The sequence below is a fragment of the Pseudomonas sp. LBUM1648 genome (assembly GCF_059716145.1).
In genome coordinates this window covers 2,957,043-3,072,385 of the sequence record NZ_CP166808.1, presented here as the reverse complement: position 1 = coordinate 3,072,385, position 115,343 = coordinate 2,957,043, and the positions used below count along the sequence as shown (strand labels likewise).

Annotated in this window: 91 protein-coding genes and 2 pseudogenes (1 of these 93 only partly in view); 58 read left to right on the top strand and 35 right to left on the bottom strand. The window is 59.1% G+C overall.

The annotated features are described in order from the left end of the window. The 3 genes in view from fapD to fapF are tightly spaced (at most 45 nt apart) and all read left to right on the top strand, a layout consistent with a single transcriptional unit that may run on beyond the window. Positions 1 to 490 carry the 3' portion of a fibril amyloid maturation endopeptidase FapD gene (gene fapD, locus ACA043_RS14045; RefSeq protein ID WP_123531668.1) on the top strand. The gene continues 191 nt to the left of window position 1, outside the view, so the window shows 490 of its 681 coding nt (coding positions 192–681); the start codon falls outside the window, past its left edge; it ends in the stop codon at positions 488 to 490. A gap of 44 nt (positions 491 to 534) precedes the next feature. Further along, positions 535 to 1,281 carry a fibril amyloid subunit FapE gene (gene fapE / locus ACA043_RS14040; protein ID WP_123531670.1) on the top strand — a complete coding sequence of 249 codons (747 nt, stop codon included), beginning with the start codon at positions 535 to 537 and terminating at the stop codon, positions 1,279 to 1,281. A gap of 45 nt (positions 1,282 to 1,326) precedes the next feature. Further along, positions 1,327 to 2,634 carry a fibril amyloid transporter FapF gene (fapF, locus tag ACA043_RS14035; RefSeq protein ID WP_497659492.1) on the top strand — a complete coding sequence of 436 codons (1,308 nt, stop codon included), beginning with the start codon at positions 1,327 to 1,329 and terminating at the stop codon, positions 2,632 to 2,634. 64 nt (positions 2,635 to 2,698) lie between these two features. On the opposite strand, the gene ACA043_RS14030 is transcribed toward fapF, so the two are convergent. After that, positions 2,699 to 4,024: a sigma-54 dependent transcriptional regulator gene (locus ACA043_RS14030; RefSeq protein ID WP_187678367.1), complete on the bottom strand. Its 1,326-nt coding sequence runs from the start codon at positions 4,022 to 4,024 to the stop codon at positions 2,699 to 2,701. 356 nt (positions 4,025 to 4,380) lie between these two features. On the opposite strand from ACA043_RS14030, the gene ACA043_RS14025 reads away from it, so the two are divergent. The 3 genes from ACA043_RS14025 to nhaB all read left to right on the top strand — a co-directional run bounded on the left by ACA043_RS14025 (position 4,381) and on the right by nhaB (position 7,781). After that, positions 4,381 to 4,647, top strand: a complete 267-nt coding sequence (locus ACA043_RS14025; protein ID WP_095188991.1) for a hypothetical protein — start codon at positions 4,381 to 4,383, stop codon at positions 4,645 to 4,647. A gap of 280 nt (positions 4,648 to 4,927) precedes the next feature. Continuing rightward, entirely contained in the window at positions 4,928 to 6,217 is a 1,290-nt protein-coding gene (locus ACA043_RS14020) for a delta-60 repeat domain-containing protein (protein ID WP_497659491.1), read from the top strand. Between the two features lie 61 nt (positions 6,218 to 6,278). Continuing rightward, the gene (nhaB, locus tag ACA043_RS14015) at positions 6,279 to 7,781 is read left to right on the top strand and encodes a sodium/proton antiporter NhaB (protein ID WP_497659490.1); all 1,503 of its coding nucleotides are present in this window, start codon (positions 6,279 to 6,281) and stop codon (positions 7,779 to 7,781) included. A 125-nt stretch (positions 7,782 to 7,906) separates the two neighbouring features. On the opposite strand, the gene ACA043_RS14010 is transcribed toward nhaB, so the two are convergent. Genes ACA043_RS14010 through gnd form a run of 3 tightly spaced genes read right to left on the bottom strand, consistent with a single transcriptional unit; the run spans position 7,907 to position 11,213 of the window. Beyond that, positions 7,907 to 8,716: an HAD family hydrolase gene (locus ACA043_RS14010; protein ID WP_497659489.1), complete on the bottom strand. Its 810-nt coding sequence runs from the start codon at positions 8,714 to 8,716 to the stop codon at positions 7,907 to 7,909. Further along, complete coding sequence (gene zwf / locus ACA043_RS14005; protein WP_489879857.1) at positions 8,713 to 10,236, bottom strand: glucose-6-phosphate dehydrogenase; 1,524 nt, start codon at positions 10,234 to 10,236, stop codon at positions 8,713 to 8,715. The genes ACA043_RS14010 and zwf overlap by 4 nt, the downstream gene beginning before the upstream one ends. Then, complete coding sequence (gene gnd / locus ACA043_RS14000; RefSeq protein WP_187678362.1) at positions 10,233 to 11,213, bottom strand: phosphogluconate dehydrogenase (NAD(+)-dependent, decarboxylating); 981 nt, start codon at positions 11,211 to 11,213, stop codon at positions 10,233 to 10,235. Before gnd ends, zwf begins: the two co-directional genes overlap by 4 nt. A gap of 273 nt (positions 11,214 to 11,486) precedes the next feature. On the opposite strand from gnd, the gene ACA043_RS13995 reads away from it, so the two are divergent. The 4 genes from ACA043_RS13995 to ACA043_RS13980 all read left to right on the top strand — a co-directional run bounded on the left by ACA043_RS13995 (position 11,487) and on the right by ACA043_RS13980 (position 16,360). Continuing rightward, positions 11,487 to 11,669 (top strand): DUF6026 family protein, encoded by a 183-nt coding sequence (locus ACA043_RS13995; protein WP_283436578.1) that lies wholly within the window; start codon positions 11,487 to 11,489, stop codon positions 11,667 to 11,669. Between the two features lie 200 nt (positions 11,670 to 11,869). Next, positions 11,870 to 13,618: a phosphoethanolamine transferase CptA gene (locus tag ACA043_RS13990; protein ID WP_489879856.1), complete on the top strand. Its 1,749-nt coding sequence runs from the start codon at positions 11,870 to 11,872 to the stop codon at positions 13,616 to 13,618. A gap of 146 nt (positions 13,619 to 13,764) precedes the next feature. Then, positions 13,765 to 16,011 (top strand): TonB-dependent siderophore receptor, encoded by a 2,247-nt coding sequence (locus ACA043_RS13985; protein ID WP_497659488.1) that lies wholly within the window; start codon positions 13,765 to 13,767, stop codon positions 16,009 to 16,011. Positions 16,012 to 16,150: 139 nt separating this feature from the next. Next, positions 16,151 to 16,360: a hypothetical protein gene (locus ACA043_RS13980; RefSeq protein ID WP_497659487.1), complete on the top strand. Its 210-nt coding sequence runs from the start codon at positions 16,151 to 16,153 to the stop codon at positions 16,358 to 16,360. Between the two features lie 84 nt (positions 16,361 to 16,444). Here ACA043_RS13980 and ACA043_RS13975 read toward each other — a convergent pair whose 3' ends face one another. From ACA043_RS13975 to ACA043_RS13955, 5 genes are all read right to left on the bottom strand, one after another. Then, positions 16,445 to 16,942 (bottom strand): GNAT family N-acetyltransferase, encoded by a 498-nt coding sequence (locus ACA043_RS13975; RefSeq protein WP_187678356.1) that lies wholly within the window; start codon positions 16,940 to 16,942, stop codon positions 16,445 to 16,447. A 99-nt stretch (positions 16,943 to 17,041) separates the two neighbouring features. Next, positions 17,042 to 17,623 (bottom strand): DinB family protein, encoded by a 582-nt coding sequence (locus ACA043_RS13970; protein WP_497659486.1) that lies wholly within the window; start codon positions 17,621 to 17,623, stop codon positions 17,042 to 17,044. 17 nt (positions 17,624 to 17,640) lie between these two features. Further along, positions 17,641 to 18,759, bottom strand: coding sequence for a cell division protein ZapE (gene zapE, locus ACA043_RS13965; protein WP_497659485.1), 1,119 nt, complete (start codon positions 18,757 to 18,759; stop codon positions 17,641 to 17,643). 93 nt (positions 18,760 to 18,852) lie between these two features. Further along, positions 18,853 to 19,812 carry an agmatinase gene (gene speB / locus ACA043_RS13960; protein WP_497659484.1) on the bottom strand — a complete coding sequence of 320 codons (960 nt, stop codon included), beginning with the start codon at positions 19,810 to 19,812 and terminating at the stop codon, positions 18,853 to 18,855. 27 nt (positions 19,813 to 19,839) lie between these two features. Then, entirely contained in the window at positions 19,840 to 20,931 is a 1,092-nt protein-coding gene (locus ACA043_RS13955; protein ID WP_497659483.1) for a polyamine ABC transporter substrate-binding protein, read from the bottom strand. A 99-nt stretch (positions 20,932 to 21,030) separates the two neighbouring features. Here ACA043_RS13955 and ACA043_RS13950 point away from each other — a divergent pair, with 99 nt between their 5' ends. The 4 genes from ACA043_RS13950 to ACA043_RS13935 all read left to right on the top strand — a co-directional run bounded on the left by ACA043_RS13950 (position 21,031) and on the right by ACA043_RS13935 (position 24,715). After that, entirely contained in the window at positions 21,031 to 21,924 is an 894-nt protein-coding gene (locus ACA043_RS13950) for a LysR family transcriptional regulator (protein WP_497659482.1), read from the top strand. A gap of 182 nt (positions 21,925 to 22,106) precedes the next feature. Beyond that, complete coding sequence (locus tag ACA043_RS13945) at positions 22,107 to 23,573, top strand: nucleobase:cation symporter-2 family protein (RefSeq protein ID WP_305443510.1); 1,467 nt, start codon at positions 22,107 to 22,109, stop codon at positions 23,571 to 23,573. Positions 23,574 to 23,639: 66 nt separating this feature from the next. Beyond that, positions 23,640 to 24,113 (top strand): LEA/WHy family protein, encoded by a 474-nt coding sequence (locus ACA043_RS13940; protein ID WP_497659481.1) that lies wholly within the window; start codon positions 23,640 to 23,642, stop codon positions 24,111 to 24,113. A 53-nt stretch (positions 24,114 to 24,166) separates the two neighbouring features. Further along, the gene (locus tag ACA043_RS13935; RefSeq protein ID WP_497659480.1) at positions 24,167 to 24,715 is read left to right on the top strand and encodes a GNAT family N-acetyltransferase; all 549 of its coding nucleotides are present in this window, start codon (positions 24,167 to 24,169) and stop codon (positions 24,713 to 24,715) included. 114 nt (positions 24,716 to 24,829) lie between these two features. Here ACA043_RS13935 and ACA043_RS13930 read toward each other — a convergent pair whose 3' ends face one another. Continuing rightward, a complete protein-coding gene (locus ACA043_RS13930) occupies positions 24,830 to 25,753 on the bottom strand; it encodes a carbon-nitrogen hydrolase family protein (RefSeq protein WP_497659479.1) in 924 nt (307 codons plus the stop codon). Positions 25,754 to 25,837: 84 nt separating this feature from the next. Here ACA043_RS13930 and ACA043_RS13925 point away from each other — a divergent pair, with 84 nt between their 5' ends. Next, a complete protein-coding gene (locus ACA043_RS13925) occupies positions 25,838 to 26,752 on the top strand; it encodes a LysR family transcriptional regulator (RefSeq protein ID WP_497618113.1) in 915 nt (304 codons plus the stop codon). A gap of 7 nt (positions 26,753 to 26,759) precedes the next feature. On the opposite strand, the gene ACA043_RS13920 is transcribed toward ACA043_RS13925, so the two are convergent. Then, positions 26,760 to 27,014: a hypothetical protein gene (locus tag ACA043_RS13920; protein ID WP_187678345.1), complete on the bottom strand. Its 255-nt coding sequence runs from the start codon at positions 27,012 to 27,014 to the stop codon at positions 26,760 to 26,762. Positions 27,015 to 27,168: 154 nt separating this feature from the next. Here ACA043_RS13920 and ACA043_RS13915 point away from each other — a divergent pair, with 154 nt between their 5' ends. After that, entirely contained in the window at positions 27,169 to 27,486 is a 318-nt protein-coding gene (locus ACA043_RS13915; protein ID WP_187678344.1) for an ElaB/YgaM/YqjD family protein, read from the top strand. A 60-nt stretch (positions 27,487 to 27,546) separates the two neighbouring features. Here ACA043_RS13915 and ACA043_RS13910 read toward each other — a convergent pair whose 3' ends face one another. Continuing rightward, the gene (locus ACA043_RS13910) at positions 27,547 to 28,587 is read right to left on the bottom strand and encodes an Ldh family oxidoreductase (protein WP_401267405.1); all 1,041 of its coding nucleotides are present in this window, start codon (positions 28,585 to 28,587) and stop codon (positions 27,547 to 27,549) included. Between the two features lie 215 nt (positions 28,588 to 28,802). Here ACA043_RS13910 and ACA043_RS13905 point away from each other — a divergent pair, with 215 nt between their 5' ends. Continuing rightward, positions 28,803 to 33,644 (top strand): dermonecrotic toxin domain-containing protein, encoded by a 4,842-nt coding sequence (locus tag ACA043_RS13905; RefSeq protein ID WP_497659478.1) that lies wholly within the window; start codon positions 28,803 to 28,805, stop codon positions 33,642 to 33,644. A gap of 56 nt (positions 33,645 to 33,700) precedes the next feature. Here the strand turns inward: ACA043_RS13905 and ACA043_RS13900 are convergent, their stop codons facing one another. Then, on the bottom strand, positions 33,701 to 33,970 hold the full coding sequence (locus ACA043_RS13900) for a PepSY domain-containing protein (RefSeq protein ID WP_305443496.1): 270 nt from the start codon (positions 33,968 to 33,970) through the stop codon (positions 33,701 to 33,703). A gap of 152 nt (positions 33,971 to 34,122) precedes the next feature. On the opposite strand from ACA043_RS13900, the gene ACA043_RS13895 reads away from it, so the two are divergent. Then, the gene (locus ACA043_RS13895) at positions 34,123 to 35,124 is read left to right on the top strand and encodes a FecR family protein (protein ID WP_489879841.1); all 1,002 of its coding nucleotides are present in this window, start codon (positions 34,123 to 34,125) and stop codon (positions 35,122 to 35,124) included. A gap of 55 nt (positions 35,125 to 35,179) precedes the next feature. Here the strand turns inward: ACA043_RS13895 and pvdQ are convergent, their stop codons facing one another. Further along, positions 35,180 to 37,525, bottom strand: coding sequence for a bifunctional acylase PvdQ (pvdQ, locus tag ACA043_RS13890; RefSeq protein ID WP_497659477.1), 2,346 nt, complete (start codon positions 37,523 to 37,525; stop codon positions 35,180 to 35,182). A 300-nt stretch (positions 37,526 to 37,825) separates the two neighbouring features. Between pvdQ and ACA043_RS13885 the strand changes: the two genes are divergently transcribed. After that, complete coding sequence (locus ACA043_RS13885) at positions 37,826 to 38,203, top strand: fe2+ zn2+ uptake regulation protein (protein WP_497659476.1); 378 nt, start codon at positions 37,826 to 37,828, stop codon at positions 38,201 to 38,203. A gap of 18 nt (positions 38,204 to 38,221) precedes the next feature. Here ACA043_RS13885 and ACA043_RS13880 read toward each other — a convergent pair whose 3' ends face one another. Then, positions 38,222 to 38,410 carry a hypothetical protein gene (locus ACA043_RS13880; protein WP_187678337.1) on the bottom strand — a complete coding sequence of 63 codons (189 nt, stop codon included), beginning with the start codon at positions 38,408 to 38,410 and terminating at the stop codon, positions 38,222 to 38,224. A 157-nt stretch (positions 38,411 to 38,567) separates the two neighbouring features. On the opposite strand from ACA043_RS13880, the gene ACA043_RS13875 reads away from it, so the two are divergent. Next, positions 38,568 to 38,708 carry a hypothetical protein gene (locus ACA043_RS13875; protein ID WP_187678336.1) on the top strand — a complete coding sequence of 47 codons (141 nt, stop codon included), beginning with the start codon at positions 38,568 to 38,570 and terminating at the stop codon, positions 38,706 to 38,708. Between the two features lie 11 nt (positions 38,709 to 38,719). Here ACA043_RS13875 and ACA043_RS13870 read toward each other — a convergent pair whose 3' ends face one another. Beyond that, positions 38,720 to 38,896, bottom strand: coding sequence for a hypothetical protein (locus ACA043_RS13870; RefSeq protein ID WP_497659475.1), 177 nt, complete (start codon positions 38,894 to 38,896; stop codon positions 38,720 to 38,722). Between the two features lie 85 nt (positions 38,897 to 38,981). Here ACA043_RS13870 and ACA043_RS13865 point away from each other — a divergent pair, with 85 nt between their 5' ends. The 5 genes from ACA043_RS13865 to ACA043_RS13845 are packed head-to-tail and all read left to right on the top strand — an operon-like array spanning position 38,982 to position 46,032. Further along, positions 38,982 to 40,229, top strand: coding sequence for an MFS transporter (locus tag ACA043_RS13865; RefSeq protein ID WP_497659474.1), 1,248 nt, complete (start codon positions 38,982 to 38,984; stop codon positions 40,227 to 40,229). A gap of 10 nt (positions 40,230 to 40,239) precedes the next feature. Continuing rightward, positions 40,240 to 41,370: a LuxE/PaaK family acyltransferase gene (locus tag ACA043_RS13860; RefSeq protein ID WP_497659473.1), complete on the top strand. Its 1,131-nt coding sequence runs from the start codon at positions 40,240 to 40,242 to the stop codon at positions 41,368 to 41,370. 1 nt (position 41,371) lies between these two features. Further along, positions 41,372 to 43,777, top strand: coding sequence for an aldehyde dehydrogenase family protein (locus ACA043_RS13855; protein ID WP_497659472.1), 2,406 nt, complete (start codon positions 41,372 to 41,374; stop codon positions 43,775 to 43,777). Between the two features lie 43 nt (positions 43,778 to 43,820). Further along, positions 43,821 to 45,131, top strand: a complete 1,311-nt coding sequence (locus ACA043_RS13850; protein WP_497659471.1) for a phenylacetate--CoA ligase family protein — start codon at positions 43,821 to 43,823, stop codon at positions 45,129 to 45,131. Next, on the top strand, positions 45,109 to 46,032 hold the full coding sequence (locus ACA043_RS13845) for a GNAT family N-acetyltransferase (protein WP_489879834.1): 924 nt from the start codon (positions 45,109 to 45,111) through the stop codon (positions 46,030 to 46,032). Before ACA043_RS13850 ends, ACA043_RS13845 begins: the two co-directional genes overlap by 23 nt. A 40-nt stretch (positions 46,033 to 46,072) precedes the next feature. Here the strand turns inward: ACA043_RS13845 and ACA043_RS13840 are convergent, their stop codons facing one another. Continuing rightward, positions 46,073 to 46,612, bottom strand: coding sequence for a hypothetical protein (locus ACA043_RS13840; protein ID WP_187678329.1), 540 nt, complete (start codon positions 46,610 to 46,612; stop codon positions 46,073 to 46,075). Positions 46,613 to 46,840: 228 nt separating this feature from the next. On the opposite strand from ACA043_RS13840, the pseudogene ACA043_RS13835 reads away from it, so the two are divergent. The 23 genes and pseudogenes from ACA043_RS13835 to ACA043_RS13725 form a co-directional block, all read left to right on the top strand. Beyond that, positions 46,841 to 48,124, top strand: a pseudogene (locus ACA043_RS13835) (HAMP domain-containing protein); the annotation flags it as partial. A 339-nt stretch (positions 48,125 to 48,463) separates the two neighbouring features. Further along, a pseudogene (locus ACA043_RS13830) lies at positions 48,464 to 48,985 on the top strand (methyl-accepting chemotaxis protein); the annotation flags it as partial. A gap of 165 nt (positions 48,986 to 49,150) precedes the next feature. Continuing rightward, a complete protein-coding gene (locus ACA043_RS13825; protein WP_187678327.1) occupies positions 49,151 to 49,597 on the top strand; it encodes a DUF411 domain-containing protein in 447 nt (148 codons plus the stop codon). Continuing rightward, positions 49,597 to 50,031 (top strand): YqaA family protein, encoded by a 435-nt coding sequence (locus tag ACA043_RS13820; RefSeq protein WP_187678326.1) that lies wholly within the window; start codon positions 49,597 to 49,599, stop codon positions 50,029 to 50,031. The genes ACA043_RS13825 and ACA043_RS13820 overlap by 1 nt, the downstream gene beginning before the upstream one ends. A gap of 87 nt (positions 50,032 to 50,118) precedes the next feature. Next, positions 50,119 to 51,159, top strand: coding sequence for an alpha/beta fold hydrolase (locus ACA043_RS13815; RefSeq protein WP_497659470.1), 1,041 nt, complete (start codon positions 50,119 to 50,121; stop codon positions 51,157 to 51,159). Between the two features lie 13 nt (positions 51,160 to 51,172). Next, complete coding sequence (locus ACA043_RS13810) at positions 51,173 to 52,126, top strand: D-2-hydroxyacid dehydrogenase family protein (RefSeq protein WP_497659469.1); 954 nt, start codon at positions 51,173 to 51,175, stop codon at positions 52,124 to 52,126. A 588-nt stretch (positions 52,127 to 52,714) separates the two neighbouring features. Next, positions 52,715 to 54,301, top strand: coding sequence for a glycogen synthase GlgA (gene glgA, locus ACA043_RS13805; protein WP_187678323.1), 1,587 nt, complete (start codon positions 52,715 to 52,717; stop codon positions 54,299 to 54,301). Between the two features lie 17 nt (positions 54,302 to 54,318). After that, complete coding sequence (gene treZ / locus ACA043_RS13800) at positions 54,319 to 56,121, top strand: malto-oligosyltrehalose trehalohydrolase (RefSeq protein WP_489879829.1); 1,803 nt, start codon at positions 54,319 to 54,321, stop codon at positions 56,119 to 56,121. Next, positions 56,118 to 58,196, top strand: a complete 2,079-nt coding sequence (gene malQ / locus ACA043_RS13795; RefSeq protein ID WP_187678321.1) for a 4-alpha-glucanotransferase — start codon at positions 56,118 to 56,120, stop codon at positions 58,194 to 58,196. The genes treZ and malQ overlap by 4 nt, the downstream gene beginning before the upstream one ends. Continuing rightward, positions 58,193 to 60,961, top strand: coding sequence for a malto-oligosyltrehalose synthase (locus tag ACA043_RS13790; protein WP_497659468.1), 2,769 nt, complete (start codon positions 58,193 to 58,195; stop codon positions 60,959 to 60,961). The genes malQ and ACA043_RS13790 overlap by 4 nt, the downstream gene beginning before the upstream one ends. A gap of 27 nt (positions 60,962 to 60,988) precedes the next feature. Continuing rightward, positions 60,989 to 61,303 carry a DUF2934 domain-containing protein gene (locus ACA043_RS13785; RefSeq protein WP_187678319.1) on the top strand — a complete coding sequence of 105 codons (315 nt, stop codon included), beginning with the start codon at positions 60,989 to 60,991 and terminating at the stop codon, positions 61,301 to 61,303. Positions 61,304 to 61,600: 297 nt separating this feature from the next. Beyond that, positions 61,601 to 63,760, top strand: a complete 2,160-nt coding sequence (glgX, locus tag ACA043_RS13780; RefSeq protein ID WP_497659467.1) for a glycogen debranching protein GlgX — start codon at positions 61,601 to 61,603, stop codon at positions 63,758 to 63,760. 1 nt (position 63,761) lies between these two features. After that, on the top strand, positions 63,762 to 64,760 hold the full coding sequence (locus tag ACA043_RS13775) for an acyl-CoA dehydrogenase family protein (RefSeq protein WP_497659646.1): 999 nt from the start codon (positions 63,762 to 63,764) through the stop codon (positions 64,758 to 64,760). Next, positions 64,757 to 65,527, top strand: coding sequence for a PIG-L deacetylase family protein (locus tag ACA043_RS13770; protein ID WP_497659645.1), 771 nt, complete (start codon positions 64,757 to 64,759; stop codon positions 65,525 to 65,527). Before ACA043_RS13775 ends, ACA043_RS13770 begins: the two co-directional genes overlap by 4 nt. Continuing rightward, positions 65,524 to 66,123 (top strand): SAM-dependent methyltransferase, encoded by a 600-nt coding sequence (locus ACA043_RS13765; protein ID WP_497659466.1) that lies wholly within the window; start codon positions 65,524 to 65,526, stop codon positions 66,121 to 66,123. The genes ACA043_RS13770 and ACA043_RS13765 overlap by 4 nt, the downstream gene beginning before the upstream one ends. Beyond that, positions 66,120 to 66,806: a glycosyltransferase family 2 protein gene (locus ACA043_RS13760; RefSeq protein ID WP_497659465.1), complete on the top strand. Its 687-nt coding sequence runs from the start codon at positions 66,120 to 66,122 to the stop codon at positions 66,804 to 66,806. Before ACA043_RS13765 ends, ACA043_RS13760 begins: the two co-directional genes overlap by 4 nt. A 157-nt stretch (positions 66,807 to 66,963) precedes the next feature. Beyond that, positions 66,964 to 67,722 carry a PIG-L deacetylase family protein gene (locus tag ACA043_RS13755; protein ID WP_497659464.1) on the top strand — a complete coding sequence of 253 codons (759 nt, stop codon included), beginning with the start codon at positions 66,964 to 66,966 and terminating at the stop codon, positions 67,720 to 67,722. Positions 67,723 to 67,847: 125 nt separating this feature from the next. Next, positions 67,848 to 70,487 (top strand): hypothetical protein, encoded by a 2,640-nt coding sequence (locus ACA043_RS13750; RefSeq protein ID WP_497659463.1) that lies wholly within the window; start codon positions 67,848 to 67,850, stop codon positions 70,485 to 70,487. 361 nt (positions 70,488 to 70,848) lie between these two features. Beyond that, on the top strand, positions 70,849 to 71,133 hold the full coding sequence (locus ACA043_RS13745; RefSeq protein ID WP_497618078.1) for a DUF3077 domain-containing protein: 285 nt from the start codon (positions 70,849 to 70,851) through the stop codon (positions 71,131 to 71,133). After that, complete coding sequence (locus tag ACA043_RS13740; protein ID WP_401265068.1) at positions 71,130 to 71,396, top strand: short-chain dehydrogenase; 267 nt, start codon at positions 71,130 to 71,132, stop codon at positions 71,394 to 71,396. The genes ACA043_RS13745 and ACA043_RS13740 overlap by 4 nt, the downstream gene beginning before the upstream one ends. Before the next feature lie 172 nt (positions 71,397 to 71,568). Beyond that, positions 71,569 to 72,351: an endonuclease/exonuclease/phosphatase family protein gene (locus tag ACA043_RS13735; protein ID WP_497659462.1), complete on the top strand. Its 783-nt coding sequence runs from the start codon at positions 71,569 to 71,571 to the stop codon at positions 72,349 to 72,351. Positions 72,352 to 72,548: 197 nt separating this feature from the next. Beyond that, positions 72,549 to 75,056 carry an autotransporter family protein gene (locus ACA043_RS13730; RefSeq protein WP_497659461.1) on the top strand — a complete coding sequence of 836 codons (2,508 nt, stop codon included), beginning with the start codon at positions 72,549 to 72,551 and terminating at the stop codon, positions 75,054 to 75,056. A 321-nt stretch (positions 75,057 to 75,377) separates the two neighbouring features. Then, positions 75,378 to 76,448, top strand: a complete 1,071-nt coding sequence (locus ACA043_RS13725) for an autotransporter domain-containing protein (RefSeq protein ID WP_489879818.1) — start codon at positions 75,378 to 75,380, stop codon at positions 76,446 to 76,448. Between the two features lie 90 nt (positions 76,449 to 76,538). Here the strand turns inward: ACA043_RS13725 and glgB are convergent, their stop codons facing one another. The 3 genes from glgB to ACA043_RS13710 all read right to left on the bottom strand — a co-directional run bounded on the left by glgB (position 76,539) and on the right by ACA043_RS13710 (position 84,342). After that, positions 76,539 to 78,770: a 1,4-alpha-glucan branching protein GlgB gene (gene glgB, locus ACA043_RS13720; protein ID WP_489879817.1), complete on the bottom strand. Its 2,232-nt coding sequence runs from the start codon at positions 78,768 to 78,770 to the stop codon at positions 76,539 to 76,541. 2 nt (positions 78,771 to 78,772) lie between these two features. Continuing rightward, a complete protein-coding gene (treS, locus tag ACA043_RS13715) occupies positions 78,773 to 82,114 on the bottom strand; it encodes a maltose alpha-D-glucosyltransferase (RefSeq protein ID WP_497659460.1) in 3,342 nt (1,113 codons plus the stop codon). Between the two features lie 230 nt (positions 82,115 to 82,344). Beyond that, a complete protein-coding gene (locus tag ACA043_RS13710; RefSeq protein WP_187678308.1) occupies positions 82,345 to 84,342 on the bottom strand; it encodes an alpha-1,4-glucan--maltose-1-phosphate maltosyltransferase in 1,998 nt (665 codons plus the stop codon). 218 nt (positions 84,343 to 84,560) lie between these two features. Between ACA043_RS13710 and ACA043_RS13705 the strand changes: the two genes are divergently transcribed. After that, the gene (locus ACA043_RS13705; protein ID WP_187678307.1) at positions 84,561 to 84,719 is read left to right on the top strand and encodes a hypothetical protein; all 159 of its coding nucleotides are present in this window, start codon (positions 84,561 to 84,563) and stop codon (positions 84,717 to 84,719) included. 34 nt (positions 84,720 to 84,753) lie between these two features. On the opposite strand, the gene ACA043_RS13700 is transcribed toward ACA043_RS13705, so the two are convergent. Together ACA043_RS13700 and ACA043_RS13695 are read right to left on the bottom strand one after the other, a co-directional pair. Then, the gene (locus ACA043_RS13700; RefSeq protein ID WP_497657519.1) at positions 84,754 to 85,725 is read right to left on the bottom strand and encodes an IS110 family RNA-guided transposase; all 972 of its coding nucleotides are present in this window, start codon (positions 85,723 to 85,725) and stop codon (positions 84,754 to 84,756) included. 334 nt (positions 85,726 to 86,059) lie between these two features. Then, positions 86,060 to 86,572: an MgtC/SapB family protein gene (locus tag ACA043_RS13695; RefSeq protein WP_497659459.1), complete on the bottom strand. Its 513-nt coding sequence runs from the start codon at positions 86,570 to 86,572 to the stop codon at positions 86,060 to 86,062. A gap of 123 nt (positions 86,573 to 86,695) precedes the next feature. On the opposite strand from ACA043_RS13695, the gene ACA043_RS13690 reads away from it, so the two are divergent. The 3 genes from ACA043_RS13690 (at position 86,696) to mapR (ending at position 90,195) form a co-directional block, all read left to right on the top strand. After that, complete coding sequence (locus ACA043_RS13690; RefSeq protein ID WP_401265049.1) at positions 86,696 to 86,929, top strand: DUF3203 family protein; 234 nt, start codon at positions 86,696 to 86,698, stop codon at positions 86,927 to 86,929. A gap of 195 nt (positions 86,930 to 87,124) precedes the next feature. Then, positions 87,125 to 88,567, top strand: a complete 1,443-nt coding sequence (ccoG, locus tag ACA043_RS13685; RefSeq protein ID WP_497659458.1) for a cytochrome c oxidase accessory protein CcoG — start codon at positions 87,125 to 87,127, stop codon at positions 88,565 to 88,567. Positions 88,568 to 88,785: 218 nt separating this feature from the next. Then, on the top strand, positions 88,786 to 90,195 hold the full coding sequence (gene mapR / locus ACA043_RS13680; RefSeq protein ID WP_008087199.1) for a GntR family transcriptional regulator MpaR: 1,410 nt from the start codon (positions 88,786 to 88,788) through the stop codon (positions 90,193 to 90,195). 95 nt (positions 90,196 to 90,290) lie between these two features. Here the strand turns inward: mapR and ACA043_RS13675 are convergent, their stop codons facing one another. From ACA043_RS13675 to tpx, 7 genes are all read right to left on the bottom strand, one after another. Next, positions 90,291 to 91,037 carry an SDR family oxidoreductase gene (locus ACA043_RS13675; protein WP_401265044.1) on the bottom strand — a complete coding sequence of 249 codons (747 nt, stop codon included), beginning with the start codon at positions 91,035 to 91,037 and terminating at the stop codon, positions 90,291 to 90,293. 168 nt (positions 91,038 to 91,205) lie between these two features. Further along, the gene (locus ACA043_RS13670; protein ID WP_489879812.1) at positions 91,206 to 93,287 is read right to left on the bottom strand and encodes a putative bifunctional diguanylate cyclase/phosphodiesterase; all 2,082 of its coding nucleotides are present in this window, start codon (positions 93,285 to 93,287) and stop codon (positions 91,206 to 91,208) included. Between the two features lie 219 nt (positions 93,288 to 93,506). Continuing rightward, entirely contained in the window at positions 93,507 to 94,976 is a 1,470-nt protein-coding gene (locus ACA043_RS13665; protein ID WP_497659457.1) for an efflux transporter outer membrane subunit, read from the bottom strand. Then, the gene (locus ACA043_RS13660) at positions 94,973 to 98,080 is read right to left on the bottom strand and encodes an efflux RND transporter permease subunit (protein ID WP_401265036.1); all 3,108 of its coding nucleotides are present in this window, start codon (positions 98,078 to 98,080) and stop codon (positions 94,973 to 94,975) included. The genes ACA043_RS13665 and ACA043_RS13660 overlap by 4 nt, the downstream gene beginning before the upstream one ends. 136 nt (positions 98,081 to 98,216) lie before the next feature. Next, the gene (locus ACA043_RS13655) at positions 98,217 to 101,318 is read right to left on the bottom strand and encodes an MdtB/MuxB family multidrug efflux RND transporter permease subunit (RefSeq protein WP_497659456.1); all 3,102 of its coding nucleotides are present in this window, start codon (positions 101,316 to 101,318) and stop codon (positions 98,217 to 98,219) included. Continuing rightward, positions 101,315 to 102,622, bottom strand: coding sequence for an MdtA/MuxA family multidrug efflux RND transporter periplasmic adaptor subunit (locus ACA043_RS13650; protein ID WP_187678298.1), 1,308 nt, complete (start codon positions 102,620 to 102,622; stop codon positions 101,315 to 101,317). The genes ACA043_RS13655 and ACA043_RS13650 overlap by 4 nt, the downstream gene beginning before the upstream one ends. 190 nt (positions 102,623 to 102,812) lie before the next feature. Next, the gene (tpx, locus tag ACA043_RS13645) at positions 102,813 to 103,313 is read right to left on the bottom strand and encodes a thiol peroxidase (RefSeq protein ID WP_187678297.1); all 501 of its coding nucleotides are present in this window, start codon (positions 103,311 to 103,313) and stop codon (positions 102,813 to 102,815) included. A 247-nt stretch (positions 103,314 to 103,560) separates the two neighbouring features. Between tpx and ACA043_RS13640 the strand changes: the two genes are divergently transcribed. After that, a complete protein-coding gene (locus tag ACA043_RS13640) occupies positions 103,561 to 103,986 on the top strand; it encodes a YciI family protein (protein ID WP_497659455.1) in 426 nt (141 codons plus the stop codon). Between the two features lie 126 nt (positions 103,987 to 104,112). Here the strand turns inward: ACA043_RS13640 and ACA043_RS13635 are convergent, their stop codons facing one another. From ACA043_RS13635 to nirA, 5 genes are all read right to left on the bottom strand, one after another. Further along, positions 104,113 to 104,316, bottom strand: coding sequence for a cold-shock protein (locus ACA043_RS13635; protein ID WP_401265082.1), 204 nt, complete (start codon positions 104,314 to 104,316; stop codon positions 104,113 to 104,115). A 420-nt stretch (positions 104,317 to 104,736) separates the two neighbouring features. Further along, positions 104,737 to 105,408 (bottom strand): DUF3313 domain-containing protein, encoded by a 672-nt coding sequence (locus ACA043_RS13630; protein WP_401265024.1) that lies wholly within the window; start codon positions 105,406 to 105,408, stop codon positions 104,737 to 104,739. A 310-nt stretch (positions 105,409 to 105,718) separates the two neighbouring features. Continuing rightward, a complete protein-coding gene (locus ACA043_RS13625; protein WP_489879807.1) occupies positions 105,719 to 106,693 on the bottom strand; it encodes a hypothetical protein in 975 nt (324 codons plus the stop codon). A gap of 141 nt (positions 106,694 to 106,834) precedes the next feature. Further along, positions 106,835 to 107,314: a DUF934 domain-containing protein gene (locus tag ACA043_RS13620; protein WP_497618046.1), complete on the bottom strand. Its 480-nt coding sequence runs from the start codon at positions 107,312 to 107,314 to the stop codon at positions 106,835 to 106,837. Next, entirely contained in the window at positions 107,311 to 108,984 is a 1,674-nt protein-coding gene (gene nirA / locus ACA043_RS13615; protein WP_497659454.1) for a nitrite reductase NirA, read from the bottom strand. The genes ACA043_RS13620 and nirA overlap by 4 nt, the downstream gene beginning before the upstream one ends. A gap of 274 nt (positions 108,985 to 109,258) precedes the next feature. Here nirA and ccoN point away from each other — a divergent pair, with 274 nt between their 5' ends. The 3 genes from ccoN (at position 109,259) to ACA043_RS13600 (ending at position 112,105) form a co-directional block, all read left to right on the top strand. Further along, positions 109,259 to 110,686 carry a cytochrome-c oxidase, cbb3-type subunit I gene (gene ccoN, locus ACA043_RS13610; RefSeq protein ID WP_497659453.1) on the top strand — a complete coding sequence of 476 codons (1,428 nt, stop codon included), beginning with the start codon at positions 109,259 to 109,261 and terminating at the stop codon, positions 110,684 to 110,686. A gap of 15 nt (positions 110,687 to 110,701) precedes the next feature. Continuing rightward, positions 110,702 to 110,923 carry a cbb3-type cytochrome c oxidase subunit 3 gene (locus tag ACA043_RS13605; RefSeq protein WP_497618044.1) on the top strand — a complete coding sequence of 74 codons (222 nt, stop codon included), beginning with the start codon at positions 110,702 to 110,704 and terminating at the stop codon, positions 110,921 to 110,923. Between the two features lie 267 nt (positions 110,924 to 111,190). Continuing rightward, positions 111,191 to 112,105 (top strand): halovibrin HvnA, encoded by a 915-nt coding sequence (locus ACA043_RS13600; protein ID WP_497659452.1) that lies wholly within the window; start codon positions 111,191 to 111,193, stop codon positions 112,103 to 112,105. An 88-nt stretch (positions 112,106 to 112,193) separates the two neighbouring features. Here ACA043_RS13600 and ACA043_RS13595 read toward each other — a convergent pair whose 3' ends face one another. Beyond that, a complete protein-coding gene (locus ACA043_RS13595; protein ID WP_489879802.1) occupies positions 112,194 to 112,685 on the bottom strand; it encodes a hypothetical protein in 492 nt (163 codons plus the stop codon). Positions 112,686 to 112,899: 214 nt separating this feature from the next. On the opposite strand from ACA043_RS13595, the gene ACA043_RS13590 reads away from it, so the two are divergent. Together ACA043_RS13590 and ACA043_RS13585 are read left to right on the top strand one after the other, a co-directional pair. Beyond that, positions 112,900 to 114,285, top strand: coding sequence for a hypothetical protein (locus tag ACA043_RS13590; RefSeq protein WP_489879801.1), 1,386 nt, complete (start codon positions 112,900 to 112,902; stop codon positions 114,283 to 114,285). Positions 114,286 to 114,356: 71 nt separating this feature from the next. Next, positions 114,357 to 115,313, top strand: coding sequence for a halovibrin HvnC (locus tag ACA043_RS13585; protein WP_497659451.1), 957 nt, complete (start codon positions 114,357 to 114,359; stop codon positions 115,311 to 115,313). Positions 115,314 to 115,343: the final 30 nt, after the last annotated feature.

Here is a 115,343-nt window from a genome sequence, read left to right as displayed (position 1 = left end):
ATTACGCCAAGGCTATTGGCTCGACGTCGATGAGGAGCACATCATCAAAGGCATGCTGGTCAACGCTGACCAGGACCTCGTTCGTACTCAGGGTTTCTCCATGCTCGACATGAAACGCTACATAGAAAGCATCGGCATGCGCGCCAGGGGCTACAAGATTCCACCGGAAAAACTCGACGCGGTAACAATACCGGTGGTGGTACTGATGGAAATTCGCGGCTACAAGCATTTCGTGGTGTTGCAGCGTGCGGACAAGGATTGGGTTTACATCGGAGACCCGGTTCTAGGGCACAAACGCTACTCCCATGATGACTTTGTCAAAGGTTGGAACGGCATTGTCTTCGCCATCGTCGGCCCCGGTTATGACAAGGCCAACGCCTTGCGCAGCCCGCCGACACCACTGACGGCCAAGAACAAGCTGGATGGCTTCAACCCTGTCAAAGATGCTGAATTGATGGACTTCGGGTTCATACAGAGCGACTTCTTTTAATCGCCGATTATAAAGAATGGGGCTGGATGTCCCGGGAGCAGCAAATGAAAACCTCATACTGGCTGGCCGCCGCCTGCCTAGCAGCGAGTGCGTCAGGCTATGCCAATGCAGGATTCAAACCTATCGAAATACAGGACAAGGAATTGTCCGAGCTACGCGGCCGTTATGTCATGCCGGGGCGGATTATCAGCTTCGGCATTGTCATGAGCAGTACCTGGCGCAACGCCAGCGGTGACCTGATCGGGGCCTCGACCTCGATGCAATTGCAGGCCGCCACCGTCAAACCAGAATTCTATGTGCAGACGATCAAAGAGCATGGCAATGGCAGCACCCCAACGCTGGGTACTGGCAGTGTCATTGGTGGTGCAGGCCTGGACAGCAGCCAGGGCGTGACGCAAAGCGTACGTGCCGCGGGCGACGGCAACACCGCCAGCAACAACGTCGCGATCAACGTCAAAGAAGCCGCCCAGGCGCCGGCTCTGCTACCTCAGCAAGGTCAAGCCCTGATGGCCGGTCAGACGATCGGCGCCAGCAACGCCGCCGGCAGTGTAGCGGTGTCCGCAAGCAGCGGGGGCGTCCAAATGGCCATTCAGGCTTCCGGCAATCAGGGCACCGCACTGCAACAAGTCGCCCAGGGTGGCTTGCTGCAGAACACCCGCCTGCTCGGCAGTGCCAACGTGGTCAACAACATGACCCAACTCAACGTCGTACTGAACAATAACGGCATGAGCGCCGGCGCACTGGACTGCAACCTGACTCAACTCAGGGCACTACGCAACATTGGATATTGAACTACGCTGAGTCTCGATCATTGGGCTTAAAGGGACGGCTTATTCATGTATCGATCAGTATCACTGCGTGCGGCTGTATGTTTGAGTACTCTTCTACCGGCAGCAATGCTGCAAGCGGCACCGGACGCCGACGTAGAAGTCCTGAAACAGGAACTTCTGGAGCTGAAGCAACGATACGAAGTACAGCAAAAGGCCCTGGCGGTACTCGAACAACGAGTCCGCCAGGTCGAAGATCAACCCGCCGCTCCTCCACCCAAACGTCTGGCCAAGTCGCCGTCCGACATGAAAGGCAATCCGAAAGTGGCCACTGGTACCGGGGCCGCAGCCGCGTCGGGGGGCGCTGCCGGGGGCAGTGGCGCTTCCTACGGGCAGTCGCTGGCCGATGATTCGCAACCGGCGCAAAGTGTTTCAAACCTCTATGACGAGGCCAGCGGCTTTTTCGGAGGGGGCAAATTCAGCTTCGAAACCGGCGTCACCTATTCGCGCTACGACACCCGTCAGCTGATTCTCAACGGGTTCCTCGCGCTGGACTCGATCTTTCTCGGCAACATTAATCTTGACCGGATCAAGGCTGATACCTGGACGCTGGATCTGACCGGTCGCTACAACTTCGACAACCGCTGGCAGTTCGACCTGAACGTGCCGGTGGTGTACCGCAACTCGACCTACCAGTCCGGAGGCGGCAATGGCGGTGCGTCCAACGTCACCACCGAACAGGATGTCGACCGCGACCCTACCATCGGCGACGTCAACTTCGGCATCGCCTACAAGTTCCTCGACGAGTCGGTCAATACCCCGGACGCCGTGGTGACCTTGCGCGTCAAAGCCCCTACCGGCAAGGACCCGTTCGGCATCAAGCTGCGTCAGACCGATGCCAACTCCAACCTGTTCGTGCCTGACACCCTGCCCACCGGCAACGGCGTCTGGTCGGTCACGCCCGGCATCTCGCTGGTCAAGACGTTCGACCCGGCGGTGCTGTTCGGCAGCCTGTCCTACACCCACAACCTTGAGGAGTCGTTCGACGACATCAGCTCCACCGTCAACCAGAAGAACCCGGGCAAGGTGAAGATCGGCGACAGCTTCCAGATTGGTGCCGGTGTCGCTTTCGCGTTGAACGAGAAGATGAGTATGTCGTTCTCGATGTCTGACCTGGTGCAGCGCAAGAGCAAGCTGAAACAGGATGGCGGCGATTGGCAATCGGTGGTGTCCAGTGACGCCAACGCCGGTTACTTCAACGTCGGCATGACCATTGCAGCCACCGACAACCTGACCATCGTGCCCAACCTGTCCATCGGTTTGACCGATGACGCCCCGGACTTTTCCTTCAGCCTGAAATTCCCGTACTACTTCTAAGCGTCAGGACATGAAAAAGGCCCGCTGCGAGATGATCGCAGCGGGCCTTTTCCATGCTCCCGCCCTAGCGGATCTGGTGCTTGTGCAGCAAACGGTAAAACGTCGGCCGGGAAACGCCGAGCACTTTTGCCGCAACGCTGAGGTTGTCACTGTGCCGGTTCAACACATCGCAAAGCGCCTGGCGTTCGGCGCGGGTCTTGTAGTCCTCAAGCGTGCCCATAGGCGTGGCGATCGAGTGCTGGCTGATCAGCCCCAGATCACGTGCTTCGATCTGCCGCCCTTCAGCCAGGACCAAGCCGCGACGCACGCGGTTGGCCAGTTCACGCACATTGCCCGGCCAGTCATGTTTGCCCATCGCAATCAGCGCATCTTCACTGAAACTGCGCGGCCGGCGCCCGGTTTCGTGGCTATAAAAGTGGGAAAAGTGGTTGGCCAGCATCGACAGATCACCATGGCGCTCTCGCAACGGCGCAGTGACCACTTGCAGAACGTTGAGCCGGTAATACAGGTCTTCGCGAAAACGCTTCTTCTCGATCGCCGCTTCGAGGTCGACGTGGGTCGCCGCCAGAACGCGGACATCGACAGGGATCGGTTGACTGCCACCGACCCTCTCAATGTGTTTTTCCTGAAGAAAACGCAGCAGATTGGCTTGCAGCTCCAGCGGCAGATCACCGATTTCATCGAGAAAGAGTGTGCCTCCGTTGGCCGCTTCTATGCGCCCGACCTTGCGCTGATGAGCGCCGGTAAATGCACCTTTTTCGTGGCCGAACAGCTCGGACTGAATCAGATGCTCGGGAATAGCGCCGCAGTTGATCGCCACAAACGGCTTGCTGTGGCGCTGAGACTGCCGATGCAGCGTGCGCGCGACCAGTTCTTTACCGGTGCCGCTTTCGCCGCGGATCAACACCGGCGACTCGGTGGGCGCCAGTTTGCTCAGCAATTTACGCAGCTCGCGGATCGGTTTGCTGTCGCCCAACAGTTCATGCTCGGGCTGATCCACATGGATCGTGCCCTGCCCACGCAGGCGCGCCATGCCGAAGGCGCGGCCGAGGGTGACTTGCACCCGCGAGACGTCGAACGGCAAGGTGTGAAAATCGAAAAACCATTCGCAAACGAAGTCACCAACATTCTGCAAACGCAGGACTTCCTGATTGAGCACAGCGATCCATTCAGTGCCGCTGCGGCTGATCAGTTCCTTGACGGCTTCGGGACGTTCCAGGTGAAACGGCTGCAAACGCAGAAGGCCGACGTCACAGGTGCGGTCGGCAGCGTTTTCCAGCGTACAACTGTCGACATCCCATCCCACCGCGCGCAAACCGGGCAATAGTCGATGACAGTCGTCACACGGATCGACCACCAATAAACGTCGTAACGCAGGCGCTTCACTCATGACTGTTCCTTGGCGCCAAATTATAGGAAATGATTGTAAAAACAGTCATTTGGCAGACCTGGCTGTAACATTAGCAAGATTTTGACAGTTCCTTGTATCAATTGCTTATAGGTGTGCAAGCAAACCCGTTATAAGTGGCTCGGTTGTTAGTTAGCTATCGACTTACTTCCTCTTACAGAGCTTTCACCAGGCTTTCAAAAACTCCCGGACAAGCCGGTAAATGAAAGGAAGTTGAAATTTCTTTGTTTCAGGTGTGACCTGCTCCCCGGTTGCGTGCATCAGTACAAGTAACCAGCCGCACGGTAAGCCCAACCGACGGCACATCATTTGATTGGGCACGACAGAGAGAAGACCCCATGACCGCCCCGCTCCGTATCAACGAAGCTCTTTTGATTGCCAACCACGCGTTCAAACCTTTCCAGTGCGTGGCCTGGGCGCCTCAAGACGGCAATGGCGAACTGAGCCTGACCGTGATTGATCGCACCAATTCCCATATCGGTCGTAAACAGATTCCAAGCAGCGCCTACTCCGATCCGGCACAGCTTGAGCAACTTCTGCAGCAAGCCCGCGCCGAACTGAGCGATGAAGGTTACACGCTGCAATCCTGGTCGATGCCACACTAATAGCCGGGTGATGCGGATGACGTTCAAGTCATCCGCCCTCCTCTTGTTAGTTGCTCTTTCTATTTATTTATCCGCACTTCTGTACAACTTTCCGTAACGGGTCCCAGCATAATTGCTTGGCAGGCTCGCTATTGGTTCAAAAAGACACTGTTCTGGCTCAGTGTGACCCTCCACCTGTTATTTCTTACAGTTGTACTTCCTCTTGTTCAGGGATTGAATGTTCCGCTCATGCAGTTACCGCCGGTTCCCGGTATTGGTCTACTCGCAAGGAGATGCGTGCATGTCCACACTGAACGCTTTTGCGCTGCCATCGTTATCGAACGATGCCGGTCAACTCGACAAAACGTTTGCCGTCAACGGCGTCGCTCAAGTGTATTTCGCGGGTAGTTTGTCCAGCCTGACTCAGGATGTTGCGCTCGATGCGCAGGGCCGGATTCTGGTGGCGGCCAAAGTCGGGGTGGCCGCAGGCAGCCGATTCGGCCTTGCGCGGCTGCTCGCGGATGGCTCCGCCGATTTGTCCTTCGGCCAACAGGGCAGCGTTATCGACACCTTTGCGCATGGGTTCGAAGCCATGGCCAGTAAAGTGCAGGTACTGCCCGACGGGCGAATCCTGCTGGCTGGCCTGCATTATGAAAACAGCCATCGCACCCTGCCCGCCCTCGCCCTGTTCGATGCGCAAGGCAATCCAGAGCAAATCTTTGGTGACAATGGTCGTCAGGTGGTGCGCCTGCCGGGCGATTTGTCGATGGGCGCCCGCGACACCTGGCTCCCGCCCGGCGTGCCCGGTGCCGAAGCCTGCGACTTCGCGGTACAGGACGATGGCCACATTCTGTTGATTGCCAACCATCACTTCGAACTGGCCGACCATGCCGGGATGTTGATTCGCCTCAAACCCGACGGCAGCCTGGATGAAACCTTCAACGGCCGTGGCTTCGTGATGATCCGTCACTTGCTGCTCAATACCTGGCTCAATAGCCTGCTGCTTCAGGAAGATGGGCGAATCGTGGTAGCAGGATCAATCGATTTTCCTCAGCAAGGCCTGTTGGCCCGTTACCTGCCCGATGGGCGTCTTGACGAACGTTTTGCGGTGGACGGCTTCATGGCGTTCACTGCCAACGGTCAAAGTGCCCAGGTCAGTCGGGTTCTTGAGTCCACGAACACGCTGCACTGCTTTGGCAGCAGCCGCGATCCGATCCGCTGCCTGGCGTTCAGTCTGCATCCCAATGGCCGCCCGGACTTGCATCGCAACAACGGCCAGCCGCAACTCCTGGAAATCGGTCCCAGCGCCTGCCAGTGGAGCGCCGCCCAACGCATGGCCGACGGTCGCATGATCGCCGTAGGTGCAACGATTGGTGGGATGGAAGCTGATTTCGTCGTCGCCCGCTACTGCGCAAATGGCAGTCTGGACCCGAACTTCGGCCAAGGCTGCGGATGGCTGCGCACACGGCTGGGACGCAGTCTCGACACGGCCAACTCACTGGCGGTGCAAACGGACGGCGCAATTGTGGTTGGCGGCTATTCGCTGGATGGCAACTACCGGGCAATGGTTGTGCGGTATCTGAATCCCTGAGAGCTTGATCTTCCTCGACACATCCGGCAACTTGCGCGCTTCTTAAAACAAGGAGCAACCGATGTCCGGTTCAATGGCCCAGGCGTTCGCGCAAAATTTTCTCGGGCATTCGCCACGCTGGTACAAGGCGACCATCGTTGGCTTCCTGATCCTCAACGCGCTCGTGCTGTTCACCGCAGGTCCGGTCGCGGCGGGTTGGCTGTTGGTGATCGAGTTCATCTTCACTCTGGCCATGGCCCTCAAGTGCTATCCGCTGATGCCCGGCGGACTGCTGCTGATCGAAGCCCTGCTGTTGAAGATGACCACGCCGCAGGCGCTTTACGATGAGCTGGTACACAACTTCCCCGTGATCCTGCTGCTGATGTTCATGGTCGCCGGCATCTATTTCATGAAGGATCTGCTGCTGTTTTTGTTCTCGCGGCTGTTGTTGGGCGTGCGTTCGAAAGCGGCGCTGGCGCTGATGTTCTGCTTTCTCTCGGCATTTCTGTCGGCATTTCTCGATGCATTGACGGTCACCGCCGTGATCATCAGCGCCTCCGTGGGTTTTTATTCGGTCTACCACCGGGTGGCGTCTGGCAACGATCCGCGCCAGGACGCCGGGTTCAGCGATGACCAACATCTGCCGACCTTGCACCACGAGGATCTGGAACAGTTTCGCGCCTTCCTGCGGAGCCTGCTGATGCATGGCGCGGTCGGTACCGCGCTCGGTGGTGTATGCACCTTGGTTGGTGAGCCGCAGAACCTGCTGATCGGCCATGAAATGGGTTGGCACTTCGCAGAGTTTTTCCTGAAAGTCGCGCCGGTATCCTTGCCGGTATTGGCAGCCGGCTTGGTGACTTGCGTATTGCTGGAGAAACTGCGCTGGTTCGGTTACGGCACGCTGCTGCCGGACAACGTTCGCGCCGTGTTGGCCAATTACGCGGCCGAAGATAATGCCGAGCGCACCTCGCGTCAGCGCGCGGCGCTGCTGGTGCAAGGCGCCGCGGCGTTGATTCTGATCGGTTGTCTGGCCTTTCACGTTGCTGAGGTTGGCTTGATCGGTTTGATGGTAATCGTGTTGATCACCGCGTTTACCGGTATCACTGACGAGCACCGTCTCGGTAGCGCATTCAAGGACGCCATGCCGTTTACCGCGTTGCTGGTAGTGTTCTTTGCCGTGGTGGCGGTGATTCATGATCAACAGCTGTTTGCACCGCTGATCGAGTGGGTGCTGGCACTGCCGGTCGATCAACAACCGGGCATGCTGTTTATCGCCAATGGTCTGCTGTCGGCGATCAGCGACAACGTGTTTGTCGCGACCATCTACATCACCGAAGTGAAACAGGCGTTCCTGGCCGGGCACATGAGCCGCGAGCACTTCGAGACGCTGGCAATTGCGATCAACACCGGTACCAATCTGCCGAGCGTGGCCACACCGAATGGTCAGGCGGCGTTCCTGTTCCTGCTGACCTCGGCCATTGCGCCGTTGGTGCGGTTGTCTTATGGGCGGATGGTGTGGATGGCGTTGCCGTACACGATCGTGATGGGCCTGCTCGGCTGGTACGCCGTTAGCTACTGGCTCTGATCAACACCAAATAAACCAGTGGGAGCGAGCCTGCTCGCGAAGAGGGAGTGACAGACAACGGATTCGTTGAATGACACACCGCTTTCGCGAGCAGGCTCGCTCCCACATTGGGTTTTCCGGTTAGGTCAGCGCGGCAGGATGTATTTCTCGATCGCCTGAGCCACGCCGTCTTCGGTGTTTGAACCGGTGACAACATCCGCCTGACGCCGCACCGCCTCTTCCGCCTGCCCCATGGCAATCGACAGTCCCGCGCAATGGAACATCGCCGGGTCGTTGCCACCATCGCCAATCGCCGCTGTCTGTTCCAACAGGATGCCGAGATGCGCGGCAATGGTTGCCAGCGCCGTGCCCTTGTTGGCCTCCAGCGCCGTGACGTCGAGATACACCGGCTGAGAACGCGAGACCTGCGCCATGCCGTTGACCTTCGGTAACAGGCGCGCTTCCAGCTCGATCAGAAACTCAGTGTTGTTGCTGGTCGCGACAATCTTGTCGATGCGCTCCAGGTACGGTTCAAAGCTCTCAACCACGACTGGCGGATAGCCGAGACCGTGCTGCTCACGCGACACCATCGGCCCATGCGGGTCTTTGACCAACCAGTCGCCGCCACTGAACACCCACACTTCGACGTCTGGCTGGTCAACGAACGTCGCCAGAGCAATCAGTGCGGTCGTCGCGGGCAGGTAATGCGCAACCAGCAAACTGCCGTCCGGATTGACGATGGTGCCGCCATTGAATGCCGCAGTTGGCAGGTCGACGCCCAAGGCTTCAATCTGCTGCAACATCGCTTTCGGCGGGCGCCCGGTGGCGAGGCTGAACAGCACGCCGGCCTCGCGCAACGAACGAACAGCGTCGACAGTGCGCTGGCTCAGTGTGTGATCGGGCAGCAACAACGTGCCGTCCATGTCACTCAGGAGAAAACGGATCGGTTTACTCATCCGAGGCCGTGCCAGACGCGACCATCGCGAGTCAGTAGATCTTCGGCAGCTTGCGGGCCGTCTTCACCGGCAGCATACGTTTGCATGCTCGCATCCTGCTGCCACGCATCGAGGAACGGTTGCACCGCACGCCAGCCGTTCTCGATGTTGTCGGCGCGCTGAAAAAGCGTCTGATCGCCGGTCAGGCAGTCGTAGATCAGCGTTTCATAGCCGGTCGAGGGCTGCATCTCGAAGAAATCCTTGTAGGCAAATCCCAGCTCGATGTTGGCCATGTTCAGCGCCGGCCCTGGCCGCTTGGCCAGCAGGTCGAACCACATGCCTTCGTTGGGCTGAATCTGGATACGCAGGTAGGTGGGCTGCAACTCGTCGACTTCGGTATCGCGGAACTGCGCATAGGGCGCTGGTTTGAAGCAGATGACAATCTCGGTATCACGCACGCTCATGCGTTTGCCGGTACGCAGGTAGAACGGCACGCCGACCCAACGCCAGTTATCGATCATCACTTTTAATGCGACGTAGGTTTCAGTGCTGCTGTCGGGCGAGACGTTGGCCTCTTCGCGGTAACCGGGCAGCGCTTTACCGCCGACTTCACCAGCGCTGTACTGGCCGCGTACTGAGTTGGCGCGCGCCTCTTCAACAGTCCATGGGCGAATCGCGCCGACTACTTTGGCCTTCTCGCCACGCACGGCATCGGCGCCGAACGCCGCCGGCGGTTCCATGGCGACCATGGCCAGCAACTGGAACAGGTGATTAGGCACCATGTCACGCAGTGCGCCCGTGTGCTCGTAAAAACTGCCACGGGTTTCTACGCCGACGGTTTCGGCGGCGGTGATTTGTACGTGGTCGATGTAATGGTTGTTCCAGAAGGCTTCGAACAGGCTGTTGGAGAACCGGCTGACCAGAATGTTCTGCACGGTTTCCTTGCCCAGGTAATGGTCGATCCGATAGATCTGCTTCTCGGACATCACCTTGAGCAGGCAGGCGTTCAGCGCTTCGGCAGTTTGCAGATCGGAGCCGAACGGCTTCTCGATCACCACCCTTCTGAACGCATCAGGGGTCTCTTCCAGCAGTTTGGCGGCGCCGAGACGACGCACCACTTCGCTGAAGAAACGCGGAGCAGTAGCCAGGTAAAAGACCGCATTGCCGGTGCCGCTGTCGGCGATTTTTGCCGCCAGGGCTGAATAAGTGCTGTCGTCGAGGAAGTCGCCCTGGACGTAGCTGATACCTTTGGCGAGCTTGGCCCACAAGGCCGGATCAAGCATCTGATCGCCCTTGCCGACCTTCGCCGCCACTTCGGTACGGATGAAGTCTTCAAGCTTCTGCGCGAAGGCTTCATCGGTAATGGCGTTGTGGTCAACGCCGACGATCCGCAGACCATCGTCAAGCAAGCCGTCGCGACTGAGGTTGTACAGCGCCGGCATCAGCAAGCGCTTGACCAGGTCGCCGTGGGCACCGAACAGAAACAGCGTGGTCGGTGGTGCGGGTTCTGCCTTGGATTTTCTGCGGATCGTATGGGTCATTTCTTCGGTGTCTCCACATGGCCGCCGAAGCCGAAGCGCTGGGCCGAAAGAATCTTGTCGCCAAAGGTGCCCTGACCACGCGAGCGATAACGCGAGAACAGCGAGTTCGACAACACCGGCACCGGCACCGCTTGCTCCATGGCCGCTTCGATGGTCCATTGACCTTCGCCGCTGTCAGCCACCGAACCCGAGAAACCGTCGAGTTTCGGGTCGCTGGCCAGCGCGTCTGCAGTCAGGTCGAGCAACCACGAGGAAACTACGCTGCCACGACGCCAGACTTCGGCAATGTCCGCCACGTTAAGGTCGAAACGCTGATCTTCCGGCAGGCGCTCGCTCGATTTGGTCTTGAGAATATCGAAGCCCTCGGCGAAGGCCGCCATCATGCCGTACTCAATGCCGTTGTGGATCATCTTGACGAAGTGCCCGGCACCGGCGGGACCGGCGTGGATGTAGCCGTGCTCGGCACGGTGGTCATCGGACTTGCGATCCTTGGTGCGAGGAATGTCGCCCATACCCGGGGCCAGAGCGGCGAACAGCGGGTCGAGACGCTGCACGGTTTCGGCGTCACCACCGATCATCATGCAGTAGCCGCGTTCCAGGCCCCAGACGCCACCGGAGGTGCCGACGTCGATGTAGTGCAAGCCCTTCTCGGCCAGGGTCTTGGCTCGGCGAATGTCATCCTTATAGTTGGTGTTGCCGCCGTCGATGATGGTGTCGCCGGCTTCAAGCAGGTTGCTCAGGGTTTCGATGGTGTCTTCGGTCGGTGCGCCGGCCGGCAGCATGACCCAAACCGCGCGCGGCTTGTCCAGGCCGGCAACCAGTGCTGGCAAATCGGCAACGCCAGTAGAGCCCTCGGCGACCAGGTTATCGATGAAAGCGGTATTGCGGTCGTAAACAACGGTGGTGTGACCGTTGAGCATCAGGCGCCGCGCAATGTTACCGCCCATGCGGCCCAGTCCAATAATCCCGAGTTGCATGTGCTGATGCTCCTTACTACAAATAAATGTGTGTCAAAGGTTATAGCCCAACGCGACTAATGGAGGTTAGTCCAGAGCGTCGGGATGAAGTTTCCGGGCATTGTGCCCGATTCAGACTGATAACGCGCTGAATCGTGCCGAAGACACACCGACCATAAAAAATAAAAAAGTTCCCTTGAGAGGCAAAAGAAACCAAAATTGGTGCCGATAGTAAGTCAGCACCCCAGAACGGGGGCTATTTACAGTTGAGACACGCCATTTGCGAGGTGAGCAATGGGCACAGTACACACAGCAATGCCGCCACAAACCCTGTACGTCACTATTCGTCGTGATGAATTGCGCCAGTTGAAGGACGAACGCGACCAATTGAAGCAGGAACTGGCGCAGTTGCGCGCGTTGACCCAGGGCGTTCAGCCCAAACCGCTTCCGGTTGTTCAGCGCCACCCGCACGCCTGATCTCCCCGCCTGATCCGGGAACGGCAAACGCTGTTCCCGTCATGTTGCACCTCTGGCCGCTTCGGCAGTAATTAACAAAACTTTCACATTCCCTTCGTGATACTCCGCCCCTATTCTGGCCGTACCCTCGCGTACGGCCTCCGTTCGTCGGCTTCACGGATGTCCCGGCGGTGGTAGTAACGATTGAGCTGGAGCGCCGAATGGCATTGTTCAAACGCAGCAAAACGACTGCGACAGGTTTCGACTGGGCCGGTTTTATCTGGCTGTTTGTGTTCTTCTGGTACTTCTCGGGTATTACCCAACTGCTGATTCAGATCACCGGCACCTCCGGTTTCACCGGGTTCCGTCAGGCGTTCGTGATGAGCGCGATCTGGCTGGCTCCGATGCTGCTCTTCCCCAAGCGCACAAAACTGCTTGCCGGCATAATCGGTTTGGTGCTGTGGGCCTGTTCGATGGCCAGCCTGGGCTACTTCTTTATCTATCAGCAGGAGTTTTCCCAGAGCGTCATCTTCATCATGTTCGAATCGAACGTGTCCGAAGCCGGCGAGTACATGACCCAGTACTTCGCCTGGTGGATGGTTCCGGCGTTCCTCGCTCATACCGCGTTTGCCTATTTCCTGTGGACTCGCCTGCGCCCGGTGTACATGCCCCGTGGCCGCGCCATGGTCGCTGCCGCCGCCATCGTGATCGCGGTGGTCGGCTATCCGCTGGTCAAGCAAACCCTGCGCATGGGCAACTTCGCTCAGGGTTTCGAGAAGTTCGAAACCCGCATCGAGCCCGCCGTGCCATGGCAAATGGCCGTGGCGTATCACCGTTATCTCGACACACTGGCTGACATGCAGGGCATGCTGCACAGTGCGAGCAAGATCCCGCCACTGAAAAACCTCAAGACTGTCTCGGCCGATCAGCCATCGACCCTGGTGCTGGTAATTGGTGAGTCGACCAATCGTCAGCGCATGAGCCTGTACGGCTACCAGCGCGACACCACACCGGAACTGGACAAGCTCAAGGATCAACTGGCGGTATTCGACAACGTCGTCACCCCGCGTCCTTACACCATCGAGGCGTTGCAGCAAGTACTGACGTTCGCCGACGAAGAAAATCCGGATCTGTACCTGTCCACGCCTTCGCTGGTCAGCATGATGAAACAGGCGGGGTACAAGACCTTCTGGATCACCAACCAGCAGACCATGACCAAGCGCAACACCATGCTCACGACCTTCTCCGAGCAGGCTGACGAGCAGGTATACCTGAACAACAACCGTAATCAGAACGCCGCCCAGTACGATGGCGACGTGATCGAGCCGTTCAACAAGGCCCTGACGGATGCGGCGCCGCGCAAGCTGATCGTCGTGCATCTGCTCGGCACCCACATGAGCTATCAGTACCGTTATCCGCCGACCTTCGACAAGTTCAAGGACCGCAACGGGGTACCGGCCGGCGTGCGTGACGACCAGGTGCCGACCTACAACAGCTACGACAACGCCGTGCTGTACAACGACTTTGTCGTGTCGAGCCTGATCAAGGATTACGCCAAATCCGATCCGAACGGTTTCCTGCTGTATCTTTCTGACCACGGCGAAGACGTGTTCGACTCGGTCGGCCACAAAACCCTTGGCCGTAACGAAAACAAACCGACGGCGCCGATGTATACCATTCCGTTCATGGCCTGGGCCTCGCCGAAATGGAAGGAAAACCATGACTGGAACTTCGCTGCCGACCTGCAGCGACCGTACAGCAGCTCGCACCTGATCCACACTTGGGCCGACATGGCCGGTTTGAGTTTCGATGAACTGGACCGCAGCAAGAGCCTGGTGAGCGACAGCTTCAAGGTTCGTCCACTGCTGATCGGCGACCCGTATCAAGCTGACCAGCGAGCGCTGATTGATTTCAGCCTGATGAAGCCGAAACCCGCCTCACCCGCACCCGCGGATGTCGCGCAAAAGTAATACCGCGAAGGGGCCGAAACCGGCCCCTTTTTCATGCCTGCAACATTTTCAAATAACAATATTTCTCGTTTGATACTAAATCGCAGAACTGCGCTTCGTCTTTGAACAAACGGAATTTTTCCCTCGAAGACAAGGAGTCGGCTGCGATGTTCGCGCCCATTACCCGTTCCATGACCCTCACGCTCGGCCTCTGCGGCGCCGCACTGAGCCCCGATCTGCTGGCGGAATCCGAAGCGGAAAAACCTTCGGAGCCTGCCGCCACGGCGTTGGAACTGGCATCGACCAGCGTCACCGCCCAAGGCCTTGGCAGCAACACCGAAAACACCGACGCCTACACCACCGGTGCCATGAGCACCGCGACGCGGATGAACCTGTCGATCAAGGAAACCCCGCAATCGGTGTCCGTGGTCACCCGCCAGCAAATGGATGATTTCAAGCTCGGTACATTGTCCGAGGCCATGGGCCAGACCACTGGCGTGGTGGTGCAGCACCTTGACTCGGATCGGGTCAACTATTCGTCGCGCGGCTATTCGATCAACAACTTCCAGATCGACGGAATGCTCAACACCTTCGATCGCATGAAGACCGATGCCGACACCATCATTTACGACCGCATCGAAGTGGTTCGCGCTGCAACCGGCCTGACCACCGGCGCAGGCGATCCTTCGGCGACCATCAACATGGTGCGCAAGCGTCCGACGGCGCAATGGCAGGCGCTGGCCGGGGTCAGCGGCGGCAGTTACGACAATTACTACAGCTACGTGGATGTTGGCGGCCCGCTGGCCTTCGATGGTCGCCTGCGTGGGCGCACGGTAATGGCCTATCGCGACAGCCAGTCGATCCGCGACAAGTACGCGCTGCAACGCGAGGTCGGCTACGGGATTCTTGAAGCAGACTTGACTGATTCCACCGTGCTGGCGGTGGGTTATGACTATCAGGATAAACAGGTGCAAGGGTCGTCATGGGGTACCGTGCCCTATTGGAATGCCGACGGCAGCAAGGCAAAACTGGGCCGTTCGACCAACATGGCGACGTCCTGGAGCTCTTGGCCACTCAAGGACAAAACCGCGTTCGCCACACTGGATCAGGAACTGGCGGGAGGCTGGCGTGTGAAAGCGGCCTACACCCACCGCACCAGCGATGTCGACGGCAAGATCTACTACGGCGGCGCCGGCTATCCCGAGGCTGACCGCAGCGGCATGGTCGCCTACACCTCGCACATGATCGGCACGCAGAAAATGAGCGTCTATGACTTCAACGTCTCTGGTCCTTATTCGCTGCTCGGCCGCGAGCACGAATTGATGCTCGGTTATGGCGAAGCCGAACACCGCTCCTATGCCCCGAAAACCTTCACCGGCAGTCTTCCCGCCGATTACGGCAAGATCCGCGACTGGAAGTACATGGGCAATATCGGCAAATTCCCCGACACCGTCAGCGATTTGACCGGTTCAAGAGGCAGCACCCGGCAAACGGCCGGCTATATCGCCACCCGCTTGAGCCTGACTGACGATTTGCATGCCGTGATCGGCAGTCGTTACGGCAGTTGGGAAGGCAAAAATGCCGATTACTACTATGACGATAACCGGCAACTGACCCGCGTTGACACGACTCATCAGCAGCAGAACGACATCTGGACCCCCTATGCCGGCCTGCTCTACGACTTGACCCCGCAATACACCGCTTACGTCAGCTACACCGATATTTTCAAACCGCAGAACAACCGCGACAGCAGCCGCAAATACCTGGAACCGGTGGTTGGCAGCAATTACGAAGTGGGGCTCAAGGGCAGCTTGCTGCAAGAGCGGCTGAACGTTGCAACGGCGCTGTTCTGGAGCAAGCAGGAGAACGTTGCCGAGCGCGACAATTCCGTCCCGCCGGATCCGGCCACTGGCGAAGAGTTCTACAAATCCGGCGGCAAAGGCAACAAGGTCAACGGCTTCGAAGCCGAGGTCTCCGGCGAAATCCTCGACGGCTGGAACATGACTGCCGGTTACACCTACACCCATTCGGTAAACGGCGATAAACAGCGCACCAATGAAAAAGCGCCGCTGAACCTGTTGCGCATTTCCACGGCGTATCGTTTGCCGGGCAACTGGCAGGCATTGACCGTGGGCGGTGCGGTGAACTGGCAAAGCAGCATCTATGGCGATGCGAAACGCCCCGTCGGTCGCGATGCAGCCGGTAAGTTCATCACTGAAAGCACCCGGATCAACCAGGGCGCGTACACCGTGGTCAAGTTGATGTCGCGCTATGCCATCGACAAAAACCTCTCGGCCTCGCTGAACGTCGACAACCTGTTCGACAAGAAGTATTACGAGAACGTCGGTTTCTACAACGGCGTGTACTGGGGCGATCCGCGAACCGTGACGTTGAGTCTGGACTGGAAGCTCTGACAGCGCTGCAAGACTGAACCTGTTGGGGGATAACCCTCCTCCAACAGGTGTTAACCCCGAGTTAATTCCCACCGCACAAACTTCCTCCCGAAGTCTGCTTCATGGACGAACGGCTCCCACTTGTTCAGTAGGAGGCACCATGAAAATCACCACTGCAATCCTTGCCGGGCTACTCGCCCTTGGTTCCGCCAGCGCCTTCGCCGAAGGTGGCGCAGAACGCATGCGCTATTACTACGACAACTTCCCGGTACACCACGCGCAAAGCGAGCAATCGAGCGACGCCAACGCGAAAGAAATCCGGGTTCCAGCCGATCAGACGGCGCAAGTGACCGAGTCCTATCGCGACTGAATTTTATCGAGCAACCGATGAACCTCCCACGACTGTGCGCAGGATGGGGAGATGACAGTTGGGCGCCCTTTTCGGGCGCCTTTTTTATGCCTGCAGATCCTTGATCCAGAACAGCATGCGCCCGTGATTCGGGTCGAACATGCCAGGCGCAAAGCCGAACTTGCTGTAGGCGTTTTGCGCAATTGCATTGCCTTCCAAGACTTCAAGAGTGATCTTGCAGCAGCCGCGCTGCCGGGCGATTTCCTCGACCTTGCGCAGCATTTTCTGACTCAGCCCCAAACCGCGAAACTTGCTCATCACCGCCACATCGTGGACGTTGACCAACGGCTTGCAGGCGAAGGTGGAAAAGCCCTCGAAGCAGTTCACCAGCCCGGCCGGCTCGCCGCCGACAAACGCCAGCACGCTGAATGCATGCGCTCGCCGCGCCAGTTCTTCAGGCAACCGGCGCAGCAGTTCAGGGTCGATCGGGTGACCGCCGCCCATGGGGTCTTCTGCATAGTGATTGAGCACCACGCCGATGGCCTCGGCGTGCAGTGGATTGGTGTAACTGGCTTGAAGCACAAGAATTTCTGCGGAATCCATTTCCATCCCCAAACACACAAAAGCCCCAACGCGCAAAGTGCTTGCTGAAAGGCTCTCCGACCTTAGCGCGAGCGTGATGCGAAAAGCAAAATCAAAAGATCAATGCCCCCAGACCAGCTCCTCGGTCCAGCCCAGTTCAGCGAAATCCACGGCTCGTAATCCGGCCTCGCCTACGCAGAAAAACTCGTCCAGTTGCGGAGGCTCCACCGATGTATCACTGAGCATCGCGTGGACCTGGCCACGGTGATGAATCTGGTGCTCGAACAGATGCGAAAGCATGCGCAGACGACTGTCGTGCTGCGGTGTATCGCGGGCGATGGTCACGATACGTCCAAGATCGGCATCGCGCAGTTGCTCGCAATAAGCGATCAGCCGCCGGTCTACATGGGCCTGTTCTTCGCGCAATAGAGCAGCGTCGGTAAACGGTTCGTCAGCGTTGAAAAACACATAACAGTCCGGGTGTGGCTCATCACCGCGTAACTCGCGCTCCAGCGCATCCACGTAGAACCAGTCGCACGTCAGGATGTGATTGAGGGTCAGGCGGATGCCGGGAAAGAAACTCACCCGTGGCGCTGTCAGTGCTGCGTCGTCGAGTTGCGTCCATGCCTTGGCCAAGCGGTGATTGGCCCAGGCATTCTGGTAAGCCATGGTCAGCAGATGATGGGATAGCGGCTGAGTCATGTATGCACCCTCTTCACTCAAGCTTCGGCAAAGCGCTGCAACTGCATCTCTTGCAAACGGCTGAGGGTCCGCCGGAACGGGAATTCCAGATAGCCCTCGGTGTACAGCGCGTCCATGGCCACGTGTGCCTCGATGTACAGCGGTACCTTGCGGTCGTAGCACTCGTCGACCAGCGCGATGAACCGCCGGACGCCATCGTCGTGAACCGACAACTGCGGCAATTCACGATCACCCGCCATCACCCGCCGGGCGCCGTCTTCGGTGCCGCGAGCGATGCGCCCTTCGCGCTTCTGTGCGCTGAGGTTCGGCACGTCGCTCAAAAGAATAGCCCGATAGGTGTCGCACAGTGCGATGAAATCCATCGCGGCGAACGGTTGCTCGCACAGATCAGCGTAACGGCACCACAGCACGGTTTCACTGGCCTGCACCACGTTCAACACGCGATGGCCAACCGGCACCGGCTTGGCGCTGGACGATTGCCCGGCCGTCAGCGCTTTAAAGACTTCATCTAATGCACTGACGCCCTCGGGAGCGGCAACAAAGTAGCGCTGCTGGATCGCCCCCGGATGCAAACGATGATCCTCGGCGCCGTTCACCGCGACCACTTGCATATGCGCCTTGATCGCGGCGATCGCCGGGACGAAACGGTCGCGATTGAAGCCGTCGGCGTACAAATCATCCGGTGGCAGGTTGGACGTACAGACCACCACCACGCCTTCATCGAACATCACCTGAAACAATCGCCCGAGAATGATCGCATCGCCGATGTCGTTGACGAACAGTTCGTCGAAGCAGAGTACCCGCACCTCTGCCGCCAGCTCTTTGGCCAATGCGCGCAAGGGATCGGCGATCCCGGTCAACTGGAATGAACGTTGGTGCACCCAGCCCATGAAGTGATGGAAATGCTGACGCCGCGCCGGCACCCGCAGGCTCTGATAGAACTGATCCATCAGCCAGGTCTTGCCGCGTCCGACCGGCCCCCACAAATACACCCCGGTGATCGAACGAGCGCCGGTGTGCAAGGCTTCGTGGCATTTTTGTAGCGCAAAGACGGCATGCTCCTGAGCCTCATCCTGGATGAAACCCTTGTGTTCTATGGCGTGCTGCCAGGCGCTTAGCGGGGAGTCGAAAGTCATGCGCGGCAGTATGCCACGATGCCCTGCAGCCCAAACATCCCCTATAGGAGCTGCCCGAGCCTTCGGCAGCTCCTACACAGGTTTTTGTGGGCTTCAGAGATCGACTTTGTGCCTGGCGGCGTAGAGGCAGAGCATTTCCATGGCCAATGTCGCCGCCGCAAGCGAGGTGACTTCCGCGTGATCGTAGGCCGGCGCAACTTCCACTACGTCCATGCCCACCAGATTGATGCCGCGCAGGCCGCCGAGAATTTCCAGCGCTTGCACGGTGCTCAATCCGCCGCACACCGGCGTTCCGGTCCCCGGGGCAAAAGCCGGGTCAAGGCAGTCGATGTCGAATGTCAGGTACACCGGGTTGTCGCCCACCCTTGCCCGGATCGCCTCGACAATCGCCTCGCAGCCTTGCCGATGCACCTGTCGGGCGTCGAGTACCTGAAAGCCCTGATGATCATCGTTGGTGGTGCGCAAACCGATCTGCACCGAACGCGCCGGGTCTACCAAACCTTCCCGCGCGGCATGCCAGAACATGGTGCCATGATCGACTCGTTTACCCTCCTCGTCCGGCCAGGTATCGCTGTGCGCATCGAAGTGGATCAGCGACAGCGTGCCGTGCTTGCGTGCGTGGGCCTTGAGCAGTGGATAGCTGATGAAGTGGTCGCCACCGAGCGTGAGCATGGCGCTGCCGGCACTGAGAATATGTTCAGCGTGGGCCTCAATGCTTTCCGGGATGGTGTGCGGCGAGCCGTAATCGAAATCGCAATCGCCGTAATCGATCACTGCCAGATGATCGAACGGATCAAATGCCCACGGCCAGTGGCGTTCCCAGGCAATGCCGCTGGACGCTGCACGAATCCCCCGTGGCCCGAAGCGCGCGCCCGGACGGTTGCTGGTGGCGGTGTCGAACGGCACGCCGCTGACCGCCACGTCGACACCGCGCAAGTCGCGGCTATAGCGGCGGCGCATGAAACTGGTGATCCCGGCGTAGGTGCTTTCGGCGGCAGTGCCGAACAGGCTGTCACGGGTCAGGGCCTGGTCATTGAGCATGGGCTGATCCATCGGTGTGCTCCTGTTGTTATTGATGAGTTATTGATGGCTACGGAAAGTGGTCCACAGACGCGTGCGCTGACGCATGTCCTTGAGGTTCATGCTGCGGTCGGCGTAGAGCCGTTCGCGCACGTCGGTCGGTGGGTAGATATCCGGATCGTTGCGCACCGCCGCATCCACCAGCGGTGTTGCGGACTGATTGGCGTTGGCAAAAAACAGTGTGTTGGTCAGTTCGGCCACCGAATCGGGGCGCAGCATGAACTCGATGAACGCCCGCGCCGCCTCGGGATGCGGCGCGTCTTTGGGGATCGCCAGGTTGTCCTGCCAGATCAGCGTGCCTTCCTTGGGAATGCGGTAGGCGACTTCGTACGGTTTGTTGGCCTTGCGCGCCTGATCGGCCGCCATGCTCGCGTCACCGTTGTACGTCAGCGCCAGACACACGTTGCCGCTGGCCAGATCGTTGATCTGGCGCCCGGTCGCAACATAGAGCACCGATGGTTGAAGTTTCTGTAACAACGCCTCGGCGGCGGCCAGATCCTGCTTGTCGGTGCTGTAGGGATCTTTACCGAGATAGTGCAGCGCCAGCCCGATGACTTCCTGCGGCGAATCGAGCATCGCGATGCCGCAGTCCTTGAGCTTGCTCGCATATTCGGGCTTGAACAGTAAGTCGAGGCTGTTCAACGGCACGTCTGGCAGACGTTGTTTTACCGCCTCGACGTTGATGCCCAGACCGAGCGTGCCCCAGGTATAAGGCACGCCGTAGCGATTGCCAGGATCGACGGCGGCGAGTTTCTTTAGCAGATCCGGGTCAAGGTTGGCGTAGCCCTTGAGTCCATCGTGAGGAATCTCTTTTAGTGCTCCGGCCGCCAGCCCACGGGCCAATACGCTGGAGGACGGCACGACCACGTCGTAACCGCTACCACCGGTGAGCAACTTGGTTTCCAGCACCTCAGAGCTATCGAACGTGTCGTAGCGCACGTGGATGCCGGTTTCCTGCTCGAAGCGCTGCAAGGTCTGCGGCGGCACGTAGTCGGCCCAACTATAGAGATTGAGGGTTTTTTCCTCGGCCTGAGCATTGATGACCACGGACAGCAACAGCGCGGGGAAACACAGCTTGAACACGGGAGCCATGACGAACACCTGACCGGAGGAAGTGGTGACAGAATGCGCGCTCGGATACATTGGCAAAATTCCAAGTTTATTAACCTGACTTTATTGCGGAGTAATGTGATGCTCGGGCAGCTTCACGATGTCGACTTGCAGCTGTTGCGCCTGTTCGTCCGGGTGGTCGAGTGCGGCGGGTTCAGTGCAGCGCAAGGCGAACTGGGCTTGAGCCAGTCGAGCATCAGCCAACAAATGGCCAAACTGGAAACTCGCCTCGGCTATCGCCTGTGCAGCCGTGGCAAGGGCGGTTTCAGTGTTACGCCCAAGGGCGAGCAACTGCTGATCGCTGTTCGCACCCTGTTCGAATCGATTGAAACCTTCCGCCATCAATCCAACGGCGTCGCCGGGCGTTTGATCGGTGAAGTGCGCCTCGGTATTTCCGAAGCGGTCGACCAATCGGTGTTGCAACGGGTGGCCGAAGCCATCCGCCGCTTCCGGGAACGGGATGAATCGGTGCGCATCGAGTTGATCAGCGCCATGCCCGGCGAAATGGAGCGTTTGCTATTGCAACAGCGGCTGGATCTGGCGATCGGCTATTTCTCGCAGGTGCAAAGCGCGTTCGACTACCGCCAGTTGTTCAGCGAGACACAGCACTTGTATTGCGCGCCGGGTCATCCGTTGTTCACGGACATTGCGCCCAGTGATGCCGCGATCGAGGCCTGTGACCGGGTCGATCATCCGTATCGGTTTTTGCGGTTTGATGAGCCGTTTCAGGGAAAACACTGCTCGGCGCGTTCGGAGCAGGTCGAGGGCACGCTGGCGTTTATTTTGTCGGGCAAACATGTCGGTTATCTACCCGATCACTATGCGCGTGGCTGGCAGGACAAGGGCTTGTTGCGGCCCGTGCGCGAAGGCGAGTTGAGTTTTGACGTGGCGTTTCATCTGGCTCGGCACCGTGCGCAGGTACCCGGGGATGCGCAGATTGCCTTTGAAGAGGATTTGCTTGCTGCGTTTGCTTGAAGATTAAAAGATCGTCCGAACGCGGCCCGAGCTTTCGGCAGCGCCTACAAATGGATAAACCTTCCTCGCCCAATAAAACCTGACCTTTCAGGCAGTTTTATTGCATTGCCCTCGCCGCCCTCTTCCGGCATTCTGCGCCTCCATTTTCTGACCCGGCCCCGCCTCACGGCACGCAAATCACCATGACCGCCTCTGAAAAAGCCCCACGCAACAACGATCTGATCTACGGTCTCAACGACCGTCCGCACCTCACTGCTACCGTGTTTGCCGCGCTGCAACACGTGTTGGCGAGCTTCGTCGGCATCATCACTCCGACCCTGATCATGGGCGGCGCCCTCGGCCTGCAAAGTGAAATCCCTTACCTGATCAGCATGGCGCTGTTCGTTTCCGGACTCGGCACCTTCGTGCAGGCCAAGCGGTTCGGCCCGGTCGGCTCGGGGTTGTTGTGCCTGCAAGGCACGAGTTTTTCCTTTATCAGCGTGATTCTCAGCGCCGGTTTCATGGTCAAGGCTCGCGGTGGCGGCACCGATGAAATCCTCTCGACAATTTTTGGCGTGTGCTTTTTCGCTGCATTCATTGAAGTGGTGCTGAGCCAGTTCATCGGCAAGCTGCGCATGCTCATCACCCCGGTGGTCACGGGCACGATCATTACGTTGATGGGCCTGTCGCTGATCAAAGTGGCGATGACCGACATTGCCGGCGGTTTCGGTGCGGCCGATCTGGGCGCGGCCAGCCATGTATTTCTGGCAGCGCTGGTGCTCGGCACCATCGTGGTGTTGAACCGCGTCGACGTGCCGTTCCTGCGGTTGGGCGCGATTGTGATCGGCCTGACCCTCGGCTACGTGGTCGCGTGGCTGATGGGCACCGTGGATTTTGCCAGCCTGCCTGAAGTGCCTCTGGTAAGCGTGCCGGTGCCGTTCAAGTACGGCTTCAATTTCGATTGGGTGGCGTTCGTGCCAGTGGCGGTGATCTTCCTCGTGTCGCCGCTGGAAGCTGCCGGTGATCTGACCGCCAACTCGATGATTTCCCGGCAACCGGTCAAAGGTCCGTTGTACATCCGCCGGATCAAGTCCGGGCTGCTCGCCGACGGTCTCAACTCGGCCATGGCCGCCGTATTCAACAGCATGCCGATGGTGACTTTTGCGCAGAACAACGGCGTGATTCAGTTGACCGGCGTGGCCAGCCGCTACGTCGCTTTCTTTATCGCTGGCCTGCTGGTGGTGTTGGGGCTGTTCCCGATGATCGGTGCGGTGCTGCAACTGATGCCGAAACCGGTGCTCGGCGGCGCGGAACTGGTGATGTTCGGCACCGTCGCCGTGGCCGGGATCAAGATCCTCGCCGAGGCTGGCCTGCATCGACGCAACATGCTGATCGTGGCGATTTCCCTGGGTATGGGCCTGGGCATTGCCGCCGTGCCGGAAGTCCTGCGCGAGTTGCCACAAGCGCTGCGTAACATCTTCGAATCGCCAATCACCGTCGGGGCGTTGTGCGCTATCGTGCTGAACATCTTCCTGCCGGAAGAATTCATCGAACTGGAAGAAGACGACTTCGACCCGGAAGCCTCTATTCTTCAGGTCATGGAAAACCCGGATGTCCCGGCCAAAGGTGAACCTGCCTCGCCAGCGGCTGTCGCACAGTTGAACCGCTAAAAGCGACGCCTGCGAAAAAGGGCTGCGCCGGTAACGGTTCAGCCCTTTTTTGTTGAGAGACTGTTTATGCGCCGTCTGCACGCCGTCGTTCTGTCACTGCTTATGTTGTCCCTCAGCGCCTGCGCGCTGTTCCCCAATCGCGATCCGGTGAATATCAATGTGGTCGGCATTGAGCCATTGACCAGCCAGGATCTTGAAGTGCGTTTCGCCATCAAGCTGCGCGTGCAGAACCCCAACGAAACCGCCATCGACTACAACGGCATCGCCCTGGATCTGGAAGTCAACGGCCACTCGCTGGCCTCGGGCGTGAGCGATCAGAGCGGCACCATCGGGCGTTTCTCTGAAGCCATCGTCAGCGTTCCGGTCAGCGTTTCCGCATTCTCCGTGCTACGCCAGACCCTCGGCCTGAGCCAGACGCAGACCCTCGACAACCTGCCCTACGTGCTGCGCGGCAAACTCGCCGGCGGGCTGTTCGGCACCATGCGCTTTACCGACAGCGGCAAGCTCAGCCTGCCCAAGGCCAGCGCCGCGACCTGGTAAAAATGCGTTAGCTTCGCACGTCTATCAAAGACACTCATGGAGGCCGCAGGTTTATGGAAGACACACCCACGCTGTATACCGAACGGCTGATCCTGCGCCCTTTGCAATTGGCAGATGCCGAGGCCGTACAGCAACAGTTTGCGCACTGGGAAGTGGTGAGATACCTCAACGCCGCTGTCCCTTGGCCCTACCCGGAAGATGGCGCACTCACCTATTTGCGTGACATAGCGCTGCCAGCGATGGTGGCTGGCAAGGAGTGGCATTGGTCGATTCGCCTGAAGGCCTCGCCGCAGCAGTTGATCGGCAATATCAGCCTGATGGATCAACAGGACAACAACCGTGGATTCTGGCTCGCGCCGGCGTGGCAAGGCCAGGGCCTGATGACCGAAGCCTGTGTGGCGGTGACTGACTACTGGTTCAAAACCCTCGACCGCCCGCTGATGCGTGTGCCGAAAGCGGCACCGAATATTGGCTCGCGCAGACTCTCCGAGCGTGCGGGGATGCGCTTGATACGTACCGATGAAGACAACTTTGTCAGCGGCCGACTTCCTCGGGAAATCTGGGAAATCACTCGTGAGGAATGGCAGAGCACTCAACACTGAACCCCGCCCCTGTAGGAGCTGCCGAAGGCTGCGATCTTTTGACCTTGATTGTAAAAAAAAAGATCAAAAGATCGCAGCCTTCGGCAGCTCCTACAGGGTTTCAAGTGACAGGAATTATGTGTTGAAACGCACACCCGGCTTGGCGCGTTCGTCCACAGACAATTCGAAGACATCCGGCCGCGCATAGTGGCCGACCACGTCGTAATCGTAGCGAGCGCGGATCAATTCGTCGGTATCGATTGCAGCCGTGAGCAACCCCGCCTCCCCGCGCAACGGCCCCGCCAGCACATCGCCCATTGGCCCGACAATCACGCTCCCCCCGGCAATCAAAGGTCGATCCGCTGGCCAATTGGCAATCGCCACCCCCAGTTCATCCGGCGATGCCTGCACCTGACAAGCACTGACCACAAAACAGCGTCCCTCATGGGCGATATGGCGCATGCTGACCTGCCACATCTCGCGCTCATCCACGGTCGGCGCGCACCAGACTTCAACGCCCTTGGCGTACATCGCCGTGCGCAGCAACGGCATCATGTTTTCCCAGCACACCACCGCACCGAGCTTGCCGACCTGGCTGTCGAGCACCGGCAACGTCGAACCGTCGCCCTTGCCCCAGATCAGTCGCTCCGTACCGGTGGGCATCAGTTTGCGGTGTTTGGCGACCAGACCGCCCTGCGGATCGAAGTACAACGCCGTGCAATACAGGGTGCTGCCGGCACGCTCGATCACGCCGATCACCAGATTGGCCCCGGTGCGGGCCGACAAACCGGCCAGCGCTTCGGTTTCTGCACCCGGCACATCAATGGCATTGGCAAAATACCGCGCAAATGCTTCGCGCCCTTCCGGCAGTCGATAACCCAGTTGCGTGCCGAATCCCTCACCTTTCGGATAACCGCCGAGCAACGCTTCCGGCATCACCACCAATGCCGCGCCGGACTCGATGATCGCCGCTTCCCAGCCCAGAATCTGCTCCAGGGTTTCGCCCTTGCCACCGGGCAAGGCACCGATCTGCAGCGCTGCAACAATTGATTTTGGCATCACAATGACTCCGTCAGTATCAAGTGTTGCTGATTCTCCAGCGCACAGCGATCATGAATAAAGACCCGATCACTGCTGAATGATATGAGCCATATGAATATCGCCGAAGTCGACCTCAACCTGCTGAAAGTCTTCGAAGCCCTGCATGAGGAATCCAGCGCCAGCCGCGCCGCACTGCGCCTTGGCGTGACGCAATCGGCGGTCAGTGCGGCGCTGCGGCGTTTGCGGGATGTCTATGGCGATCAATTGTTCGTGCGCACCGGACGCGGACTGGCGCCGACGCTTAAAGCCAATCAGTTGAAACCGGTGGTCAGCGATGCACTGAACAAATGCCGGCAGAGCCTGGCGATGATTGATCCGGCGGCCAATCACTACGACGGTCGTTCGGTCACCGTAGGGCTATCGGACGACTTCGAAATTGCCTACGGCCGACGGTTGATCGAGGAACTCGCCCGCAGCGCACCGAAGCTGCGGCTGATCTTCCGCCAGACCCACAGCCAGATCGTCGCTCGCGCACTGATGGAGCGCAGCATCGATCTGGCAATCACCGCCGGCGGGTTTGCCGAACGCTTGCTCAGCCGTCAGGTGTTGGGTGAAGGGGGCTATGCGTGCCTGGTGGACCCGGCGAGCCTTGCGCCCGGCCAGCAGCAGATCGATCTGGAGGAGTTCGTCGCCCGCGATCACCTGCTGGTGTCGTCGGGTGGTTTTATCGGGATCACCGATGAAGGGCTGGCGGCGTTGGGCTTGAGTCGCCGGGTGTGCGCCTCGACCACGCATTTTGCTGCGTTGCCGTATTTGCTAAAGGGCAGCCAGGCCGTGGCGACGATTCCGACGCATGCCGCCGAGAGCATCGCCGCGCTCAACGGGCTGACGCTGCTGCCCTGCCCACTGGCCTTGCCGCGCTACCCGATCGAACTGGGCTGGCGCACCAGCACGCAGATCGATCCGGTGGTGGTGAAGGTTCGCGAGGCGATTGTCGCGTGCTTCACCCAGGGCTGAAACGGCGTTACTTGCTCGCCGCCATCAAACGATTGATTTCACTGCGCACCATGTTGGCAAACTCCGGCGGCGACATGCCGTCCAGTTCCGCGCGCACCCACTCGGCCCATTTGCCCTTGCGCTTGGCGCGTTCGCCGAACAAGCGCGCGGCTTCACCTTTGGCTTTGCCCAGATTGTTCTGCCAGAGTTCGAACAGACGGGATTTCTCGTCTTCCAGCGCGGCGCGCTCTGCGAGGGATTTGTCGGCCAGATTGAAACTCATGGGGAATTATCCTGCTGCGTAAAATGGCGACATCTTACACGCTCGACGGAAATCTCCCGCGCAGGTTTTTATTCCTGACCTAAATTCAGTGCAACTTTTTACAAAGCGCCACACTCCATTGATCACTGTCCATTCAACTGCAAGGAGTCACCCAATGGCCCGGAAATCCGCCGTGCAAGCCGCCGAAGAGCAAATCAAGGATCAAGCCTTCAGCGAACTTCAGGCTCTGATCGAAGAGTCGGACAAACTGCTTAAGAGCAGCGCATCACTGGTCGGCGAAGAAGCGGAGAGCCTGCGCGGGCAAATCGCCCTGAAGCTGCAACAGGCGCTGGATTCGGTCTCCAGCGTGCGCGACCGTACCAAACCCGCTGTCGAGGCCACCGAAAGCTACATCGGCGGTCATCCTTGGCAGACCGTGGCGATCTCCGCCGGTTTCGGTCTGGTGGTCGGCTTATTGCTTGGCCGTCGCTGAGCCTCAGCGTAATAAAAAAGGCGAGCCTGTTGGCTCGCCTTTTTCATGTCTGCGGAAAACTCAATAACCGGCCAGTTCCCGCAACTGCACCAGTGTCTGTTCATCCAGCACGACACCCTCGACCTGCGACTTCGCCCGCTGCAAATGCCGACGATCACCCGGCAATCGTTTAAGCCCAACCCCGTGCATCTGCCGCACCAGTTCCTCACTGCGCTCGGCAAAACCCTGCCCGGCCGCCTTGCTCGGGTCGATCACGATCAGCAACTGCCCGGTCCACGGTGTTTTCGCACCGGGATGGTTTGACCAATCGAATTCAAAAGAAAAATTGCCGCCGGTCAACGCCGCCGCCAACAGCTCAACCATCATCGACAGCGCCGAGCCCTTGTGGCCGCCAAACGGCAACAACGCCCCGCCTTCAAGAATTGCCTTGGGGTCCTGGGTCGGCTGACCAAGGCTGTCAACGCCCATTCCGGGCGCCAGCCTTTCGCCTTTGCGCGCAGCAATCTGCACGTCGCCATGGGCGATGGCACTGGTCGCCAGATCAAAGACAATCGGCGCGGCACCGGCCCGTGGCGCGGCAAAGGCAATCGGATTGGTCCCGAACAAGGGGCGATCGGCGCCGTGTGGCACTACGCAGGTCATGCTGTTGACGACACTGAGCGCCACCAGTCCTTCATCGGCGAAAGGCTCGACATCCGGCCACAGCGCGGCAAAGTGATGCGAGTTGCGAATCGCCAACACGGCGATCCCGGCGCTACGCGCCTTTTCCACCAGCAAAGGCCGCGCAGCTGCCAACGCAGGCTGGGCAAAACCATTGCCGGCATCGACACGCACAAACCCGCTGGCAACATCTTCAACCTGAGGCACGGCGTGCCCGTTGACCCAGCCGCTGTTAAGGGTCGAGACGTAGCCAGGAATCCGGAATACGCCATGGCTGTGGGCGCCATCGCGTTCGGCTCCGGCGCAGTTGGCGGCCAGCACCTGGGCGACTTCGGTGGACGTGCCATGGCGCAGAAAAATCGTTTCAAGCATTTGCGTCAGCGCTTCGAGGGTTAACGAGGACGAGACAGCAGAAGACACAGAATTGTGTGGCGCAGACATCTGAAGCTCCAGAATGATTATTGGAGGGAACAACAGCGTACGGACAACTTGCCCAGCGATTAACCACGCCGCCCCCGCCCCCTGTCAACCCTTCGACGGCAGCAATGCCTGCAACACTTGCCAAGCGATAACTATCTACCACCTCGGCGTCGACCTCTCCTCCTAGTCTTGGCCCTCCTTTCTCGCGCCGAGCGCGCCATTACCGAGAGTCGAAGATGCCCGATCCCGCCGCCCCGTTGCTTTTCCCCGAAACCCTGAATTTTCCCGGCCAGAGGAAAGCGTTGGGGCAAACCCACAAGCTCAACGGCAAGGATTTCGATTGGCTGGCCCATGTAAAACTGGCCACACAGGCGCTGCGCAACAAGCAATCCCCATCCATGGTCGCGCAAAAAATTCGTATCGCAGCCGGCCCGGCGACCGCCATCACCCTGGCCGGTAGTTTCATACTCACCGAGACCCCCGACGACAAGGGCGCGATCCTGTATACCCCTTACGACGGCATCAAGAAATACGACAGCCTTGCGACGCTTGAAACGTTACTTGAGAAGCGCTTGCAGGACGCTGATGAGCAGGATCAGACATTGGCCTTTCTCTCGCTGGCCCAGCGCAGACAGGTTGTCGAGCAAGGGAGCCTCACGCTGACGTACGAAACCATCGACGGCGATGTGTTCGAGCATCAGCAGGCCGCCATTCTCGCGTGCCAGCAATTGAACGCCGAGGCCATATTGGCCGAGTTGAAACAATTGCCTTCGCTGACATCACTGGTGGAGGCGATCCTTGACGATCTGTTGAAGGCCGATTTCCCCCACATCAAACAGGCCCAAACCCGGGTCAATTTCTACACCGACGCGCCCATCAAAGACAGTGTCCCGGCGGCGGCCAGACACTGGCACGACTCAACGAGTCTGAGCGATGCGGTGCTGACGCTTTATCGGCATCAACGTTGGCCGACTGACCAGCTGCATGAGTTTTCCAACCCCAGGCATTCACCGTTCGCAGGCGATCAGGCGATATGGGAAAACGCTCTGCAACAAGCATCGGGCAAACTCAAGATATTGCTGTTTGGCGAAATGGAGCGCTTTTGGGACGACCCCGCCAGGGCGGGCGCCTCGCGACGTGAATTCTTCGGTGAGGCCCTTGAAGATCAGGCACGCGCCGAGCTGATGCTCAAACGCGAAGCCGGCGTCATCGATGCCAGCCAGTTCGCCATCCTGCATCAGATGATTCGCCCCGCGGCCTTGCCAACCCGTCGCCCGACCATCGAAACCGTGCGCCTGTGGGAGTACGAACCCAACTTTGTCGAACTGGCAGGCTCGTTGATGATCAGCCATACCGACGTTTGTCTTTACACCCCGACCATGGGGCTGCAGGTGCTAGCCGATTACAACGACCTGAAAAGAACCGTGTTGAGCAAGTTCCGCGCACCCGGCCACGAGGACGAACTGTATGGGTTGCTGGACCTTGAAGAGCGCAAACGCTTTATCGGCTTCGACCGGCCGCAGGTGACCGGAGAAAGCGTTGGCGGCGAGATTTTCAAAGTGCTGTTTGAGGCGATCATCACCAAACAGAGACAGAGCATCGAATATGCCTTACAAGTGTTCCGTCACAGCGACGGAGCCGTAGACATCCATGCCATGTTCGACAAGGCTCTGGATATTCGCGCCATGATTCATGAACGCCTGCTGGAGCTCGATGCCGGTGAGCGCTGGACCACACGGCCAGTGCTGGCGGGTGTTCAACAACCGTCCGAAGTGCGGGTGCAGAAAGCCGCAGCGGTCGCGAGAACCTGCGAAGAAATCGAGCCCTTGCTCACCAGTTCATTCAAAGTCCAGCCCGTGACCCGCGTCGACGCACAACGCAGCTACCTGGAAAACATGAAATCACGACTGGCTCATTCACTCTTTGTCGGGGTGACGGGTGAAGCGGCCTTGCGCGTGCTCAGTGGTTCACTGAAAACCGCCGAACAGATGATCGTCGATACCGTGTTCTACTCCGATCAGCCCAGCCGCGACAATCGGCGTTCACTCAACGGTTTTCGGCCCGATGCCTGGTCGATCACACTGGATACTCCCGGCGGTCAGGATTCATCGACGCTAGCCCACTGTGTGTTGCTGACCGAACGTGGTGGCCTCGACGACTTGCACTCAGGAAGAGTGATTGTGTGGACGCCCGCGCTTGGACTGGAAGCTTTTAACAGCATCGCAGTAGCGCGACTGGCGCTGAATCAAAGGCTCAAGGACAGCTCGGGGCGCCTGTCACTGTTGGAAAATCTGCTTCCACAAGAACGCCGATTCCATCAGCAATACACCTTGGGTGCCTTGCGGTTGATCGAAGACAATGTGCTGCACAACCTCGTGCAATCAGGCATCGAGCACTTCATTGCACGGTGTGACGAGCTTCGTCAGCGCTTCAAAGGCCGAAGCGGACTGACTTCAGCGCTGGCCACTCTGACCAATAGGGCCATCGATACCAATCTGCTGCGCACCATTCACCTGGCGAAGGCCATCAATCAACAGCAGGCGCTTCCTGCCTGGTTAGGCATGGCACCCATTGGCGAGCAGCAAATACACCTCGAACTGCTTGAGCAATGGCGTCACAGCGTGGTCGACCACAAGGACTACCTCAGCGGCATGCCTTCGCTCGACGACTACGTCAATCGAACGTTGAAGTCACTGCTCGACACTCGATTCAAAGACAGCAAACTGGAACCGCAAGACATCGAAATCACGCCCAATCTGGCTTTGGCCGGGCCTGCCCGCCCCCTCACCGAGTTTGCGCTGAATCATATCAACATTGCCCAAGGCACCGGTTTCGCAGTCGCCTCGAAAACCCTCAAACAGCTCCCGGACGGTCTGGACCAAGCGACGGTCAGGCAATTGTTGCTGTCGCTGGACATCCCCACAACCTTCGCCAAATCGATAACGGACGCACTCACCGATGGCCACCCTGAGGCCAAAGAGCGCAAACAGCGTTTCATTCGCCAGATCCCCTGGCAACTGCTGCAACATGCCCATGGATTGAAACTGCAACAACAACTCTCCGGCAGCGCCTTCGACTACCTCTGCCAGGTGTTGGACATACCGGATGGCATAGCGCGCACCACCGTTGAAGGTGCCCATGCGCTTGTGTATCCGTTGTCGTTGATCAAAACCGCAGGCGCAGCAGCCGTGGAAGCGTTGGGCGTGTACGTCATTGGACCGGGCAGCGGCCATACCGGGCCGCGGGTCGTCTATGTGCCTTATGCGGAACAACTGCTGCGTGAATTCGCCGACGAGGCAAGCCTGATCGCGGCAGTGAACACACCGGGCACTTTTCAGGATCTGGTGATTCGCCGCCTGCCGCAGACACAGCAATCGGTGTTTCGGGGGCTGTTGCAATCAAGCGCCGGCCAAGTCAGCGAGATGACGCTGTCGGGCAACACCATCACCGGCAATCTTTTACACAGGTTCTTTAGCGACAATCTCAAGCTACTGCCGCAACTGTTGAGTTGCCAGTCCAAAAGCACCGCCCAAGCCGATTGGGACGCGGCGAAAAAACTATTCAGCCATGGCGCCAGCCTGATCTCGGGCCTGCTGCCGGGCAAACTCTCGTACGTAACGTTTCTTTGGCAGGCTTACAAAGACTTCAAGGACTCGGCGGAAAATCTTCAGGATCATCACTGGACGCAAGCCCTGAAATCGTTTATCGCCGGTGGCCTGCAAATGATCACTCTGGGGCGCCTGGCGATCGAAGACTCTGCGGCAACGACAGCCGAAATACCGAGTCCCCCCCCAATCAGACCCGAAGGTAGCAGCGACGTCGCCGACACGACGACGAACCCGCCCGAAGTGGTCGCTCCCACATGGTCGCAGATCCGGACAACCTCACCCCTGCGCACCGAGTTACAGCCATTTGAAACATCGGCTGTAGCACTCGAGGATCTCAAACGGGACACGAAGAACGGCACTTACGAGGATCCGACCAGCAAACACACCTACACCGCCATTGCCGGCAAGGTCCATCGTGTCGAACAACCGGGCGCAGTCTGGCAGATCGTCAACGATCAACAGCCCGGTCCGTCATTAAGGCTGACGGGGTCGCGTCTCTTGCTGGCGCCCGATCGTCATGCAGTGCACTACGGCAAAGCGATCTCCAAACTGCACAAGCGTTATGCCGTGGAGATGGATCGCAGGACAATGTTGAACATCGAAGCGATTGGCATGGCGCAGATACGGCGCGATCATCCACAGAAGGCGCAAGTCATTCAGCACGCTGTCGATCTTGCGCGCTTTTATGCATTCAATTGCCTTCATAACCTGGCCCAGTTGAAAGCTAATGTTCCCGGTACCCGCCTGGACGGATTCCTCAGGGTGTTTTTTGGCGTCACGCAAGTTGATACCGGGTTGTTGCGCAAACTCAACCAAGCGATTGTGCCCATTTGCCAGGCGTTAGTGGATCCCGACGATGACCTGATGAACACCGATCGCTTCGTTGTCGGCTCCAATACATTCTTTTCATCGATCATTGCGTTCGTGCTGAGCAACGACGACCGCAAAATGGTTCATTTCACCGAAAACTTTTTCAACCAACAACTGGATTCGTATAAATCGATACTGGGGCAACCTTTCGACATTGATGGCCATGCTCAAGCTGCGATATTGATCCACGAGTTCGCTCATCAATATTCCAAGGCCGAAGATTTCGCCACGTTGGAGTCGCGTCGCCCTTTTCACGATCTGATAACGACCTTCACGTTGTACGGATTGGCCATGAAACACGAACTGGAAACGTTCCAGGCCCAGGCACTGTCACTCGCGACGCCCCGCGACGAACTGTTTGCGCGCTGGAGTAAAAAGAAAGGCTCGTACGTCAGTCTGGACAAGATCCCGGGGGCTGAGGACCTCAGCAAATCGATACTTACCCTGACATCCAGCCCAACCATGAACGAAGCACGCAATGCGTTTCTTGATCAGAACTCAGCGGATGTGCGCATCGATGTGATTCTGCGCAACGCAGATTCCATCGCCCGGCTGATCTGTGAGATGGGCCGGCAACTGGATCCGGTGCCACAGCCCTGAAACACGCAAAAAAATGCGCAGGCGGTTAAGCCTGCGCATTCAGTCAAGTACGCAACTCAGTCTTTCTGGTCACGCAACACATTGCCCGACGCACCGTCGATACGGAACTCATAGACGACGCCGTCCGCTTTACGTCCTTCGCCCTCCCAGTAGCCATCGTTATCCGCCTCGATCTTGTAAATCTCCACGTAACCGGCCTTGGTCTTGGCTGTTTCGATGGCTTTTTCGATGGTAATCCAGCCAGCCCCCGGCTTGTCCGCCAGCGCTGCACCCGCAGTCAGCAAAGTGGCTGTAGCAATCAGGGCGGCGAAAGTCTTCTTGATCATTTTTTCACTCCATTTGTGGATAGTGGTCATTGGTGTCCTGTTTTTTGGGCGCCTGAGCGAAAAATAAGTTCCACTTTGATGGGCAAATGCCATGACGGTTGTTCTCGGTGACTTCCCGGCAAGGTTAGAATGCGCGAAATCAGGACGAGTCAATGACCCAAGACACTCTCTCGGAAGCCGAATACGATGCGATCACCGATGCCGCCGCGCACTGGTGCATGCGTCTGCATGCCGTCGACTGCACGGACGAAGAGCGTCGCGCATTCGAACAATGGCACGATGCGCATCCCCTGCATGCGTTCGAGTATGAAGCCATGCTGGAAATCTGGGACGTTGCCGAGCACTTGCCTCGGCCGGAACCGACGCTCGCTGTGCCGATTCGCCAGCCTTCGCGCGCGTGGCGCCAATACGCGATCGCCGCAGGTGTCTGCGCGCTGGCATTGCCGCTGGCCGCTTATACAGGCTGGAACCTCGGCTGGGTGCCCAACAGCTATCAGCACTTCTCGGCCACCGACAATGTGCGCCAGGTCACCTTGAACGACGGCAGCCAACTCGAACTCAACCTGAACACTGATCTGACCTTCAGCAACTACAAGGACGAACGCCGGGTCACGCTGAAAAAGGGTGAAGCGTTCTTTAACGTCAGTCACGACATGGCGCACCCGTTTGTCGTCCGTGCGGGTGAAGGCAAGATCCGCGTCACCGGCACGCGGTTCAACGTCTGGATGTATGAGGATCAAGTGCGGGTGAACCTGATCGAAGGTTCGGTGCTGGTGAAAAGTAATACCGCTTTGCCGGGCGATGGGTTGAGTCTGGGGCCAGCCATGCAGGCGCGTTACAGACATGGCGACTACATACCGCAGATCAGCCAGACCTACGCCAACGACACTGCGCTGGCCTGGCGCAATGGCAAACTGGTGCTGGACAATCTGGCGCTCAATGATGCCCTGCCGCTGATCAACCGTTACCTGGACAAGCCGTTGATGCTGGCTGACAACAGTACCGGTTTGATTCGGGTGGGCGGCATCTACAACATCAAAGAGCTGAACAACCTGGCCAACTCCCTGCCAAAAGTCTTGCCCGTCTACCTGACACGCAACAAGGAAGGCAACCCAGTGATCAATCCGATGCCGCAACAACCGCCAAAAAACTGAAGGCCGCGCCCCTTTCGGGATGCGGCCTTCAATTGTGTCTCAGGTCATGCCGTGTTTACTGCGCGGCGACTTTCCCCGCCTTGTCCACCGCCTCACGAATGGTCTGTACTTGATACTGCGGATCGGCCTTGATCTGCTGTTCGGTAAACGGCAGCACACTCCACTGTTTCTTCGAAAATGCCTCGGTCTGATCGCGCGAATACTTCGATGCCGGATCGCTGGACAATGAGAACGCCAACAACCCTTGTGCGTGCGGCCCTTTGTCATCGAACGTCACCACTTGCAGGTAACTGGTGCCGCTGACCACCTCAAGTTTGCCGTCCTCGCGTGGCACGCTCTGGATCGCGTTGTAGATCCCCAAAGTGCCCGGCCCGCCATGAATCGGCGTCTGCTGCCCGCCGCTGCTGACCACTTGGATATCCCCCCAACGGGTTTGCGGCGTGAGGCCCATCTTGCCTGCCAGTTCGGCCGACGCCAGCATTGCTGCGCGCAATTGCCTGGCCACCGCTGGCTGCTCGACAGCCAGACCGCGCGGTGTGTGTTGCGCATCTTGTGGATCGAAAGCAACGCGCCAGATATCCGCTGACTCTTGCAACGTTTGCATGATGTTCCGGAAATGCACCAGACCCAGACCCGAATCCAGATTGGCCCGCCCGTCCCACGCCTTCAGGCTGGCACAGACCGGCTTCAGTGCTTGCGCGTCGGCGCCAAGATCCGCTGCGCAGAACTTCAGCAGATCCGGCACGACCTGGCTCGCCAGATACACCTGATCGTCCATCACCATCTGCTGCAGATCCTTCACCGCCACCGAACCTTTCTTGCTCAGGCCAGCCAGGCGATCCAGGGCAAACCGGGAACGCAGACCCAAAGGCTGCCCTTCCTGACTGATCAGTGGCGAGAAGCCGGTGAGCGGTTGCGCCGGGTTGGCCAGCCACGCGGAATCGTTGGAGTGCTGGACGAAGTCCTTGCGCAGCAATTGCGGCAATTGGCTGGAAGCATAAATACCCTTCTGCGCGGCTTGCGGGTCGATGTCCCAGGCACAGCCGCTGTGGGAGCCGTCCAGCACGATCATCCGCGTACCGGCGCGCGGGTCGCTGCACTTGGCCAGTTTTTCATTACTGACGTTCGGCACCACCGACAGGTTCATGTACAGCGTCTGACCCTTGTCATCCACGGCGAGCGTATTGACCCATGGAATGCCTTGAATCTTGTGCACCGAATCCTGCAAATCCTGGAGCGTGGCGGCCTGATTCATCGCATACCACTGCTTCAGCACGCGATCGTTATCGAGGTTGGCATCACGCAGGCTGTAGGCGAACTGATTGTCCCAGTCGAGTTTGCCCGGCCATTGCACAATCGGCCCGAATTTCGAGCTGTAGATGTCGCGCATGACCGGTACCACCTGCCCGTCGGCCTGTTTGACCTGCACAGTCACGGTCTGCTTGCTCATCGGCAGTGATTGGCCATCAAGCAGATATCGCGTCGGGTCTTTTGGGTCGAGTTGCAGGCGATACAACGTGAAGTGCTTGGAGGAATCGACCGTGTGGGTCCAGGCCAGGTGCTGGTTGAAGCCGATGTTGATCATCGGCAGGCCCGGCAAGGCAGCCCCCATGACATCCAGTTTGCCGGGAATGGTCAGGTGCATTTGATAGAAGCGCATACCGCCGACCCACGGAAAATGCGGGTTGGCCAACAGCATCCCGCGACCGTTGAACGAACGCTCACTGCCCACCGCCACGGCGTTGCTGCCACGATCGAGGGCAAAGCGCTGCTGGCGGGCGTCCGCCATCTGGTAGGCGTGTGCATCGTGTTCAACCTGCGCCGTCGCCTGTGGCGGTGTGGCACCCGCCAGCGCTTCGGCAAACTGGCCGACACCGCCTTCGACCAACAGGCGACGGGTCAGCTTCACCAGATCTTCAGGCGCTATGTCACGCACCCACTCGCCCTGACATTGTTGCGGCAAGCCTTGCGGTCGGCGTTCGGCAAGGTAGTGGTTGTAGCCGGCGGCATAACCCTCGACCAGATCACGCACCTGGGCAGGCTGTGCCTGCCAGAACGTTTTGACCGCCTCAGGGGTGTTTAGCCAGGTGAAGAACACATCGCTGACGCGGTTTTCGCGCTGCTCGACGGTGAATTGATCCGGGCCGAAATAGCGTGAACGCTGGCCGTTGACCGTGACGATCTCGTTGGCCAACAGACACAGGTTGTCCTGCGCATAGGCATAACCGATGCCGAAACCAAGACCGCGTTCATCTTGAGCGCGGATATGCGGCACACCAAAACCGGTACGGCGGATCTGTGCACTGGTATCGACGGCCGGGCTGAACGCCTGAGCGGACAGGCTCAGCCCGAAAAACATACCGGCTAGGGTCACTCCGGTTAATTGCCTGGAAATAATCACGCTCGCTCCTGATCGAAATACCGAAGAGCGGATCTGGCGTTGCCGCGCGAAAAACATGCCGGGCAGCGGATCCACTCTGGAAACACCCACGCGTCCACGCGCAATGAGCCTGTCCTGAGAACGAAGCCGGAGAAAAAAAATTTAGCCCGCCGCAGGGCGTTAAGGCAGTGATTACAAGCAAAAGACGAATTTCCGACAAATTTTCTACATTTTTTCTTTCATGATTTGTCGAGCTGATACGTCTTGTTTAGAGAGTTCACAAAAACCTTTCCCGATCAGGCTCTGAAAAGGAGTAATCGCATGTACAACTCGCAACTACCAACGGACGGTAGCCAGGCCCCAAAAGGAGCTTCCATGAGCCCCCACGCGAGCGATTTCGGGCAACGCGTCGAGCGTCACGGCAACGAACGCATCCGCCTGCTGCTGAAAAGTTTCGGGCTGCGCACCAGCCTGATTCGTCTGAAAGTCATCGATGCCCTGCTGGTTGCGGCGCAAAGCGACCGTCGCCTGGGCGTGCGCGGCGTCCACAGCCAATTGCTGGACCTGGATATTCCGCTGTCCTTCCTCAGTGTGCGCGAAGTGCTCAAACGTTTGTGCGCCGAGGGGGTGGTCACCTTCAATGCGGACAAGAGCTACAGCCTGCATCCACAGGCTGCTGCCGTCCTCAACAACGATTGAAGCGCTTGGCGATCGCCGTCAGGGTTTGACCTTGCGGCGCATCACGCCGTTGATAATCACCACGACCACTGCCACACCAATGGCGATGTACTGGAACGTCTTTTCATCGATCTTCCCGGCGTTTTGCAGCCAGGACAGGCCGAGCATGATCGCCAGCACAGACACGGCGATCAGAATCGAATAAATCAAGCGTTGCTTCTGGGTCATTGCGGTTTCCTGAAACTTTGGAATGTATCCGGTTTGTATCCGCTTGCATGCCATGCACTTACCGTTTTACGGGGATGCGCCGCAGCAATCGGGGTCTCATGTTACAGCCGATGAAGAGTTTTGGCTTCATGACGGCATTACCATGAGGAACTTTCAAATGCTGCGTCGAATCACCTGGCTGATTCCCGTTCTCGCCCTGCTGACCCTGAGTGGTTGCATCATCTTCCCCCACGGCGGTGGGCATGGCGATCATCATCGTTTTTACCAGGGAGGCCCTGGCTATTATCAACACCGCTAGAACAGCACAACTCACCCCGCCCGCCCGGCCAAAAATGTACCGGGCAGGAGCGCCACAACCCCGATCAACTTGAAAACAATGCCCGCCACTTCGCGGGCATTTTTTTGCCTCGGAACTTGCCAACCGCCGGCAATTTCCGGCACTACGGAAATATTGGATCCATTAAACAACCTGAAAGCATTGGACATTTAATGTCTCAGCAAAGCGTTAGGCGACGCGAACATCTGCACCTAGTCTCTGGCAACTCTTTCGAGACTTTAAACAGGGATGTCCATGCACAGAACATTAATAAAAATCGGCCCCAGACAATTGATCGGCTTTTGTCTGGCGCTTACCGTTTTTGAACTACTGACCTATATGGCCAGCGACTTGATTATGCCGGCCATGTTGAACGTCACCGCAGAATTACAAGCGGATGCCCATCATGTTCCCTACGCGTTCAATCTTTATCTGTTGGGAGGAGTCTGCCTGCAATGGCTGATCGGACCGCTGTCGGACCAATGGGGTCGACGGCCGGTATTGCTTTGCGGCTGCGCGCTGTTCGCCGCCTCCTGTACAGCGGCATTCATCACCAACAGCATTGAAACGTTCAATCTGCTGCGTCTTGTACAAGGCATGGGCCTGGGTTTTGTCGTGGCGGTCAGTTATCCGGCGCTCCAAGAAGTATTCTGCGAGGCGGATGCCGTGCGCCTGATGGCTCTGCTCGGCAATGTCGCGCTGCTGTCACCGTTACTTGGCCCGTTACTCGGCAGCCTGCTGCTGGAATGGTTGACCTGGCGCGAATTGTTTCTGGGTCTGGGCTTGATAGCGGGTGCCGTCTGGCTGGGGCTGTACGCCTGCATGCCGGAGACCGTAGGCGTTGTGCGCCGGGATGGGTGCCAACCAGCGTCGCGCGCTTTCTCCGTTGCTCAGACGCGACAGCGCTACCTTGCCCTGCTCGGCAACCGCAGGTTCCTTGGCGCAAGCCTCGCGCTGGGCCTGATGAGCTTGCCGCTGATCGCCTGGATCGGGCTGTCACCGTTGCTGCTGATCCAGGTGTCGGGCCTGACATCCCTGCAATACGGCCTGTGGCAAATCCCGATCTTCTCAGCCGTGATTGCCGGGAATCTGATCCTCGACCGCTTGCTGGTCACTCACACGCTACCCCGCTTGATTCGACTGGCGCTTTGGCCGCTCTGCCTGGGCCTGCTGGCGCTGATGGGTTGCGCGTTGCTCGGCGCTGGCCTGGCGCCAGTGGTGGCCGGTCTGGCGCTATACGCCGTGGGACTGGGCATCAGCAATGCCGCGCTGTATCGCCTGGCGTTGTTCAGCACGGACGACAGCAAAGGTCTGGTCTCGGCCATGATCGGCATGATCTCGATTGCCGTGATGGGCATCGGCGGCTCAATCATTGCCGCCATCGGCGGTGGCACTCGCCTTGAATTATTAGCCCTGTGTGCCGCGCTCAGCGGCCTGTTGTGCCTGCCCTTGCTGCACGGCTTCTTGCATGGCGCAAAAACCACCTCTGCTCCAATTCGATAAAGGAATATTGATGATCCACTTACCCTCAAGTGACGCGCTCTGCGCGTCGACAAACCCCTATTGCGTGGATTCAGTGCCGCCTGACCTGTTCAACCAGGCCATGACCGAAATCAGCCGGTTTCACTGCCAGCACACACCCGGCTACGAACATTGGTTGAATGCCAACGGACTCGACGCGCACGATCTGCAGAGTCTCGATGACTGGTCACGCCTGCCGCCGATATTTGCCAACTACTTCAAACAAAAACTGCTGCTCAGCAGCGTTGGTGAAGACGCTCTGGAATTGACGTCCTCCGGCACCAGCGGCCAGAAAAGTCGCATGCGCTATGACGAGCGCAGCCTGGCCGCCGCCCAATTCATGGTCGCGCAGATTTTCCGTCACTACGGCTGGGACACCCCGGACACGCCGTGCAACTACCTGCTGCTCAGTTATGAGCCGCAAGGTCGCATCACCTTGGGGACCTCGTTCACCGATCAGTTTCTGTGTCGTTTCGCCCCTCCCCATCGCGTGGTCTACGCCCTGCGCAACAATGGTAACGGCCATCAATTCGACGTGTTCGGCGTCATCCAGGCCTTGCAGTCGTTCGCCGAAGAAGGTCTGCCGGTGCGCATCCTCGGCTTTCCGGCCTTTCTCTGGCAAACCCTGCAACGCATGCAGGACACCGGCGTGGGCAATATTCAATTGCCCGCAGACTCGCTGGCCTTCTTCGGTGGTGGCTGGAAAACCCAGGCCGCCGACGAGATCCCCAGACAGCAGCTCTATGCCCGCATCCACCGGCAATTGGGCATTGAAACGTCCCGTTGTCGCGATGGCTACGGCGCCGTCGAGCACGCCGTGCCTTACATCGAATGTACTCGGCACCATTTCCATGTCCCGGTCTATTCGAAGGTATTTGTTCGCAATCCGGCAGATTTATCCCTACTGCCCTACGGTCAAAAAGGTTTGCTGAGTTTTGTCTCACCCTACATCTCGTCCAGCCCTGCGCATGCCGTCGTGATGAGTGACCTGGCCACGCTACACCCCGGCGCGAGTTGCGGCTGTGGACTGGCCAACGATTGGTTCGAACTGCATGGCCGCGCCGGTACAACGGCGGGCAGAAGCTGCGCGATGGCGGCAGCCGAATTGCTGGGGGGGCACTGAGATGTATTTGATAAATGGGCATCTGCACGACACCTACAACTTCGAAGACGCACTTGAATGCCTGCAACAGGATCTTGCGCAGCACCTGAGTACGCCGCTTGAAAGCAGCACCGTGGTGACGGCCGCCACACGCTTTGCCGAGCAATTGCGCGACACCCCCGACGCGTTCGCACTCGATACCGAACAACGGCAAGGCCTGATCGACTTCTGCGCCGCGGAAAAATTGCAGGTCAAACTGCAACGCGAACTCGGCACGCAGCCCGACTCTTTGCGCCGGATCGATTATCGGCAAGCGCGCTTCGAATGCTGGAGTCCGCTCGGGTTGGTGGTGCACATCACCCCGGGTAACGCGCCGCTGCTGGCATTCTGCGCGGTACTGGAAAGCCTGCTGGCGGGCAACGTCAATTGGTTGCGCCCCAGCAGCAGCGATCAGCATCTGACCGCCCGACTGCTCGACGCTTTGCAGCAATGCGACCCGAGCGGACAACTCGCCGGTTACGTTGCCGTATTGCCGGTCGGCACTGCGCAGATTGGCCGATTGTGCCAACGCGCCAACGGTGTCGCGGCCTGGGGCGGTGAATCGGCCCTGCAAGCGATTCGTCAACAGATTCCAGCGGGCTGCCGCTGGATCGATTGGGGACACCGCATCAGCTTCGTCTACCTGACAGCCGATGCCGCCACGCCGCAGGCCCTGGACGCTGTGGCGGATGAAGTCTGTCGGCTGGATCAGCAGGCCTGCTCAAGCCCGCAATGGTTGTTGGTGGACAGCGACGACCCGGCAGTGCTGCGCGACATCGGTGAACGCCTGGCTGCGGCTTTCGAACGGCGCAGCGGGCAATGGCCGGCACTGCTGCCCACGCCTCAAGAGGCGTCGCAAATCACCACGCACATGCAAATGTCCCGGCTGGCGCAAAGTTTTGCCGATCAAACCGGCCATGTCTGGAGCGCACCAGGCTGGCGGGTGATCTGGGCACATGAGCGCCAACTCGGTCCTTCGCCATTGTTTCGCAGTGTGCTGCTGCATCCCGTGCCCCGAGCGCTGATCACTGCCTCTCTGCTGCCATGGCGCAATGTCCTGCAAAGCTGTGCCCTGCTGTGCGCCGACTCGCACATCGGCGAACTGGCCCGGACGTTGATTTCTGCCGGTGTGACACGTATCGCGCCAATCGACGGCATCCACGATGGCTATGACGGTGAACCGCACGATGGCGTCTATGCGTTGCAACGGCTCAGCCGGCGCGTGTCTGTCAGCTTGCCTGCCGCAGTGCTGGCAAACCATGTCACCCTCGACCGCACGCCAACGCCCGCGTTGCTTCCCGGCCGGCCGATCATGAACAAAGAAGCGTTCATCGCCCAGCCGATCAACGCACAAGCCCAGTTGTATTTCCGTTCGGGAGGCAGCAGCGGTACACCGGCGTTGTCGGGTTACAGCCATCGCGATTTCCAGCGACAGATGCGCGCAACCGCCGACGGTTTGTTCGCCGCGGGCCTCGACCCATCGCGGGATCGGGTAATGAATCTGTTCTTCTGTGGCGGGCTGTACGGCGGCTTTCTGAGCTTTGCCAAAGTGCTCGAGCTGCTCGACATCACGCACCTGCCCATGGGTGCCCCGACCGACGATGATTACCGTGAAATCGCCCAACTGATCGTCGATCAGCGCGTGACCGTACTGATGGGTATGCCAAGTACTCTGCACCGCCTGTTCCTCAACGAACGGCAACGACTGCAAGCCTATGGCGGGATCGACAAGGTGTATCTCGGCGGCGAGCACCTGAGCGAACAGAGCCGGACACTGCTGCGCAGTTGCGGCGTGTCCAGCATCCGCTCGGCGATCTACGGCAGCGTCGACGCCGGCCCCCTCGGTCACGCCTGCCAAGCGACAGGCGATGGCGTGTTCCATCTGATGACCGACACCCAGCATCTGGAAATCGTCGCGTTCGACGATGATCGCCCCGTGGCTGACGATGAAACCGGCCGACTGCTGTTCACCTCCATCGCACGGGAAGGGCAGCACGTTCAGCGGTACGACGTCGGTGACAGCGGACGCTGGTTGTCCGGCCCCTGCGCCTGCGGACTGACCTCACCGCGCTTCGAACTGCTGCAACGCCACGGCAAGCTGATCCGCATCGGCACCGACTTCATTTCATTGAGCGAATTGGCGTCGCACCTGCAAGTGCCGTTTCAACTGCTGCTCGATCATGCGCCCGACGGCCTCGAGCGCATGCAACTGCGTAGCGAGCTCAACGCACAGGAAGTCCGGGCCCGGTTAGCAAATTACCCCACGCTGGCGACCGTTATTGAAACCGCTCTGTTGGTTCTGGAAGTTGAGGTCTGCGCCACGCAAAACTTCACGCGAAACAAACACAGCGGCAAAACACCGTTATTGATTGATTCGCGACGTCAATAAAAACCACGAATTCGATTAGCCCTTTATTGAAAAAGAGAACGCTGTGAAAACAACTGATTCCGTAAACGAGTTGATAACGTTTGCTCGCCATCACTCGCACTATTATGGGAAACACTTCGCTTATATTCCCGACACAATTACATCGCTCACACAACTACCCCTGATTGATCCGGTTGAATATTGGAGCGACAGTCAGATCCTCAGCCATTGGCCGGTTCTGACAGGATCGGTAGAACAGGCACTGGTATTTAAAACCGGCGGTTCAAACAGTGCCGGCAAACTTTCGGTGTATACCCGGGATGAATGGCGCGGGTTGGTGCGTGAGTTCGGTAGCAGCCTGAATTGGCAATTCAAATCCGGTGACCGAGTGGCCAACCTGTTCTTTGCAGGTGATCTCTACGCCAGTTTCCTGTTCATCCACGACTCCCTTGCAAATGTGGCTGAAAATATCACCGAATTTCCATTCACTGGCGATGTCGATTCGGCCGTTCTGGCCGAAGCGATCATGCAGAATCGGATCAATGTGCTGGCAGGCTTGCCCGCCCACCTGCTGACCTTTGCGAGCTGGCTCAAGCATCGGGGGCAGACACTGTCCGGCGTTGATACCCTGCTCTATGGTGGAGAAAGTCTGTTTGCTTCACAGCGCCACCTCCTCAACCGGGCGTTTCCCAATGCGCGCATCAGCTCTATCGGTTACGCCAGCGTCGATGCCGGCTTCATCGGCGCTAACCATCGCGACTGTGCCGACGGCGAGCATCGCATGCATGACGGTCACGCCCTTCTGGAGATCATCGACGAACAGTCCGGTGAGGTGATCGAGGCGTGCGATCACGCGGGCTTGTTGGTGATCACCAACTTCAACCGGCGCCTGATGCCGTTGATTCGTTACCCGGTTGGCGACCGTGCCTGCTGGCGCGAGCCCGCCGGCACTGCGCAGCGCAAATTCGCACTCAAGGGCCGCAGCGCGAACAGCCAACGGGTACGGGTGGGTATTTTGTCGCTGATCCCTGATGAACTCGCCGAACTGGTTCGACGCACCGCCGCCAGTGACGACTGGCAACTGGTCATAGAACAGGTCGCGCACAAGGACGTATTGAGCCTGAAATGGGTGGCAACCGCCCAATCCACCACCATGGCCGAGGTCAATCTGGGGCTGGAGGCCGGGCTTATCGAGTTGTACCCGTTGATCACGCAACTGCAGGCAGACCAACTTATGGATCTGCAAGTGCGCTGTTGCACGCTTGAAGATCTGCCACGCCATCCTCGCTCGGGCAAATGCCTGCGCGTGCTGGATCTGCGCCGCTACGAACACAACGACAAGGAGTTGGCCGATGGAACAGTTGATCCTGCGTAACTATCGCGAAACCGATGCGACGGCCGTCAGCCAACTTTTCCGGCAGGTCTATGGCGACCATTACGTGCAGCCCCATGTGTACCTGCCGCATCTGATCAGCCAGAACCACGCCGACAAGCGCTGGCACTCGCTTGTCGCCGTGGTCGGGCAACAGATTCGCGGCCACGCCACGCTGTTTCGCGACACGAACTCGTACACCGCCGAGCTGGCATTGAGCGCCGTACATCCTGATACCCGCGGGCAAAACATCGCCACGCGCCTGGGCCAGCAACTGCTGGCGCACGCACAAGCGCTTGGCTGTCACGACGTATCAATCAAACAGGTGACCCATCATCCGTACACGCAACGCATGGCAACCACCCTCGGCTTCCACAACACCGGACTGTTGCCGGATTACGTGCCCTCACCGTTCGGTAGCCCGGCGCCTGAATCGATTGTCCTGGGCTGTCGCGTCATCGACGGCTATCAACGCCCTTTGCCCAGGCAGACCTGGCCGGCCAGTTGCCGGGCCTTCATGCAGCATCTGTGTCGGGTATTCGGTACACAGGAGCAAATGATTCAATGGCGTGGCCCGGCGATTCAACTTGAACAACACGCCAATCGGCATGACATGCGAATCAAGGAATTGGACCCTGGCCTGCTAAAACAGATACGGCGACTGCCGCAGCACTGGTTGATTTCTATCCGGCTCGGGCTGTCGCAGCACTTTGCCCGCGACCTGGACAGACTGGCAGCCATAGGATTTGTGTTTACCGGGCTGGCACCCGTTGACGGAAATGAAGGGGGATGGCTGGCGCTTTTCCATCGGGGTATGCACCCGCGTGCGCTGGCGCTGCACTGCCCGAACATGCAACGTCTGCACGATCAGATGCAACTGCAAACCGCAGACACCTGGCATTGAAAAAACGGCCCGCTCCTGGCGACCGGGCCGTTTTCAAAACTCAGGCCTTGGCGCTGATACCCTTATCGTTCGGTGTTGCTACGCTGCGGCCATTACCCATGCCGTAGGTCTTGAGGTTCTGCAACACATAGATGGCCTTTTTGTATTCAGGGATCAGGCCATTGGCGTACTTGTCGCCCTTGATGTTGTTGGTCTGGATGGTATCCAACTGCGTGGCGAAGTATTCCAGCGCGTTGAACTTGGCGTCGGGGTCTTTCGGCACGCCGAACCGATCAAACTTGTCGCCAGCATTAAGCAGCGTCATGGCGGTGATCTCGGATATCAATCCACGTCCGCGCAGAAAAGCACTCAGATTGCCCAGACTTTTGGCCGAGACGTTTTCCGGATCGAAGCCCTTGACGTTTTTGTGCAGCTTTTGTCTGTCCATTTCAGCGATGTTGAGCGCGTTGGGATCATTGCCCACCAGGTTCAGCATTTGCTTGACCTTGGCGCTTTGCGTTACCGGTTTTCCGCGAGTACCGGTGTCCTGTACCAACAGACCTGCCTTGCTTTGCCAGGCCCCGGTGTAGCCGATAGTCATGGGTAAGCTCCTTGAAAGACGAGCATGAAAATGTCCTTTTGATCGACTTGAATGCGCAGAAGTATCTACCGGCCAACTAATGGCACCAACTCTTTTCATGCATCCGTTTACAATTCTTGTACATTCTCGATACAAATCGACAAACGCCCGTAAATGCTGGCCCGCAAGTTCTCTTCCAGACAATTTTCATTAGGCTTTTTGCACTAACGAACCGCCTGGTTAGTTTGTATGTATCAAACCGGATACCTCCCGGCCATCGGGTCGCGTCTTTTTAGTACGCCTGTACCTAAAGCTTCTCGACATAGCGACGATACGTTAGGCATACCCCCACTGTTTACCCCACGCCCCCTAATAAGAAACGCAGCTCAAGGACCGGTCTCCATGCCCGCATTCCGCACCATTCAGGCTCGCTACACGCTGTTTCTGGTTCTGTTCATTCTGTTGTTGTCCGTACTGACCGTGGTTGGCATCAGCCAACTGGTCGCTCCCAAGCTGCGTCATACCGAAGAACAGGTAGTGCTCAACCGCATCGCCGAAGTCGCCGAACAGATTCAGGGCGAACTGAACAAGGTTCAGGCGCAACAGCGCAGCATCACCCAGACCATCCCACTGCTCGACAGCGCGGCCATCGACTCGGTGTTGCCGGGTCTGGTGGATCAGTACGGCGAGCTGAAGGTGTTCGGCGGCGGCATCTGGCCTCTACCGGGCCAACGTGAAACCGGGCGCGACAAGTTCAGCACCTTCTGGCACCGCGATGCCTCGGGCAAACTGGCGGTCAACACGTTCTGGAACAGTGACGCGGCCCCCAACTATTACGACCAGAGCTGGTACAAGGGCGGCATGGCTACGCCACGCGGTCAGTGCGCCTGGGCCGCGGCCTACAAGGACGACGCCAGCGCCGAGCCGCGCACCAACTGCGCCATGGCCATTCAGAAGAACGGCAACGCCTGGGGCGTGTCGACCATCGACGTGACACTGGGCTTCTTCAATGACCTGGTGGCCCGCAAGGAAAAAGACCTCAACGCTGAAATGCTGATCGTCGAGGCCGACGGCAAGATCATCAGCAACAGTTCGCGCATCAGTGGCCCGATCGTGCTGAAGAACATCAGCGAACTGGCCGCCAGCTCCACCTTCGCCAGTCAAGTCAAAACCGGCCTGCAAAACCGCGATCAGGCGCAACGTGTCGAGTTCGACAACAACGGTGAAGCCAGCACCTTCTTCATGCGCCCGATCGAAGGCACGCCGTGGTTCCTCGCCACTGCCCTGCCGACGAAAATGCTCACCGCCCAGCGCGACGACGTGCTCAGCACGCTGAGCCTGTTGCAGATCCCGATGGTGATCCTGCTGGTGCTGTTGCAACTCTATGCGATTCGCCAGTTGGTGCAGCGCATGAAAGCCTTGAAAGCCAACATCGACCTGCTCTCCAGCGGCGATGCCGACCTGACCCGACGCATCACCATCCGCGCCGAAGACGAACTCGGCGCCATCGGCCATTCGGTCAACACCTTTATCACTTACCTGCAAAACATGATCGGCGAGGTCACCCAGGCCACCGGCGCCATGGCGTCGAGTCTGGACAACCTGCAGCGCACCTCGGCGCACACCAGCCAGATCCTGTTACGCCACGCTTCGGAAACCGATCAGACCGTTACCGCTATCACCGAAATGAGTTCGACCGCCGAGAGCGTGGCGCAGAACGCCGCTGAAACCGCTGCGTTCACCCAGCGCGCCAACGAAAACGCCGACCGTTCGCGGGTGGTGGTGGGCGAGGCAACCAACAGCGTTGTGGCGTTGATCGACGAAGTGGCCAGCGCCACCCACAAAGTTGAAAACATGCAACAGGACGCCCAGCGCATCACCGAGATCCTCGGGGTGATCGGCGCAATTGCCGGGCAGACCAACCTGCTGGCCCTCAACGCCGCCATCGAAGCGGCCCGTGCCGGCGAGCAGGGTCGTGGCTTTGCCGTAGTGGCTGACGAAGTGCGTGCCCTTGCCGCCCGCACCCAGGCCAGCACATCGGAAATCAACGAGATGTTGACTCGCCTGACCCAAGGGGTGAGTTCGTCGGTCAGTGCCATGGAAAACACCCAAGCCAGTTGCCAATCGGCCGCCGATGCCACGGCACGAGTCAACTCCGGGCTGGATGAAATGGCCGGCTCCGTCAGCCACATCAACAGCCTGAGCACACAAATCGCCACCGCCGCCGAGCAACAGAGTGCAGTGACCGAAGAGATCAACCGCAGCATGGTGCAGATCCGGCACATGGTCGATGAACTGGTGCAAAGCGGCCAGGCCAGCGAACTCAACACCCGTCAGCTGCTGGAAGCCAATAGTCGCGTGAGTGCGATCATGGGGCGGTTCAAGGTAAGTTGAGCCTCTGACAAATTTGTAATCTCTCGCTCAGCAGGCTGTCAGGGTTGATCTACGATCATCCTGCCAGCCTGCGCTGTATCAACTTGTAACATTGCGTTGATGCGGGACAGGATAATTCGGTCAAACTGCGTTCTTTTTGGCTGCCATCCAAGTCGAGAGCCCATCATGCGAACCCACCTGCGTCTGGTCGCCCTGAGCGCCCTGTTCATCTCCTCCCTGGCGCAAGCCGCCGACCTGATCCCCATTGAAGTGCATCGCGACGCGAACTGCGGCTGCTGCAAAAAATGGATCAGCCACCTGGAAGCCAACGGTTTCAAAGTCGAAGACCACGTCGAAAGCGACATGAGCAGCTTCAAGCAAAAACATGGCGTGCCGCCGCGCCTTGCCTCCTGCCACACCGGCATCATCAACGGCAAATTCGTTGAAGGGCATGTGCCGGCCGAACAGGTATTGGCGTTGAGCAAGCGTGACGATTTGCTCGGCGTTGCCGCACCCGGCATGCCGATGGGCTCACCCGGCATGGAAATGGACGGCATGAGCGATGCCTATCAAGTGATCGGCCTGAAAAAGGACGGCGCTGACGTGGTGGTGGCGGACTACCCGGCCCATTGATGGGCGCTGCTTACATCGGCTTGTTCTTTGCGGCATTCGGCGCGGCGACGCTGTTGCCGCTGCAGTCGGAGGCCTTGCTGGTCGGGTTGATCGTCAGCGACCGTTACTGGCTCTGGGGTCTGCTGGCGGTCGCGACGCTTGGGAATGTGCTTGGTTCGCTGGTCAACTGGTGGCTGGGCCGGGAGCTGGAGCGTTTTCAGGATCGACGCTGGTTTCCGGTCAGCGCCAGGCACATGGCCACGGCTCGCAAGCACTATGAGCGTTACGGGCATTGGTCGCTGTTGCTCAGTTGGCTGCCGATCATTGGCGATCCACTGACCCTGATTGCGGGCGTGATGCGCGAGCCGCTCGGGCGTTTCCTGCTGATCGTCACCCTCGCCAAAGGCGCACGTTATGCCGTGCTGGCCATGCTGACGTTGGGCTGGCTCGGTTGAACATTCAGGCCCGGAGATTGCCTGTGTTTAACGTCGCCCTAATCCGGCCATTTCAGCATCCGCCGATTTCAAACGGAGTTTGACCTTATGTCTGTCACGATTTCCCGTTGGCTGCCGGGCTTGTTCCTTACCGCTGCCCTGCCCCTGTTTGCCCATGCTGCAGCCACCCCGGCCGAAGGCCCGGCATACGGCCCGGAGTTGCAGGGCTTTGAATACCCTTACACGCTTAAACATTTCGCCTTTCAGTCACAGGGTAAATCCCTGCAGATGGGATACATGGACGTCGCCGCCCACGGCAAGGCCAACGGCCGCACCGTCGTGCTGATGCACGGCAAGAATTTTTGCGCGGCGACCTGGGACAGTTCTATCAAGGCCCTGAGCGAAGCGGGTTACCGTGTGGTCGCACCGGATCAGATCGGTTTCTGTACCTCCAGCAAACCGGACAATTATCAGTACAGCTTCCAGCAACTGGCGACCAACACTCAGCAGTTGCTCAAAGCGCTGGGCATCCAGAAAGCCACCCTGCTCGGCCATTCCACCGGCGGTATGCTCGCCACCCGTTATGCGCTGTTGTTCCCTGATCAGGTCGATCAACTGGCACTGGTCAACCCGATCGGTCTGGAAGACTGGAAAGCCCTCGGCGTGCCGTATCGCACGGTGGATCAGTGGTATCAGCGCGAACTCAAAGTCACTGCCCAAGGCATCCGCGACTACGAGCGCACCACTTACTACGATGGTCGCTGGAAACCGGAATTCGACCGTTGGGTCGACATGCTCGCAGGCCTGAGCAAAGGCCCGGGCAAAACCCAGGTGGCCTGGAACTCGGCGCTGATCTACGACATGATTTTCACCCAGCCGGTGTACTACGAGTTCAAGGACTTGAAGATGCCGACCCTGCTGCTCATCGGCACCTCCGACACCACCGCCATCGGCAAGGATCTGGCACCGCCAGAGGTGAAAGCGCAAATCGGTCACTACGACGTGCTCGGCAAACAAGTGGCCAAATTGATCCCGCAGTCGACACTGGTGGAGTTTCCCGGCATGGGCCACGCTCCGCAGATGGAAGAACCGGCGCAGTTCCACAAGGCACTGCTCGGCTGGCTGGACAAGACCAATCCCGTTCGTTGATGAGGTAGCGCTGATGGCGGTGCAGATTGCGGTAATCGATGACTGGCAGGACGTGGCCCGCGACGTGGTCGACTGGTCCGTCCTCGACAGCATCGGTGAAGTGACATTCGAACATGATTACCCGGCGGACAACGCCACGCTCGCCGAACGGCTGGGCAAGTACCAGGTGATCTGCGTGATGCGCGAGCGCACGCGGTTCGATGAAGACCTGCTCAAGCGCTTGCCCAATCTCAAGTTGCTGGTGACCGGTGGTATGCGCAACGCCGCGCTGGACATGCAGGCAGCGGCAAAATTGGGTATCACGGTGTGCGGCACTGACAGCTACAAACACGCCGCGCCCGAACTGACCTGGGCGCTGATCATGGCGGCCACGCGCAATCTGGTGAACGAAGCCAATTCGCTGCGCGCCGGTCAATGGCAGCAAAGCCTGGGCGGCGATCTGCACGGCAAGACGCTGGGCATTCTCGGCCTGGGCAGTATCGGTCAGCGAGTGGCGCAGTTTGGCCAGGTGTTCGGCATGCGGGTGATCGCCTGGAGCGAAAACCTCACGGCCGAACGTGCGGCACAGGTCGGTGTGACCTATGTCAGCAAGCAGGAACTGTTCGAACAGGCCGATGTGCTGTCGGTGCATCTGGTACTCAGCGAACGCAGTCGCGGGCTGGTCGATGCGCAGGCGCTGGGCTGGATGAAACCGACTGCACTGTTGGTGAACACGGCTCGCGGGCCTATCGTCGATGAAGCGGCGCTGATCAAGGTTTTGCAGAAACAGCGTATTGCCGGGGCAGCGCTGGATGTATTCGATCAGGAGCCACTGCCCGCGCTGCACCCTTTCCGCACGCTGGACAATGTGCTGGCGACACCGCACGTGGGGTATGTCAGTCGGCAGAACTATGCGCAGTTCTTTTCGCAGATGATCGAGGATATACAAGGCTGGTCGGCGGGCAACCCGGTTCGTTTATTGAACTGAAACCCTGTAGGAACTGCCGAAGGCTGCAATCTTTTGATCTTGATCTTTACAAAGCAGGATCAAAAGATCGCAGCCTCGTTTCACTCGACAGCTCCTACAGGAGCCATGCAGTCATCCAAATCAATAACTGTCCGCACCACAACAGTGCGCCCTCTCTCCCTACCAGCACAAAATCGTGACCGTCCAGTCACCGTTTTGACCCATCTCTCCAAAAAAACCTGCACTTCGTCGGTGCGTTTCCCCCCTCACACCACGGTTTCCGTGCCTCGCCAACCGATTGTCGAACAATTTACCCATTCCCCCTCGCCCGCTCTAGGATCTGGCCTAGACTCATTTTCGCGGGGCGAAACCGGCCGGTCACACCACAGCAAAATAATCGAAACTTTTGCTGAAGACGGCGGGTCATCTGAAAGGCAGGGGGAACGCGACTGGTTCATTCCTTGCAATGGCCTCACCACCCATTCTGCTAGCGCGTGTTGGGTAGCGTTTGCTCACCGATGCGAGGCGCGTTTGCGCCCGGCCACAGGACTTGGCCATGGACATCGCTTGTTCAAGACAAGAATCAGATCAACGAGACGGGAGATTCATATGATCAGTGCGGCATTGGATATTCAGGGAGAGCGTGCTCAGCAGTCAGTAGGCGAATCGAGTACCGTCAGCGTTCCCGGCAGCCGATCGATCAGCGTCCCCGGCACCAAGACGCTGACTCCGGTCGCGAGTCAGAATCCCAACAAGAAAAAAGTATTGTTCGTGACCTCGGAAATCGCAGATCTGGTGAAGACCGGCGGCCTGGGTGACGTTTCCGCCGCCCTGCCCCGCGCCATGGCCCATCTGCACGACGTGCGGGTGTTGATCCCCGGTTATCCGCAGGTGATGCACAGCGAAAACCCGATCCATATCATCGGCGAACTCGGCGGCCACGCCGCGCTGCCACCGTGCAAGATCGGACGCATGGACATGCCGGACGGGCTGGTGATCTACGTGCTGATCTGCCCTGAGCTCTACGAGCGCGAAGGTTCGCCCTACGGCGCCAACAACGGTCGCGACTGGCCAGACAACCACATTCGCTTTGCTCGCCTGGGTCTGGCTGCTGCCGATATCGCCGCCAATCTGGCCCAGATTCACTGGTGCCCGGATCTGGTGCACGCCCATGACTGGCCGGCCGGTCTGGCCCCTGCCTATATGCACTGGCGCGGGCAGCGCACGCCAACACTGTTCACCATTCACAACCTGGCCTATCAAGGCGTCACCAGCCTCGGCTCCTGCCCCGAGCTCGGCATTCCGAACCATGCCCTGCAACAGGAAGGCATGGAGTTCTACGGCAAGATGTCGTTCCTTAAGGCGGGGATGGCCTATTCGAGCCACATCACCACAGTCAGCGCCACCTACGCACAGGAAATCACTACCCCGGATTTCGGCTGCGGCCTCGACGGCTTTCTCGCCGCCAAGACCCAGCAGGGTTTGCTCAGCGGTATCCCCAACGGGATTGATGAGAGCTGGGACGCGGCCACTGACCCACATCTATTCGCGCCCTTCGCCATTGGCGATTGGGAAGGCAAAGCAGTCAACGCCGCTCACGTTCGTGACCTGTTCGGGCTGAAAGACTCCGAAGGCCCGTTGTTCGCCGTGGTCTCGCGTCTGGTCTATCAGAAAGGCCTGGACCTGACCGAGGCAGTCTCCGAGTACATCGTACAGAACGGCGGCCAGATCGCGATTATCGGTCGTGGCGAGCCGGAAGAAGAGCAAGCCATGCGCGAATTGGCGCTGCGCTTTCCCGGCCAGGTCGGCGTACGCATCGGTTTCAACGAAACCGACGCCCGCCGGATGTTTGCCGGCAGCGATTTCTTGCTGATGCCTTCGCGTTACGAGCCATGCGGCTTGAGCCAGATGTACGCCCAGCGCTTCGGTTCGTTGCCGGTAGCACGCAACACCGGGGGGTTGGCCGACACCATCGAAAACGGCGTCACCGGGTTCCTGTTCGACGAGTCCACCGCCGACAGCTACCGCGAAGCCCTGAGCCGCGCCTTCAAGGTCTTTGCCTTTCCCGAACTGCTCAACGCCATGCGTTGCCGGGCCATGGCCGCGCCATTCAACTGGTGCAAAGCGGTCGAACCCTACGCTGAACTCTATGAACAACTGGTCGCCAAGGCGCTGGGTAAAGCACACCACAAATAATCAGGGAGTTTTCCACGATGCCGTTACGGACCCAAGAGAACTGGCCCCACGGCGCGATCATGCAGGACGCCGAACACACACAATTTGCGCTGTGGGCGCCGGATGCGTTTTACGTCAGCGTGGAGTTGGAGGACGGACAGTCACTGCCGATGCTACCGCAGGCCGATGGTTGGTTTGTGATCAAGACCCGTTGCCCGGCGGGCACGCGTTACCGCTACAACATCGATGGCGAACTTGAGGTGCCCGACCCAGCCTCCAGAGCACAGGACGGCGACCTCGACCGCCGCAGCGTGGTAGTCGATCCGCTGGCCTATCAGTGGCGACACACCGAATGGCGCGGTCGGCCGTGGAGCGAAGCGGTGATCTACGAGCTGCACGTCGGTGCGCTTGGCGGATTTGCCGAGGTCGAACAGCACTTGCAACGCTTGGTTGAGCTGGGTGTCACCGCCATCGAACTGATGCCGCTGGCGCAGTTCCCGGGTGATCGAAACTGGGGTTACGACGGCGTCCTCCCGTACGCGCCGCAAGCGTCCTACGGCACCCCGGAACAACTCAAGCACCTGATAGACAGCGCTCACGGCCACGGTCTGGCGGTGATTCTCGATGTGGTCTACAACCACTTCGGCCCCGATGGCAATTACCTGCACCGTTACGCCAAAGGCTTCTTTCGCGAGGACAAACATACCCCGTGGGGTGTGGCGATCGATTTTCGACGTACCGAGGTGCGCGAGTTTTTCATCGAAAACGCATTGATGTGGCTGCTCGAATACCGCTTCGACGGCCTGCGCCTGGACGCGGTGCACGCCATCGAAGATCCGGACTTTCTCAGTGACATGGCCCAGCGCATCCGCCAGCAGATCGACCCGACCCGTCATGTCTGGCTGACCGTGGAAAACGAGCTCAATCAATCGAGCCTGCTGGAGAATGATTACGACGCGCAGTGGAACGACGACGGCCATAACGCTTTACATGTGTTGCTGACCGGCGAAACCGATGCCTATTACGCCGACTATGCCCTGCAACCCACCGAACAATTGGTGCGTTGTCTGAGTCAGGGCTTCGTGTTTCAGGGCCACATCACCCGCCACGGCGAACCCCGGGGCGAACCGAGTGAACACCTGCCTTCGACCGCGTTTGTCCTGTTCCTGCAGAACCACGATCAGATTGGCAACCGCGCCTTTGGCGAGCGCCTGCATCAACTGGCCGATCCCCGCGCGGTGCAGGCAGCAACCGTGCTGTTGCTGCTATCACCGATGATCCCGATGATGTTCATGGGCGACGAGTTTGCCGCCGAGCAGCCGTTCCAGTTCTTCACCAGCCATCACGGCGAACTGGCGGAGTTGGTACGCGAAGGCCGGCGCAATGAATTCGCTGCGTTCGGTGCCTTCAACGATCCGCACAAACGCGAGCAGATTCCCGATCCTAACGCCGAACAAACTTTCCATGCCTCACAGCCACGGCTGATTGGTAACGGCACGCCACTGCAACAGCAAACCCTCGCGCTGTACCGGCAACTCCTGCAATTGCGCCATAAACACATCATCCCCCACCTGTCTGGTACTCAGGCGCTGGGAGCGCAAATGCTCGGCCATGGCGCCGTCAGCGCACGTTGGCGCCTTGGCGATGGCAGTGAGCTGCGAATCGACCTGAACCTCAGTGATACGGCGGTGGTCAACCCTCCACGGACCGGCGCAGTGTGGCTTTTTCAAAAGCCACCTGCCGTCGAACTGTCGGATGAGGGCCTGCTGCCCCCGTATTGCGCGCTTGTCAGCCTCACGGCCGCAACCCCTTTGCAACCTTTGGATGGAGAGCGCCTATGAGCGATGCGCAACTGGAAATACTTGCAAGCAGAGCCGGCCTTGCCGTCGACTGGATCGACGCCAACGGCCGCCCGCAAAAAGTCGCCCCGGCGGTGTTGCGCAATGTCTTGATCGGCCTTGGCCACCCTGCCAGCACCTCCCAGGAAATCGACGCCAGCCTGCTTGAACTGCAACAGGTCCAGCAAGACCGTCACCTGCCGCCGCTGCTGACCAGTGATGTCGGCGTCGGGGTTGATCTGGCGCGTTATTTCAAACCTGAAACCCCGTGTGAGATCCACCTTGAAGACGGTTCGCGTATGAACCTGAAACTCGATTCCGAGTCGGTACTGCCCGGCCTGATCCCGGTCGGCTATCAACAGGTTCACATTGACGATCAATACTTCACACTTGCCGTGGCGCCTGAGCGCTGCTTCAGCGTCGGCGACGCGGTAGACAATCCGATCCCTCGCGCCTGGGGGCTCAGCGTGCAGCTATATGGCCTGCGTCGCCCCGGCGATGGTGGCTTCGGCGACACCCAGGCACTGGAAGAACTGGCGCGGGTGGCCGGTGAACGCGGTGCCGACGCACTGGCGATCAGCCCGCTGCACGCGATGTTCAGCGCCGACACCGGGCGCTACAGTCCATATTCGCCATCCAGCCGTTTGTTTCTCAATTCCCTGTATGCCGCACCCGGCACAATTCTCGGTGAACGGGCTTTGCGCGATGCGATCGACAGCGCTGGTCTGGCCGAGCAGTTTGCGAAACTGGAAGACCTGAAACTGATCGACTGGCCCGCCGCTGCCGAGGCCAAGCTCAAACTGCTGCAAGCCCTGTACGACGGATTCACTGCGGGCGATCACCCGTTGCACCCGGACTTCGCCAGTTTTCGTCATGCTGGTGGCGAGGCACTGGAAAACCACTGCCGCTTCGAAGCCATCCAGGAAATGCGCGCCGCACGTGGCGAAAGCCTCGACTGGCGCGAATGGCCGGAACATTGGCACGACCCGCGCGGCGCCGCGCTCGAAGCGTTTGCCGAAGAATATGCTGAGCGCATCGGTTACTTTGCGTTCTGCCAATGGCTGATCCACCGATGCCTGGAGCGTGCGCAAACCGCCGCGCGTAGCGCCGGCATGGGCATCGGCCTGATCGCCGACCTTGCCGTGGGTGCCGATGGCGCTGGCAGTCAGGCCTGGAGCTTTCAGGACGAACTGCTCGCCTCGCTCACCGTTGGTGCGCCACCGGACATTCTTAATCGCTCCGGTCAGGGCTGGGGGATTTCCGCGTTTTCCCCCGAAGGCCTGATCCGCAACGGCTTTCGTGCCTTCATCGAAATGCTGCGCGCGAACTTCGCCCACGCCGGCGGTTTGCGCATCGACCATGTCATGGGCCTGCAACGCCTGTGGGTGATTCCCAACGGCGCGGCACCGGCCGACGGTGCCTACCTGTATTACCCGGTGGACGATCTGTTGCGCTTGCTGACGCTTGAATCCCATCGTCATCAAGCGATTGTGCTCGGCGAAGACCTCGGCACCGTACCCGACGGTCTCCAGGAAAAACTCATCGCCCGCTCCATGCTCGGCATGCGCGTGCTGTTGTTCGAACAGGACAACACCCGTTTCAAACCGATTCTCGACTGGCCGGATAACGCATTGGCGACCACCAGCACTCACGATCTGCCGACGCTAAACGGCTGGTGGCATGGCCGCGACATCGACTGGAATTCGCGACTGGGTTTTGTCGATGCCAACGGCGAAATCGAATGGCGCCGGCATCGTCAACGGGAACGTGAAGGCCTGCGCGGAGCGTTGAGCCAAGACCCGCAGAACTTTCGCGAAGAGTCCCACGAGGCCGATCAGGTGGTGGACGCCAGCGTGCGTTTCCTCGGGCATACTCGCGCGCCGCTGGTGTTGCTACCGCTGGAAGACGCGCTGGGCATCGACGAACAAGCCAATCTGCCAGGCACGATCGATACGCATCCGAACTGGTCGCGGCGCCTGCCCGGCGCCAGCGAAGCTTTGCTCGACGGTGCGGATGCAGCGCGGCGTCTTGAACTATTGGCGTGCGCACGCCTTCAGGCAGCCGAGCGTGACCAATGAATCAGGCGCTCATCCAGCCATTGCGCGCCACCCTGCGCCTGCAATTTCACCAAGGCTTCACCCTTGAACAAGCGGTGCCACTGGTTCCGTATTTCGCCTGTCTGGGCATCAGCCACATCTACGCCTCACCGCTGCTCGCGGCGCGGGCAGGTTCGATGCACGGCTACGACGTGGTCGATCCGACTCAGGTCAACCCGGAACTCGGCGGCGAACCCGCGCTACGGAACCTGGTCAGCGCCCTGCGCGAACACGACATGGGCCTGATCCTCGACATCGTCTCCAACCACATGGCGGTTGGCGGCAGTGACAATCCATGGTGGTTGGAACTGCTGGAATGGGGACGCCTGAGCCCCTACGGTGAGTTCTTCGACATTCAGTGGCACTCGCCGGACCCGTTGATGGAAGGCCAGTTGCTGCTGCCGTTTCTCGGCAGCGATTACGGTGTCGCGTTGCAGGAAGGCACGCTGAAACTGCATTTCAATGCGCAGAACGGCAGCTTCCACGTCGAGCATTACGATCACCGCTTCCCGATCTGCCCGAACGATTACGGCGAATTGCTCAAACCCGAAGATGCGCTGAAATCGCTCGCCGATCATTTCAGTGCCCTCAGCTATCAGACCAACGCCCATTCACTGGCCGGCCCGCTCAAGGAAGAACTGCGGCAACTGGCCAGAGATCCGCAGATCCTTGAAGCCATCCAGCGCAATCTGGAGCATTACGACTCAACTACTGAGGAAGGCTTCCACAAGCTCCATCAGTTGCTGGAGCGCCAGAGCTATCGCCTCGCCAGTTGGCGCACGGCGGCTGACGACATCAACTGGCGGCGTTTCTTCGACATCAATGAGTTGGGTGGTTTGCGCGTCGAACGTCCGGCGGTGTTCGAAGCGACCCACGGCAAAATCTTTCAGTTGATCGCCGAAGGGTTGGTCGACGGTTTGCGCATCGACCATATCGACGGCCTCGCCGATCCGCGCGGTTACTGCCGCAAACTGCGTCGGCGTGTTGACCTGTTGGCGCCGGGACGGCATCTACCGATCTACATTGAGAAAATCCTCGGCGCTGGCGAAACCCCGCGCCGCGACTGGGCGGTGGACGGCACCACCGGTTACGAGTTCATGAATCAGCTGTCGTTGCTGCAACACGATCCGGACGGCGAATTCGTACTCGGTGACTTGTGGCAGCGCCGCACCGAACGCCCCGCAGCGTTTATCGAAGAAGCACAACTGGCGCGTCAGCAGATCCTCAATGGCTCGCTGGCCAGCGATTGCGAAAGCGTTGCCCAAGCGCTGCTGCAAGTGGCCCGCGATGACCTGATGACCCGCGACCTGACCCTCGGCGCAATTCGCCGCGTACTACAGGCGTTGATTGTGCATTTCCCGGTGTATCGCACCTACATCAGCGCGATGGGTCGCTCGGCGCAGGATGACGTGTTTTTTCAGCAGGCCATGGACGGTGCGCGGCAGACTCTCGGCGAAGGCGACTGGCCAGTGCTCGATTGCGTTGCAGCGTGGCTCGGCGGCACGCCATGGCGACAAAAGCCACGCGGACGCTCGCGCAAAATCCTCAAACATGCCTGCGTACGCTTCCAGCAATTGACTTCACCGGCGGCCGCCAAAGCCGTGGAAGACACCGCGCTGTATCGTTCGGCCGTGCTGCTGTCGCGCAATGACGTCGGCTACAACACCGAGCAGTTCAGCGCGCCGGTCAGCGATTTCCACGAGATCAATCTGCAGCGCCTGGCTCAATTCCCCGACAACCTGCTGGCCACTGCCACCCACGACCACAAACGCGGCGAAGACAGCCGCGCGCGCCTCGCGGTACTCAGCGAGCGCAGCCACTGGTACGCCGAACAGATCGAACTGTGGCGCGCCCTCGCCCGCCCTGTGCGCGTTGACGAGCAAATGCCGTCGACCGGTGATGAGCTGATTCTCTATCAGGCGCTGCTCGGCAGTTGGCCGCTGGATTTGCATGACGGCGATCAGGCAGGTTTTGCCGACTACGCCAAACGCATCTGGCAATGGCAACAGAAAGCCCTGCGTGAAGCCAAGCTGCAAAGCAGTTGGAGCGCGCCGAACGAAGCCTATGAAAACGCCGCGCAGGCATTCACCGAAAAACTCCTCACCGGTGAAGAAGGTGGACTGCTGCGCGCGGCGTTGAGCAAAACGGTCAACAGCATTGCCGCAGCCGGCGCGCTCAACGGCTTGGCGCAAACCTTGCTGCGCATGACGGTGCCGGGGATGCCGGATTTGTATCAAGGCAACGAGTTCTGGGACTTCAGCCTGGTCGATCCGGACAACCGCCGGCCGGTGGACTACCCCGCTCGCGAGCAGGCTTTGGCGGCGCAGGCGCCGACCACGGAGCTGCTGTCGAACTGGCGTGACGGTCACATCAAGCAAGCCTTGATCGCCCAAGTGCTGAACCTGCGCGCTGAACACGCCGAGCTGTTCCGGCGTGGCACGTACCAGCCGCTGGAGGTGCTGGGCAGCCAGGCGCATAACGTGCTCGCGTTTGCTCGCGAGCATGAAGGTCAGCAAGCCATCGTGATCGTGCCGATTCGCTGCGCGACATTGCTGGAAAACAGTGCCGTCCCGCAAATCGATGCGCTGCGCTGGGGCGATACGCGGGTGGTTTTACCGTTCGCCGCCTCTGACAAAAATCTGAAGGGACTTTTTGCAACCACAGCAGTCACAAAAAGCAGGGAGCTGAATGTCAGCGACGCGCTGGGGGATGTCCCGGTCAATCTCTTTATCCAACACTTAACGTAAGCATGAGTTCAGTTCAGGAGCATTGCGATGAGCACCGACGATAAACGCATCCGCGAATTCGCCTATCAGATCTGGGAATCCGAAGGTAAGCCCGAGGGCCACGAAGAACGCCATTGGGAGATGGCGCGCAAACTGGCCGAGGCCGAAGCACTGGCACCGAAGAAATCACCGAAGGCTGCCGGCAGCAAAACAGCAGGCAAAACCGCCGAGGTGAAGGCGCCAGCCGCCAAGCCCAAAGCCCCGGCCAAAGCCAAGCCTGCGAGCGCCGCCAAAGTCGTGCCACCGGGCGAAAAAGCCGTCGAGAAAAAGCCCAAGGTGCCACGCAAGCCCCCGGCGAACTGACGCCCCCCCGATTATTGAACTGAATGACTGTGTGGCGGGCTTGCTCGCCACAGAGGGCCAACTCGCCCTGAAAAAACACACTACCGCCATGCTGGTGAAAACTTATGTGGTGAGGGGATTTATCCCCGATGAGTCGCGAAGCGGCCCCAGAACAACCAATGCGGAACATCTGACACCCCGCATTCAATGATTTTGCGACTGCTGCGCAGCCGATCGGGGATAAATCCCCTCACCACAAAAGCTTCCCCCCACTGGTCAGGTATCAACCGAACTACCCCGATTTTTGCAGGAGCAATCATGACCCGTCCAAAGAATGCCGAGCCCGCCACACACGCCGAGCCTTCGAGAATTCGTGAGGGTCTGCCCTTCCCGCTCGGTGCGACCTGGGATGGCTTGGGGGTGAACTTTGCCCTGTTCTCCGCCAACGCCACCAAGGTCGAACTGTGCATCTTCGACGATGCCGGTGAAGTCGAGCTCGAACGAATCGAACTGCCCGAATACACCGATGAGATCTACCACGGCTACTTGCCCGACGCCCATCCGGGGCTGATCTATGGCTACCGCGTCTACGGCCCGTATGACCCGGCCAACGGCCACCGCTTCAACCACAACAAATTGCTTATCGACCCCTACGCCAAACAACTGGTCGGCCAACTCAAGTGGTCCGAAGCCTTGTTCGGCTACACCATCGGCCACCCCGACGCCGACCTCAGTTTCGATGAACGCGACAGCGCTCCCTTCGTGCCCAAATGCAAAGTCATCGACCCGGCGCATACCTGGGGCAACGACCAGCGCGTCAGCGTGCCGTGGGACAAAACCATCATCTATGAGACTCATGTGCGCGGCATCAGCATGCGCCACCCCTCTGTGCCGGAAAACGTGCGCGGCACCTTCGCCGGTTTGATGAATGACGATGTGCTCAAGCACATTCGCAGCGTCGGGGTTTCATCGGTCGAGTTGCTGCCGATCCACGCTTTCGTCAACGACCAGCACCTGCTGCACAAGGGCATGACCAACTACTGGGGCTACAACAGCATTGCGTTTTTCGCCCCGGACCCGCGCTACCTGGCCAGCGGCAAGATCGCCGAGTTCAAGGAGATGGTCGCCCACCTGCACGAAGCCAATCTCGAAGTGATCCTCGACGTGGTCTACAACCACACTGCCGAGGGCAACGAGCAAGGCCCGACCCTGTCGATGCGCGGCATCGACAACGCCTCGTATTACCGGCTGATGCCGGACGACAAGCGCTTCTACATCAACGATTCCGGCACCGGCAACACGTTGGATTTGAGTCACCCGTGCGTCTTGCAAATGGTCACCGACTCGTTGCGTTACTGGGCCAGCGAAATGCATGTCGACGGCTTCCGCTTCGACCTGGCGACTATCCTCGGCCGCTATCACGACGGTTTCGATGAGCGGCACAGCTTCCTTGTGGCCTGCCGTCAGGACCCGGTTTTGCGTCAGGTGAAAATGATCGCCGAACCGTGGGATTGCGGCCCCGGTGGCTATCAGGTCGGCAACTTCCCGCCGGGCTGGGTCGAGTGGAACGACAAATTCCGCGACACCGTGCGCGCGTTCTGGAAGGGTGACGACGCCCAGGTCGCCGACTTTGCCAGCCGCATGACCGCGTCCGGCGAGATGTTCAACCAGCGCGGCCGGCGGCCGTATTCATCGGTGAACTTCATCACTGCCCACGACGGCTTCACCCTCAACGATCTGGTGTCGTACAACGACAAGCACAACGAAGCCAACGACGAGAACAATCAGGACGGCAGCAATAACAACCTGTCCTGGAACCATGGCGTAGAAGGTCCGACCGACGATCCCGAAATCAACGCGCTGCGTCATCGGCAGATGCGCAACTTCTTCGCCACGCTGCTGTTGGCCCAAGGCACGCCGATGATTGTCGCCGGCGACGAATTCGCCCGCACGCAGGATGGCAACAACAATGCCTACTGCCAGGACAGCGAGATCGGCTGGGTCAACTGGGATCTGAGCGAGGACGGCAAGGCCCTGCTCAAATTCGTCAAACGCCTGATCAAGCTGCGTCTGGCTTATCCGATCCTGCGTCGTGGGCGCTTCCTGGTCGGCGAGTACAACGAGGACATCGGCGTCAAGGACGTGACCTGGCTCGCCCCGGACGGCACCGAGATGACCACCGAGCATTGGCATGACGCGCACAATCGTTGCCTGGGCATGTTGCTCGACGGCCGCGCGCAGGAAACCGGGATTCTGCGCAAGGGTGCCGACGCGACCCTGCTGCTGGTGGTCAATGCGCACCACGACATCGTCAACTTCACCTTGCCGGAAGTCCCGGAAGGCAGTTTCTGGACCTGCATGGTCGACACCAATCAGCCGGCGATCCGAGGCCAGGAGCGCTTCGACTTCGGTCACGAGTACTCCGTCACCGGGCGTTCGCTGCTGCTGTTTGAACTGCAACGTGAAGAAGAAGACTGATATGGACTTGCAGAACTATCTGGCCCGCCGTCCACCGGACTATGCCGACACGTTAGCCCTCGGTGGATGCTTGCGGGCCATGGTTGAAGCCGGACTGGACCGTTTACCGCTGCCGGGCAGCGGTCACACGCTGGAGCGTTTTCGGCATCTGGCGAATGTCGGCGGGCATGATCTGGGGTTATGCAAACTCTATGAAGGCCATACCGACGCGCTGGCAATCATCGAGCAATTGGGTGGTTCGCCAACGCCCGGCAGCACGTGGGGCATGTGGGCGGCCGAACCGCCGCAAGCGCGGGTGCAAGTGCGTCCCGCCGGGCATATGGTCACGCTCAATGGACGAAAAGCCTGGTGTTCCGGCGCCGCCGTGCTGAGCCATGCGCTGCTCACCGCGTGGGATGCCGATGATCAGCAACAATTGGTCGCCGTCGCACTGGATCAACCGGGCGTGACCGTTACCGATCAAGGCTGGCAAGCGGTGGGCATGGGCGCCACCGGCAGCGTCGAAGTGCTGTTCGACGGCGCCGAAGCGCAGGCCATCGGCAATCCCGGTGATTACCTGCAACGCCCAGGCTTCTGGCAAGGCGGGATCGGCATCGCAGCGTGCTGGTATGGCGCTGCGCGGCAAATCGGTGAATACCTGCGCAAGCAATGTGCTCATCGAGACGAGCCGCATGCCCTCGCCCATCTCGGCGCGGTCGACAGCGCGTTGCAGTCGGCCGCCGATGTGCTGCGCTTCAGCGCCTTGCACATCGACGCAAATCCCGAGGACAGCGCCGAACTGCTGGCCCGACGCGCCCGCGCCGTGGTGGAACAATCCGCCGAGCAAGTCATCCGTGAGGTCGGACGTGCCTTGGGGGCCGGGCCCTATTGCAAGGATCGGCATTTCGCCCGACTGATCGCCGATCTGCCGGTGTTTCTGCGTCAAAGCCACGCCGAACGCGACCTCGCCGGCCTCGGCCAACTGGTTGCCGCTCAACCCGAAGAGACATGGACGCTATGAATGCGGTCAAGAAAGATAATCCGATCGTCGGCCAAGGCACGTCCCTGCACCAATGGCAGGGTTCGCGGCAACTGGCGCAATTGGACAGCCTTGATATTCAAAGTCTGGTTCCGCCGGGTGCAAGAGCAGTAATCATCGCGCCACACCCGGACGATGAAGTGCTCGGTTGCGGCGGCCTGCTGCAATTGCTCGCCGCTGCCGGCCGCCCGCTGCAACTGATCTCGGTCACCGACGGCTGTGCCAGCCACCCCGGCTCCGAGCGCTGGCCAGTGGAGCGCCTGAGCGTGATCCGTCCGCAGGAATCCGCCGAAGCGCTACGGCGCCTCGGCCTGCCCATGCATCGAGTGAAATGGCTGCGTGGCGGTTTCACTGACACGCAAGTAGCGGCGCAAGAAGCTGAGCTGAGCGACTTTATCGAGCGGCATCTTCGCCCCGATGATGTCATTTTTACCACTTGGCGCGAGGACGGCCATTGCGACCATGAAGCCGTCGGTCGCGCCAGTGCCGAAGCGGCGCGCAGAGTCGGCGCAACCTGCCATGAGCTACCCGTGTGGACCTGGCACTGGGCAACGCCTGAAGACGTGTTGGTGCCGTGGCAACGAGCACGCAAGATTCTGCTGTCGCCTGAGCAAGTGGCGCGCAAACGCCACGCAGTACACGCCTTCGCCAGCCAGCTGGAAGGCGACGCGGCCGCCGGACTCGCCCCGGTGCTGGCGCCGTACGTGCTCGATCGCCTGCTGCAACCGTTTGAAGTGGTGTTTCTATGAGCGTCGAGGATCGTTACTTCGAAGGCCTGTTCGCCGACAACGATGACCCGTGGGCGTTCCGCCAGCGCTGGTATGAGCAACGCAAACGCGCAATTACCCTCGCCGCTTTGCCGCGTCCGCATTACCGGTCGATTTTCGAGCCGGGCTGCGCCAATGGCGAGTTGAGTGCCGAACTGGCCGGTCGCTGTGATCGGCTCCTGTGCTGTGACACCGCGAGCGCTGCGGTGAGTCTGGCGACCACGCGATTGAGCCTGTTTGATCACACCGAAGTACGCCAAAGTCGTTTGCCCGGCGACTGGCCGGAGGAAAAATTCGACCTGATTGTATTTAGCGAGATCGGCTACTACCTCGACAGTAAAGATCTGACAGAAGTGATCCGCCGGATCAGTGATTCCCTGACCGCCGACGGCCAACTGCTGGCCTGCCACTGGCGACCACCCATCGACGGCTGCCCGCTAAATGCACGGCAGGTTCACGACTTGATCCACGAACAATTGCACTTGCCGCGCCTGGTGCTGCATCAGGAGGCCGACTTTATTCTTGAAGTATGGAGTCGCGAACCGCGCTCGGTGGCGGCGCTGGAGGGTTTGCGATGATTGGCATTTTGATCCCGGCGCACAACGAGGAAGACCTGCTCGACGAATGCCTGAACGCCGCGCTAAAGGCCAGCCGGCACGGTTTGCTCGCTGGCGAACGGGTTGAAGTGCTGGTGGTGCTCGACAGTTGCACTGATCGCTCGGCGCAGATCGTCAGCGGTTATCCGGTGCAGAGCCTGCATATTGATGCACGCAATGTCGGCCAGGCCCGAGCCGCTGGCGCACAGCTGTTGCTTGAGCGCGGGGCGCGCTGGATCTCTTGCTCCGACGCCGACAGTCGCGTCGCCGATGATTGGCTGGTGGCGCAACTCGGGTTGGGTGCGGACGCGGTATGCGGTACGGTCACTGTCGAGCGCTGGCATGAATCGTTCGATCAAGCGGCACAAATTCGCTATCACCGGCACTATCGGGCCTGCGAGGGCCACCGGCATATCCATGGCGCCAATCTGGGCGTCAGCGCCGATGCCTATCGTTGGGCTGGAGGCTTTAAACCGCTGGCTTGCGACGAAGATGTGCAACTGGTGCGGGCGCTGGAACTGGCCGGCGCGAACATCGCCTGGAGCCATCGCCCGCAAGTTCACACTAGCGCCCGTTTCGACAGCCGCGCGCGTGGCGGATTTGGCGACTACTTGCGAAATCTGGCACAGATGACACAAAAAAAAGCGGATCAGATTGATCTGTGACGCGACGAATCACGCTTCATGAGCAATACTCTTCTGCGCGGCAATCCAGGGTTCGGAGCACCGCACGGCAATCAACCAGCCTTCACGGGTCGGCCACCGCAGATGTTTCTGGCTGTGGGCACGATTGAGGGCGAGACAACACAAGGACGTCGTACCCATGAAACCGTTATCGCTCATCGAAAACAGCCCGTCAGCGCAAATCTGGAACAGCGCCGCGCAACTCGACAATATTCCCGTCATCAACACCCGCAGTCTGGTGCCGCCCGGCGCCCGCGCCGTGGTGATCGCCCCGCATCCCGGGGATGAAGTGGTGACCTGCGGCGGCCTGCTGCAATTACTCTCAAGTCTCGGTCATCCGCTGCAACTGCTGTCCATCACCGACGGCAGTGCCAGCCACCCCGGCTCGCGGCAATGGTCGGAAAAACGCCTGAGCGTATTTCGCCCGCAGGAAAGCGTCGAAGCCCTGCGTCGCCTCGGCTTGCCGATGCACAGCCTGAAATGGGTGCGCGGCGGTTTCACCGACAACGCCTTGAGCGACCAGCATGTTCAACTGACCGAGTTCATCGGCCGCTACTTGCGGCCAGGTGATGTGGTGTTCAGCACTTGGCGCGGCGATGGCAATGACGATCATGAGGCAGTTGGCCGCGCTGCCGCCGAAGCCGCCGAAGTGGCCGGTGCGACCTTCCACGATGTGCCGGTCTGGGCATGGCACTGGCCTGAGCGCGATCAAAAACTGATCCCCTGGGAGCGCGCACGCAAACTGCGCCTCGACACCTGGACCGTCGCGCGCAAGAGCCACGCCACCCACGCCTACGCCAGCCAGCTCAAGGGCGAGCCGGCAATCGGCATCGCCCCGATGCTGCCACCGGTGATTCTGGAGCGGATGCGTTTGCCTTACGAAATTGTTTTCGTCTGAGCAAAGCCTGTGCGTTCACATCAATGACCACTCGTCGCCACCTGTCAGATCTGACAGGTGTCTAATTCATCGTTTAGCGCTCTGATAGCTCCTGCCCGTTCCCTCTGCGCAGGAGCTTCGCCCATATGACTACCTCAAACCCACCAGACAACACCATTCTCGTGCTCCGCCCACCCCGAGTACCTGAAGCCACTACCCCGGTAGTCGGCGCCATTTATGGTGTGCCCAAACATGTCTATGACCTCAAACCCATGGGCCTGACAATCGCAGTCGATCCGCCGGCGTCGGGTACGGTTGATGCCGGCGATGTCATCCGACTCGTGCTGAACGGCGCCAGCACCGAGGCCACAAAAACCATCCCGGATGGCGGAGAGAACAACATTCAAACGTTGTATCTGCCCATAGGCCTGCTGCTGACAGACCTTGTCAATGAACTCGTTTACACCATCACCCGCGGCAGTCTGAACAAGGGGACTTCGACGCCGGCGCTGACATTGCTGTACAACCGCATCCGTCCTGGCCTCAAAGATCGCTTGACCGATCCCGGTGGTCACTCCGAACTCAAATTGCTGCTGCCCGACGCCATCAAGAACGGCGTCGCCCCGGACTTCGTCAGCGCAGAGGTGTGTGTGGCGTACCCCTACTGCCGGGCTTACGACCGCATCAGCCTCAAATGCAACGGCGAACTGATGACGGCCGATGTCAATCCGAATCAGGCGCCGCAACCACCGGATCATGGCTCCGAAGTGCCGATCACCATCTGCTTCACCGTGGATCGCGCTTACCTGGACAAGGCGAAACGGCTGGATCACAAACTGAATTTTTCCTACACCGTCATCGACCAGCTCGGTAACGGCCCGGACACCGATGCACCGTGGTCGCCGGCGCAGACCGTGGATGAGGATCTGGATGGTGTCCTGCTGCCGATGCCGATTCTGCTGGAGCGCAAAGAGGACTATCCCGGGGATGATGCGAGCATCATCGATCTGGAAAAGCTCGCCGGTAATCCGTTGCTGATGGTTGTGATAACGGCGGACAGCCGTTTTGTGGCCGGTGACGATGTCCTTGCCACCTACACCGCGAAAAATACAGGCCAACCCGCCGACGTGGTAGTGACTGTCCCCGGCAAAGTTGAAGCGGATCCTTTCGGTTCCAAGAAAACCTTGTTCCTTGAAATGGCCAACGACAAGGTCTTCGCTGGCAGTAGCGTGACGGTGACCTACGAACTGCGCCGCCCCAACGGTGATCTGGTGGGTAACTCAAAACCTGCGAAGGCCACGGTGACGGGTGCGGCCCCGATTAAATTGTTGAAGCCAAAAATCAAGCAAGCCCCCAACGATACAAGCCTCGAGCCGCTCGCTGCCAAGGACGCCCTGACGGCCGTGATTCCAGCCTACCCCAACATGATCGGCACGCAGGTCACCGTGACCTGGAGCGGCACCGCCGGTTCGGGCAGCCAGACCGTCGGCCCCATCAATGTGAGCACGCAAGGGGATCTGAACATCCCTCTGGACAACGCAGTCGTGGCGTTCAACCTTGGTAAAACGGTGACGGTGGCCTACACCGTGACCGGCAATAGCACACCGTCGGATCCGCTGGATCTGAGTGTGCTGCCGATTGCCGATGAAAACCCCGCCATGGGCATACCGTTAATCACCCAGGCGGCCAACAATGGTGCCGGCCCCGAGTTCGACGTCAGCAAGCTGACCACTGCCGCAACCGTGCGAGTGAACCGTTGGCCACTGATTGCGCTGGCTCAGTACGTCTGGCTGCGCCTGACAGGCACCAAAAAGGATGGCAACAACTACGACGAAACGTTTTGGCAACCACCGGGCTCGCAAACCAACACTACCTGGATCAGCCAAGGCTATTGGGAGCGCTCGATCCCCCTCGCCACCTTGCAGAATCTGAAAGACGGTAGCGAACTGACACTGGAGTTCAAAGCCGGACTTGGCGGAAGTCAGGACGTTGGTCTGGCGCTAATCTTCAAGAAACGCATTTATACCGTCAAGGCCGTTGAGGATGTGAAGCCTGAGATCACAATGATCACCGGCTCGCCGAGTGGAGACGAGATTCAACCGGACGGCATCACTGTGGAAACGGCAGTGATCCTGACGGGCACTGCCGCCAAGGACCAGGATGTGAAAATCCTCGACGGCGACACACCCAAGGCCGAAGCCACGGCCGACCGCGTCACTGGCGTCTGGACTAAACTGATCACGGGGTTGAATGTGGGCGCCCACAGCTTTATCGCCGAGGCGTTGTATGGGGCAGCTCAGAAGTCTGACCCGAGAGTCGTTAATGTGCGAGAAAAACTATCGATCACTTGGGATTTCAATGATGGCAGACCTCCCCAAGCTCATGGGTGGACCCCCCAAGGTGGGTATGCCTGGAAAGACAACTGTTACAACGAAAACGGCACTGTTCGGTGTAACACCAACTATCAAGGCGAGTTTCCTGGGGATCATAGTGGCAATGTCATGGTAATCCCGCTCTCGGTCTTGGCAGGAAAGACTTACGACTTTGGTTTTTCAGTGGCGGCTATTACAAACAGCGGCTATTCGACAAGACTTTGTTTGAAAATTGACAACACAGAAATTGGAGGACAGGTCGATACACAAAATCAGCCTGGGGTCTGGAAAAACGGTTCAGGTCTCTATACGGCCTCCTCCACCAAGGTTGTGACGTTCGCGGTCAAAAACTTTGTGGGCAGTGGCGGTGGTAATGACTTCTGGATTGATAACATCTGGGTACGTGAGCGGTAGAAACAGCCTCCAGCCCGGTGGGTGTGGGTGTGGGTGTGCGCCTGCTCGCTCCCACAAGGGGCTGAGACAATTTCGGACGATTTGTGGCGGTTGACGGGTTTGGCCTCACTCCCTATCCTCGCGTCCGTCACGACTCATTCGTGATCGGGTTTGACGGCTCGGCGGTTTTTTAAGGTGTGCACTGTTCTCCAACTTTGCTCGCGCGCTTGCGTGCTCGATACAAAGCTCAATGGTGACTGTGCGCGGGGCACTTTCGAGTGCGCCGGGTACCTTAGACCGGTCCGTCAACCTGCGCACAGTTGCCACCCATTCGTTTGACGGCGACCGAGTGGCAGCTCTTGATGACTAAGGAGCTACACCGATGACCGATCCAACCACAACTTCCACCCCCTTCGCCCGCTGCGACCACGTCGCCCACCACCTCTTCGCCGTACAACCCGGCATCCCCTTACTCGACGCCCTGGAACACGCCGCCGTCTACCTCAGTTGCGCCGAAGCCCTCGCCCATCAAGCCCCTACCGCCACCCGCCCGGAACACAGCGGTTCGTTGAACTGGGCCTGTCAGCAGATGCTCGGCAGCGCACGCGCGCTGGTGCAGGCTTCGATAGATGGTTTGCACGCTGCACGCGCCGGAGGTGAAGCATGAATTCGCACATCTCGATGACCCACAACGAAGACAGCATTCCCGTCCTGCTCGTCTCCACCCAAGCGCCACTGGATGTGTTGCACACCAGTGCGGCCAGTCGTTTTCTGGCGGTGACGCAGATGATGGAAAGCCTCGCTAGCCTGGATATCTCGTCAGCCAAAGGCGCCGATGTGCAGCAATTGGCCCACGCGGCGGCGATGTTGCTGCGCGATGGCTGTGATGTGATGGATGTGCTGGGGCGGCAGATTCGATTGCGCGTCTGATGTAGGCGCTGCCGAAGGCTGCGATCTTTTGATCCTGAACAACAAGATCAAATGATCGCAGCCTCGTTTCACTCGACAGCTCCTACGCTCGTTGGCTGTGTTGATTCAGAAGGAACCGCCACCCCCACACATCAGTCGCATGAATACGCACTCAGGATTCAGAGGAGTAACCGTGTCCAGCGATCCCAAGCGTCACGCCGTCGACGCACCCGTCATCCATCGCATGCGCGTGCTGACGGTCAATACCCACAAGGGCTTCACCGCGCTCAACCGGCGTTTCATCCTCCCGGAACTGCGCGAAGCGGTACGCAGCACATCAGCCGATCTGGTGTTTTTGCAGGAAGTGGTGGGTGAGCACGAGCGACATTCGAACCGTTACAACGAGTGGCCGCAAACCTCGCAATACGAATTCCTCGCCGACAGCATGTGGAGCGATTTTGCCTACGGTCGCAATGCGGTCTATCCCGACGGCCATCACGGCAATGCACTGCTGTCGAAATACCCGATTCGCGAATACCGCAATCTCGACGTGTCGATCACCGGCCCCGAGCGCCGTGGCTTGTTGCACTGCGTGCTGGACGTGCCGGGACATGCCGAAGTCCATGCGATCTGCGTGCATTTGAGTCTGCTGGAAAGCCATCGCCAATTGCAGTTGCAACTGCTTTGTCAGTTGCTTGAGTCACTGCCCGACGATGCGCCAGTGATTATTGCCGGCGATTTCAACGACTGGCAGCTTCAGGGCAACGCTGCCCTCGCCCGTCGCGACTATTTGCACGAAGCCTTCGAACGTCATCACGGGCGTCCGGCCAAAACGTATCCGGCACGGTTTCCATTGTTGCGTCTGGACCGAATCTACCTGCGCAACGCCAGCAGTCATGACCCGCAGATTCTCGGCAACAAGCCGTGGACGCACCTGTCGGATCACCTGCCGCTGGCGGTTGAGGTGCATCTTTGACACTGCTTGCACTAAGACCGTCTGTCAGAAGTCTTTGATCATCGCGAAAAAACAACTACACCTTAAAAAGCTGAAGGATTGGCACTTTCAAAACGTTAGGGTACAGATCTCACGTAGTTCATTAGCTTCAGAGGCATATAGATCAAGCACCCATTCAAGGATGAATTCCCCAATGGCTAAACCAGGGAATTGTCGTGATGCGATCTATCAGATCTCTGAGAATTTTGCCGCACACCTTTATTTTGCCTGCCTCCCTCGTTCTGCTCGCCAGTCCACCGGCCTGGTCGGCGTGTGTGTTGACGCCCGGCGCAGGGAACGATGCCTACACTTGCGACAGTGGCATTAGCGGCCCGTTGACCGACCTCTCCGGTAACAACAGCCTGACCCTCCCCGCCAATGGCAGCGGCCAGATCAACGGCAGCGTGACCTTTGGTGCAGGCACTGACCGGGTCGAAATCAACTCTGGCGTCATCACTGGCGCCGTCAATCAAGGCGCGGGCATCGATGACTTCGTCATGACGGGCGGCTCACTGGGATTTCTTGCTCAGGGTGACGGTCGCGACACGTTCCTGATGACCGGCGGCACCATCGTTGCAGCCTTCGAGGACGGCGATGTCGCGCGCATGACCGGCGGCACCATCGGCCGCGTCGACATGAAGCTCGACAACAATATTTTCGATCTGTCCGGCGGGCAGATCATCGGCAATCTGGTCACCGGATTCGGCACCGACACCATCATCGTTTCGGGCGGCCGGATTGGCGGCAACGTCAGTGTCAGCGGTGGCAACGACAGCATTACCGTGACCGGTGGGGAAATCGTCGGCGAGATCCGCGCCAGCGCCGGTGATGACCGCTTGCTATGGGACGGAAGCGGCATCATCCGCTCGGCGATCCTGATGGACGTCGGCAATGACAGCGCCACCCTGCGTAATCTCGATGACAGCATTCTCGCACTCACGCCCAACGTTGATGGCGGCGTCGGCAACGATGTGCTGACCTTCGACAACACCCGCACCGGCCTGCCTACGCGCTTCAGCAATTGGGAAACCGTCAACCTGAGCAACGGCTCGCAACTGGATCTTGGCTCAAGCAACCTTGTGTTGGGTGATGCCGGAACCGGCAGCGGCGTGCTGAATGTCGATGCCAGCAGCGTCGTGCTGTCCACGCAAGGCTCTGTGTCTCCCGCCGTGGCCGGGCAAGCGGTGACGTTCAACAACGCAGGCGTCATTGACCTGACCCGCGGCAACAGCCGCACCGACGACACGCTCACCGTACAAGGCAACTACGTCGGCAACAGTGGTCAGTTGTTATTGCAAAGTGTGGTGGCAGGCGACGACTCGCCCAGTGACAAACTGGTGGTCAATAACGGCAGCCTGAGTGGCGGGACAGTGATCAGCGTCACCAATCTTGGCGGGCTGGGCGCGCTGACTCAGGTCAACGGCATTCAACTGGTGCAGGCGCAAGGCAGCACGGTCAGCGCCGATAACGCCTTTACCCTGAACGGCCCGGTTTCCGCCGGGGCCTACGACTACTACCTGTTCAAGGGTGGAGTGACTGCCGGTACGGAAAACAGTTGGTACTTGCGCTCGGCCGTCGTCGCACCGCAAGTGGTGAGTGTGCCTAACCCTGATCCGAGCTTGCCGCCAATTCTGGTGCCTGTGGTTGCCACGCCGATCGCGGCCGTGGCTCCGGCTGGCAGTCCGCCGTTGCCGGTTTTGCCTGCCGCCGTGGCGGGTGCCGCGCCGATTCCTCTGTACCGTCCGGAAGTTCCGACCTGGTCGGTGCTTCCGCCTACCGCCGCGCAACTGACCCTCAATGCGCTGGGTACTTTCCATGATCGTCAGGGCGACCAGCGCTTGCTCAACGAAACCGGCGCGTTCGGTGCAGGTTGGGGCCGGGTCTATGGCAAGAACCTCGAACAGACCTGGGCCGGCACCGTCACCCCGCGTCTGGATGGGTCGCTCAATGGCTTTCAAGTCGGCACCGACCTGTACGGCTCGCAGACCTCCGGCGGCCAGACCCAACGCATCGGTTTCTTCGTCGGCCATAGCCGTTTAAAAGGAGACGTCGATGGTTTCAATGAAGGCTTCGAGGGCAACAGCGCCGGCAAAATCAAACTTGAAGGCGACAGCTACGGCCTGTACTGGACGTTGACCGATCCCTATGGCTGGTACATCGATACCGTGGTCATGGGCACACGCTTCGATGGCGACAACCATTCTGATCGAGGCGTAAAACTGGACAATCGCGGGCATGCGCTGACCGTGTCGGCAGAGGCTGGCTACCCGTTGCCAATCAACGACACCTGGGTGGTCGAACCGCAAGCACAGGTCATTCACCAGAAAATATCCCTCGACAGTCAGGACGACGGCATTTCGCGTGTGTCGTTCGACTCCGACGGTGCGTGGACCGGCCGGCTCGGCGCGCGGATCAAGGGTCGATATGAAGTCAGCGGCTTACCGGTAGAACCCTACCTGCGGGCTAATCTGTGGCACACGTTTTCCGGCACCGACTCGGTAACCTTTGGCGACAGCGATGTGATCAGCACTGAACAGAAGTCCTCAACGGCGGATCTCGGACTCGGTGTGGTAGTCACCCTCGACCGCGCCGTCAGCGTTTACGCCAGCACCGATTACAGCCGCAATATTGACAGCAATGACCTGCGCGGTGTGACCGGGAACCTGGGAATCCGGATTAGCTGGTAGACCTTCCGTCGGTAATAAAACACCTCTGGCGCGGGGCTTTCATGGCGTTTTTCCATACAAACAAACACTTAGTTATGTACAGAAAAACAAACGCTTGCGAAGCCTGATTTACCACTACCGCTCATCGTTCAATTTCTTGACGCACGGGCACAGCTCTTCTTATCTCTACCTTACTACCCCGAGATTTACTTCCGGGGCGACCCTCAGGACACTCGCGAAATCGAGCGGCCACGGTTCGCCCCGCTCCATTCGGTCGCCCCTCGTTCGGGGTAGGAGAGACGCCATATCGAGATGCCACATGCGCTTGCAAGGTAGACCTCCATGAAAACTTCATTCCACACACACGAGATCAAAATCAGCTTCTGCACAGTGTCGAGTTCTCTCTTGCTGTGCTCATCCATGGAGGCGCAGGCCGGCCCTGCGGCGGATGAAACTACCCCGTGGTATCGAGAGAACGTACCGGTCATGACCCTGCCCGCGACAGTGATCACGCCCGGTCCGCAACGCATCAACCCGCGCCCGGACCTGCGAGGGGCCACCCTCATCACAGAAGATCTCGCGCCGGGTGCCTGGGAGCAGCTTTACGGGCGCAGTGCCCGACAGGCGCAAACCGACGTGCTGTCCGCAAGCTTCGCAACGCCTGGCAGCGGTCATTTCAAAGGTCCCGCCGTCCTTACCCTGCGAAGCGGCAATGGGCCTACCCAGACCATAGGACTCATCGGCGGTCAGAACCAGATTCAAGCCAATGGCAACGGGCTGATCACCAGCCGCGCCCTCAGCGACCCGACCACCGATACGCTTAACCTCCAGGGCCAAAGCCTGGGTGCGTATTACAGCCTGACGGGCGCGCAGGGCTGGCACGTCGACTTGTCAGCCAGTGGTGGCCGGGTCAGCGGTTTTAGCCGCAACGAACAAGGAGCACGGCAAGCCACCGAAGGCAGCGCCATGACTTTCTCGGTCGAAGGCGGCTACCCGATCGGTTTGAGCGAAAACTGGGTGGTGGAACCTCAAGCGCAACTGATCAATCAGCGCATCACCCTCGACACCCCTTACGCGGGCTCTGGCAATGCCTCTTCCACGGATGTGACCTCCTGGAGCGGGCGCGTCGGTGCGCGTTTGAAAGGCAGTTATGACTTGAATGGCTTGCCGGTCGAACCCTACGTGCGCACTAACCTCTGGCACACGGTGTATACCGGCAACACGGTGACACTGGATCAGGTCGACAAGATCAGCAGCAGCCGCAAATCCTCGACCGTCGAGTTGGGCTTGGGTCTGGTGGCGCGGGTGACGCCGGCCGTGAGTCTGTATGTCAGCGCCGATTACAGCAGTGATGTCGATGACAATGATTTGAATGGGTTGATCGGCAGTCTGGGCGTGCGGATGAGGTGGTAGGAAAAGATCAAAAGATCGCAGCCTGCGGCAGCTCCTACAGGGAAATGCATTCCAATGTAGGAGCTGCCGCAGGCTGCGATCTTTTTCAAGTCACCCCCCAGGTCTGAGGATCAACACCGCCAACGGTGGCAGATTCAACTCCAGCGACAACGCCTGACCATGGCTCGGCACCTCTTCGGTAAACGCCCCGCCACCATTGCCATAGTTGGAGCCGGCGTAAGTGTCGGCATCGCTGTTGAGCAATTCAGTCCAGCGCCCGGCAAAGGGCACACCAACCCGATACGACTGGCGCGGCACCGGCGTGAAGTTGGCCACCACCAGCACCGGTTCGCCGTCCTTGCTCCAGCGCAGCCAGGCATAAACGCTATTGATCGCATCGTCACCGATCAACCACTGGAAACCCTGCGGTGCGTCGTCCTGATCGTGCAGCGCGGGCAATTCGCGGTACAGGCGATTGAGGTCGCCTACCAGTTTCTGCACACCTTTGTGCTCGGAATACTGCAGCAGATACCAATCAAGTTGCTGATCGTGATTCCACTCGCGCCACTGGCCGAACTCGCACCCCATGAACAGCAGCTTCTTGCCCGGATGGGTCCACATGAAACTCAGATAGGCCCTCAGGTTGGCGAACTTCTGCCAGCGATCACCGGGCATCTTGTCGATCAGCGAGTGTTTGCCATGCACCACTTCATCGTGGGAAATCGGCAGAATGAAACGCTCGGACCAGGCGTAGACCAGGCCAAAACTCAATTCGTTGTGGTGATGAGCGCGGTACACCGGATCCTGCTGAATGTAGTGCAGCGAATCGTGCATCCAGCCCATGTTCCATTTGTAGGCAAAGCCCAGTCCGCCCTGCTGCGTGCTCTGACTGACGCCCGGCCACGCCGTGGATTCCTCGGCGATGACCAGCGCGCCCGGCGCTTCCAGCTCGACCACGTCATTCAAATGACGCAAAAAGTCGATGGCCTCCAGATTCTCCCGCCCGCCGTGGCGGTTAGGCACCCATTCGCCAGCCTTGCGCGAATAGTCGCGATAGAGCATAGAGGCCACCGCGTCGACCCGCAGGCCGTCGATATGGAAATGCTTCAACCAGTGCAACGCCGACGCGAGCATGTAGCCATGCACTTCGGTGCGGCCAAGGTTGTAGATCAGCGTGTCCCAATCCTGATGGAAACCTTCCAGCGGATTGCCGTACTCGTACAGCGCCGTGCCGTCGAATTGCGCCAGTCCATGGGTATCGGTCGGGAAATGCGCCGGCACCCAATCGAGAATCACGCCGATGTCGGCGCGGTGGCAGGCGTCGACGAATTCGCCGAATTGCTCCGGCGTGCCGTAACGTGCGCTCGGGGCGAATTGCGAGAGCAATTGATAGCCCCATGAGCCACCGAACGGGTGTTCCATGATCGGCATCAATTCGATGTGGGTGAAGCCCAGTTCTTTCACATATGGAATCAAGCGTTCGGCCAGTTCCGGCCAGGTGTACTGACGCGCGACTTCGCCGAGATCATCCAGCTCGCACTGCCACGAACCGGCATGCAGCTCGTAGATCGACAGCGGCGCGGAATGTTTCTGCCGTTCGCGGCGGCCGTTCATCCAGTCCTGATCCTGCCAGTCGACTTGCAGCGGCGCGGCGACTTTCGACGCCGTGTCCGGCGGCAGGCTGGTTGCCAGCGCCATCGGGTCAGCCTTGAGCGGCAGAATTCCTTGGGCACTCAGGATTTCGTATTTGTACAACTCCCCCGCTTGCAGACGCGGGATGAACAGCTCCCAGACCCCGGATGGGTGGCGCAGACGCATCGGATGCCGGCGCCCGTCCCATACGTTGAAATCACCGACCACCGACACTCGCCGCGCATTCGGCGCCCACACGGCGAAGCGCACGCCATCAACGCCATCGACAGTTGTCAGTTGTGCGCCGAGGCAGGCGCTGAGGTCGCGGTGATTGCCTTCGGCGAACAGATACAAATCCATTTCACCGAGCAACTGGCCAAAGCTGTAGGGATCTTCCGCCACCTGCTCGCCGCCGGCCCAACGGGTGCGCAGCAGATACGGCCGCGCCTGATCGAAGTGACCGACAAACAATCCCGGCGTTTCACTTTGCTCCAGCGGGCCGCGCTCTTCGCCGGACGCCTTGTCCAGCACCACAACGCTTAGCGCACCCGGTAAATAGGCGCGGATAAACTGCCCGCCGGCGCCATCGCCGTGCGGGCCAAGAATGGAAAACGGATCTGGATGTTCCGCACGTACCAGCGCGTCAATATCTCTGGCTGACGGCAGCAATGCTTCTTTGACCTGACCCTGTTCCTTGTTCGAGAAACTCATAACTACTCTCCACCAAGATCGGAAAAGGGTTTAAGCCCCGTCAATAACCCATACAAACCGTGCAACGGCACGGGCAGCCACGTCGGGCGATTTTCGGCTTCATAGGCCACTTCATAGGCCGCCTTCTCCAGACCGAACAACGCCAGCGCGGCGTCGGCACCGTCAGGATCTTGCCAGGCATGATCAAGACTAGCTGCCGCCCGGCGATATGCCTGAACAAATGCCTCTCGGGCCTCACGCAAATATCGCTCGGCCACACGATGACGGGACGCTTCGGACTCAGGACTGTGATCGACGTTGTGTACGTTGATGGTCATTGCCGCCGCGTAATCGAAGGATCGCAGCACGCCGCTGACATCCTTGTACGGGCTGTGCTTGCCACGCCGTTCGCTCAATGGCCGCGCCGGTTCACCCTCGAAATCGATCAGATAGGCATCACCCTTGATCACCAACACCTGCCCCAGGTGCAGGTCACCATGCACGCGAATACGCAAACCGCCGACGGCTTTTTTCGCCAGATCCTGCACATGGGCCAGGATGGTTTTTTTCTCGTCGACCAGTCGCTTGACCAGTTTCTGATCCGCCGAACTAAGCTCGCCCTGATGCTGCTTGAGCAGCTTCAACGCATGCTCGACCTGCCCGGCGACATCCTTGCCAGTGGCCTGCATATCTTTGGCCGTACTGGTTTGCGGGGCAAAGTCGGGGTTATCGGTCGGCGCCGCTAACACCTGGTGCATTTCCCCCAGACGCTGGCCGAGCATCCCGGCAAAGTCCTTCAATTCGCCCAGCGCGTTGTAGTGCTGATCCTGCTCGGACATGGCATCGGCCAGTTCGTCGCGCAACGCCCGTTCGAGGTTGTTCTGCGTCCATTCCCACGCGTCGCCCTGATTGCTCAGATAGCCTTGGGCGATCATCAGCAGGTTGTCCTCGCCCTTGCCGTCGCGGCGAATCACCGAACCGAGCAGCGGTGAGATATTGGCAAATCCGGCAGCGGTCAGGTAGGCGCTCATCTCCAGTTCCGGGTGTACGCCAGAAGCGACTTTGCGGATCAGCTTAAGTACCAGGCTGTTGCCGATCACCACCGAACTGTTCGATTGCTCAGCCGACAGATATCGCACTTCGGACTCGCCACCGAGGTTGAGTTTGTCCAGATGCGGCGTCGGTTCGAAACGGATTTCGCCTTCGGACGATTCCAGCACGGTGTTGTTTTGCATGCCCTGCAGGACAGCGCGGATAAACGCCTCAAGGCTGAAGGCATCAGTGATCAAGCCGACCTGACGCACGCGGCGTACACGGGCCAGCGCCAATTGTTGCGGCAGCGCCGCGCCGACCTGATCTTCGGCAATAAAGCCAAACGGCAGTTGATAACGGCTGGTCTGGCCACCGCTGGTGACTTCGATTTCGCTGAGCAGCACCGGATGCTCCGCATCGCCGAAACGCACGCCATAGGCCAGATTGACCTTGCCGATAGCCGCGTCCTTGCCGGCGAACCAGCGCCGGTTTTGCAGCCAGCTCGGCAGAATGCCCTGCTCTAGAGTCGCGCGGGACGGCGTTTCGAGCAGTTCTTCCATGCGTTTTTTCAGCACCAGCGTGGTGAAGTCCGGCAGGCTCTGCGCCGGCTCGACGTGCCAACTCGGCATCTGGTTTTCCGTCGCCAGTGCGAACCAGTAGAAGCCGTACGGCGCGAGAGTCAGAAGGAAATTCAATTGGCCGATCGGCGGGAAGGCGTTACCGCCGAGCATTTCCACCGGCACCATGCCGACATACGCCGACAGGTCCAGCTCCGCTGCTTGCGCGCTGCGCGACACGTTGGCCACACAGAGAATGATTTCGTGCTTGCCGTCGGCGTCGGTGAATTCACGGGTATAAGCCAAAATCCGTCGGTTGCTTGGCGAGAGCATTTTCAGCGTGCCTCGGCCAAAGGCTTTGGATTGCTTGCGCACGGCGAGCATGCGCCGCGTCCAGTTGAGCAACGAATGCGGGTCGCCGGCCTGGGTTTCGACATTGACCGACAGATAACCGTATTGCGGGTCCATGATCGGCGGCAGCACCAGACTCGCCGGATCGGCGCGGGAGAAACCACCGTTGCGGTCGATCGACCATTGCATCGGTGTACGCACGCCATCGCGGTCGCCAAGGTAGATGTTGTCGCCCATGCCGATTTCATCGCCGTAATACAGGGTCGGCGTACCCGGCATCGACAGCAGCAGGCTGTTGAGCAGCTCGACGCGACGGCGATCGCGCTCCATCAATGGCGCCAGACGCCGGCGAATGCCGAGGTTGATGCGCGCGCGGCGGTCAGCGGCGTAATAATTCCACAGGTAGTCGCGTTCCTTGTCGGTGACCATCTCCAGCGTCAGTTCATCGTGGTTGCGCAGGAAAATCGCCCATTGGCAGTTGGCGGGAATTTCCGGGGTCTGGCGCAGAATGTCGGTAATAGGGAAGCGATCCTCCTGCGCCAGCGCCATGTACATGCGCGGCATCAGCGGGAAGTGAAACGCCATGTGGCATTCGTCGCCATTGAGGCCTGCGGCATCGGTGTCGCCGAAGTACAACTGGGTGTCTTCCGGCCATTGGTTGGCCTCGGCCAGCAGCATGCGATCGGGGTAATTGGCGTCGATTTCGGCGCGGATCTGCTTGAGGACGTCGTGGGTTTCCGGGAGGTTTTCGTTGTTGGTGCCGTCGCGTTCGATCAGGTACGGAATCGCATCGAGGCGCAGGCCGTCGATGCCCATGTCCAGCCAGTAACGCATCACCGACAGCACGGCTTTCATCACTTGCGGGTTATCGAAGTTCAGGTCTGGCTGGTGCGAATAGAAACGGTGCCAGAAGTACTGGCCGGCGACCGGGTCCCAGGTCCAGTTGGACTTTTCCGTGTCGAGGAAAATGATCCGCGTGCCATCGTATTTCTGATCGTCATCAGACCACACATAAAAGTCCCGCGCTGCTGAGCCGGGCTTGGCCTTGCGCGCACGCTGGAACCACGGGTGCTGATCGGAGGTGTGATTGATGACCAGCTCGGTGATGACCCTCAACCCACGTTTATGCGCCTCGGCGATAAAGCGCTTGGCGTCGGCCATGGTCCCGTAATCGCTGTGGACGCCACGGTATTCGGCGATGTCGTAGCCGTCATCGCGACGTGGCGACGGGTAGAACGGCAGAAGCCAGATGGTGTTGACGCCGAGTTCGGCAATGTAGTCCAGTTTGGCGATCAGGCCGGGAAAGTCGCCGATCCCATCGTTGTTTGAATCGAAAAACGATTTGACGTGAACCTGATAGATCACCGCGTCCTTGTACCAGAGCGGGTCTTTGATAAAGGTGGCTGCCTTGGGTTTCTTCGCCATGTGAAACTCCTGTTCAATTCGCTGAGACCACACGAATACCCTGTGATGAGAGGGCTCTTGTGGTGAGGGGATTTATCCCCGATCGGCTGCGCAGCAGTCGTAAAATCGCGCAACTCGGTTTAAATGTGAAACAGCGGGGCCGCTTCGCAGCCCAGCGGGGCGGTGCGACGTTTCGATAAATCCCCTCGCCACAGTGAATTCATTTCTAACCACAGATTTGATTGTCAGCTTCAGGCGGCGGTGATCCGCCAGATCCCGAACGGTTGATGACCCGGATCAATACGCATGAACTGATACTTGCCGTGCCAGTCCCAGCGATGCCCGCTCATCAAATCCTCACCGTGGGTGGTCGCGTCATCGGGCAGGCCCATTTCCCACAACGGCAGTTCGAAATTCGCTTCCTGCACGTTGTGTGGATCAAGATTCACCGCCACCAGAATGAAGTTGCTGCCATCCGCGCTGCGCTTGCCGAAATACAGAATGTTGTCGTTCCAGGCGTTGTAGATCGTCAGGCCCAGATGCGTGTGCAACGCAGGGTTCTGTCGACGGATGCGGTTGAGTTGGGCGATCTCGGCAATGATGTTGCCGGGCGCGGTGAAATCGCGGACGCGGATCTCGTATTTCTCCGAATCGAGGTATTCCTCCTTGCCCGGCACCGGCGCCGCTTCGCACAGTTCATAACCGGAATACATGCCCCACAGGCCCGAGCCCATGGTTGCCAGCGCCGCGCGAATGAGAAAACCCGCGCGCCCGGACTCATGCAGGAACGCCGGGTTGATGTCCGGCGTATTGACGAAGAAATTCGGTCGGTAGCATTCACGCCACGGCGATTCGTTGAGTTCGGTGAAATACGCGGCCAGCTCGGATTTGGTATTGCGCCAGGTGAAATAGGTGTAGCTCTGCGTGTAACCGACCTTGCCGAGCCGCGCCATCATCGCCGGCGTGGTGAACGCTTCGGCGAGGAAGATCACTTCCGGATGCAGCGCCCGCACATCGGCAATCAGCCATTGCCAGAACGGCAGCGGCTTGGTGTGCGGATTATCGACGCGAAAGATCTTCACGCCCTCTTCGACCCAGCCGACAACAATGTCACGCAACTCGACCCACAGGCTCGGGATCGCGTCCGGCGCATAGAAATCGACATTGACGATGTCCTGATATTTCTTCGGCGGGTTCTCGGCGTATTTGATCGTGCCGTCGGGGCGCCAGTTGAACCAGCCGGGATGCTGCTTGAGCCACGGGTGATCCTGAGAACACTGGATGGCGAAATCGAGGGCGATTTCCAAACCATGGTCGGCGGCGGCAGCCACCAAACGGCGGAAGTCTTCGCGGGTACCGAGTTGCGAGTGAATCGCCTCGTGGCCGCCCTCCTCGCTACCGATGGCATAAGGACTGCCCGGATCATCGGGACCTGCGGTGAGGGAATTATTGCGACCCTTGCGGTGGGCGCGGCCGATCGGGTGGATCGGCGTGAAGTACAACACGTCGAAACCCATGTCCTGAATCATTGGCAACCGCGAGTGCACGTCGTTAAAGGTGCCGTGACGGTTGGGATCGTCGGTGATCGAGCGCGGAAACAGTTCGTACCAGCTGGCGAATTCAGCCAACTCACGTTCGACGTCCATGGGGAACTCGGGGCTCACGCTCAGATAAGCGCGGTGATCGGCCTGGGCCATCAATTGCGCACTGCGCGAGTGCAGAAACAGCGCCACCTGCTCGGTTTCGAGCAGGCCGGACAGTTCGTGATGCAGGGCGGCGAGTTGTTCGCTGAGCTGACCTTCGCTGCGCTCGGCGGCCTGTTGCACCATGGTTCGGCCTTCTTGCAGTTCCAGCGAGACGGGCACGGCGGCGGTGTGTTTCTTTTCCAGTTCGTACTGGAAACTGGCGAAATGATCGATCCACGCTTCGATGCAGTAAAGAAAACGCCCCTGATGCTCAGGGCGGAACTGACCTTTCCAGCCGTTATTGCCCTGATCGGCCATGACCTCGCTTTGCCAGGTGTCTTCACCCTCCTCACGCCAGCGAATGCGCACCGCCAGTTTGTCGTGACCGTCGGCAAATACCTTGCTGGTGACGACCACGTCGCGTCCGGCAATCGACTTTACGGCGAACTGCCCGCCATCGAGGGTCGGCATGGTGTTTTCGATGACAATGCGTGGTAACAGCAATGCCTGCGACAGCGGCATGTGGGGGTTGTAGCTCAGCTCTGAGGGTTTTTCAGCAGTCATTGAGCATCTCTCCTTAACGCCCAAAGGACGCTCTTGTAGCGGATCAGTTTTCGCAACGAAGCGCCTGCCCCGCAATGAACTCACTTAGGTTCCGAGCAGCCGGCGCCGGGAAAAGTTCAGCGAAATTTGCCTGGGTGAAAAAGCGGATCGAATTCGCCGAGAGGTGGTCAACTCACTTAAGCACTTCTCACGCCATGTGCCACACGGAGGTCTATCTGATGAACATCCCGATCCCGGCTGAAACCCCTGATCCGAACATCGACAACCCGACGATTCCCGAGACCGAACCTCAACCGATTCCCGAGCAGGAACCACCGGGCACCACCCCACCGCCCAAGGAAGATCCGCCGACGACCATGCCACCAGTCATCGTCTAACCACGCAATACTCCTGTAGATACCGTCTTGCCCCTCATCGGGCAAGGGCAATTTTCGGGTCAAATGGTTGGCCCGATTTAAGAACGGCGTAGACAAAATGTAGGAGTTTGCGCATCGCTGCACAGATGATTTGCTTGGGGGCCTTGCCGTTGGCCTTCAAGCGGTCCTTCATGGCGATGATTGCCTTGTTGTGCTTCAGTGCAACCAACCCAGGCATGTATAGACCCGCCCGAACGCGAGCCGATCCGATCCTCGAAATCACTGTTCTGCCTTTGAATTTTCCCGAGTCCTGCAGCTTTGGGTTCAACCCGGCGGCAGCGACCAGCTTGCGAGGGTCGTCATATTTACGCAGGTCGCCCAACTCGGCCAGCAGCCGCTCAAGGGTTTTCTGGCCGATACCGTCGATGGTCACGATCAAGTCGCGCATTTGGCGCATGTCTGGATCATCGTCGATGTGTTTTTTGATTGCTTTGTGAGTTTCAACGATCTCTTTCTCGATGTGACGCAGCACAGAGTTGATCGAGTCTTTGACCTTTTCGTCGGACACATCCAGGCGATTGAGCTCCATTTGCTCCATTTCCTGAAGGTCATCCAAGCGACGTACCATCGCCTTTAGCTGACGATATTTCAGCGGCTCCGGAGCCCAAAGCTGAAGCTTTTCAGCCTTTTCCCGAGCAAAGTCAGCGATCAATTTGGCGTCGCTTTTGTCGGTTTTTATCCGGCGCAGCTCGCTGTCGGCGTAAGCGTGGGTCGTAGCCGGATTGACGACGCAGACCCGGTAACCCTTGTTGTAGACGAACTCGGCAAGTTCCAGGTGATAAACGCTGGTGGCTTCCATCACGATCAGGGCTGTAGGCTCGACCTGCTTGTTCAACCAGGCGTCAAACTCTTTGAAACCTTTTGAGTCGTTAGCCAGTTTGGCTTTGGTTTTGTGCTTGCCGTTTGGCAGGTGAGTAGCGATATCAAAGGTGTTTTTAGCGACATCGACGCCGACGAAATTGGACATGACCGTTTCTCCATTAATCCGTTTTCGATCATCACTGCACTCTGTCCAACCTTGCGAATGCGGGCTCTCGCCAGAGACGGGCCCAAGATACCGTTCGAACTATACGAGTGAGTGTGGAGGGCTGGAGCACGATCTACATCACAGGCAAAAAGCCTAAGGAGCTGCACGGCTTCCAAGTCCCTCCCTCGATGATCAGTCGAGAACTATCGCTCCTGACGGAGCGATAGTCGAGATACAAGGAGCTGCCGAAGGCTGCGATCTTTTGATCTTGTTTTTAACAATCAAAGTCAAAGGATCGCAGCCTTCGGCAGCTCCTACAGGGGACTTTGGCCAGCTAGAGGTGATCGTTTTTCTGTTCGTCCTTTTCGAACAAGCTCACCACCCGAGGCATCAAGTTGAAAATCCCCAACGCCAGTATCGTGCTGAGCAACGCCGTCGCCTCCCTGCCCAACCCCGCCGCCACACCAATCGCCGCCGTCATCCACAGCCCGGCGGCAGTGGTCAGGCCTTTGACGTGGCCTTGATCGCCTTCCTGGTTTTTCAGAATGGTGCCGGCGCAAAGGAAACCAACCCCGGCAATCACCCCCTGCAATACCCGACTCATCGCGTCCGACTCGGCTCCCGAAGTCTGCGGCACCAGCACAAACAGCGCCGCCCCCAGTGCCACCAGCATATGGGTGCGCACCCCGGCAGCCTTGCCCTTGTGTTCGCGCTCAAACCCGAGAATCCCGCCCAGCACCGCCGCCATCAACAGGCGCACGGTAATCCGCGTCAGTTGCGAGGCATCGCCGATGTCGGCAAATTCCGCTTGCAGGGTTACCCACACTTCATGCCACCACGCGTTCATCCTGCAGTCCTTCCAAGAGGCTTATAGAAGATGGACAGCGGCGACCATTAATCAGTTGCGCAGAACGATCGGCGAAGCGTGCGCCCTAACGTTTCAGACACCCCTGAAAAAAGGACAGCCACCATGACCGTTCGAATCGAAAACCAGACCTGCTTTTTCACCGTTGAAAACGGCGAGCAGATCCGCTTGTGCGAAGACGTGACAGTGATCACCGACAGTGAAAAATCCATGTCGGCCGTGGAAATCGAAGGCCAGCGCATTTACATCACCGAAGCAGAAGCCGACGCCTTGACCGTCGCCGGCGCCAAAGACGGGCGTAAACACCTGAAGGCAGAAGAGAGTGATTCGGTGATTTGACTGATCCTGGTCAACATCTCACGCAAACGTCTGGGATAGGCGTTTGCGCCCGTGTCCGCGGGCCGCTTCAAGTTGTCGCAGGGTCTGAGCCCGACACCATCTGATCCGCTTTTTATTCAAATAGCTGAGTCTGTTATGCAAACAGATCGGCGCTCATAGTGCATCGGCCTGATGGAGGCTGATGAGCGAACGACCATGAGCGAACAAATCCCCGTCCGAACCGTAGAAGCAACGCCCACAATAGCTCCTCATATAAAGAAGGTGCCCGCACGCCCAATGAAGGCGACGGCCAAATCCAGCGACAACCAGATCCACACCCGCAGCTTCACCGGCCTGTTTCGTAGCCTGCGCATCAGCGGCGCGGGGTTTCTGTTTTTGCTGTTCTTCGGCACGGTGTGGTTGAACTGGGGCGGTCGTCAGGCCGTGTTGTGGGATCTGTCGGAAAGCAAATTCCACATCTTCGGTGCGACCTTTTGGCCACAGGATTTCATCCTGCTCTCGGCCTTGTTGATCATTGCCGCGTTCGGCCTGTTCGCCATCACCGTGTTCGCCGGGCGCGTCTGGTGCGGGTACACCTGCCCGCAGAGTTCGTGGACGTGGATTTTCATGTGGTGCGAGAAGATCACCGAAGGCGAGCGCAACCAGCGCATCAAACTGCAAGCGGCGCCCTGGAGCCTGAACAAACTCGCGCGCCGCGCCGCCAAACACACGCTATGGCTGGCGATCAGCGTGCTCACCGGTTTGACCTTCGTCGGCTACTTCACCCCGATCCGGCCACTGGCCGAAGAACTGCTGACTCTGCAAATCGGCGGGGTCAGCCTGTTCTGGGTGCTTTTCTTCACCGCCGCCACCTACATCAATGCCGGTTGGCTGCGTGAAGCGGTGTGCATGCACATGTGTCCATATGCGCGGTTCCAGAGCGTGATGTTCGACAAGGACACCCTGACGATTGCCTACGACGTGGCCCGCGGCGAAAACCGTGGCCCGCGCAAGCGTGATCTGAAACCGGTTGAGGCCGGGCTGGGCGATTGCATCGACTGCCAGTTGTGCGTGCAGGTGTGCCCGACCGGCATCGACATCCGCGACGGTTTGCAGATGGAGTGCATTGGTTGCGCGGCGTGCATCGACGCCTGTGATTCGATCATGGACAAGATGAACTACCCACGCGGTTTGATCCGCTACAGTTCCGAGCGCGAATTGCAGGGTGGCAAGACTCATCTGCTGCGGCCACGGCTGATCGGTTACGTTGCGGTGTTGCTGGTAATGATCGGCGCGCTGGCCCTGGCCCTGATCGAACGTCCCATGGTGTCGCTGGACGTGACCAAGGATCGCGGGCTGTTCCGTGAAAACGGTCAGGGCCAGATCGAAAACATCTATTCGCTGAAAGTCATCAACAAGACCCAGCAGCGCCAGAACTACAACCTGACTCTGGTGGACGGCGACGGCTTCCAGTTGCAAGGCAAGACCGAACTGAGCCTGGCACCGGGTGAGATTGTCGATGTGCCGGTGTCGGTGGCAATGACCACAGATCGGCCGAGCAGCAGCTCGCAGACCTTGAGTTTCAAGATTGCCGACAGCGATGAGCCTGAGGTTTACAGCGTGGCGAAGAGCAGGTTTGTGGCGCCGATGAATCGCTGAGCCGTTAGAATCGTTTCCCCTCACCCCAGCCCTCTCCCGAGGGAGAGGGGGAAAGGGAGCAGATCTCGGTTGCTTTCAAAACCGAGTTCGACTCGATATCTCAGGTCGATGTATAGCGAAAGAACACCACGGTCAGTCCCCTCTCCCTTTGGGAGAGGGCTAGGGTGAGGGGCAGTTCCCTGACACCCCACACAATCAACCAGCACCAAGGCTCCTCGATGAAACGCTACGAAAAATTCGCCGACGACATCGCTGAACTGATCCGCTCCGGCGTCCTTGGCCCCGGCCAGCGCGTGCCCTCGGTGCGCTACGCCAGCCAGACTTACGGCGTCAGCCCGTCCACGGTGTTCCAGGCTTATTACTTGCTGGAACGCCGCGGCCTGATCCGAGCGCGCCCGCGCTCTGGCTACTTCGTCAACACCCACGCGCCGAGCCCGTTCTCGGAGCCGGTGATCAGTAGCCACGTAAACGATTCGACTGAGGTTGACGTCAGCGAACTGGTGTTCTCGGTCCTGGAATCGATCAAGGACCCCAGTACCGTACCGTTCGGTTCGGCGTTCCCCAGCCCGACCCTGTTCCCGCTGCAACGCCTGTCTCGCTCGCTGGCCAGCGCCGCTCGGGAGATGGACCCGCGCATGGTGGTCACCGACATGTCGCCGGGCAACCCGCAACTGCGCCGGCAGATCGCCCTGCGCTATATGGTCGGCGGGCTGATGCTGCCGATGGAAGAACTGCTGATCACCAATGGCGCCCTCGAAGCGCTGAACCTGTGCCTGCAAGCCGTAACCGAACCGGGCGATCTGGTCGCCATCGAAGCACCGGCGTTCTACGCCAGCCTGCAAGTGCTGGAACGGCTGAAACTCAAAGCGGTGGAAATCCCCGTACATCCGCGCGATGGCATCGACCTCGGCGTGCTCGCCCAGACACTCGAGCGCCACCCGATCAAGGCCTGCTGGTGCATGACCAGTTTTCAGAACCCGATGGGCGCGACCATGCCCGAGGCCAAGAAGCAGGAACTGGTCGAACTGCTGCGCCGTCATCAGGTACCGCTGATTGAAGACGATGTCTACGCCGAACTCTATTACGGCCAGCAAGCGCCGAAACCGGCCAAGGCCTTCGACACCGAAGGGTTGGTGATGCATTGCGGCTCATTCGCCAAAAGCCTGGCCCCCGGCTATCGCATCGGCTGGGTCGCCGCCGGGCGTTACGCGCAGAAAATCGAACGACTGAAACTGATGACCTCGCTGTGCGCCTCGATGCCGGCGCAAGCGGCGATTGCCGACTACCTGCAACACGGCGGTTACGATCGGCATCTGCGCAAATTGCGTTATGCGCTGGAAGAACAGCAAAGTGCGATGCTCGCGGCGATTGCCCGTTATTTCCCGGCGCAGACGCGGGTCAGCCAACCGGCGGGCGGCTACTTCTTGTGGCTGGAACTGCCACCGCAGATGGATTCGTTGAAGCTGTTTCAGATGGCGCTGGCGCAGGGCATCAGCATTGCGCCAGGGCCGATCTTTTCGCCGACTCAGCGGTTCCGCAACTGTATTCGCTTGAACTATGGCAGCCCGTGGACCGAGGATTCGGAAAAGGCGATGGAGACGTTGGGGCGGATTGTGCGGTCGTTCTGACAGCAAAAAGATCGCAGCCTTCGGCAGCTCCTACAGGAAACGCCTAATCCTGTGTAGGAGCTGCCGCAGGCTGCGATCTTTTGATCTTGCTTCTTTTACCGCCCACCACCCAGATCAACAAACGTCCCGGTGGCATAGGAAGCCTTGTCCGACAACAACCAGATAATCGCCTCCGCCACTTCATCCGGGCGCCCGCCACGGGCCATCGGAATCGCCGACTCAAGCTTGCTGACCCGATCAGGATCGCCACTCAGGGCGTGGAAATCGGTGTAGATGTAACCCGGACGCACCGCGTTGACGCGAATCCCCTCGCCCGCCACTTCCTTGGACAAACCGATGGTGAACGTGTCGAGCGCGCCTTTGGAGGCGGCGTAATCGACATACTCGTTCGGCGAACCCAAGCGCGATGCCACCGACGACACGTTGACGATACTGCCGCCCTGCCCGCCATGCTTGGGCGACATGCGCAGGATCGCGTGCTTGGCGCACAGGATCGGCGCCAGGACATTGGTTTTCATGATTTTCAAGATGCGGAATTCGGACATCTCATCGACTCGCGACTTTTGCCCGACAGTGCCGGCGTTGTTCACCAATGCGGTGACTCGCCCTAACTCGGTGTCGACCCGCTGAAACAGTGCGATCACTTCGTCTTCGATGCTGACGTCGGCGCGTACTGCGATGGCCTGTGCGCCCAACGCGCGGACTTGCTCCAGCACGCTTTGCGCGGCCTGTTCGTCTGACTGGTAGTTGATGCAGATGCGATAGCCCTGCTCGGCGGCCAACAGCGCCGTAGCGGCGCCAATCCCGCGCCCGCCACCGGTGATCACAATGACTTTATCCATGCTGGCCTTTCCCCTGAATGCACACGTAACAGTCGGGGGGAAGAATAACCGCCATTGGCGGGTTTTGCATGAGGTCTGTTTTTGACTGGACTGACGCTTTCGCGAGCAAGCTCGCTTCCACAGGGGATTGCATTTCAAATGTGGGAGCGAGCTTGATGGCGCGGTTTATCAGACTGTCGGCAGGCGCTGTGCACTGACAATGTCCTGCATGAACTTGTCTGCCGGCTTCGGATACCCCAGCAGATACCCTTGCAGCGAATCACACCCCAGTTGCGTCAGGAAATCCTGCTGCGAACCCGTTTCCACGCCTTCAGCCACAATCCGCAGCCCCAGCGCCTGCCCCAACGCAACAATCGCCGACACGATGGCCGCATCGTCACTGTCATGCTCCAGATCCCGCACAAACCCACGGTCGATCTTCAGCTCATTGGCCGGCAAACGCTTGAGGTACATGAGGCTCGAGTAACCGGTACCGAAGTCATCAATGGACAGGTCGACACCCATGTCCGACAACTCCTGCAACACCGTCATGCTTGCATCGGCATCGCTCATTGCCGTGGTTTCGGTGATTTCCAGGGTCAGGCTATTCGCAGGTAAATGGTGCGTAGCCAAGGCTTTGGCAACACTTCGGACCAATCCGGCATGGCAGAACTGCAACGCCGAGAGGTTCACCGCGATACGCCAGTCGGTGTAGCCGAGCACGTACCACTCGCGCATCTGCCGGCAGGCTTCGTTGAGCACCCACTCGCCGATTGGAATGATCAGGCCGGTTTTCTCCGCCATATCGATAAACTTGTCCGGCATCAGCATGCCGTGGACCGGATGTTGCCAGCGCAACAACGCTTCGGCGCCCACCGGATGACCGCTGGCGGCGTCGAACTTGGGTTGGTAATGCAGGCTGAACTGGCTGTGCTCCAGTGCCGCGCGCAAGTCCTGCAACAGTTGCAGCTGTTTGCGTGCGTTGGTGTTCATCGACGCATCGAAGAAGCTGTAACCGTTCTTGCCGCCACCCTTGGCGTGATACATCGCCGCGTCGGCGTTCATCAGTAGTTCCGGGGCGTTCTGGCCATTGCCCGGATACAGGGCAATGCCGACGCTGGCGGATATCTGCAAGTCATGTTCGGCCACGCGGAACGGCTGCGCGATCAGGCTGACCTGGCGTGCAGCCAATCCCAATGCATCATCGGGCTCGGCCAGGCGCACCAGCAACACAAACTCATCGCCGCCGATGCGTGCCAGCGTGTCGAGGCTGCGCAAATCTTCGCGCAAGCGCACACCGACTTCGCGCAGCAGTTGATCGCCCATGTGATGGCCAAAAGCATCATTGACCGGTTTGAAGCCGTCCAGATCAATGAACATCAAGGCAAAACAGCCGCCCTGCTCTTGGACTTTCTTGATTGCCTGATTGATCCGGTCATCGAGCAGCATGCGGTTTGGCAAACCGGTCAGGGTGTCGTGCAGCGCCAGTTGCGTGAGTTCGCGGTTGGCCACCGTCAACGAGTGCGCCAGATCGGCGGTGCGCGCTTCAAGCCGTGCATCGAGGATTGAGGTCAACAAGGCAATCGTCAGCACCGCTAGCGTGGTGATCAGCACCAGGCTGTCCAGACCATTGCCCTTCAGACCATTGAGCGCAGCGCCGCAGAAACTGCCGTCAGGAAATTGCGCAGCGGCCATGCCGGTGTAATGCATGCCGACAATGGCGATGCCCATGATCACCGCAGCCCCGGCGCGAATCAGGCGTACATAGGGCGAATGCTGGCGCAGGCGAAAAGCAATCCACAACGCCGCAGCCGAGGCACCGATGGCAATCAGTAACGAGGCGCCAAACAGCGTCGGGTCGTAATCGATCCCGGGCGTCATGCGCATCGCCGCCATGCCGGTGTAATGCATGGCACTGATACCGGCGCCCATGATCAGCGAGCCAAAAGCCAACTGCAAAATCGGCAATTTCGGCTGACTGACCAACCACAAGGCAAAACCGCAGGACAGTACCGCGATCAACAGCGACAGCGCGGTGAGCGTGATGTCGTAGCCCAGAGAGATCGGCAACTTGAAGGCGAGCATGCCGATGAAGTGCATCGACCAGACACCCACACCCATGGCGAACGCGCCCCCGGCTGTCCAGAAATGCACGGCACGGCCCTTGGCTGTTGCAATGCGTCCGGTAAGGTCGAGGGCGGTGTAGGACGCGAGGATCGCTACACACAACGAAATGAAAACCAGGGTGGAGGAATAACTACCGATGAGCATGCGGATTCTCACGACTACCCAAACCGGATCGCGTCCATTCTCGGTCGGGCAAATGCGGCGATTGTACTGATTGCACAGCAGAACGCACTGACTAAGTAATCAAATTGCCATCAGTCCGATGAAACGCTTGTTTGATGGCCCGACAATGCTCTGAACCGGGACGATCCAACGACAGAGCTGACGACAACTCGCTCCCACAGTTTTTGCGCTCGCGTTGCCTTAGCGGTTGTCACTCACGTCGAGCTGGCCATCCCAACCGCCGCCCAGCGCGGCGATCAATTGCACACTGGCAATCAAACGGTTCTGCAGAATAGTCAACACACTGCGCTCATTACTCAACGCAGTGGCTTGCACCACTACCACGTCGATGTAGGCAATCAGCCCGGCCTTGTACTGGTTTTCTGTCAGGCGCAAGGAATCGCGGGCAGCATCGAGGGCTTCCTGGCGTACCGCCGCTTCGTCCTCATACACCTTGAGCTGCACCAGATAGTTTTCCACTTCGCGGAAACCGTCGAGCACGGTCTGCCGGTACTTGGCGACCGTCTGGTCGTACACCGCTTCAGTGCGGTCAACTTCCGCCGAGCGGATACCGCCGTCGAACAGCGGCAAGGCCAGTTTTGGTCCGACGGACCAGAAGCGGTTAGGCAAACTGATCAGGTTTTGTGACGTACTGCTGCTGTAACCGCCGCTCAGGCTCAGGGACAGGTCAGGGTAGTACGCCGCTTTGGCCACGCCGATACTGGCGTTGGCGGCGATCACCGAGCGCTCGGCCGAGGCGATGTCCGGACGGCGCTCCAGCAACTGCGACGGCAGGCTCAACGGCACCTGCGGCAGGTTCGGGATGGTCTGGGTTTCGGCGATATTGAAGTCTGCTGGCGCCTGACCGGTCAGCACGGCAATGGCATTCTCGAATTGCGCGCGTTGCCAGATCAGATCGACCAGATCAGCCTGGGTGCTTTTGAGCTGGGTCTGCGCCTGCGCCACCGCGTCACGCCCGGAAACACCCGCGCGGTATTGGTTCTGGGTCATTTTCAGCGAGCGCTCATACGCAGCAACCGTCGCTTCGAGTAAACGCTTCTGCTGATCGATCACCCGCAGTTGCAGGTAGTTCTGCACCAGCTCCGATTGCTGACTCAAACGCATCGCGGCCAGATCGGCGAAACTCGCCTGCGCGCTGGCCTGATCGGCCTCAAGACCGCGACGCAACTTGCCCCAGACATCGGCTTCCCAACTCACGCCCAACTCCGCGCTGTAGGTGTCGCGAATGCCGCTGGAAGAACTGCTCAAACTCGAACTGCTGCTGCCGGTGCCTTGGCTGGAGCGGGTTTTGCCCACGCTCAGGTCGACGCTTGGGTAGAACGCCCCGCGCGCACTGCGGACGAGGGCCTGCGCCTGTCGAAACTGGGCTTCCGACTGGGCGACGGTCTGGTTGGAGCTGTTGAGTTTTTCGATCAGCCCGTTGAGTTGCTGATCGCCATACAACTCCCACCACGCGCCACGCGCCAGCGAATCGCTCGGGTTGGCTTGACGCCAGCCTTCAGCTTCCTTGTATTGAGGAATTTCAGCCGTCTGCGGGCGCTGGTAGTCCGGGCCGACGGCGCAGGCACTGAGCATTGCCACGCACAGCGACAGGCTCAACAGACGCGAGCCGCGAACAGTGGCCAGATTGAAAAGCGAACGGTCAGTCATAGCGGAGTTTCCAGAGCAGCGTCAGTACGCACGCCACGCCATTTGTTGAAACGATGGCGAAGCTTGTCGAGATAGAGGTAGACCACCGGGGTGGTGTAAAGCGTCAGCACCTGGCTGAAAACCAGTCCGCCGATGATGGTCAGGCCCAATGGCTGGCGCATTTCCGCGCCTTCCGCCCGGCTGAGCAGCAACGGCAAGGCACCGAGGATGGCCGCCAATGTGGTCATCAGAATGGGGCGCAGACGTTGCAGGCAGGCACTGCGGATCGATTCCAGCGGCGACATGCCCTGATGCCGTTCCAGTTGCAGTGCGAGGTCGATCATCAGGATCGCGTTTTTCTTCACCACCCCGATCAGCAGGAACAGCCCGAGTAACGAGATCAGGCTGAATTCGCCGCCCAATGCATAGATCGACAGCAATGCGCCGACACCGGCCGACGGCAGCGTCGACAGAATCGTCAGGGGGTGAATGTAACTTTCATACAGCACGCCCAACACCAGATACACCGCCAACAGCGCGCCAAGAATCATGAACGGCTGGCTCTTCTGGGTCGCGGCGAACGCATCGGCAGTACCGGCCATTTTCGCGATCACGTCTTCCGGCAAGCCGAGCTTGGCAATCGCCCGCTCGATGGCGGCACTGCCCTGCTCTACCGTCACGCCTTCAGCCATGTCGAAAGAAATATCTTCCGAGGCGAACTGGCCTTCGTGGCTGACGCGATCGTCCTCCAGGCTGCTCTCATAGTGAGCGATGGTCGATAGCGGAATCCGTGCGCCGTCGGCGGTGATCACCTGGACCTGCTTGAGGGTAATCGGATCCTGGGCGTATTTCGGATTGACCTCCATCACCACTTGGTACTGGTTCAGGCTGTCGTAGATCGTTGAAATCTGCCGCTGGCTGTAAGCGTTGTTCAGCACCGCAGTCACCATGCTCATGTCCACCCCCAGACGCTTGGCCTGATCGCGGTCGACAATCAAAGTCACCTGCTGCGCGCCTTTGCCTTCACGGGCATCAATGGCCGTCAACTCCGGCAAAGCCCGCAACGCGGCGACCACTTTCGGGTACCACTCACGCAACTCGCCAAGATCACCGCTTTGCAGGATGTAGCTGTACTGCGAAGTGGTCTGCTCGCGACCACCGCCAAACTGCAGATCCTGGTCGGCCATCAGCATCAATTGTGCGCCGGCCACCTTAGGCATTTCCTTGCGCAGGCGCTCGATGACTTTCTGTGCCGACAACTGGCGGTCCTTGATCGGCTTCAGACGTACCAGCATGAAGGCGTTGTTGGTGCCGTTGGTGCCGCCGATGAACCCGGCGACGCTTTCCACCGCCTCGTCCTTGAGCACGGCGCGGCGGAAGGTTTCCATTTTCGGCTGCATCACGCTGAACGACAGGCCGTCGTCTCCGCGCACGAAACCGATCAACTGGCCGGTATCCTGCTGCGGCATGAAAGTCTTCGGTACCACCACATAGAGCGCGACGTTGACGCCAACGGTGATGAACAGGCTGAGCAACGTCAGGCGGCGATGACGCAGCACCCAGTCGAGGCTGGTGGCGTACTTGGCCACCATCCAGTCGTTGGTCTTGCGACTCCAGCGTTGCAGACGGTTTTCCTGCCCCGGCGTATGCGGCTTGAGCCAGCGGGCGCAGAGCATCGGCGTCAGCGTCAGCGAAACCACCAGCGAGACCACAATGGCCGCAGCCAGCGTGATGGAGAATTCGCGGAACAAACTCTCGACAATCCCGCCCATAAACAGAATCGACAGGAACACCGCGACCAGCGAGACGTTCATCGATAACAAGGTAAACCCGACTTCCTTGGCCCCCAGATACGCGGCCTGCATCGGTTTGACGCCTTCGTCGATGTGCCGCGAAATGTTCTCCAGCACCACGATGGCGTCGTCCACCACCAGACCGGTGGCGAGAATCAGCGCCATCAGTGACAGGTTGTTCAGTGAGAAGCCATAGAGGTACATCACCGCGAAAGTACCGACCAGCGACACCGGCACCGCCAATGTCGGAATCAGCGAGGCGCGGAAGTTACCGAGAAACAGGAACACCACCAGAATTACCAGTGCCACGGCGATCAACAGGGTCATCTCGGCTTCGTGCAACGTTGCCTTGATCACCGGCGAACGGTCCATCGCCAGATTCAGCTTCACGCTGGCTGGCAGTACCGCTTGCAGCGCGGGCAGTTGCGCCTTGATCTCGTTGACCGTCTCGATAATGTTGGCCCCGGCCTGGCGGTTGATCACCAGCAGCACCGCCGCGTCGTCGTTGAAGAAACCGCTGTTGTAGCGGTCTTCGACGCCGTCGCTGACCTTGGCCACGTCCTTCAGGCGCAACGCGGCACCGTCGGCGTAATGGATGATCAGCGATTCATAATCCTTGGCTTTCTCCAACTGGTCGTTGGCCTGGATCTGCCACAAGCGCTGGCCGTCCTCGACCGAGCCCTTGGGCCGGCGCACGTTGGCATCGGCGATGGTCTTGCGCACATCATCGAGCGCCACGCCGTACTGGTTCAGGGCCTGCGGTTCGAGTTCGATACGCACGGCCGGCAACGAACTGCCGCCGATCTGCACCTCACCGACACCCTGCACCTGCGACAGACTCTGCGACAGGATGGTCGACGCCAAGTCGTAGAGCTGACCTTTTTCCAGCACATCCGAAGTCAACGACAGCACCATGATTGGCGCCTGCGACGGGTTGACCTTCTTGTAGGTCGGCATGCTGCGCATCCCGCTCGGCAGCAGGTTGCGCGAAGCGTTGATCGCCGCCTGCACTTCCCGCGCCGCGCCGTTGATGTCACGGTCGAGGTCGAATTGCAGAATGACCCGGGTCGAGCCCTGACTGGAGCGGCTGCTCATGGTGTTGACGCCGGCAATGGCACCGAACGAACGCTCCAGCGGCGTGGCCACCGTGGAGGCCATGACCTCCGGGCTGGCGCCAGGCAGGCTCGCCTGCACGACGATCACCGGGAAGTCCATCTGCGGCAACGGCGAAACCGGCAGCAGACCGAAGCTGACACCGCCCAGCAGCATGATCGCCAGGCTCAGGAGCATGGTGGCAACCGGGCGCTTGATGAAAGGACCGGAGAGGTTCATTGACCGCAATCTCCGAATTCACACCACTCCCCTGGAGGAGTGAGCCTGCTCGCGATAGCGGTGTATGTGTTCGCATGGATGTTGCAGGTGCCGGCCTCATCGCGAGCAGGCTCACGCCTACAGGTTTTGCGCTGCGTCATACCACCACCTCTTCGGTGTCGGCATTGGTTTTGCCAAAGCGACGGCCCAAACGGTCGAAGTACAGGTAAATCACCGGCGTGGTGAACAGTGTCAAAACCTGACTCATCAACAACCCGCCAACCATCACCAGACCCAGCGGCTGACGCAACTCAGCCCCGGAACCGGTGGCCAGCATCAATGGCACCGCGCCGAACAGCGCGGCCAACGTGGTCATCAGAATCGGCCGGAAACGCAGCAGCGCCGCTTGATAGATCGCCTCCTCCGGCGCCATGCCCTGGTTGCGTTCAGCGTCGAGGGCGAAGTCGATCATCATGATCGCGTTTTTCTTGACGATACCGATCAAGAGAATGATGCCGATGATCGCGATCATGCCCAGGTCATTGCCGCTGAGTAGCAACGCCAGCAACGCGCCAACCGCCGCCGATGGCAGAGTCGAGAGAATGGTGATCGGGTGGATGTAGCTCTCGTAAAGCACGCCGAGCACGATGTACATGGTCACCACCGCCGCCAGAATCAGCAGCAAGGTGCTCGACAGCGACGCTTGAAAAGCTTCGGCCGCGCCCTGGAACTGGGTCTGCACGCCGACCGGCATGCCGATGTCTTTCTGCACCTGTTCGATGACGTCCACCGCATGCCCCAGCGCCACGCCCGGTGCGAGGTTGAACGACATCATCACCGCCGGAAACTGACCGATATGAGTGATCGCCAGTTGCGCCTGACGCTCCTCGACACGGGCCAGACTCGACAGGCGCACCTGCGCGCCGTCAGTGGTCTTGACGTGAATCTGATCCAGCGCCTGCGGGCCGATTCTTTCCCCCGCCTGCGCCTGCAGCACCACGCGGTACTGGCTGGCCTGGGTGTAGATGGTCGAAATCTGCCGCTGACCGAAGGCGTCGTACAGCGCATCGGTGATGTTCGCCACCGACACGCCGAGGCGCGAGGCCGCATCGCGGTCGATCACCAGATACACCTGCAAGCCCTTGTCCTGCAAATCACTGGCGACGTCGGTCAGTTCCGGGCGCTGTGCCAGCGCTTCGACCAACCGCCCGCTCCACTGGCTGAGCAGTTCTGAATCCGGCGACGACATGCTGAACTGGTATTGGGTACGGCTGACGCGGTCTTCGATGGTCAGGTCCTGCACCGGTTGCATGTACAGACGAATGCCGACCAGTTTGTCCAGTTGCGGTTGCAGTCTCGCGATCACCTCGGTGGCGCTGAGATCACGATCGCCATGGGGCTTGAGATTTATCAGCAGGCGGCCGCTGTTAAGCGTGGCGTTGTCACCATCGACACCGATGTAGGACGACAGGCTTTGCACTGCCGGGTCTTCAAGAATGACCTTGGCCAACGCCTGCTGACGCTCGCCCATGGCGGCGAAGGAAATCGACTGCGGCGCTTCGGAAATGCCCTGAATCACCCCGGTGTCTTGCACCGGGAAGAAGCCTTTTGGCACGACCATATAAAGGAACACGGTCAGCGCCAGTGTGCCAATGGCCACCAGCAGGGTCAGCGGCTGATGCTTGAGCACCCACTGCAAACCGCGACCATATTTGGCAATCATCCAGTCGATGCACGCGCCGCTGGCCCGGTAGAAACGGCCCTGTTCGTGCTCTTCGGGTTCGCGCTTGAGCAGACGCGCGCACATCATTGGCGTCAGGGTCAGCGACACCACGAGGGAAATCAGGATCGCCACTGCCAGCGTAATGGCGAATTCGCGGAACAGGCGCCCGACCACATCGGCCATGAACAGCAGCGGGATCAGCACCGCAATCAGCGACAGGGTCAGGGAAATCAGGGTGAAGCCGATCTGTCTGGCGCCCTTGAGCGCCGCTTGCATCGGACTGTCGCCCTCCTCGATGAAGCGCGAGATGTTTTCCAGCATCACGATGGCATCGTCGACCACAAAACCGGTGGCGATGGTCAACGCCATCAGGGTCAGGTTGTTGACCGAGAACCCGGCGAGGTACATCACGCCGAAGGTGCCTATGAGCGACAGCGGCACCGCCACGGAAGGAATGATCGTCGCGCTGAAACGGCGCAGGAACAGGAAGGTCACCATCACCACCAGCGCGATGGCGATCAGCAACTCGTGCTGCACGTCGGTGACCGAAGCGCGAATGGTTTGCGTACGGTCAGTAAGTACGGTGACATCAAGACCGGCCGGCAGGTTGTCGGTGATGCTCGGCAGCAAGGCCTTGATCCGGTCGACCACTTCAATCACGTTGGCGCCAGGTTGACGCTGAATGTTGAGCAAAACCGCCTGATTCTGGTTGGCCCACGCGGCAAGGCGTTCGTTCTCGGCACCGTCGACGATCTCCGCGACATCCTTGAGCCGCAGCGGTGCGCCATTCTTGTAGGCGAGGATCAGGTTGGCGTAGTCCTTGGGCGACGTCAGCTGATCGTTGGCGTCGAGCATCGACACCCGCGTCGGGCCGTCGAAGTTACCCTTCGGCTGGTTGACGTTGGAGGCGCTGATCAACGTGCGCACATCCGACAGGTTCAGGCTGTTGGCGGCCAGGGCCTCCGGGTTGACCTTGATCCGCACCGCCTGACGCTGGCCGCCGGCAATGCTGACCATGCCGACGCCACTGATCTGGGCGATTTTCTGCGCCATGCGCGTATCGACCAGATCATTGAGCTTGGGCAGGAGCATGGTTTTCGAAGTGATGGCCAAGGTCAGCACCGGGGTATCCGCCGGGTTGACCTTGTTGTACACCGGCGGCGCCGGCAAATCGGTCGGCAACAGATTGGTCGCGGCGTTGATCGCGGCTTGCACCTGTTGCTCGGCGACGTCCATGTTGATGTCGAGGCTGAACCGCAGGGTCAGTACCGAAGCACCGCCGGAACTGGTCGAGGCCATTTGCGTCAGGCCCGGCATCTGCCCGAACTGGCGCTCAAGCGGCGCGGTCACGGCACTGGTCATCACGTCCGGGCTGGCGCCGGGATACAGGGTCATGACGCGGATGGTCGGGTAATCAACCTGAGGCAACGCCGACACTGGCAACAAGCGATAAGCGATCAGGCCGGCCAGGATAATGGCCAGCATGCTCAGGGTGGTGGCTACCGGACGGAGGATGAACAGCCGCGAAATGTTCATGCGCCCTTCTTGGCCTTGTCGGTGACAGCGGCGTCAGTCGGGGTGGCGGCGGACTTGCCTTGCAGGTGTTCGGTCGGCGTGGTTGGCACCTGGTTGCTGTCGTTGACCACTTCCACTTCGCTGCCTTCCTTGAGGCGGTCGGTGCCTTCCAGCACCACGCGATCGCCGGCGGCCAAGCCCTCGGTGATTACAGTGTTCTCGCCGTCACTGGCGCCGATCTTCAACGGGCGGATGGTGACTTTCTTGTCGCCTTCAAGCGCGTAGACAAAAGTGCCGTTGGTGCCGAACTGAATGGCGGCGGACGGTGCCAGCACCACGCCTTTGAGGGTGTCGGCCAGCAGGTGTACGTTGACGAACTGATTGGGGAACAGCGACTGATCGCGGTTTTCGTAACGCGCCTTGAATTTCAATGTGCCGGTGGCCACATCGATCTGGTTGTCGAGACTTTGCAGCACACCGGTCGCTTGCAGTTTGCTGTCGCCACGATCCCAGGCTTCGGCCGGCAGTTTGGCGCCGCTGCGATAGCGGGCGAGCACGGTTTCGAGGCTGTTTTCCGGCAGGGTAAATGCAACGCTGATCGGCTGGGTCTGGGTGATCACCGCGATGAACGTGGTGTCATTGGCCGTTACAAGGTTGCCCACGTCGACCTGACGCAGACCGACGCGACCGGCAATCGGCGCGCGGATCCTGGTGAATTCGAGATTGAGCTTGGCGTCGTTGACCGCCGCCTGATTGGTCTTGACCGTGCCCAGATACTGGCCGACCAGCGCTTCGGCGGTGTCCAGGGTCTGTTTGGCGATGCTGTCTTCCTTGTACAGCCCGCGATAACGCTCGACATCGACCTGTGCGTTTTTCAGTTGCGCCTGATTCTGCAACAAGGTGCCTTCAGCTTGAAGCAAGGCGTTCTGGTACGGGCGCGGATCGATCTCTGCCAGCAAGTCGCCAGCCTTGACCATCTGCCCCTCTTCGAAATTGATCTTGACCAGCTCACCACCCACCCGGCTGCGCACGTTGATGGTGTTGAGTGCAGTCACGGTGCCCAGCGCCTTGTAATACAGCGGGAAGTCGCCCGTGACGGCCGGCGCCACCCGCACCGGAATCGGCCCGGTGCCGCCACCGAAGCCCGGTCGCATCATCCCCGAACGCCCGGCATGCCCGGCCGCTGCCTTGTCGGCGCCCTCTTTCTGGGTTGAACCGGCAGGCCAGAACTTCCAGCACAGAACGGCGATAACCAACAAGACAAGCAGGCTGATCAGCCAGCGACGGGAGTTGCGTGGGGACGATTGCATGGAGTGATTAACCATTGGGCGCGTGGGCTTCTTTTACGGGAGGCTGAACGATAAGCACTGATGGGGATTAAGCAAAGCAGCTTTACCGGCTATTTACCTTCAACTTACGTTTCAAGGTGTGTGAGGCAAAACACTGATACACAAATGAAAACGGCCTGGACAGGGCCAGGCCGTTAACAATTGTAAAGCGCTTGTTTCAGAACACTTATTTCAAGACGGCAAGTGCCGCTTCGTAATCAGGCTCTTCAGCGATTTCCTTGACCAGTTCGCTGTGCAGGACGTTGTCGTTTTCGTCCAGCACCACCACGGCACGGGCGGTCAGGCCTTTCAGCGGGCCGTCAGCAATGGCCACACCGTAGTTCTCAATGAACTCGGCACCGCGCAGGGTCGACAGGTTCTGTACGTTGTCCAGACCTTCAGCGCCGCAGAAACGCGCCTGAGCGAACGGCAGGTCAGCCGAAATGCACAGCACCACGGTGTTGCTGATGTCGTTGGCCTGAGCGTTGAACTTGCGCACGGAAGTGGCGCAGGTCGGGGTGTCGACGCTTGGGAAGATGTTCAGCACTTTGCGCTTGCCGGCAAAGTCTTTCAGGGTGACGTCGGACAGATTGCCGGCAACCAGAGAAAAGGCTGGCGCCTTGGAACCGGCTTGTGGCAACTGGCCGTTGACTTGAACCGGATTGCCTTTAAGGGTGACTTGAGCCATGACTTGAGTCCTTCTGAACGTTGTTTTAGAAAATCACGCAAGGGCCGAAGTTAACCACGAAATTGTTCGACAACCTATGCTTTGACCGAAATTGTCATGTACCGAAACGCAAAACTGCATACAACTGCAGGTCCTGCGGGATCTTCGCGGACTTCGGGTCTGCATCATTTATTCAAAGTCCCTGTCGATTCGTGATGTGCCCATTCGACTAAGCAGTGAATCCCCCACACTCTACGGAGTTTCCACTATGCGATTCATGATCCTCGTAAAAGCCAGCGCCGATTCCGAGGCCGGCATCATGCCCAGCGAAGAACTGCTTACCGCCATGGGCAATTTCAACGAAGAACTGGTCAGGGCCGGCATCCTGGTCGCGGCAGACGGCCTGCACCCGAGCAGCAAAGGCGCCCGCGTGCAATTCTCGGGTGATAAACGCACGGTAATCGACGGCCCCTTCATCGAAACCAAAGAGCTGGTGGCCGGTTACTGGATCTGGGACGTGAAGTCGAAAGAAGAAGCCATCGAATGGGTCAAGCGTTGCCCCAATCCCATGCCGGGCACCGACTCTGATATCGAGATTCGCCAGATATTCACCGCCGAGGATTTCGGCGCCGAATTCACCCCTGAACTGCGGGAGCAGGAGGAACGCGTTCGCGAGCAGGCCAAGAACTCCTGACCGCCGCTGAAACGCGCTTAACTGGAGGAGCTGTCGAGTGAAACGAGGCTGCGATCTTTTGATTTTGCGTCTAAAAATCAAGATCAAAAGATCGCAGCCCGCGGCAGCTCCAAAAAAAGTTGCTGTTCAGATGAGCTGTATGTTTTCAGCTTGTTTGCCTTTGGGGCCTTGCGCTACCTCGAACGAAACTTTTTGACCCTCTTGAAGCGATTTGAACCCTGCACTTTGAATCGCAGAGAAATGCGCAAAAAGATCCTCCCCGCCGTCATCCGGCGTGATAAAGCCAAACCCCTTTGAATCGTTAAACCACTTCACCGTTCCCGTTGCCATATTTGCCTTCCCGTTGCTCGTCTGCACACAAGCCAAATAATCTTGCGCGTCGCCCAACAATCAAACACCCACCCTCCCATTCCAACAACTGTCAAACCTGACAGGGTGTAAATATCTACAGCCCCACCCGCCCTGCGCTGGCCAAGCCCCGATTAGCTGCTAGCTTCAATCGGAGGTGTCCTGAAGGCTTGGTAAAAGCAGGATTACTTAATAGCGGCACAGGCGTGCCGGCATCGACAATGCACACCAGAGAATCGTGACGTCATGGCGAAGAAAATGAGAATGCATGCATGGCTATTGGCGGCGGCACTTTTGCCGGCGATGACGTTTGTCAGTTGTGGCGTCGGTGCTTGAGTCTCGGATCCCAAGCCCTTAGGCATTGCCTCAGATCACGCCTGAGGCAACGCCTGCAGCATTGGCTTATTTGGACTTGAGCTTGAGATAAGACTGGTTCAGATCCGACGCCCAGCCATCGATCACGTTTTTCACGTCATCAGCCTTCATCACCTGCGATTCGTTTGCCAGCGGCTTGCCGGTGCCTTTGCGTACTACCTGAGCAACCACTTTGTTGTTGCCGCCATCAAGGAACACCGCCTCGGTGGCCAGGGTGGTTTCCTGATCACGAATGCCGCTGGCTGTGCTGACAGCCGCAGCCAGCAGCGCAACAGGGATCACTTCATAGGGTTTGAGGCCTTCGGTCTTGCTGCTGACGGCGGTGATCGCCGCACGCACCACCATCACACCGGGGCCTGGCCCGTTGGCCAATGGCAAAGACTTGCCGATTTCACGTTTGAGTGCCTGATCGTAGTAGCTGGTGATGCCGTTGAGAGTCTGCTGTGGAATCTTTGTGGTCGGTTGCGGCTGTGGATAGAGCTGGGTCGGTTCGATATAGACGCTGGTGAATTTATTGATGTCGGCTTTGGGGTCGATCCAACGCATTACCTCAGCACCGGAGGGTGACTTGGCCTCCTTGAGTTGGCTGTAGTCCTTGAGAAACCCGGAATACTCATCGGGAGCAACGGTTTTGCTGGAACAACCCACCAGTGCGAGAGTGGCAATGCACAGTGTGCCCATCATTACTGCTGGCTTCATGCTGTAACTCCTGTCAGAAGGCCTGGATTTATTGCGTAGGGGGGAGTTACAGGTATAGCTAAAACCTGAGCATTTGCGATGGCAAAACATAATCTTCACCCAAGGCTGGGCGGCGCATCACAACGGCCGAAGGCGCAGGTGCTTTTGCAGAGCTGGAAGAAGATGAACATGGGCGATCCGGCGTTGAAATAATCCCTGCTGCGCTACCTGCGGTGCCCCGTGCAGGAGCTGCCGCAGGCTGCGATCTTTTGATTGCAAAGACCAAGATCAAAAGATCGCAGCCGACGGCAGCTCTTGTAGGGTAAGTGGTTTACCAGGAAGACGTCTCGCCACTACGAAGCTTTATCTCGCGCCGGGTATTGGCGCGCATTGCCTTGTACAACGACACCGTCCCAACCAACAAAATCGCCGCACCAAACAGGAAGTCGATGTTGTACAGCCGGAAGTCCTCCACCGGCCCGATCAACAGCACCCGGACCAGCGCAACGCCCATCAAAGTGGCAAGGAAGTCGATCCCCGGCTCTTCGCGATAGAACACCAGCATCAACGGCAGGCACAGCACCAGCAGCGTCAACAACACGACGACCTTGAACGACCCCTTGCGCTCGACGCTGAACGCGCATTCGTGCGGGCCGTAGGCCTTGTAGTCTTCGTCGCGGATCATCGAGGTTTTCTCGTTGATGTAATCGACGCGGTTGTACTTCTGGATCGGTGTGAAGGTGTTGGACATCTCCATCAGCGTGGTGATGTTCTTGAAGCGCAGGTCGATGCGCTCGCTGCCCTTGAGGTAATAGAGCACCGGTTTGTAGCCATAGCGGTAAGTGTCGAACGGAAACTCGGCGACTTGGCCCTGAACGCCGATCGGGCGAGGCTCAAGTTCGGCGTAGGCACTTTTGTTGGTGGCCGAGAGATTGCGGCTCAGTGGCTGAACCTTGACCTGCTCGAGGAAGATTGGCGTGACGCCATAGGACCACTGCAACGGTTCCAGACGCAGGCGCAATTCGTTGCGGCTCAGGTCATAACGGTTGAAGGTGCGTTCGGACACCACCAGCGAACCGCTGAGCATGAACTCGCCGCGCAGGTTGTTGGTGACGCGCAAGGTCAGTTGATCCTTGCCCAGCAACGCCGCTTCGTTGGTCGGCGGAGTGCCGCACCACGCAGTGCTTTGGCCGGCCCCGCCAAGTTGGCCGTCGCGGTTTTCCTTGAATACATAAAAGTAACTGGCCCACAGCGTCAGCATCAAAAGCAACGCGGTGAGGCCCAGGATTTTCTTGCCCGGACTCACTGATCAGACTCCCTTCTTCGGTTCCATCGGCCAGCCGAAAACCCGCTGGCGACGGCGACTCTACCAAAAGGCCAGCATCGACCCAAGGAAAAATCCCCGATTCGTCGGCGCTCTAAGGGTTTCCCCTGCACCTGCAAAGGGTTAGCGGCGGCGGAATAACGGCCTTGGCTCGATCACCGAGCGCCCATACAGCACGCTCATCCCCGCCAGTCCTTTGAGCGCATCTTCGGCCGACTTGTCTTCGCGCACGGCAAAACTGTCGAAGCCGCATTGGCGCATATGGCTGAGTTGATCACGCAACACATCGCCAATCGCGCGCAACTCCCCTGCCCAACCGAAACGGCTGCGCAGCAGGTACGCCTGACTGTAGGCACGGCCGTCGCGAAAACTCGGGAAGTCCAGCGCGATCAGCGGCAGCGATGCCAGCCACGGAACCAGGCTTTCAACCTCATCGTCCGGCCCCAGCCACACCGCGTGGGTGGACGGCGATTCCAGCCAATGGGCGAGCGGCAGAATCAACAACCCTGCGGGCCTTGGCGTCGACGGCTCACGTACCAGCATCCACGGATCATCCCTTTCAATCCGCGCCACGCCCTGCTCAAGTCGCAACAGATTGTTCATGCCGATACCTCCAGCGCCTTCGGATAGACCCGTTCCTTGAACGGTTCCAGGCCGATACGTGTCAACGTATCGACAAACAATTCCTCGCTCTCGCGATAGCGCACGAAGGTACCGATGATCCGCTCGATCACCTGCGGCACTTCGGCGGCGCTGAAGGACGGGCCGATGACTTTGCCCAGCGCGCTGTGCTTGCCCTGCGCGCCGCCGAGGGTGATCTGGTACCACTCGCTGCCATTCTTGTCGACGCCAAGGATGCCGATATTGCCGATGTGGTGATGACCGCAAGCGTTCATGCAGCCGGAGATGTTCAGGCTGATGTCACCCAGATCATGCAGGTAATCGAGATTGTCGAAGCGCGCCTGAATCGCCTGGGCGATCGGGATCGACTTGGCATTGGCCAATGCGCAGAAATCCCCACCAGGGCAGGCAATGATGTCGGTCAACAAGCCGACGTTGGCCGTCCCCAGATTCAGCTCACACGCCAACTGCCACAGCGCATACAGATCGGCTTTCGGCACATCGGGCAGGACGATGTTCTGCTCATGGGCGATACGAATCTCGCCGAAACCGAAACGCTCCGACCAGTCAGCGACCGCAAGCATCTGCAAGCCGGTGACATCTCCCGGCGGCGCGGCCAGGCCCGGTTTGGTCGACAGCACGACGCTGGTGTAACCCTGCACCTTATGCGGCTGTACGTTACGCGCCACCCAACGGGCGAACGCCGGGCTCTCGGCCAGGTGCGTGCCGAAGTCCAGATCGGTATCCGCCAGCGTGCGATAGGTCGGCGGCACAAAAGCACTGGCAACCCGTTGATACTCGTCGACGGTCAACTGCGCCGGGCCGTCCTTCAGGTGTTGCCATTCCTCTTCGACTTCTTTGGCGAACGCCTCGATGCCCAGCGCCTTCACCAAAATCTTGATCCGCGCCTTGTACTTGTTGTCGCGTCGGCCATGGCGGTTGTAGACCCGCAACACCGACTCGACGTAGGACAACAAGTGCTGCCACGGCAAACCTTCGCGAATCTGTAAACCGAGGATCGGCGTGCGCCCCAAGCCACCACCTACGATCACCCGCAGGAGCATTTGCCCATCGCGGCCGGGGTAAAGATAGAGGCCGATGTCATGCATCATGATCGCCGCGCGATCCTGCTTGGCCGAGCAGATGGCAATCTTGAATTTGCGTGGCAGAAACAGGAATTCAGGGTTGATCGTCGACCATTGCCGCAGGATCTCTGCCAGCGGGCGCGGGTCGATCATTTCGTCCGCCGCGACCCCGGCAAACGCTTCAGTGGTGATGTTGCGTACGCAGTTGCCGGAGGTCTGGATCGCATGCATGTTGACTTGGGCCAGGCGTTCGAGGATGTCCGGTACCTCGCTCAGCTCAATCCAGTTGAACTGCATGTTTTGCCGCGTGGTGAAGTGGCCGTAGCCGCGGTCGTAGTCGCTGGCGATGCTCGCCAGCGTGCGCATCTGTTCGGCGCTCAGCGTGCCATAGGGAATGGCCACCCGCAGCATGTAGGCGTGCTTTTGCATGTACAGACCGTTTTGCAGACGCAGCGGCAGGAACTCCTCCTCACTCAACTCTCCCGCCATGAAGCGCTCGACCTGATCGCGGAATTGCGCGACGCGCTCGAACACCAGTGCGCGGTCGTAATCGTCGTATTGATACATGCTACTGCCCTCATCAATTTTCTGTGGGAGCGAGCCTGCTCGCTCCCACAGTTTTGTAACGGCACTATGACCTTGCAGCGCAGCACGCAACAGATTCACCTGAATGTATAAAAACCATATCAGGACGCGGCAGAACGCCGCAGGCAGTACTTCAATCTGATCCGCACAAATGAAAGATTCCTGAGCCTGTTTTGTTTCCAGCGGTATTCCTACAGTGCAGCTCGTGCCAGACCGGGTGGCCTGGCAAGACTTTGCAACCGTGGATGAACTGACCATGAGCACAGCAACAATCGGACAGGCTTATAACTACAAGGTCGTCCGTCAATTCGTTATCGCGACGGTTTTCTGGGGTGTCGTGGGGATGGCGATGGGGGTATGGATCGCCTCGCAACTGGTTTGGCCAGAGATGAATCTGGACCTGCCGTGGACCACCTTCGGCCGTTTGCGGCCGCTGCACACCAGCCTGGTGATTTTCGGTTTCGCCGGCAGCGCGCAATTCGCCGCCAGCTACTACGCGGTGCAGCGCACCTGCCAGGCGCGGCTGTATTCGGACAAGCTCGCCGCGTTCACTTTCTGGGGTTGGCAATCGGTGATTGTGATCATGCTGATCACCCTGCCGATGGGCTACACCACCACCAAGGAATATGCCGAGATCGAATTCTCCGGCGCGGTGTGGATGGCCGTGGTCTGGGTCGCTTACGCCGTGGTGTTTTTCACCACGGTGGTGCAGCGCAAGACCAAACACATCTACGTCGGCAACTGGTTCTTCGGCGCGTTCATTCTGGTGATCGCCATGCTGCATGTGGTCAATCACCTGTCGATCCCGGTGGACTGGTTCAAGTCGTATCCGGTGTATTCCGGCGCCACCGACGCCATGGTGCAGTGGTGGTACGGGCACAACGCGGTGGGCTTCTTCCTGACCACCGGTTTCCTCGGAATGATGTATTACTTCGTACCAAAGCAGGTCAACCGGCCGGTGTATTCGTATCGGTTGTCGATCGTGCATTTCTGGGCGCTGATCACCCTGTACATCTGGGCCGGCCCGCACCATTTGCACTACACCGCACTGCCCGACTGGGCGCAGTCGCTGGGCATGGCGATGTCACTGATCCTGCTGGCGCCGAGCTGGGGCGGGATGATCAACGGCATGATGACGCTGTCGGGTGCCTGGCATAAATTGCGCACCGATCCGATTTTGCGCTTCCTGGTGCTGTCGCTGGCCTTCTACGGCATGTCGACGTTCGAAGGGCCGATGATGGCGATCAAAACGGTCAACGCCCTGTCCCACTACACCGACTGGACCATCGGCCACGTTCACGCAGGCGCATTGGGCTGGGTGGCGATGATCACGTTCGGCGCGACTTATCACATGGTGCCGAAAATCTTCGGCCGCGAGCAGATGTACAGCACGCCGCTGATCAACCTGCACTTCTGGCTGGCGACCATTGGCACCGTCCTGTACATCGCTTCGATGTGGGTCAACGGCATCACCCAAGGCCTGATGTGGCGGGCGATCAACGAGGACGGCACGCTGACGTATTCGTTTGTCGAGGCGCTGCAAGCCAGTCATCCGGGATTCATCGTGCGCTTTGCCGGTGGGGTGTTCTTCCTCAGCGGCATGTTACTGATGGCTTACAACGTTTGGCGTACGGTGCGGGTGGCGGATGTTGCACTGGCGCACAGCGAAGCGCAGATCGCCTGAGGCAGGGAGCCGGTCATGTTCGATGTTTTCTTGAATGTGTTGGGGGTGGTTTTTTTGTGGCTGGCGGTGGAGTACTGCTTGCGGCATCAAACCGCAGAAAGCCTAGATGACGCGAGTATGGTGCCGTTTGCCGATGATCCGGAGGTGGCGCGGCGGGTTGAGTTGGCTACGGGCAAGGCGGTGAAAGCGGTCGCGCCGGAGATGCCGAAGCCGGGTTGGGTCAACCTGGATATGTGAGCCCTTTTCCCTGTAGATACGAGGTGCTGCCGAATGAAGCGCAGTTGCGATCTTTGATCTTGCTCAAACCAAAGTGAAAAGATCGTGATCTGCGCCAGTCTTGTATTGTGACCAACCCATTAAAATAGCCCCTTCCCCAACTCTCCGTAACCTGTCAACTCTGACAGCTAGTCAACACTCATTTTTATGGGTTGAATCCCTTCCGAAGGGTGCGATGTATCGGGTGCAAGACGCGATGTGCCTCCATGGCAGATTAGGAGACAGGCATTGAACAAGACCTACGTATGGCTGCTGGTACTGATGCTTTCTTTCGCGGGTTGCAGAAGTGGCGAATACATAACGTCATCACCCCCTGATCACGAGTATGGCGTCACCAGTACGACTTCAAGTGCTACGCAAACCAGTGCGCAAGTCGCAGCCAACCTGACCGCACGCTATAACGATGTCAGAATCCATTGTGGTTCAGCTTCGATGCCGGCGTTCCTTTGCCGCGGCATCGTTTTACGCTCAACCGTTCCGTCGCCTGATTACAAGGCCTGGAACCCCAGCCCTCATTCCCAGAAAAGCGGCGGCGTGTCTTTTTCGTATTTGAGCAAGGACGCCAAATTCACCGGCCTCGTGTTTGCCCAGAAGAATGGCTACATTTTTTTCCCTGTGCTGTCGCGGCCCGTCGGCACACGCCAGATTGAAATACTCTGTTCCTACCCGCTCGACGGCGCTACACAGTTGAGAGATGCACCCGGATGTGGCGCACATCCCTATTCACCTGACCGCAGCCGCCGCTGCCAGACCATCGGAATCACCACTGCCGAGGGCTGGATAGAAAATCGCCGGGCAAACATTTGGAATATTTGCAGCTTCGATGTTCGCGACTCCATGAATAATCTAGGCGCGGATTCTTTTTACCAGACCATCCGTGCGCACCAATTGGGCGGCTTCTTTGCCGGCCAGCATGATTACACCGAGCTGGTTTTGGCTACATGGCCCCAGAACATCCCGAAAGAACTGCCCATCGAGGCATTCTTTTATCTTCAAGATGGCCTGGCGGGCGCTCAATTCGACCAAAAGGATTTCTTCGACTCAACGGGTGGAAAGGTGGTTCCGATCATAAAGATCGTCCTGCCAACCAGCCTGTCCACCGACGCACAGTTCATTTACAGCGCGGCGGACCAAGTCAAATAACTCAGGCCGCAGGTGCCATTTTTTGATCGTGTCTTCAACAACATAATCAAAGGTCGCAGCCTGCGGCAGCCATATAGGGGAGATGCGCTCAGGAGCGATCGCGGGGGATCAGACCTTGCAACTGAAGTGCCAGAAAGTCTGCATCGAACACAAACGTGTCCGGGTCCTTCAAACCGTTGGTTTTGCGCCACTGCCACTCTCCCCCCGGCAACCCTGCCAGCGAAATGCTGCCGTAACGCGCCGCCGTCAATCCCATCACCGCCAGGGAAATCTGCCCCGCGCTGCCCATCACATCAGGCACGAACTCCACCGGTTTGCCAGCAATCACGATCGTTAGCTTCTCTGTCTTGAAGGTAGAGGTTTCGACCGGCGTGCTCGGCCCGAACGCCACGTACGCCTCACGGCTGACCTCCAGCAGATGCGGTGTCTGCACTGGCTCGAGCCATTGCTCGATATTGCCGAACAGCTCGGTAATTCGCGTAGCCCATGCAGCAGATTGCGTCTCGAACAGTTGCTTCTTGTGCGCTTCGCTTTCGGCGTAATGACGAAGCATTTCGCCCAATTGTTGTACGTCGTTCATTGCTGCGTTCCTCGGGGGAGCCTGCGAAGTTCGATAGTGGCAGATCGAAGTCTGCGCGTACGCCAATCGCCGGTTTCGTAGTCATCTACCACGTATTAATGCGACGGACGGTATGTGCTAGCCGCATTTACCTGTCAGATCTGACAGTAGGCACCCGCCCCCCATAGGTTTTAAATCCCTCTATCCATTAATGATGCAAATTGGAGCATTCGCGATGTCACAGCAGATCGACGATGAAAAACCGCTGAAAATCTACCCGGTCATTATTCCCGGCTGCGTTACGTCAGTGGAGCACCCGGAGAAACCGCACTGTGGCTTGCCACTTTCTCTGATCTCGAATGGAAACATCCAGCTGGTCGTCGACCCCTGGACCAATCAGTCCGCTTTTGACTTCGGCGATGTGTTGCTCAACCAGTCCGATACCTCGGTAGCCCATAAAACAATTCAGCCGGGTGAAGAGAACAAGCGATTCGATATGAATTTGCCGGCGGATCTTTTGAATGAAGGCATCAATCAGCTTCGCTTACGGGTAGAGCGGATCAGCGGGAACGAGGAAACCTCTGATCCACTGGTTGTGCTTTACCACACGCCGCGACCGGCCGGCGAGATCACCGGCGCCGGCGACAACCCGAATCTGCTCATGGCCCTTCCGGCCGACGTGATTACCGATGGCATCAATGCCGACCGGGCAGCACGCGGAGTGGAGGTCACTCTGAGTTATGTTTACATGCGAGAACACGACGTCATCACGCTCGATTGTGACGGTCGAAACATATCGCATAAGGTGACCGCGGCCCAAGTGACCGCCCGCCGTGTGGTATTGACGCTCACCACCGCCAACTTCTGGCAAGACAACCCGAAATTCGCCCTGCGTTTCAGGGTGGTCGACCAGCTCGGTAATAGCTCGGGTCCGCAGGCAATCTGGTCGAGGACCACGCTTGTTGACGTACACATCCGCAAAATCGAGCTGGATCTGCTCCAGCCCAAAGTCCTGGAAGCCAAGGACGCCAACGGCACGGTATTGAATTTTGTTCGCGACTTTTATTCCGCGCAGCACGCCACTGTCGAGGTGAACTACACAGGTTCCGATAAAGGGCAGAGCGTTAAGGTGTACTGGTTGGGCCGTAACAACACTTATGGCAGCGAGATTCAGACCGTGGCAAGTGCCGGCCAGACCTTACAGTTTCGCGTGCCGCGCCAGGAAGTGGTGGACACCCTCGGCAGCGGCGCAGAGGTGTCTTATACCGTGCGGTTACCTGGTACCGATAACAACATCCCATCACGAGATCTGGACCTGACCGTTACTGGACAAAAACACCATCTACCCGAGCCGACGCTGAACACTGCCAAGGACAACCTGAGAATTTACTACCCTGCCCTTGAAGCGGCTTACAAAGCCCGGATCTCTTTGACCGTTGGAACGGATCGCTACGACAGTGAAGAGTTCGACATCACCCAGGCGTCTTATACCAACGTTCCTGTCCCGACGAGCTGGATCATACCGAACAAAGGGAAGCTGGGGCTGTTCAACTTCACCCTCAGAAAAACCGGTACAGACGAGCCGATCATCTTTTCCTGGTACTTACGCGTGCCCCTCTGAGCAGGTCGGAACACAGCACAACAGTCCCCCATTAACGGATTCAGTTTACTGATGACAATAAGGACAGCGTTATGCGCCACCTAATAGCTGCAATGTTAATCATCCTGTTGGTCGGCTGTTCACAAACCAGCCTACAACCACCGGATGTGATTAACGTCAGCAGTACGCAAGCAGTGGATGGCTTCGCCATCGCCGCTTATCTGCAAACGCTATACGGGCGCAAATTCCCCAACTGCAACAAAGTAAATTCGCAACCTGCGTTTCTCTGTTCCGGCGTGACGATACGGGTCACTGTGAAGAGCACCCGTTATAAAGTCTGGGAACCCAGCCCGTTTTCGGTGAGACAGGGAGGTGTGGCATTTTCATACTTGCGGGCGGATGCGGACTTCGGTCGCTTCGCCTATGAGCGTGCAAACGGTTACATCCTCTACCCCGTCCTCGAAGCGCCCGTCGACAAATTCAAAATGCACTATCTGTGCGCTTACCCTTACGACGCGTGGTCCCACACACGTCAGGCAGACAAGCCGTGCGGTCCGCACCCAAGCTATCCGGCTCAAAGCAAACTGTGCCAGGACGCAGGGGTAACGACCGCAGAACAGTGGCTCGCCGTGTGGAAGATACCGGGCGGCAACCCCAACCAGCGGCAGTGCGGGTTCGACGTGAGTGACGGTCGCAATGCGCTGGCCGGCCCGGCCTTTTATCAGTCCATCCGCGCCAGAAGCCTGGTGAACATGAGTGGAGTCAATGAGCACAACGAGGTCACAATCAAGACCTGGTGCGACCCCCTCAGCACCGATCCAGGGAAGTCTTGTGCGCAATCGTTCCCGGCGAACAAGTTTCCGATCATGGCCTTCTTCTACACGCAAGGTGGGCAGGCCCTGGCCGATGCTCAATACAATCAGCGGGATTTCTACAACTCGACCACCCCGAAAATCATCGTGCCGATCATTCGTCTTGTCCCCTCGGCCAGCACTCCAGGCACAGCGAAGTTCGAATATCTCCGTGCAGATCAGACGATTACGCCATAAGCGCATTCAGCGTAACGCCGAAGTGCGCGG

Bases quoted from the DNA above. Each gene is read 5' to 3' on its own strand.
- fapE (WP_123531670.1), top strand. From the start codon at position 535: ATGAAAACCTCATACTGGCTGGCCGCCGCCTGCCTAGCAGCGAGTGCG.
- fapF (WP_497659492.1), top strand. From the start codon at position 1,327: ATGTATCGATCAGTATCACTGCGTGCGGCTGTATGTTTGAGTACTCTT.
- ACA043_RS14030 (WP_187678367.1), bottom strand. From the start codon at position 4,024: ATGAGTGAAGCGCCTGCGTTACGACGTTTATTGGTGGTCGATCCGTGT.
- ACA043_RS14025 (WP_095188991.1), top strand. From the start codon at position 4,381: ATGACCGCCCCGCTCCGTATCAACGAAGCTCTTTTGATTGCCAACCAC.
- ACA043_RS14020 (WP_497659491.1), top strand. From the start codon at position 4,928: ATGTCCACACTGAACGCTTTTGCGCTGCCATCGTTATCGAACGATGCC.
- nhaB (WP_497659490.1), top strand. From the start codon at position 6,279: ATGTCCGGTTCAATGGCCCAGGCGTTCGCGCAAAATTTTCTCGGGCAT.
- ACA043_RS14010 (WP_497659489.1), bottom strand. From the start codon at position 8,716: ATGAGTAAACCGATCCGTTTTCTCCTGAGTGACATGGACGGCACGTTG.
- zwf (WP_489879857.1), bottom strand. From the start codon at position 10,236: ATGACCCATACGATCCGCAGAAAATCCAAGGCAGAACCCGCACCACCG.
- gnd (WP_187678362.1), bottom strand. From the start codon at position 11,213: ATGCAACTCGGGATTATTGGACTGGGCCGCATGGGCGGTAACATTGCG.
- ACA043_RS13995 (WP_283436578.1), top strand. From the start codon at position 11,487: ATGGGCACAGTACACACAGCAATGCCGCCACAAACCCTGTACGTCACT.
- ACA043_RS13990 (WP_489879856.1), top strand. From the start codon at position 11,870: ATGGCATTGTTCAAACGCAGCAAAACGACTGCGACAGGTTTCGACTGG.
- ACA043_RS13985 (WP_497659488.1), top strand. From the start codon at position 13,765: ATGTTCGCGCCCATTACCCGTTCCATGACCCTCACGCTCGGCCTCTGC.
- ACA043_RS13980 (WP_497659487.1), top strand. From the start codon at position 16,151: ATGAAAATCACCACTGCAATCCTTGCCGGGCTACTCGCCCTTGGTTCC.
- ACA043_RS13975 (WP_187678356.1), bottom strand. From the start codon at position 16,942: ATGGATTCCGCAGAAATTCTTGTGCTTCAAGCCAGTTACACCAATCCA.
- ACA043_RS13970 (WP_497659486.1), bottom strand. From the start codon at position 17,623: ATGACTCAGCCGCTATCCCATCATCTGCTGACCATGGCTTACCAGAAT.
- zapE (WP_497659485.1), bottom strand. From the start codon at position 18,759: ATGACTTTCGACTCCCCGCTAAGCGCCTGGCAGCACGCCATAGAACAC.
- speB (WP_497659484.1), bottom strand. From the start codon at position 19,812: ATGGATCAGCCCATGCTCAATGACCAGGCCCTGACCCGTGACAGCCTG.
- ACA043_RS13955 (WP_497659483.1), bottom strand. From the start codon at position 20,931: ATGGCTCCCGTGTTCAAGCTGTGTTTCCCCGCGCTGTTGCTGTCCGTG.
- ACA043_RS13950 (WP_497659482.1), top strand. From the start codon at position 21,031: ATGCTCGGGCAGCTTCACGATGTCGACTTGCAGCTGTTGCGCCTGTTC.
- ACA043_RS13945 (WP_305443510.1), top strand. From the start codon at position 22,107: ATGACCGCCTCTGAAAAAGCCCCACGCAACAACGATCTGATCTACGGT.
- ACA043_RS13940 (WP_497659481.1), top strand. From the start codon at position 23,640: ATGCGCCGTCTGCACGCCGTCGTTCTGTCACTGCTTATGTTGTCCCTC.
- ACA043_RS13935 (WP_497659480.1), top strand. From the start codon at position 24,167: ATGGAAGACACACCCACGCTGTATACCGAACGGCTGATCCTGCGCCCT.
- ACA043_RS13930 (WP_497659479.1), bottom strand. From the start codon at position 25,753: ATGCCAAAATCAATTGTTGCAGCGCTGCAGATCGGTGCCTTGCCCGGT.
- ACA043_RS13925 (WP_497618113.1), top strand. From the start codon at position 25,838: ATGAGCCATATGAATATCGCCGAAGTCGACCTCAACCTGCTGAAAGTC.
- ACA043_RS13920 (WP_187678345.1), bottom strand. From the start codon at position 27,014: ATGAGTTTCAATCTGGCCGACAAATCCCTCGCAGAGCGCGCCGCGCTG.
- ACA043_RS13915 (WP_187678344.1), top strand. From the start codon at position 27,169: ATGGCCCGGAAATCCGCCGTGCAAGCCGCCGAAGAGCAAATCAAGGAT.
- ACA043_RS13910 (WP_401267405.1), bottom strand. From the start codon at position 28,587: ATGTCTGCGCCACACAATTCTGTGTCTTCTGCTGTCTCGTCCTCGTTA.
- ACA043_RS13905 (WP_497659478.1), top strand. From the start codon at position 28,803: ATGCCCGATCCCGCCGCCCCGTTGCTTTTCCCCGAAACCCTGAATTTT.
- ACA043_RS13900 (WP_305443496.1), bottom strand. From the start codon at position 33,970: ATGATCAAGAAGACTTTCGCCGCCCTGATTGCTACAGCCACTTTGCTG.
- ACA043_RS13895 (WP_489879841.1), top strand. From the start codon at position 34,123: ATGACCCAAGACACTCTCTCGGAAGCCGAATACGATGCGATCACCGAT.
- ACA043_RS13885 (WP_497659476.1), top strand. From the start codon at position 37,826: ATGTACAACTCGCAACTACCAACGGACGGTAGCCAGGCCCCAAAAGGA.
- ACA043_RS13880 (WP_187678337.1), bottom strand. From the start codon at position 38,410: ATGACCCAGAAGCAACGCTTGATTTATTCGATTCTGATCGCCGTGTCT.
- ACA043_RS13875 (WP_187678336.1), top strand. From the start codon at position 38,568: ATGCTGCGTCGAATCACCTGGCTGATTCCCGTTCTCGCCCTGCTGACC.
- ACA043_RS13870 (WP_497659475.1), bottom strand. From the start codon at position 38,896: ATGTCCAATGCTTTCAGGTTGTTTAATGGATCCAATATTTCCGTAGTG.
- ACA043_RS13865 (WP_497659474.1), top strand. From the start codon at position 38,982: ATGCACAGAACATTAATAAAAATCGGCCCCAGACAATTGATCGGCTTT.
- ACA043_RS13860 (WP_497659473.1), top strand. From the start codon at position 40,240: ATGATCCACTTACCCTCAAGTGACGCGCTCTGCGCGTCGACAAACCCC.
- ACA043_RS13855 (WP_497659472.1), top strand. From the start codon at position 41,372: ATGTATTTGATAAATGGGCATCTGCACGACACCTACAACTTCGAAGAC.
- ACA043_RS13845 (WP_489879834.1), top strand. From the start codon at position 45,109: ATGGAACAGTTGATCCTGCGTAACTATCGCGAAACCGATGCGACGGCC.
- ACA043_RS13840 (WP_187678329.1), bottom strand. From the start codon at position 46,612: ATGACTATCGGCTACACCGGGGCCTGGCAAAGCAAGGCAGGTCTGTTG.
- ACA043_RS13825 (WP_187678327.1), top strand. From the start codon at position 49,151: ATGCGAACCCACCTGCGTCTGGTCGCCCTGAGCGCCCTGTTCATCTCC.
- ACA043_RS13820 (WP_187678326.1), top strand. From the start codon at position 49,597: ATGGGCGCTGCTTACATCGGCTTGTTCTTTGCGGCATTCGGCGCGGCG.
- ACA043_RS13815 (WP_497659470.1), top strand. From the start codon at position 50,119: ATGTCTGTCACGATTTCCCGTTGGCTGCCGGGCTTGTTCCTTACCGCT.
- ACA043_RS13810 (WP_497659469.1), top strand. From the start codon at position 51,173: ATGGCGGTGCAGATTGCGGTAATCGATGACTGGCAGGACGTGGCCCGC.
- glgA (WP_187678323.1), top strand. From the start codon at position 52,715: ATGATCAGTGCGGCATTGGATATTCAGGGAGAGCGTGCTCAGCAGTCA.
- treZ (WP_489879829.1), top strand. From the start codon at position 54,319: ATGCCGTTACGGACCCAAGAGAACTGGCCCCACGGCGCGATCATGCAG.
- malQ (WP_187678321.1), top strand. From the start codon at position 56,118: ATGAGCGATGCGCAACTGGAAATACTTGCAAGCAGAGCCGGCCTTGCC.
- ACA043_RS13790 (WP_497659468.1), top strand. From the start codon at position 58,193: ATGAATCAGGCGCTCATCCAGCCATTGCGCGCCACCCTGCGCCTGCAA.
- ACA043_RS13785 (WP_187678319.1), top strand. From the start codon at position 60,989: ATGAGCACCGACGATAAACGCATCCGCGAATTCGCCTATCAGATCTGG.
- glgX (WP_497659467.1), top strand. From the start codon at position 61,601: ATGACCCGTCCAAAGAATGCCGAGCCCGCCACACACGCCGAGCCTTCG.
- ACA043_RS13775 (WP_497659646.1), top strand. From the start codon at position 63,762: ATGGACTTGCAGAACTATCTGGCCCGCCGTCCACCGGACTATGCCGAC.
- ACA043_RS13770 (WP_497659645.1), top strand. From the start codon at position 64,757: ATGAATGCGGTCAAGAAAGATAATCCGATCGTCGGCCAAGGCACGTCC.
- ACA043_RS13765 (WP_497659466.1), top strand. From the start codon at position 65,524: ATGAGCGTCGAGGATCGTTACTTCGAAGGCCTGTTCGCCGACAACGAT.
- ACA043_RS13760 (WP_497659465.1), top strand. From the start codon at position 66,120: ATGATTGGCATTTTGATCCCGGCGCACAACGAGGAAGACCTGCTCGAC.
- ACA043_RS13755 (WP_497659464.1), top strand. From the start codon at position 66,964: ATGAAACCGTTATCGCTCATCGAAAACAGCCCGTCAGCGCAAATCTGG.
- ACA043_RS13750 (WP_497659463.1), top strand. From the start codon at position 67,848: ATGACTACCTCAAACCCACCAGACAACACCATTCTCGTGCTCCGCCCA.
- ACA043_RS13745 (WP_497618078.1), top strand. From the start codon at position 70,849: ATGACCGATCCAACCACAACTTCCACCCCCTTCGCCCGCTGCGACCAC.
- ACA043_RS13740 (WP_401265068.1), top strand. From the start codon at position 71,130: ATGAATTCGCACATCTCGATGACCCACAACGAAGACAGCATTCCCGTC.
- ACA043_RS13730 (WP_497659461.1), top strand. From the start codon at position 72,549: ATGCGATCTATCAGATCTCTGAGAATTTTGCCGCACACCTTTATTTTG.
- ACA043_RS13725 (WP_489879818.1), top strand. From the start codon at position 75,378: ATGAAAACTTCATTCCACACACACGAGATCAAAATCAGCTTCTGCACA.
- glgB (WP_489879817.1), bottom strand. From the start codon at position 78,770: ATGAGTTTCTCGAACAAGGAACAGGGTCAGGTCAAAGAAGCATTGCTG.
- treS (WP_497659460.1), bottom strand. From the start codon at position 82,114: ATGGCGAAGAAACCCAAGGCAGCCACCTTTATCAAAGACCCGCTCTGG.
- ACA043_RS13710 (WP_187678308.1), bottom strand. From the start codon at position 84,342: ATGACTGCTGAAAAACCCTCAGAGCTGAGCTACAACCCCCACATGCCG.
- ACA043_RS13705 (WP_187678307.1), top strand. From the start codon at position 84,561: ATGAACATCCCGATCCCGGCTGAAACCCCTGATCCGAACATCGACAAC.
- ACA043_RS13700 (WP_497657519.1), bottom strand. From the start codon at position 85,725: ATGTCCAATTTCGTCGGCGTCGATGTCGCTAAAAACACCTTTGATATC.
- ACA043_RS13695 (WP_497659459.1), bottom strand. From the start codon at position 86,572: ATGAACGCGTGGTGGCATGAAGTGTGGGTAACCCTGCAAGCGGAATTT.
- ACA043_RS13690 (WP_401265049.1), top strand. From the start codon at position 86,696: ATGACCGTTCGAATCGAAAACCAGACCTGCTTTTTCACCGTTGAAAAC.
- ccoG (WP_497659458.1), top strand. From the start codon at position 87,125: ATGAGCGAACAAATCCCCGTCCGAACCGTAGAAGCAACGCCCACAATA.
- mapR (WP_008087199.1), top strand. From the start codon at position 88,786: ATGAAACGCTACGAAAAATTCGCCGACGACATCGCTGAACTGATCCGC.
- ACA043_RS13675 (WP_401265044.1), bottom strand. From the start codon at position 91,037: ATGGATAAAGTCATTGTGATCACCGGTGGCGGGCGCGGGATTGGCGCC.
- ACA043_RS13670 (WP_489879812.1), bottom strand. From the start codon at position 93,287: ATGCTCATCGGTAGTTATTCCTCCACCCTGGTTTTCATTTCGTTGTGT.
- ACA043_RS13665 (WP_497659457.1), bottom strand. From the start codon at position 94,976: ATGACTGACCGTTCGCTTTTCAATCTGGCCACTGTTCGCGGCTCGCGT.
- ACA043_RS13660 (WP_401265036.1), bottom strand. From the start codon at position 98,080: ATGAACCTCTCCGGTCCTTTCATCAAGCGCCCGGTTGCCACCATGCTC.
- ACA043_RS13655 (WP_497659456.1), bottom strand. From the start codon at position 101,318: ATGAACATTTCGCGGCTGTTCATCCTCCGTCCGGTAGCCACCACCCTG.
- ACA043_RS13650 (WP_187678298.1), bottom strand. From the start codon at position 102,622: ATGGTTAATCACTCCATGCAATCGTCCCCACGCAACTCCCGTCGCTGG.
- tpx (WP_187678297.1), bottom strand. From the start codon at position 103,313: ATGGCTCAAGTCACCCTTAAAGGCAATCCGGTTCAAGTCAACGGCCAG.
- ACA043_RS13640 (WP_497659455.1), top strand. From the start codon at position 103,561: ATGCGATTCATGATCCTCGTAAAAGCCAGCGCCGATTCCGAGGCCGGC.
- ACA043_RS13635 (WP_401265082.1), bottom strand. From the start codon at position 104,316: ATGGCAACGGGAACGGTGAAGTGGTTTAACGATTCAAAGGGGTTTGGC.
- ACA043_RS13630 (WP_401265024.1), bottom strand. From the start codon at position 105,408: ATGAAGCCAGCAGTAATGATGGGCACACTGTGCATTGCCACTCTCGCA.
- ACA043_RS13620 (WP_497618046.1), bottom strand. From the start codon at position 107,314: ATGAACAATCTGTTGCGACTTGAGCAGGGCGTGGCGCGGATTGAAAGG.
- nirA (WP_497659454.1), bottom strand. From the start codon at position 108,984: ATGTATCAATACGACGATTACGACCGCGCACTGGTGTTCGAGCGCGTC.
- ccoN (WP_497659453.1), top strand. From the start codon at position 109,259: ATGAGCACAGCAACAATCGGACAGGCTTATAACTACAAGGTCGTCCGT.
- ACA043_RS13605 (WP_497618044.1), top strand. From the start codon at position 110,702: ATGTTCGATGTTTTCTTGAATGTGTTGGGGGTGGTTTTTTTGTGGCTG.
- ACA043_RS13595 (WP_489879802.1), bottom strand. From the start codon at position 112,685: ATGAACGACGTACAACAATTGGGCGAAATGCTTCGTCATTACGCCGAA.
- ACA043_RS13590 (WP_489879801.1), top strand. From the start codon at position 112,900: ATGTCACAGCAGATCGACGATGAAAAACCGCTGAAAATCTACCCGGTC.
- ACA043_RS13585 (WP_497659451.1), top strand. From the start codon at position 114,357: ATGCGCCACCTAATAGCTGCAATGTTAATCATCCTGTTGGTCGGCTGT.